The 115343-nt window shown below is 57.5% G+C and carries 112 protein-coding genes and 1 tRNA gene (2 of these 113 cut by a window edge); 63 read left to right on the top strand and 50 right to left on the bottom strand.

The window, feature by feature from the left end:
• On the top strand, positions 1-699 hold the 3' portion of the coding sequence (ilvA, locus tag COL8621_RS16370; RefSeq protein ID WP_093968337.1) for a threonine ammonia-lyase IlvA. The gene continues 549 nt to the left of window position 1, outside the view; the window shows 699 of its 1248 coding nt (coding positions 550-1248); the start codon falls outside the window, past its left edge; its stop codon occupies positions 697-699.
• Here the strand turns inward: ilvA and COL8621_RS16365 are convergent.
• Positions 696-1031: an Hpt domain-containing protein gene (locus COL8621_RS16365; RefSeq protein WP_093968336.1), complete on the bottom strand. Its 336-nt coding sequence runs from the start codon at positions 1029-1031 to the stop codon at positions 696-698. The genes ilvA and COL8621_RS16365 overlap by 4 nt on opposite strands.
• 164 nt (positions 1032-1195) lie before the next feature.
• On the opposite strand from COL8621_RS16365, the gene COL8621_RS16360 reads away from it, so the two are divergent.
• Positions 1196-2452, top strand: coding sequence for a PP2C family protein-serine/threonine phosphatase (locus tag COL8621_RS16360; RefSeq protein WP_093968335.1), 1257 nt, complete (start codon positions 1196-1198; stop codon positions 2450-2452).
• On the opposite strand, the gene COL8621_RS16355 is transcribed toward COL8621_RS16360, so the two are convergent.
• On the bottom strand, positions 2449-2892 hold the full coding sequence (locus tag COL8621_RS16355; protein WP_093968334.1) for an NUDIX hydrolase: 444 nt from the start codon (positions 2890-2892) through the stop codon (positions 2449-2451). The two genes, COL8621_RS16360 and COL8621_RS16355, sit on opposite strands and share 4 nt — an antisense overlap.
• Before the next feature lie 76 nt (positions 2893-2968).
• Between COL8621_RS16355 and hslO the strand changes: the two genes are divergently transcribed.
• From hslO to COL8621_RS16315, 8 genes are all read left to right on the top strand, one after another.
• Positions 2969-3970: an Hsp33 family molecular chaperone HslO gene (gene hslO, locus COL8621_RS16350; RefSeq protein WP_093968653.1), complete on the top strand. Its 1002-nt coding sequence runs from the start codon at positions 2969-2971 to the stop codon at positions 3968-3970.
• Complete coding sequence (locus COL8621_RS16345; RefSeq protein WP_235823914.1) at positions 3957-4559, top strand: CoA pyrophosphatase; 603 nt, start codon at positions 3957-3959, stop codon at positions 4557-4559. Before hslO ends, COL8621_RS16345 begins: the two co-directional genes overlap by 14 nt.
• Positions 4556-5707: a CCA tRNA nucleotidyltransferase gene (locus COL8621_RS16340; protein ID WP_235823913.1), complete on the top strand. Its 1152-nt coding sequence runs from the start codon at positions 4556-4558 to the stop codon at positions 5705-5707. Before COL8621_RS16345 ends, COL8621_RS16340 begins: the two co-directional genes overlap by 4 nt.
• Before the next feature lie 52 nt (positions 5708-5759).
• Positions 5760-6356, top strand: a complete 597-nt coding sequence (locus COL8621_RS16335) for a LysE family translocator (RefSeq protein ID WP_093968331.1) — start codon at positions 5760-5762, stop codon at positions 6354-6356.
• Between the two features lie 50 nt (positions 6357-6406).
• Positions 6407-8251 carry an ABC transporter ATP-binding protein gene (locus COL8621_RS16330; protein WP_093968330.1) on the top strand — a complete coding sequence of 615 codons (1845 nt, stop codon included), beginning with the start codon at positions 6407-6409 and terminating at the stop codon, positions 8249-8251.
• The gene (locus COL8621_RS16325) at positions 8248-10116 is read left to right on the top strand and encodes an ABC transporter ATP-binding protein (protein ID WP_093968329.1); all 1869 of its coding nucleotides are present in this window, start codon (positions 8248-8250) and stop codon (positions 10114-10116) included. The genes COL8621_RS16330 and COL8621_RS16325 overlap by 4 nt, the downstream gene beginning before the upstream one ends.
• Positions 10113-11327 (top strand): class I SAM-dependent RNA methyltransferase, encoded by a 1215-nt coding sequence (locus COL8621_RS16320; RefSeq protein WP_093968328.1) that lies wholly within the window; start codon positions 10113-10115, stop codon positions 11325-11327. Before COL8621_RS16325 ends, COL8621_RS16320 begins: the two co-directional genes overlap by 4 nt.
• A gap of 84 nt (positions 11328-11411) precedes the next feature.
• Positions 11412-11909, top strand: a complete 498-nt coding sequence (locus tag COL8621_RS16315; protein WP_176438516.1) for a L,D-transpeptidase family protein — start codon at positions 11412-11414, stop codon at positions 11907-11909.
• 9 nt (positions 11910-11918) lie between these two features.
• On the opposite strand, the gene dalA is transcribed toward COL8621_RS16315, so the two are convergent.
• Positions 11919-12428, bottom strand: coding sequence for a divisome-associated lipoprotein DalA (dalA, locus tag COL8621_RS16310; protein ID WP_093968327.1), 510 nt, complete (start codon positions 12426-12428; stop codon positions 11919-11921).
• A 160-nt stretch (positions 12429-12588) separates the two neighbouring features.
• On the opposite strand from dalA, the gene COL8621_RS16305 reads away from it, so the two are divergent.
• A complete protein-coding gene (locus COL8621_RS16305) occupies positions 12589-13200 on the top strand; it encodes a L,D-transpeptidase (protein WP_093968651.1) in 612 nt (203 codons plus the stop codon).
• A gap of 143 nt (positions 13201-13343) precedes the next feature.
• On the top strand, positions 13344-13523 hold the full coding sequence (locus COL8621_RS16300) for a hypothetical protein (RefSeq protein ID WP_093968650.1): 180 nt from the start codon (positions 13344-13346) through the stop codon (positions 13521-13523).
• Positions 13524-13589: 66 nt separating this feature from the next.
• Here COL8621_RS16300 and hemH read toward each other — a convergent pair whose 3' ends face one another.
• Together hemH and COL8621_RS16290 are read right to left on the bottom strand one after the other, a co-directional pair.
• Positions 13590-14690, bottom strand: coding sequence for a ferrochelatase (gene hemH, locus COL8621_RS16295; RefSeq protein ID WP_093968326.1), 1101 nt, complete (start codon positions 14688-14690; stop codon positions 13590-13592).
• 67 nt (positions 14691-14757) lie between these two features.
• Complete coding sequence (locus COL8621_RS16290; protein WP_093968325.1) at positions 14758-15609, bottom strand: methyltransferase domain-containing protein; 852 nt, start codon at positions 15607-15609, stop codon at positions 14758-14760.
• A 43-nt stretch (positions 15610-15652) separates the two neighbouring features.
• Between COL8621_RS16290 and COL8621_RS16285 the strand changes: the two genes are divergently transcribed.
• Genes COL8621_RS16285 through COL8621_RS16270 form a run of 4 tightly spaced genes read left to right on the top strand, consistent with a single transcriptional unit; the run spans position 15653 to position 17934 of the window.
• Positions 15653-16363 (top strand): ComF family protein, encoded by a 711-nt coding sequence (locus COL8621_RS16285; protein WP_093968324.1) that lies wholly within the window; start codon positions 15653-15655, stop codon positions 16361-16363.
• A 35-nt stretch (positions 16364-16398) separates the two neighbouring features.
• Positions 16399-16656, top strand: a complete 258-nt coding sequence (grxC, locus tag COL8621_RS16280; RefSeq protein ID WP_093968323.1) for a glutaredoxin 3 — start codon at positions 16399-16401, stop codon at positions 16654-16656.
• A 3-nt stretch (positions 16657-16659) separates the two neighbouring features.
• The gene (locus COL8621_RS16275; RefSeq protein ID WP_093968322.1) at positions 16660-17490 is read left to right on the top strand and encodes a carbon-nitrogen hydrolase family protein; all 831 of its coding nucleotides are present in this window, start codon (positions 16660-16662) and stop codon (positions 17488-17490) included.
• A complete protein-coding gene (locus COL8621_RS16270; RefSeq protein ID WP_093968321.1) occupies positions 17491-17934 on the top strand; it encodes a MarR family winged helix-turn-helix transcriptional regulator in 444 nt (147 codons plus the stop codon).
• Here COL8621_RS16270 and ubiG read toward each other — a convergent pair.
• On the bottom strand, positions 17931-18680 hold the full coding sequence (gene ubiG, locus COL8621_RS16265; RefSeq protein ID WP_093968320.1) for a bifunctional 2-polyprenyl-6-hydroxyphenol methylase/3-demethylubiquinol 3-O-methyltransferase UbiG: 750 nt from the start codon (positions 18678-18680) through the stop codon (positions 17931-17933). The two genes, COL8621_RS16270 and ubiG, sit on opposite strands and share 4 nt — an antisense overlap.
• 70 nt (positions 18681-18750) lie before the next feature.
• On the opposite strand from ubiG, the gene pip reads away from it, so the two are divergent.
• From pip to infB, 6 genes are all read left to right on the top strand, one after another.
• Positions 18751-19740: a prolyl aminopeptidase gene (pip, locus tag COL8621_RS16260; protein ID WP_093968319.1), complete on the top strand. Its 990-nt coding sequence runs from the start codon at positions 18751-18753 to the stop codon at positions 19738-19740.
• Positions 19741-19782: 42 nt separating this feature from the next.
• A complete protein-coding gene (gene tspO / locus COL8621_RS16255; RefSeq protein ID WP_093968318.1) occupies positions 19783-20241 on the top strand; it encodes a tryptophan-rich sensory protein TspO in 459 nt (152 codons plus the stop codon).
• A gap of 135 nt (positions 20242-20376) precedes the next feature.
• A complete protein-coding gene (gene rimP, locus COL8621_RS16250) occupies positions 20377-20973 on the top strand; it encodes a ribosome maturation factor RimP (RefSeq protein WP_093968649.1) in 597 nt (198 codons plus the stop codon).
• A gap of 2 nt (positions 20974-20975) precedes the next feature.
• On the top strand, positions 20976-22601 hold the full coding sequence (gene nusA, locus COL8621_RS16245; RefSeq protein ID WP_093968317.1) for a transcription termination factor NusA: 1626 nt from the start codon (positions 20976-20978) through the stop codon (positions 22599-22601).
• Between the two features lie 22 nt (positions 22602-22623).
• Positions 22624-23256 (top strand): RNA-binding protein, encoded by a 633-nt coding sequence (locus COL8621_RS16240; protein ID WP_370804697.1) that lies wholly within the window; start codon positions 22624-22626, stop codon positions 23254-23256.
• Complete coding sequence (infB, locus tag COL8621_RS16235; protein WP_093968316.1) at positions 23253-25772, top strand: translation initiation factor IF-2; 2520 nt, start codon at positions 23253-23255, stop codon at positions 25770-25772. Before COL8621_RS16240 ends, infB begins: the two co-directional genes overlap by 4 nt.
• A 102-nt stretch (positions 25773-25874) precedes the next feature.
• On the opposite strand, the gene COL8621_RS16230 is transcribed toward infB, so the two are convergent.
• Both COL8621_RS16230 and COL8621_RS16225 read right to left on the bottom strand, forming a co-directional pair.
• Positions 25875-26573: an ABC transporter ATP-binding protein gene (locus tag COL8621_RS16230; protein WP_093968315.1), complete on the bottom strand. Its 699-nt coding sequence runs from the start codon at positions 26571-26573 to the stop codon at positions 25875-25877.
• A gap of 16 nt (positions 26574-26589) precedes the next feature.
• On the bottom strand, positions 26590-27774 hold the full coding sequence (locus COL8621_RS16225; protein ID WP_093968314.1) for a KpsE/RkpR family capsule polysaccharide export protein: 1185 nt from the start codon (positions 27772-27774) through the stop codon (positions 26590-26592).
• A 78-nt stretch (positions 27775-27852) separates the two neighbouring features.
• Between COL8621_RS16225 and COL8621_RS16220 the strand changes: the two genes are divergently transcribed.
• Complete coding sequence (locus tag COL8621_RS16220) at positions 27853-28668, top strand: ABC transporter permease (RefSeq protein ID WP_093968313.1); 816 nt, start codon at positions 27853-27855, stop codon at positions 28666-28668.
• A 26-nt stretch (positions 28669-28694) separates the two neighbouring features.
• On the opposite strand, the gene COL8621_RS16215 is transcribed toward COL8621_RS16220, so the two are convergent.
• The 7 genes from COL8621_RS16215 to COL8621_RS16185 form a co-directional block, all read right to left on the bottom strand.
• Positions 28695-29447, bottom strand: a complete 753-nt coding sequence (locus COL8621_RS16215) for a sulfotransferase family 2 domain-containing protein (RefSeq protein ID WP_093968312.1) — start codon at positions 29445-29447, stop codon at positions 28695-28697.
• Entirely contained in the window at positions 29444-30175 is a 732-nt protein-coding gene (locus COL8621_RS16210) for a CatB-related O-acetyltransferase (protein WP_093968311.1), read from the bottom strand. The genes COL8621_RS16215 and COL8621_RS16210 overlap by 4 nt, the downstream gene beginning before the upstream one ends.
• Positions 30172-32712: a glycosyltransferase gene (locus COL8621_RS16205; RefSeq protein ID WP_176438515.1), complete on the bottom strand. Its 2541-nt coding sequence runs from the start codon at positions 32710-32712 to the stop codon at positions 30172-30174. The genes COL8621_RS16210 and COL8621_RS16205 overlap by 4 nt, the downstream gene beginning before the upstream one ends.
• Positions 32713-33008: 296 nt before the next feature.
• A complete protein-coding gene (locus COL8621_RS19220) occupies positions 33009-33146 on the bottom strand; it encodes a hypothetical protein (protein WP_093968309.1) in 138 nt (45 codons plus the stop codon).
• A 150-nt stretch (positions 33147-33296) separates the two neighbouring features.
• Complete coding sequence (gene mutT / locus COL8621_RS16195) at positions 33297-33695, bottom strand: 8-oxo-dGTP diphosphatase MutT (RefSeq protein ID WP_093968308.1); 399 nt, start codon at positions 33693-33695, stop codon at positions 33297-33299.
• Positions 33692-35068, bottom strand: coding sequence for a bifunctional glutamate N-acetyltransferase/amino-acid acetyltransferase ArgJ (gene argJ, locus COL8621_RS16190; RefSeq protein ID WP_093968307.1), 1377 nt, complete (start codon positions 35066-35068; stop codon positions 33692-33694). Before argJ ends, mutT begins: the two co-directional genes overlap by 4 nt.
• Positions 35069-35089: 21 nt before the next feature.
• Entirely contained in the window at positions 35090-35935 is an 846-nt protein-coding gene (locus COL8621_RS16185; protein WP_093968306.1) for a peptidylprolyl isomerase, read from the bottom strand.
• 187 nt (positions 35936-36122) lie between these two features.
• Between COL8621_RS16185 and secA the strand changes: the two genes are divergently transcribed.
• From secA to COL8621_RS16170, 3 genes are all read left to right on the top strand, one after another.
• Positions 36123-38816: a preprotein translocase subunit SecA gene (gene secA / locus COL8621_RS16180; protein WP_093968305.1), complete on the top strand. Its 2694-nt coding sequence runs from the start codon at positions 36123-36125 to the stop codon at positions 38814-38816.
• A 205-nt stretch (positions 38817-39021) separates the two neighbouring features.
• A complete protein-coding gene (locus tag COL8621_RS16175; RefSeq protein ID WP_141137904.1) occupies positions 39022-40080 on the top strand; it encodes a hypothetical protein in 1059 nt (352 codons plus the stop codon).
• Positions 40081-40098: 18 nt separating this feature from the next.
• On the top strand, positions 40099-41655 hold the full coding sequence (locus tag COL8621_RS16170; protein ID WP_093968303.1) for a phosphate ABC transporter substrate-binding/OmpA family protein: 1557 nt from the start codon (positions 40099-40101) through the stop codon (positions 41653-41655).
• Here COL8621_RS16170 and radC read toward each other — a convergent pair.
• The 3 genes from radC to dnaK form a co-directional block, all read right to left on the bottom strand.
• On the bottom strand, positions 41652-42407 hold the full coding sequence (gene radC, locus COL8621_RS16165; RefSeq protein WP_093968302.1) for a RadC family protein: 756 nt from the start codon (positions 42405-42407) through the stop codon (positions 41652-41654). The genes COL8621_RS16170 and radC overlap by 4 nt on opposite strands.
• Before the next feature lie 51 nt (positions 42408-42458).
• Positions 42459-43619: a molecular chaperone DnaJ gene (gene dnaJ, locus COL8621_RS16160; protein WP_093968301.1), complete on the bottom strand. Its 1161-nt coding sequence runs from the start codon at positions 43617-43619 to the stop codon at positions 42459-42461.
• A gap of 72 nt (positions 43620-43691) precedes the next feature.
• Positions 43692-45605: a molecular chaperone DnaK gene (gene dnaK / locus COL8621_RS16155; RefSeq protein ID WP_093968300.1), complete on the bottom strand. Its 1914-nt coding sequence runs from the start codon at positions 45603-45605 to the stop codon at positions 43692-43694.
• Between the two features lie 222 nt (positions 45606-45827).
• Between dnaK and COL8621_RS16150 the strand changes: the two genes are divergently transcribed.
• Entirely contained in the window at positions 45828-46421 is a 594-nt protein-coding gene (locus tag COL8621_RS16150; RefSeq protein ID WP_370804696.1) for an alpha-ketoglutarate-dependent dioxygenase AlkB family protein, read from the top strand.
• A gap of 37 nt (positions 46422-46458) precedes the next feature.
• On the opposite strand, the gene COL8621_RS16145 is transcribed toward COL8621_RS16150, so the two are convergent.
• Positions 46459-46719 (bottom strand): YMGG-like glycine zipper-containing protein, encoded by a 261-nt coding sequence (locus COL8621_RS16145; RefSeq protein WP_093968299.1) that lies wholly within the window; start codon positions 46717-46719, stop codon positions 46459-46461.
• Positions 46720-46845: 126 nt separating this feature from the next.
• The gene (locus COL8621_RS16140; protein WP_093968298.1) at positions 46846-47667 is read right to left on the bottom strand and encodes an ABC transporter permease; all 822 of its coding nucleotides are present in this window, start codon (positions 47665-47667) and stop codon (positions 46846-46848) included.
• A 143-nt stretch (positions 47668-47810) separates the two neighbouring features.
• Between COL8621_RS16140 and cysQ the strand changes: the two genes are divergently transcribed.
• The 8 genes from cysQ to COL8621_RS16100 all read left to right on the top strand — a co-directional run bounded on the left by cysQ (position 47811) and on the right by COL8621_RS16100 (position 56990).
• Entirely contained in the window at positions 47811-48608 is a 798-nt protein-coding gene (cysQ, locus tag COL8621_RS16135) for a 3'(2'),5'-bisphosphate nucleotidase CysQ (RefSeq protein ID WP_093968646.1), read from the top strand.
• The gene (locus COL8621_RS16130) at positions 48608-49408 is read left to right on the top strand and encodes a 3-deoxy-manno-octulosonate cytidylyltransferase (RefSeq protein ID WP_093968297.1); all 801 of its coding nucleotides are present in this window, start codon (positions 48608-48610) and stop codon (positions 49406-49408) included. The genes cysQ and COL8621_RS16130 overlap by 1 nt, the downstream gene beginning before the upstream one ends.
• A 352-nt stretch (positions 49409-49760) precedes the next feature.
• Positions 49761-50654: a UTP--glucose-1-phosphate uridylyltransferase GalU gene (gene galU, locus COL8621_RS16125; protein ID WP_093968296.1), complete on the top strand. Its 894-nt coding sequence runs from the start codon at positions 49761-49763 to the stop codon at positions 50652-50654.
• A 12-nt stretch (positions 50655-50666) separates the two neighbouring features.
• A complete protein-coding gene (gene galE / locus COL8621_RS16120) occupies positions 50667-51650 on the top strand; it encodes a UDP-glucose 4-epimerase GalE (RefSeq protein WP_093968295.1) in 984 nt (327 codons plus the stop codon).
• 31 nt (positions 51651-51681) lie between these two features.
• A complete protein-coding gene (locus COL8621_RS16115; protein ID WP_093968294.1) occupies positions 51682-52704 on the top strand; it encodes a glycosyltransferase family 2 protein in 1023 nt (340 codons plus the stop codon).
• Positions 52705-52884: 180 nt separating this feature from the next.
• Positions 52885-53865, top strand: coding sequence for a glycosyltransferase family 2 protein (locus tag COL8621_RS16110; RefSeq protein ID WP_093968293.1), 981 nt, complete (start codon positions 52885-52887; stop codon positions 53863-53865).
• Positions 53862-55559, top strand: coding sequence for a DUF5927 domain-containing protein (locus COL8621_RS16105; protein WP_093968292.1), 1698 nt, complete (start codon positions 53862-53864; stop codon positions 55557-55559). Before COL8621_RS16110 ends, COL8621_RS16105 begins: the two co-directional genes overlap by 4 nt.
• 6 nt (positions 55560-55565) lie before the next feature.
• Complete coding sequence (locus tag COL8621_RS16100; RefSeq protein ID WP_093968291.1) at positions 55566-56990, top strand: sulfotransferase family 2 domain-containing protein; 1425 nt, start codon at positions 55566-55568, stop codon at positions 56988-56990.
• Here COL8621_RS16100 and COL8621_RS16095 read toward each other — a convergent pair.
• The 9 genes from COL8621_RS16095 to katG all read right to left on the bottom strand — a co-directional run bounded on the left by COL8621_RS16095 (position 56987) and on the right by katG (position 65340).
• Entirely contained in the window at positions 56987-57451 is a 465-nt protein-coding gene (locus COL8621_RS16095; protein WP_093968290.1) for a PTS sugar transporter subunit IIA, read from the bottom strand. The two genes, COL8621_RS16100 and COL8621_RS16095, sit on opposite strands and share 4 nt — an antisense overlap.
• 48 nt (positions 57452-57499) lie before the next feature.
• Positions 57500-58063: a ribosome hibernation-promoting factor, HPF/YfiA family gene (gene hpf / locus COL8621_RS16090; protein WP_093968289.1), complete on the bottom strand. Its 564-nt coding sequence runs from the start codon at positions 58061-58063 to the stop codon at positions 57500-57502.
• Positions 58064-58118: 55 nt separating this feature from the next.
• A complete protein-coding gene (gene rpoN / locus COL8621_RS16085; RefSeq protein ID WP_093968288.1) occupies positions 58119-59438 on the bottom strand; it encodes an RNA polymerase factor sigma-54 in 1320 nt (439 codons plus the stop codon).
• 11 nt (positions 59439-59449) lie between these two features.
• Entirely contained in the window at positions 59450-60211 is a 762-nt protein-coding gene (lptB, locus tag COL8621_RS16080; RefSeq protein ID WP_093968287.1) for an LPS export ABC transporter ATP-binding protein, read from the bottom strand.
• The gene (gene lptA, locus COL8621_RS16075) at positions 60208-60714 is read right to left on the bottom strand and encodes a lipopolysaccharide transport periplasmic protein LptA (protein ID WP_093968286.1); all 507 of its coding nucleotides are present in this window, start codon (positions 60712-60714) and stop codon (positions 60208-60210) included. The genes lptB and lptA overlap by 4 nt, the downstream gene beginning before the upstream one ends.
• A complete protein-coding gene (gene lptC, locus COL8621_RS16070) occupies positions 60711-61334 on the bottom strand; it encodes an LPS export ABC transporter periplasmic protein LptC (RefSeq protein WP_093968285.1) in 624 nt (207 codons plus the stop codon). The genes lptA and lptC overlap by 4 nt, the downstream gene beginning before the upstream one ends.
• Positions 61335-61338: 4 nt before the next feature.
• Complete coding sequence (locus tag COL8621_RS16065; RefSeq protein ID WP_093968284.1) at positions 61339-62304, bottom strand: KpsF/GutQ family sugar-phosphate isomerase; 966 nt, start codon at positions 62302-62304, stop codon at positions 61339-61341.
• Between the two features lie 4 nt (positions 62305-62308).
• Positions 62309-62920 carry a ribonuclease D gene (locus COL8621_RS16060; protein WP_093968645.1) on the bottom strand — a complete coding sequence of 204 codons (612 nt, stop codon included), beginning with the start codon at positions 62918-62920 and terminating at the stop codon, positions 62309-62311.
• 245 nt (positions 62921-63165) lie between these two features.
• Positions 63166-65340 carry a catalase/peroxidase HPI gene (gene katG / locus COL8621_RS16055; protein ID WP_093968283.1) on the bottom strand — a complete coding sequence of 725 codons (2175 nt, stop codon included), beginning with the start codon at positions 65338-65340 and terminating at the stop codon, positions 63166-63168.
• Positions 65341-65515: 175 nt separating this feature from the next.
• Here katG and COL8621_RS16050 point away from each other — a divergent pair, with 175 nt between their 5' ends.
• Positions 65516-66445 carry a hydrogen peroxide-inducible genes activator gene (locus COL8621_RS16050; protein WP_093968282.1) on the top strand — a complete coding sequence of 310 codons (930 nt, stop codon included), beginning with the start codon at positions 65516-65518 and terminating at the stop codon, positions 66443-66445.
• Positions 66446-66523: 78 nt separating this feature from the next.
• Here the strand turns inward: COL8621_RS16050 and COL8621_RS16045 are convergent.
• Positions 66524-66610: transfer RNA gene (locus COL8621_RS16045), tRNA-Leu, on the bottom strand.
• A 146-nt stretch (positions 66611-66756) separates the two neighbouring features.
• On the opposite strand from COL8621_RS16045, the gene COL8621_RS16040 reads away from it, so the two are divergent.
• Complete coding sequence (locus tag COL8621_RS16040; RefSeq protein WP_093968644.1) at positions 66757-67740, top strand: complex I NDUFA9 subunit family protein; 984 nt, start codon at positions 66757-66759, stop codon at positions 67738-67740.
• A 3-nt stretch (positions 67741-67743) separates the two neighbouring features.
• Here COL8621_RS16040 and COL8621_RS16035 read toward each other — a convergent pair whose 3' ends face one another.
• Positions 67744-68547, bottom strand: a complete 804-nt coding sequence (locus COL8621_RS16035; RefSeq protein ID WP_093968281.1) for an undecaprenyl-diphosphate phosphatase — start codon at positions 68545-68547, stop codon at positions 67744-67746.
• 220 nt (positions 68548-68767) lie between these two features.
• On the opposite strand from COL8621_RS16035, the gene COL8621_RS16030 reads away from it, so the two are divergent.
• Positions 68768-70201: an NAD(P)-dependent oxidoreductase gene (locus COL8621_RS16030; protein WP_093968280.1), complete on the top strand. Its 1434-nt coding sequence runs from the start codon at positions 68768-68770 to the stop codon at positions 70199-70201.
• Between the two features lie 204 nt (positions 70202-70405).
• Positions 70406-74944, top strand: coding sequence for a glutamate synthase large subunit (gene gltB / locus COL8621_RS16025; RefSeq protein WP_093968279.1), 4539 nt, complete (start codon positions 70406-70408; stop codon positions 74942-74944).
• A gap of 33 nt (positions 74945-74977) precedes the next feature.
• On the opposite strand, the gene COL8621_RS16020 is transcribed toward gltB, so the two are convergent.
• Positions 74978-75487, bottom strand: coding sequence for a hydrolase (locus COL8621_RS16020; protein ID WP_093968643.1), 510 nt, complete (start codon positions 75485-75487; stop codon positions 74978-74980).
• A 110-nt stretch (positions 75488-75597) separates the two neighbouring features.
• Here COL8621_RS16020 and mtgA point away from each other — a divergent pair, with 110 nt between their 5' ends.
• The 3 genes from mtgA to queG are packed head-to-tail and all read left to right on the top strand — an operon-like array spanning position 75598 to position 78095.
• Positions 75598-76329 (top strand): monofunctional biosynthetic peptidoglycan transglycosylase, encoded by a 732-nt coding sequence (gene mtgA, locus COL8621_RS16015; protein ID WP_370804676.1) that lies wholly within the window; start codon positions 75598-75600, stop codon positions 76327-76329.
• Positions 76330-76386: 57 nt separating this feature from the next.
• A complete protein-coding gene (gene fzlA, locus COL8621_RS16010) occupies positions 76387-77052 on the top strand; it encodes an FtsZ-binding protein FzlA (protein ID WP_093968278.1) in 666 nt (221 codons plus the stop codon).
• A complete protein-coding gene (queG, locus tag COL8621_RS16005) occupies positions 77049-78095 on the top strand; it encodes a tRNA epoxyqueuosine(34) reductase QueG (RefSeq protein ID WP_093968277.1) in 1047 nt (348 codons plus the stop codon). Before fzlA ends, queG begins: the two co-directional genes overlap by 4 nt.
• On the opposite strand, the gene COL8621_RS16000 is transcribed toward queG, so the two are convergent.
• Positions 78085-78666, bottom strand: coding sequence for a HupE/UreJ family protein (locus COL8621_RS16000; RefSeq protein ID WP_093968276.1), 582 nt, complete (start codon positions 78664-78666; stop codon positions 78085-78087). The two genes, queG and COL8621_RS16000, sit on opposite strands and share 11 nt — an antisense overlap.
• Before the next feature lie 11 nt (positions 78667-78677).
• The gene (locus tag COL8621_RS15995; protein WP_235823911.1) at positions 78678-79457 is read right to left on the bottom strand and encodes a DUF4198 domain-containing protein; all 780 of its coding nucleotides are present in this window, start codon (positions 79455-79457) and stop codon (positions 78678-78680) included.
• Between the two features lie 7 nt (positions 79458-79464).
• Between COL8621_RS15995 and COL8621_RS15990 the strand changes: the two genes are divergently transcribed.
• The 5 genes from COL8621_RS15990 (at position 79465) to COL8621_RS15970 (ending at position 84032) form a co-directional block, all read left to right on the top strand.
• Entirely contained in the window at positions 79465-80664 is a 1200-nt protein-coding gene (locus COL8621_RS15990; protein ID WP_235823910.1) for a HupE/UreJ family protein, read from the top strand.
• A gap of 40 nt (positions 80665-80704) precedes the next feature.
• Positions 80705-81631, top strand: coding sequence for a DMT family transporter (locus COL8621_RS15985; RefSeq protein ID WP_093968274.1), 927 nt, complete (start codon positions 80705-80707; stop codon positions 81629-81631).
• A gap of 148 nt (positions 81632-81779) precedes the next feature.
• Positions 81780-83036: a PQQ-dependent sugar dehydrogenase gene (locus COL8621_RS15980; protein WP_093968273.1), complete on the top strand. Its 1257-nt coding sequence runs from the start codon at positions 81780-81782 to the stop codon at positions 83034-83036.
• Positions 83036-83599, top strand: coding sequence for a c-type cytochrome (locus tag COL8621_RS15975; RefSeq protein WP_093968272.1), 564 nt, complete (start codon positions 83036-83038; stop codon positions 83597-83599). Before COL8621_RS15980 ends, COL8621_RS15975 begins: the two co-directional genes overlap by 1 nt.
• A 73-nt stretch (positions 83600-83672) precedes the next feature.
• A complete protein-coding gene (locus COL8621_RS15970) occupies positions 83673-84032 on the top strand; it encodes a DUF1294 domain-containing protein (RefSeq protein WP_207652090.1) in 360 nt (119 codons plus the stop codon).
• 68 nt (positions 84033-84100) lie between these two features.
• Here COL8621_RS15970 and COL8621_RS15965 read toward each other — a convergent pair whose 3' ends face one another.
• Entirely contained in the window at positions 84101-84967 is an 867-nt protein-coding gene (locus COL8621_RS15965; RefSeq protein WP_093968271.1) for a branched-chain amino acid aminotransferase, read from the bottom strand.
• A gap of 248 nt (positions 84968-85215) precedes the next feature.
• Between COL8621_RS15965 and COL8621_RS15960 the strand changes: the two genes are divergently transcribed.
• From COL8621_RS15960 to dxs, 6 genes are read left to right on the top strand one after another with little or no spacing between them, the layout of a single operon-like run.
• Positions 85216-85728 (top strand): MarR family winged helix-turn-helix transcriptional regulator, encoded by a 513-nt coding sequence (locus COL8621_RS15960; RefSeq protein WP_093968270.1) that lies wholly within the window; start codon positions 85216-85218, stop codon positions 85726-85728.
• Positions 85725-86429, top strand: a complete 705-nt coding sequence (locus COL8621_RS15955; protein ID WP_093968269.1) for a response regulator — start codon at positions 85725-85727, stop codon at positions 86427-86429. Before COL8621_RS15960 ends, COL8621_RS15955 begins: the two co-directional genes overlap by 4 nt.
• 38 nt (positions 86430-86467) lie before the next feature.
• On the top strand, positions 86468-87403 hold the full coding sequence (locus tag COL8621_RS15950; RefSeq protein WP_093968268.1) for a histone deacetylase family protein: 936 nt from the start codon (positions 86468-86470) through the stop codon (positions 87401-87403).
• Entirely contained in the window at positions 87400-87642 is a 243-nt protein-coding gene (locus COL8621_RS15945) for an exodeoxyribonuclease VII small subunit (protein WP_093968267.1), read from the top strand. The genes COL8621_RS15950 and COL8621_RS15945 overlap by 4 nt, the downstream gene beginning before the upstream one ends.
• Entirely contained in the window at positions 87643-88512 is an 870-nt protein-coding gene (locus tag COL8621_RS15940) for a polyprenyl synthetase family protein (protein WP_093968266.1), read from the top strand.
• A gap of 22 nt (positions 88513-88534) precedes the next feature.
• The gene (gene dxs / locus COL8621_RS15935) at positions 88535-90466 is read left to right on the top strand and encodes a 1-deoxy-D-xylulose-5-phosphate synthase (protein ID WP_093968265.1); all 1932 of its coding nucleotides are present in this window, start codon (positions 88535-88537) and stop codon (positions 90464-90466) included.
• Here dxs and COL8621_RS15930 read toward each other — a convergent pair.
• Together COL8621_RS15930 and COL8621_RS15925 are read right to left on the bottom strand one after the other, a co-directional pair.
• The gene (locus COL8621_RS15930) at positions 90459-91043 is read right to left on the bottom strand and encodes an exopolysaccharide biosynthesis protein (RefSeq protein WP_093968264.1); all 585 of its coding nucleotides are present in this window, start codon (positions 91041-91043) and stop codon (positions 90459-90461) included. The genes dxs and COL8621_RS15930 overlap by 8 nt on opposite strands.
• A gap of 45 nt (positions 91044-91088) precedes the next feature.
• Positions 91089-91946, bottom strand: a complete 858-nt coding sequence (locus tag COL8621_RS15925; protein WP_093968263.1) for an SDR family oxidoreductase — start codon at positions 91944-91946, stop codon at positions 91089-91091.
• Positions 91947-92083: 137 nt separating this feature from the next.
• On the opposite strand from COL8621_RS15925, the gene COL8621_RS15920 reads away from it, so the two are divergent.
• From COL8621_RS15920 to COL8621_RS15900, 5 genes are all read left to right on the top strand, one after another.
• The gene (locus COL8621_RS15920) at positions 92084-93568 is read left to right on the top strand and encodes an AMP nucleosidase (RefSeq protein ID WP_093968262.1); all 1485 of its coding nucleotides are present in this window, start codon (positions 92084-92086) and stop codon (positions 93566-93568) included.
• Positions 93569-93700: 132 nt separating this feature from the next.
• Complete coding sequence (locus COL8621_RS15915) at positions 93701-93988, top strand: HU family DNA-binding protein (RefSeq protein WP_093968261.1); 288 nt, start codon at positions 93701-93703, stop codon at positions 93986-93988.
• Between the two features lie 78 nt (positions 93989-94066).
• The gene (locus COL8621_RS15910; protein WP_093968260.1) at positions 94067-94948 is read left to right on the top strand and encodes a DMT family transporter; all 882 of its coding nucleotides are present in this window, start codon (positions 94067-94069) and stop codon (positions 94946-94948) included.
• Positions 94949-95017: 69 nt separating this feature from the next.
• A complete protein-coding gene (locus COL8621_RS15905) occupies positions 95018-95731 on the top strand; it encodes a cytochrome c biogenesis CcdA family protein (RefSeq protein WP_093968259.1) in 714 nt (237 codons plus the stop codon).
• Positions 95732-95741: 10 nt separating this feature from the next.
• The gene (locus tag COL8621_RS15900) at positions 95742-96155 is read left to right on the top strand and encodes a thioredoxin family protein (protein ID WP_093968258.1); all 414 of its coding nucleotides are present in this window, start codon (positions 95742-95744) and stop codon (positions 96153-96155) included.
• Here the strand turns inward: COL8621_RS15900 and aroC are convergent, their stop codons facing one another.
• From aroC to trhO, 5 genes are all read right to left on the bottom strand, one after another.
• The gene (gene aroC, locus COL8621_RS15895; RefSeq protein WP_093968257.1) at positions 96156-97256 is read right to left on the bottom strand and encodes a chorismate synthase; all 1101 of its coding nucleotides are present in this window, start codon (positions 97254-97256) and stop codon (positions 96156-96158) included. It lies immediately after the preceding gene.
• 109 nt (positions 97257-97365) lie between these two features.
• Positions 97366-97806: a c-type cytochrome gene (locus COL8621_RS15890; RefSeq protein WP_093968256.1), complete on the bottom strand. Its 441-nt coding sequence runs from the start codon at positions 97804-97806 to the stop codon at positions 97366-97368.
• Positions 97807-97943: 137 nt separating this feature from the next.
• The gene (locus COL8621_RS15885; protein ID WP_235823908.1) at positions 97944-99668 is read right to left on the bottom strand and encodes a SulP family inorganic anion transporter; all 1725 of its coding nucleotides are present in this window, start codon (positions 99666-99668) and stop codon (positions 97944-97946) included.
• Between the two features lie 283 nt (positions 99669-99951).
• The gene (locus COL8621_RS15880) at positions 99952-100167 is read right to left on the bottom strand and encodes a DUF1127 domain-containing protein (RefSeq protein ID WP_093968254.1); all 216 of its coding nucleotides are present in this window, start codon (positions 100165-100167) and stop codon (positions 99952-99954) included.
• 200 nt (positions 100168-100367) lie between these two features.
• Positions 100368-101285 carry an oxygen-dependent tRNA uridine(34) hydroxylase TrhO gene (gene trhO / locus COL8621_RS15875; RefSeq protein WP_093968253.1) on the bottom strand — a complete coding sequence of 306 codons (918 nt, stop codon included), beginning with the start codon at positions 101283-101285 and terminating at the stop codon, positions 100368-100370.
• 103 nt (positions 101286-101388) lie between these two features.
• Between trhO and pncA the strand changes: the two genes are divergently transcribed.
• Entirely contained in the window at positions 101389-101994 is a 606-nt protein-coding gene (pncA, locus tag COL8621_RS15870) for a bifunctional nicotinamidase/pyrazinamidase (RefSeq protein ID WP_093968252.1), read from the top strand.
• 63 nt (positions 101995-102057) lie between these two features.
• On the top strand, positions 102058-103350 hold the full coding sequence (pncB, locus tag COL8621_RS15865; RefSeq protein ID WP_093968251.1) for a nicotinate phosphoribosyltransferase: 1293 nt from the start codon (positions 102058-102060) through the stop codon (positions 103348-103350).
• Here pncB and COL8621_RS15860 read toward each other — a convergent pair.
• The 7 genes from COL8621_RS15860 to COL8621_RS15830 all read right to left on the bottom strand — a co-directional run bounded on the left by COL8621_RS15860 (position 103347) and on the right by COL8621_RS15830 (position 109492).
• Positions 103347-104327 carry an MrcB family domain-containing protein gene (locus tag COL8621_RS15860; protein ID WP_093968250.1) on the bottom strand — a complete coding sequence of 327 codons (981 nt, stop codon included), beginning with the start codon at positions 104325-104327 and terminating at the stop codon, positions 103347-103349. The genes pncB and COL8621_RS15860 overlap by 4 nt on opposite strands.
• Positions 104328-104381: 54 nt before the next feature.
• Complete coding sequence (gene arfB, locus COL8621_RS15855; protein ID WP_093968249.1) at positions 104382-104801, bottom strand: alternative ribosome rescue aminoacyl-tRNA hydrolase ArfB; 420 nt, start codon at positions 104799-104801, stop codon at positions 104382-104384.
• A gap of 292 nt (positions 104802-105093) precedes the next feature.
• A complete protein-coding gene (locus COL8621_RS15850; RefSeq protein ID WP_093968248.1) occupies positions 105094-105717 on the bottom strand; it encodes a queuosine precursor transporter in 624 nt (207 codons plus the stop codon).
• Between the two features lie 90 nt (positions 105718-105807).
• Positions 105808-106692: an esterase-like activity of phytase family protein gene (locus COL8621_RS15845; protein ID WP_093968247.1), complete on the bottom strand. Its 885-nt coding sequence runs from the start codon at positions 106690-106692 to the stop codon at positions 105808-105810.
• On the bottom strand, positions 106665-107552 hold the full coding sequence (gene mepA, locus COL8621_RS15840) for a penicillin-insensitive murein endopeptidase (RefSeq protein WP_093968246.1): 888 nt from the start codon (positions 107550-107552) through the stop codon (positions 106665-106667). The genes COL8621_RS15845 and mepA overlap by 28 nt, the downstream gene beginning before the upstream one ends.
• The gene (locus COL8621_RS15835) at positions 107537-108895 is read right to left on the bottom strand and encodes an MFS transporter (protein WP_093968245.1); all 1359 of its coding nucleotides are present in this window, start codon (positions 108893-108895) and stop codon (positions 107537-107539) included. The genes mepA and COL8621_RS15835 overlap by 16 nt, the downstream gene beginning before the upstream one ends.
• A 69-nt stretch (positions 108896-108964) precedes the next feature.
• Positions 108965-109492 (bottom strand): acyl-CoA thioesterase, encoded by a 528-nt coding sequence (locus COL8621_RS15830; protein WP_093968244.1) that lies wholly within the window; start codon positions 109490-109492, stop codon positions 108965-108967.
• 135 nt (positions 109493-109627) lie between these two features.
• Here COL8621_RS15830 and COL8621_RS15825 point away from each other — a divergent pair, with 135 nt between their 5' ends.
• The 3 genes from COL8621_RS15825 (at position 109628) to yaaA (ending at position 112867) form a co-directional block, all read left to right on the top strand.
• Entirely contained in the window at positions 109628-109915 is a 288-nt protein-coding gene (locus tag COL8621_RS15825) for a YggT family protein (RefSeq protein ID WP_093968243.1), read from the top strand.
• A 70-nt stretch (positions 109916-109985) separates the two neighbouring features.
• Positions 109986-112028, top strand: a complete 2043-nt coding sequence (gene recQ / locus COL8621_RS15820) for a DNA helicase RecQ (protein ID WP_093968242.1) — start codon at positions 109986-109988, stop codon at positions 112026-112028.
• Between the two features lie 62 nt (positions 112029-112090).
• Positions 112091-112867: a peroxide stress protein YaaA gene (gene yaaA, locus COL8621_RS15815; protein WP_093968241.1), complete on the top strand. Its 777-nt coding sequence runs from the start codon at positions 112091-112093 to the stop codon at positions 112865-112867.
• A 30-nt stretch (positions 112868-112897) separates the two neighbouring features.
• Here yaaA and COL8621_RS15810 read toward each other — a convergent pair whose 3' ends face one another.
• A protein-coding gene (locus COL8621_RS15810) for a hybrid sensor histidine kinase/response regulator (protein WP_093968639.1) crosses the window boundary here: on the bottom strand, positions 112898-115343 show its 3' portion. 134 nt of this gene lie beyond the right edge of the window; the window shows 2446 of its 2580 coding nt (coding positions 135-2580); the start codon falls outside the window, past its right edge; it ends in the stop codon at positions 112898-112900.

The raw sequence follows: 115343 nt of genomic DNA, 5'->3' as shown, positions 1-115343 counted from the left end.
GGCGGCGGGCTTTCCGCAGGGTTTCTATCTTATTTCAATGAATGTTCGCCCAACACGGCGTTGCGGTTTGTCGAACCAAAGGGCGGGGCATCCCTTACGGCGGCTTTGGCGGCGGGTGCGCCCGTGACGCTGCCCAAGGTTGATACATTCGTTGATGGTGCCGCTGTTGCCCGGATCGGCGCGAAACCGTTCGAGGTTCTGAAAAACGTCCCGCAAAACGACGTGTTGATCGCGCCAGAAGACCGCATTTGCACAACGATGCTAGAGATGTTGAACGTCGAAGGCATCGTATTGGAACCAGCCGGCGCGCTGTCGGTTGATGTGCTTCCTGATCTTGCTGAACAGATTAAGGGCAAAACAGTTGTCTGCGTAACCTCTGGCGGTAACTTCGATTTCGAACGCTTGCCAGAGGTGAAAGAGCGCGCGCAGCGTTATTCCGGGATCAAGAAATACTTCATCCTGCGCTTGCCGCAACGCCCCGGTGCGCTGCGTGATTTTCTGGAAATGCTGGGCCCCGAAGACGACATCGCCCGGTTTGAATACCTGAAAAAATCCGCGCGAAACTTTGGGTCTGTCCTGATTGGGATTGAAACGAAGAATGCCGAAAACTTTGCCAAGCTGTTTGGCAAGCTTGATGCGGCGGGTTTCGTTTATCAGGACATTACCGAAGACGAGCTGTTGGCGCAGTTCGTGCTTTAGGCAGCTGCGCTTGCCTTGGCCAATTTGGTCAGGAATTGCGTTTTCGACAGGGTGTAGCATTCGACCAACGCGCTGACATCGACAGCGGCGGCGCCTTGTGACGCCACGCGCTTTTCACCGTCGTGGCACATGTCGGCAAATTGCGCGAAACCCAGGCTAAGGGCAGAGCCTTTCAGGAAATGCAGATCATCGCTAAGCGCCGCTTGGTCTGGCGAGGTTACAAGCCGTTCGGTGACCTCTTCGACCTCCTCCAGAAACATTTCGACGACTTCGCCGAACGCTTCGCTGCCAACTTCTGCCTGAAGCTCGGAAACGCGAATCCAATCAATCATCAATGACTCCTAAACCTCATAGGTCAAAACCTAGGGGCCAGGAGTTAACAAGTTATGATCAGATTTTGCTGAAATGATTCACGGGCCGTTAACACGCAGCGCTTAGCACCGGTGTAACTGCACCCAGAACGGGCCATGATGTGTCGTTACCTGTTATTTCAAATATGAAGGCTCCCACCGCGCCCCGGCCTAGGGCTGGGCAAACGGTGCTGTTGGTTGACGACAGCCGCGTTCAGCGGCGGATTTTGCGCGCCTTGGTGGCCAAGTGGGGCTATTCGGTTTTGGAAGCTGCGTCTGGCGCAGAGGCGCTTGAAATATGCGCGGACAGTGCCGTTGATTTCATCATAAGCGACTGGATGATGCCCGGAATGAACGGGATAGAGTTTTGCAAACGGTTCCGCGCGTCAAAGCGGGCCAGTTATGGCTATTTTATCCTGCTAACCTCCAAGTCTGAAACCGGTGAGATCGTGAATGGGTTAGAGGTTGGGGCGGATGATTTTCTGACCAAGCCGGTGAATTCAAGCGAACTGCGCGCCCGCCTGAAATCGGGCGAGCGGGTCCTGAGGATGGAACAGGAGCTGCACGAAAAGAACAAACTGATCGGGGCGGCACTGGATGAACTTCAGGGCCTTTACGACACGATTGATCGGGATCTTATCCAAGCGCGAAAAATTCAGGAATCGCTGGTACCAGATCGGTTTTTCGAATTCGGACCGACGACAGTTTCCATGCTGATGAAACCTTGTGGCCATGTTGGTGGCGACCTTGTCGGTGCGTTTTCCCCGGGGCCTAACAGGTTGGCGTTTTACAACATCGATGTATCGGGGCACGGCATTACATCCGCACTGATGACAGCGCGGCTGGCAGGTTATCTAAGCGGAAAATTTCTGGAGCAAAACATAGCCGTAGAGAAACGTTTTTCCCGGTTCTTTGCGTTGCTTCAGCCAAACCACGTCGCGCGCGTTTTGAACGAGCGGCTTTTGTCAGACACCGGCGTGGAGGAATATTTTACCATGGTCTACGGCATTGCGGACCTAACGACGGGCCACTTGCGTATGGTGCAGGCCGGCCATCCCCATCCAATGGTCCAACGCGCAGACGGCAGTGTTGAATTCATCGGCGCCGGTGGCGTTCCGGTTGGGCTGGTCAGCGGCGCAGAATACCAGTGTTTTGATGTCACCTTGTCTGTAGGTGACCGCATCCTGATTTGTTCGGACGGGTTCACCGAAGCCGAGTGCGATGACGGCCAGATGCTGGAAGAGGAAGGCCTTGAACAATTGCTGTGCGATTGCGGCGATTCCGCTGCCTCAGAGGTGCTGGACGATATGTTTTGGCGGCTCACCCAGCGGCGCACGACGGCGCCGTTGAATGATGATGTGTCCGCCGTCCTGTTGGAATACGGCGGCCCGGAAGTTCGTTAAACCTGCTTGCAAAACGTCGAAACGAAATGCCGATCGCCACTATTTCCAAGCTGGTCGGCGGCTTGTTCCATAGGAAGAAAAACCGCCGTGTGGCCCGGTTCTGTTGGTGGCCCATGAGGGCGAATAGGGCGCGCCAGATAGATATGGCACATCTTTTCGGCCCAGATGTCATAGTCGGGCATAAAGGTGAAACGCCGAAAAGCACCCAGCCGACGCACGGGTGCGACGCGCCATCCGGTTTCTTCAAACACCTCGCGGTGCAGGGCGGCCAAAGGCGATTCGCCCGGGTCGATCCCGCCGCCGGGCAGTTGGAATTCGGGAACCGGAGCATTTTGGTAAGTTACCAACAGCGAAGACTTCAGCGGCAAAATAGCGTAAACCCCATGGCGCAATTTGTATTTTCGGCCGCTTTCGACCGTACCACCAAACCGTCTGATCATACTTGCCCCCTTGGTGTGCCGGTTGTGCCCACTATATAGTCGCGGTATGCCAACCAAAGGCGCTCAAGGAAACCCCATGTCACTCGGATCTCAAATCGCTTGGGACGATACCGTCCTTCCCTTTCAGCTTGACCGGAGCGATGTTCGTGGCCGGGTCGCACGCTTGGATGGCGTGTTAGATCAGGTTCTGGAACAGCACGACTATCCGCCCGTCATCGAAGCATTGGTGGCAGAGGCCGCATTGCTGACCGCGCTGATCGGACAAACCATTAAGCTGCGTTGGAAATTGTCATTGCAAATCCGCGGGGATGGCCCTGCGCGGTTGATCGCGACCGATTATTACGGGCCGACCGCCGATGGCAAACCAGCGCGTATTCGCGCCTATGCCAGCTATGACAAGGATCGGCTGTCGCTGTCCGACCCCGGTTTCGATCAGATCGGTAAGGGATACTTTGCCATCCTGATCGATCAGGGCGAAGGCATGGTTCCCTATCAAGGCATCACCCCCATCGCTGGCGGGTCGCTTTCCGCCTGCGCAGAGACCTATTTCGCCCAATCAGAACAGCTGCCAACCCGGTTTGAGCTTAGCTTTGGCCGCTCGCAATTGCCCGGTCAGCCAGAACATTGGCGCGCTGGGGGTGTGATGTTGCAGGTCATGCCAGAAGCATCGCCGCTGATGGCGAACGAAGGCGGCACCGGCGAAGAGGGGCTGTTGAAACCTTCTGACATCCTGTCTGGCGATGCCGAAGAAAACTGGACCCGTGCCAACACCCTGCTTGATACCGTCGAAGAGATGGAGCTTGTCGGCCCAACCGTTCACCCAACGGATCTGCTGGTGCGCCTGTTCCACGAAGAAGAACCCCGTGTGTTTGACGCACAGGCTGTCGGCTTTGGCTGCACCTGTTCAGAGGACCGCGTGCGCGAAAGCCTTTCCATCTATTCGGCGAAGGACATTGGCCACATGACCACAGAAGAGGGTCGCGTAACCGCCGACTGTCAGTTCTGCGGCGCCCACTATGACCTTGACCCAAAGACCGTTGGCTTCGAAGCCGAGGAGAGCGCGGGTGACAAAGGTTGACCCGCTCATCCGTATAGAACGCGCGCTGTCCATGACGGGCGGCGCGTCTTCTGACTTTGACCTGAACCCTCAATATAAACCACCCGAGGGCCGCGTGTTGCGCCCGGCGGCGGTGTTGGTGGCCATTCAGGACGGCATCAACGGGTTAGAGGTGGTGCTGACCAAACGTTCTTCGCGGCTTAAACATCATCCCGGTCAAATCGCGTTTCCGGGTGGCAAGCAGGATGATGTTGACGGTGGCCCGATTGATGCGGCCTTGCGCGAAGCGTCAGAAGAGGTGGGCCTGAATCCCAACTCTGTCGATGTGATGGGAACGCTGAACAGCCACGAAACCGTCACCGGGTTCATCGTCACGCCTGTTTTGGCCCGGATCAAAGCCCCTTTTGTGCCCGTCCCAGAAGCTGGTGAGGTTGAAGAGGTTTTCAATGTGCCGCTGGCGCACGTGACCGACCCACGCCAGTTTTCGGTTCAGTCCCGCCAATGGCGCGGACAAACGCGGTACTATTACACCGTCCCTTATGGTCCGTATTACATTTGGGGCGCGACGGCGCGGATCTTGCGTGGCCTTACCGAAAGGATCGCCCAGTGACGCAGCTGACCGACGATTGGGTGGCGGCACCCGAAACGCAGGCCGTTTGCGCGATGCTGACAGGCGCTGGCTTTCAGGCACTGTTTGTTGGGGGTTGTGTGCGCAATGCGCTGTTTAACCTGTCGGTGAACGATATCGACATCGCGACGGACGCGCGGCCGGAAACTGTTGTAAAGTTGGCCAAGGATGCAGGGTTGCACGCAATTCCCACTGGCATCGACCATGGCACAGTGACCATCGTTTCAAACCACGTCCCGCATGAGGTAACGACCTTTCGCCGGGATGTTGAAACAGATGGCCGCCGCGCAGTCGTCGCCTATGCCGACAGCGCCGAGGAAGACGCGCACCGGCGCGATTTTACCATGAACGCCCTCTATGCAACGCCCGAGGGTGACGTAATTGACCCGCTGGGTGGTCTGACCGACCTTCAGGCGCGGCGGGTTCGGTTTATTGACGATGCCGAGGCGCGGATCAAAGAAGATTACCTTCGTATCCTGCGTTTCTTTCGGTTTCACGCGTGGTACGGCGACGCAAAAGCCGGGCTTGATGCTGACGGGCTGGCGGCATGTGCCGAAAACGCGACCGGCATCGCCGCCCTGTCGAAAGAGCGTATTGGAGCCGAGGTTAAGAAGCTGTTGGGGGCACCGGACCCCGCGCCAAGTGTCGCCTCAATGGCGCAGGCGGGCGTTTTGATGCAAGCCGTACCCGGAGCAGACGCAAAGCCCCTGCCGATACTGGTTCACATGGAACAGCAGCTTGGTGTGGAACCGGATGCGATCCGCAGACTTGCGGTAATCGGTGGCGAAGACCTGCCCAAAAAGCTCCGTCTAAGCCGGGACGACGCGCGGCGTTTGGCGCGATTGCGCGACGGGATCGAAAACATGCAGGCCCCAGCGGCGCTGGGCCATTACTTTGGCGTTGATGGCGCGCGCGATGTTTTGCTTTTGCGCAGCGCGATATTCGAAACCCAGATGCCCGAGGGTTGGGAAAGCGATGTCGCCACCGGCGCTGCTGCCACGTTCCCGATTAAAGCCGCCGATCTGATGCCGGCCTATTCCGGCGCGGCGCTTGGCGCACATTTGAAAGAGCTTGAGGCCCGATGGGTTGCATCTGGGTTCAGCTTGGGAAAGGATAAGCTTCTGTCCTGAACTGGTAGCATTGAAGCGACCCCATTCAGGGTCAGCCACCAGGATATTTGACATGCAGCTTGATACGTTTCTTGCACTCATCACACTTGCCTTCACGGCGGCTTGGACACCGGGCCCTAACAACGCGCTGGTTGCAAATTCGGCTGTGAATTTTGGATTCCAGCGCACGATCCCGCATATCTTGGGTATCGCGCTGGGCTTTTCGCTGATGATGTTCATCGTTGGATTTTTCTTGGCCCAAATCTTTGCCGAAAGCACCCTATTGCGAGAGGTTTTGCGTTGGGGTGGGGCCGCGCTGTTGTTGTGGGTGGCTTGGAAAGTGGCCAATTCAGGTGGAATAGGCACAGTTTCCGGAGAGCCGCGTCCTTTTTCGTTCTTGGAGGCCGCAGGCTTTCAATGGATCAACCCAAAAGGGTGGTCGATGGCGATTGCGGTAACCACGCAGTTTGTATCGGGCAACGCCCCCCTGAATTCAGCGCTGATCGTGGCGGGGGTCTTCGTTGTGGCGGGCTTGGGGTCGGCCACAAGCTGGGCTTTGGCCGGTCAGGCGATTACCCGTTGGGTAAATAGCGAACTGCGGCTGCGTATGTTTAACTACACCATGGGCGGTCTGATTGCCGCCTGCGTCATATTACTGTTTCTCGACTGATAGGGGCTGCCGGAGTATATCTGCGCGGCACCCGCTGAAAGCATTGTCTCGTGTTAGGTTTCTTCGAACGCCTCGTTGATCCTTATACACCGTATAAGGAAAGCGATCATCCGCCCCAACGGCTTTGGCCGTTTCTGAAAGAATACGCGCAACCCTTTAAGCGCGTGTTTGTCTATACCGCGTTGGTGTCTGTCATCGTCGCCGCGATGGAGATTTGGCTGATTTCCTACATGGGTCGATTGGTGAACCTGTTGTCGGAAGATAACCCCGCCGACATGTGGCGCGCGCATGGTCTGGAACTGGTGCTTGTGGCGCTGTTCATCCTGCTGGTCCGTCCGGTGATGCACGGGCTGAACGTGGCGCTGCTTAATAATTCCATCTTGCCGAATTTCGGGACGCTGATCCGTTGGCGTTCCCACGGGCATGTCCTGCGCCAATCCGTTGGTTGGTTCGAGGATGACTTTGCCGGGCGTATCGCCAACCGCATCATGCAGACCCCGCCCGCTGCGGGCGAGGTGATCTTTCAGGTCTTTGACGCGATCACCTTTGCGCTGGCCTATCTGGTGGGGGCGATTGTTCTGTTGGGGGGTGCCGACATACGGCTTGCCGTGCCGATGCTGATTTGGGTCACGCTTTACGGCCTTTTGGTGCGCTGGACGATGAAGCGGGTCGGGCCCGCGTCCAAAGCATCTTCGGATGCCCGCAGCGAAGTCACCGGGCGCGTTGTGGACAGCTATACCAATATCCATTCGGTCAAGATGTTCGCGCATCATGATCAGGAACTGAACTACGCCAAAGAAAGCATCGAAAACACCCGCCAGACCTTTTTCAAGGAAATGCGCATCTTCACCACGATGGACGTTGCGCTGACGGCCATTAACGGTTGGCTGATCGTTGGCGTGGTGGGTTGGGCGGTTGCCTTGTGGATGCAGGGATTGGCCAGCGTGGGCGTTGTGGCAGCGGCGACGGCCCTGACCCTGCGGCTGAACGCGATGACCGGCTGGATCATGTGGGCGCTGACCTCTTTCTTCCGCAATCTGGGGGTTGTGTCCGAAGGGATGGAAACGATCGCGCAGCCGGTGAAACTGGTCGATAGCCCCGGCGCGGCACCGCTGTCGGTGACGAAAGGTATGGTCGAATTTAAGGCTCTAACACACCACTATGGACGTGAAAGTGGCGGGCTGGAGGGTGTCAATTTAACACTGAAGCCCGGCGAAAAAGTGGGGCTGATCGGGCGTTCGGGTGCCGGGAAATCCACCCTCGTGAAGCTGCTTTTGCGGTTTTACGATGCCGAGAAGGGCGCGGTGTTGATCGACGGGCAGAACATCACCGATGTCACGCAGGATAGCCTGCGAAAGAATATCGGGATGGTCAGCCAAGACAGCTCGCTTTTGCATCGCTCGGTGCGGGACAACATCCTTTACGGCCGCCCCGACGCAAGCGAAGATCAGATGGTCGCCGCAGCCAAGCGGGCCGAGGCGCATGATTTCATCCTTGATCTGGAAGATCCCAAAGGACGGCGCGGATATGATGCGCATGTCGGCGAGCGGGGCGTGAAACTTTCCGGCGGGCAACGCCAGAGGGTCGCGCTTGCGCGGGTCATTTTGAAAGACGCGCCAATTTTGGTGTTGGACGAAGCGACAAGCGCGCTAGATTCCGAAGTCGAAGCTGCCATTCTGGATACCCTTTACGGGGTGATGGAAGGCAAGACCGTGATCGCCATTGCGCATCGTCTTTCGACGATTGCGCATATGGACAGGATCGTTGTGCTGGACGACGGGCGCATCGTTGAAGAAGGAAACCACCAGGAATTGTTGGCAAGCGGCGGGCTTTATTCCCGTTTCTGGGAACGACAATCAGGCGGATTTCTTGGAACAGAGGAAGCGGCAGAATGACATTCAATGATGCGATTCAACGCGTAGGTTTGACCCGCCTTGCCGACTTGATCGAACCGTTTGCCCGTGCTGATGGCCCGCCGCCGCAGACGTTGATGCGGTTCATCCTGTGGGCGCTGCGTGGGGCATACCCGCTGCTGATCTTTGCGGCTGGCGTTTCTATCCTGAACGGTTTGATGGAGATTTTGTCGGCGTTCCTGTTGGGCCATGTCATCGATACCGCCCTAGAGAACGGCCCAGAAGGTCTGTTTTCCACGCACTTTTGGCTGTTTATCGGTTGCGGGGTATTTCTGGTCATTATTCGCCCGGCCATCGCTGGGGGCATGTCATCGCTTCAATCCATTGCGATTGGGCCAAATTTGAACCCGCTTATCCTGTCGCGCCTGCACCGCTGGACGATGGGACAGGCGGTGACGTTTTTTGACAACGATTTCGCAGGCCGCATCGCGCAAAAACAGATGCAGGTTTCGCGGGCGATCACCGATATCACCGTGGATGGTATCAACACGCTGATTTTCGCGCTTGCCTCGGTTGTGTCGGCGGCGGTGTTTTTGTCTGCCATTGATTGGCGGATCGCGTTGATCTTGTTCATCTGGATCGCGGTATATCTACGGTTCATCACGTTCTTCATGCCCCGCATCCGCAAGCGTTCGGCGGCGCGGGCAGGCGCACGGGCCGAAGTTTCGGGGCAGGTTGTCGATACGATTTCGAACATGCGAACGGTCAAGCTGTTCGCCCATTCCGAGTTTGAGGATCAGGCTGCCATTGGCGCGATGAAATCGTTCCGCAAACGCGCGTTGGAATTTGGCTATATCTCGTCCACGTTCCGGTTTTTGCTGATCGTTTTGGCGGGGATTTTGCCGCTGACGGTTGTTGGAACCACTCTTTACCTGTGGACGATCGGCGAAGCATCGACCGGCCAGATCGCGGCAACGGGTACGGTGACGCTGCGCATTTCGCAGATGACGGGCTGGGTCAGCTTTTCGCTGATGGGGATGTATTCCCATATCGGCGAGATTGAGAATGGAATGAAAACCCTGACCCCGCCGCACGCGCTTACGGATGCGTCCGGTGCGGTTGATATGGCGCGCCCCAAGGGGCAGATCACCTTTGACGATGTTTCTTTCGCCTATGGCCGGCAAGCGGGCGGGGTTGAGGGGATCAATCTGACAATCAACCCCGGCGAAAAGCTGGGCATCGTAGGTGCGTCCGGCGCGGGTAAATCGACGTTGGTTTCGTGCCTATTGCGGCTCTATGACACCGAAAACGGTGCAATCTTGATTGATGGAACCGATATCCGCAATGTGACGCAGGAAAGCCTGCGCCGCCAGATCGCGATGGTGACACAGGAAACCGCGATGTTTAACCGGACCGCGCGCGACAACATCCTGTACGGCGCCCCAGATGCGACCGAGGAAGAGGTCATCCGCGCTGCAAAGCAGGCAGAAGCACATGATTTCATCTTGGGGCTGGAGGATTTCAAGGGAAACACCGGCTATGACGCGTTCTTGGGCGAGCGGGGCGTGAAGCTGTCCGGTGGTCAGCGGCAACGCATCGCCTTGGCGCGTGCGTTCCTGAAAAACGCGCCAATTCTGGTGCTGGACGAGGCGACTTCGGCGCTCGATTCCGAGGTGGAAGCCTCTATTCAAGAGGCATTGACCCGCGTGATGGTTGGCAAAACGGTGTTGGCAATTGCGCATCGGCTTTCAACGATTTCGCAGATGGACCGCATCGTGGTGCTTGACGACGGGCGCATCGTCGAGCAAGGCACGCATTCCGAACTGTTGGCCCACGGCGGCCTTTACGCCCGATATTGGGAACGGCAGTCCGGCGGGTTTATCGGGGCAGAGGAAGCAGCCGAATGACAGTAACGATCAGGCGGTTGGGCCACTTGGGCGACGGCGTTGCCGATGGGCCGGTCTTTGTGCCCCTTACCCTTCCCGGTGAAGAGGTAGAGGGCGAACTTGTCGGTGACCGCATTGCGCAGCCGCGCATTGTCACGCCTTCGGCTGATCGGGTGCGCCCGCCTTGCAGCCATTTCAAAAGCTGCGGTGGCTGTGGTCTGCAACACGCGTCCGATGAATTCGTGGCCAAGTGGAAGGTGGACGTTGTGCGTGCCGCCCTTCACGCGCAGGGCCTAGAGGCGCAGATGCGGCCGATCATTACATCGCCCCCGCAGTCGCGCCGTCGCGCGGTTCTGTCGGGTCGGCGCACTAAGAAGGGTGCGCTGGTTGGCTTCCATGCGCGCGCCTCTGACACAGTCATTGCCGTGCCGAACTGCACCTTGCTTCATCCTGATCTGATGGCGTGCATCCCGGCGTTGGAAGAGCTTGTGCCGCTGGCCGCCTCCCGCAAGGGCGAAGTCAGCTTTAACATCACCCAGTCCAGCGTCGGCGTGGATGTCGCCGTGGGGAATGCCAAACCCTTGGAACGTGCGCTTTTGGCAGAGTTGGGCACGATTTCACAAAAGAACGGCTTTGCGCGGCTATCGTGGAATGGCGAACTTGTGCTTGAACAATCCGCGCCACAGCAACGCTTTGGCCGGGCCGATGTTACGCCGCCGCCGGGTGCGTTCTTGCAGGCAACGGTGGAAGGACAGACAGCGCTGACCGATGCAGTCCTTGCGACGTTGGGAAAAGCCAAAAAGGTTGCCGATCTGTTTGCCGGGTGCGGAACCTTCGCCCTGCCCATCGCCGAGCAGGCAGAGGTGCACGCCGTCGAGGGTGAGGCATCAATGCTGACCGCGCTTGATCAGGGTTGGCGCCGTGCGACGGGGCTGAAAACGGTAACGACAGAAGCGCGCGACCTGTTCCGCCGCCCGTTGTTGCCAGACGAGCTTAAGCGATACGACGCGGTCGTGATCGATCCGCCCCGCGCAGGTGGCGAAGCACAGATCGTGGAACTTGCCAGATCCGACGTTCCCGTCATTGCGGCGGTGTCCTGTAACCCGGTGACCTTTGCCCGCGATGCGCGTTTGCTGACGGAATCAGGGTATACGTTGGAATGGGTTCAGGTGGTCGATCAGTTCCGTTGGTCCACCCACGTGGAACTTGCCGCGTTTTTTCACAAGCAGTGACATCTGTTTAATGATGCGAAACTTGTTTGTTTCGGGTAATATGCCGCCAATAAAAAACGGCAAAACGGGCAAGGCAGTAACGTGATGATTAAACGGCGCGGGTTTTTCCTAAGTGGCGCAGCGCTGGCGCTTACGGGGTGTTCGTCCCCCAGTATTCGGTCTTATGACGGGCCAGAAGTGACGCGGATCGTAGTGATGAAAAGTCATCGCAAAATGTATCTGCTTCACCACCAGAAAGTCCTGAAGGGATATCCGATTGCACTTGGCTTTGCGCCCAACGGGCACAAACAGGTTGAGGGCGACGGTAAAACACCCGAAGGCCGCTATTTCATTGATCGGCGCAATCCCAACAGCAATTTCCATTTGTCCTTGGGTATCTCTTACCCGAACCAGGCTGATGTCGCGCGCGCGCAGGCGATGGGAAAAAGCCCGGGCGGTGACATCTTTATCCACGGTCGTGCGCGAAAGCACCGCGGCAAGGGCCCGGATTGGACAGCCGGATGCATTTCGCTGAAAGACGGCGAAATCGAAGATGTCTATTCGATGGTGCGGGTCGGTACGGCGATCGATATCTTCCCGTAACCGGCTGGGTTAGCCGCCGGTTACAAGGGTCCACCAAATTTTGCCATTCGGCTCTTGGTAATATGCAAAACCCAGATCACGCGCTTTAGGATCAAGAATCACAGAGCGCGTGTCAGCAACTTCCATCCATGCGGCGAGCGTTTCCAGCTCTGTCTCGTATGTCTCAGAGATGTCTTCGCCCAGAAGTAGGCCAGGATACCCTGCTCGACGCGCACGATCCAGCGGTGAAGACCCGTCAGAGCCGAAGTGCCAAGGGCGGTTTTGAACGGCCATATCGCGGGAATGCGTTGCCGCAGCCGCGTTCAACTGAGCGTTCAATTGCAGCGGGGCACTTCCAGCGGCTTGTCGCAAAGAGTTGACCGAATCCAGCACTCGGAACTGAATTTCAGCAGCGTCGCGGTCCGAAATCCGGTAAACGCGCGGCAAAGGCTTGCCATCGGGCCCAAGGGTGGGCGTCGTGGTGGTACATGCTGCAAGCGAAAAAGCCGCAACCAAAACAAGAGCAAAAAACCGGATCATTCAGGGTCACCCATGATATTTCCATATCTCTGTACAGCCAAGCGTTGCATGGTTCAAACGCTTCGGCGGGCATTCGCCTTGGTTACAAGTGTTTGAATTGCGACTGAGGCATTAGCGCCATATTATCTTTTCAAACTTCCTTTTGTGGATGGAGCTTCAGATGAAACGCCGCCAAGACATTATTACAAGCCGAAGATCGTTTCTTTCAGGCAGTGCCGCGATGCTTACAGGGTTGGCAGCGCCAGCTTTCGCGCAAAACCAAAACAGCATTGAGATAGAGCCAGACTTGGGCGGCGCGGATTCTGCGATCCGCCGGAATATCTCTAGTTTCCGTTCGTTGGGATGGCGCCCTTATTTTGGTGACCTGAAAGGCGGGGCGATCCTTGTGGATACCACGTCACGCGCGCTTCACTATTGGTCCGAGGATGAAAGTACGTACAAGCTTTATCCAACAAGCGTTCCAATGACCGAAGATTTGACCCGCCGCGGCCGCACGTCGATTGTGCGCAAAGTGGAAGGGCCAGAATGGCGCCCAACCCCGTCGATGAAAGAGCGTAACCCAGAATGGCCCGATTATGTCGGCCCCGGTCCCGATAACCCGCTGGGCACACACGCGCTTTATCTTAGCTGGACGTATTATCGTATTCACGGAACCCACGATACGCGCAAAATCGGTCGTCGGTCTTCGAATGGCTGCATCGGTCTGTTCAACGAACATATTTCCGAGCTGTTCAGCTATGCCACTGTCGGCACGCAAGTGTTGCTGATTTGACGACAAGCCGCCGTCTTTTTTCTGTCGGCTAAAACGTTGGTTGCAATATCTGAATCTTACTGATTAGACGGTAACGCACACTACAGTCTTGAGTGCGTGTCAGCAATATCATGCACGCTGGCACGTTGATTCTGGAGGATAACATGAAGAAACTTGCTCTCGCTGCTGCTCTGTCCGTTGCCGCTTCTACAGCTTATGCTGGCAACATGTCCGAGCCAATGATGGAACCAGAAATCGTCGTAGAAGAAACTTCTTCTTCGAACGGCGGCGTACTCGTTCCTCTGCTGTTCCTGGTACTGGTAGCTGCTGCTGCTTCGTCCTAATAGGCACACAGATTCGAAATGAGAGGCGGTGGAGCAATCCACCGCCTCTTTTCTTTTGCGCAAGGGTCAGGTGACGTCCAACCACCCTTTAAGATTATCCTGAATAATCTGACCAAGTGCCGCGATATGCGCATCGTCATCGTTCAGGCATGGGATATAGGTGAAATCCTCGCCGCCCGCTTCTTCAAAGCTTTCGCGGATTTCTTCGTTAATCTCTTCCAGCGTTTCGATGCAGTCGGCTGAAAACGCCGGTGCGATGACGGCGATGTTTTTCTTGCCCTCTTCCTCGGCCAGACGCGCGACCTCTTTCACCGTGTAGGGTTTCAACCATTCTTCGGGGCCGAAGACGGATTGGAACGTCGTGGTGATGTCGGTGTCGGCCCAGCCCAAACGCTCTTTCAACAGGCGCGTCGTTTTCTGGCATTGGCAGTGGTACGGATCACCGTCCGTAAGGTAGCGTTCGGGCATCCCGTGATAAGACACGACCAACAGTTCGGGCTTCTTTTCCGCGGCGGCATAGGCACGTTCGACCGAGGCTGCCAGCGCTTCGATATACATCGGATGTTCGAAATAGGCCGGAACCGTCCGTGCGGGCGGCTGCCACTTTTCATCCATCAACGCGCGAAAGAATTCGTCATTCGCTGTTGCCGAAGTTGCGCCCGCATAATGAGGGTACAGCGGGAAAAACAGGATCTTTTGACAGCCCTTGTTGATCATCTCGCGCACCTTCGACTTGGTCGATGGGTTGCCGTAACGCATGCAGAAATCAACTTCGACGTTGTCGCCATAGACTTTGGCCATCTCGGCCTTGATCTTGGCGGTCTGATCCCGCGTGATCGTCATCAGCGGGCTTTCGTTTTTCTCTTCGTTCCAGATCGATTTATACGCTTTTCCTGATGAAAACGGGCGTTTCGTCAGGATGATCAGCTGCAAAAGCGGCTGCCATTTCCATTTCGGGTAATCGATCACGCGCTGATCAGATAGAAATTCGTTCAGATAGCGCCGCATCGACCAATAGTCGGTGCCGTCCGGCGTTCCGAGGTTGGCGACCAGAATGCCAACCTTTGCAGGCGGAATTTTGGGGTGATCTGCTGGCGCATGTGCGGGGCATTTTGCGGTCGGCAGTTGTGTATAGGGCAGGTCGGCTGCCTTTTGTGGATCCTGCATCTGATCTCCGGCGTTGCGGGCTGATTTAGAGACGTTCCAAGGTGAAATAAACGGTTTTCGCGATGCGTCAATCGCGGCGCGGGCGCGCAGGGTCAGGTAGCGGCGTTTCGTCCACGTTCAAAGCATCGGCTAGGCGGGCCGTGGCAGAGCCGGGCCGCAGCGGTTTTTGCTGGCTTTGATCCGGTGCCCAGCCGGTCAGGAATATCGTTTCGAACGTTGCGGGAATGCGCCCATCGGGCGTTGCATAGGCTTCGGCGTAAATCTGCGCCATTTCCGCGAAAAGCCGACGGGGCGGGGCGGTGCGGCGGCGTTGGTCAAGAGCGTTGACCTCGCCCATGGCGCGCAGGTCGGCCATCAGGTGAAACGGCGATGAATAGGTAACGCTGCGCGCGGCGCTATCGGCGACGGGCAGGGAAAAGCCCGCGCGTTGCAGCAACGCGCCAAGGTCACGGATTTCGGCCATGGGAATGACGCGCGGGGATAGGCCGCCGGTGGTTTTAACCTCGGCCTCTGACATGGCCGCGCGAAGCTCTTGCAGGGTTTGGCCGCCGAACAGAACGCCGATGAACAACCCGTCGGGCTTCAAAGCCCGGCGACACTGTACCAGTTGCCCAACGGGGTCATTGGCCCAATGCAAGGACATGCCATGGATCACCAGATCATGCGCGCCTTCTTCCAGTGCAAGAATGTCGGCATCTGGCACATGCACTGCATCGGGGAACGCAGCATGCCACACCTGCGGAAAAGGAGAGACCACGGCCGGTGCCGTAAAGGTTCTGTTAACCTCTGTCAGTCTCTCTTTAACCTCATCAGCCGCGTCTTCCTGCAGGAACATGGCGGGTTCGGCCATGAACAGGGCGCGGTCGCGAAACCGGTCTAATGCGGCGCGGTCGGTCAGGGGTGGGGCTTGCTCGGGCATGGGCTCTCCTTGCTTGGGGGATATGTAGAAGGGAAAAACCGGGATGCAAAGCGCGCTTCGCCTGATCTTTCCGCCGCAGTGCATTTCATGCGGTGTGCTGGTGGAAAGCGAATTTGCCCTGTGCGGTTCGTGTTGGCGCGATACGCATTTCATTTCCGGCTTGGTTTGTGACACTTGCGGCGTGCCGTTGCCGGGTGAAGACGAAGATGTGCAATGCGACGACTGCATGACCATGGCCCGCCCATGGACGCGGGGGCGGGCGGCGGTTTTGTACCAAGATAACGCGCGTCGCCTGATCCTTTCCCTTAAGCACGGCGACCGAACGGAACTGGCCCGCCCCATGGCCACGTGGTTGTCCCGCGCGGTTCAGCCGATATTACGGCCAGATATGATGGTTGCGCCGGTTCCCTTGCACCGAACACGGCTTTTGCGGCGGCGGTATAATCAAGCGGCTTTGCTGGCAGCGGCCGTCGCAAAGGATGCCGGGCTTGAGTATTGCCCTGACCTTTTGTTGCGTAAAAAGCGCACGCAGATTCAGGAAGGGATGGGGGTGGATGCGCGTTTTGCCAATATTGCTGGCGCGTTGCAGGCCCACCCGAAACGCCGCGAAATATGCGCGGGTCGGCACGTTCTGTTGGTGGATGACGTCATGACATCCGGCGCGACCCTTGCCGCAGGGGCCGAGGCATGCCGGGCCGCTGGCGCGCGTGACGTTTCGGTCTTGGTTCTGGCGCGCGTTGCGAAGGACATGTGATCCCCTATAGTGCGCCCAACAATTTAGGGCCCATTATGAAACCAGTCGAAATTTACACCACGCCGACCTGTGGCTTTTGCCAGATGGCCAAGCGCCTGTTGGACAATAAAGAAGTTGCCTATACCGAAATTGACGTGTCGGGCGACGCTGACAAGCGCCAGCAAATGATGGAACGCGCCAATGGCCGTTACACCGTGCCGCAGATTTTCGTCGGCGATACGCATGTGGGTGGCTGTGATGACCTTTATGCGATGGAACGCGCGGGTAAGTTTGACCCGTTGTTGGAAGGCTAAGTGATGCGCGCGGCTTTGTTGCAACTGTGTTCCAGTGACGATCCGGGTGAAAACCTTGGCGTGGTGCGGGGCATGATGCGCGAAGCTGCCGAAAACGGGGCCGGGTTCATCCTGACGCCAGAGGTCACAAACTGCGTTTCCTCCAGCCGTGCCCGCCAGAACGAAGTTCTGTGCCACGAGGATGCCGACCCGACACTGGCCGGTCTTCGGGAAGAGGCTGCCGCGCTGGGCGTTTGGCTGCTGATCGGATCACTTGGGTTAAAGACGGGCGATGCGGATGGGCGGTTTGCAAACCGTTCGTTCCTGATTGGCCCGGATGGGCAGATCGCGGCGCGGTATGACAAGATCCACATGTTTGATGTCGAAATCGGCGCGAATGACAGTTTCCGGGAATCCGATGGGTATCGCCCTGGTTCGGCGGCGGTGGTGGCGGGCACCCCTTTCGCCAAGATCGGGATGAGCATCTGTTACGACATCCGCTTTCCATATCTTTACCGCGATCTTGCCCATGCCGGGGCGCAGGTTTTGGCTGTTCCGGCCGCGTTTCACCCCGTTACCGGCGCCGCCCATTGGGAGGTTTTGTTGCGCGCCCGTGCGATTGAAACCGGGTGTTACGTGCTCGCCCCCGCTCAGACCGGGCGCCACAACACACAAACCGGCAAGCCGCGCCAATCTTACGGGCACAGCATGGCAATCTCGCCATGGGGCGAGGTTCTGACTGTCGCTGATGACGCACCCGGCGTGGTTTACGTTGATCTTGACCTGTCAGAAGTGGAAAACTCTCGTCAACGCGTGCCATCGATGACACATGACCGGAATTATGAAGGCCCCTGAGTGAGCGATCCGTCCGAATCCCTAGCCGTGTCGCTGTTCAGCGAATTGTTCATGGCCGATCAGTTGGCCCGCAACCGGCTGACAAAAGTTCTGCCCAAAGGGATGGAGCTGAGCCAGTTTTCCGTGCTGAACCATCTGGCCCGAACCGGCGAAGAACGCACGCCTGCCCAACTTGCCCAAGCCTTTCACGTGACGCGCGGCGCGATGACCAACACGTTGGGCAAACTGGAATGGGCCGGCCACATTCACATTCGCCCTGATTGGGATGATGCCCGGCGCAAGCTGGTTTCGATCAGCCCCGCCGGTTTGCGCGCACGGGATGTGGCGATTAATGCAATCTCCCCCCTTATCGCCGACGTCGTGAATGACATCGGCGCCGAAGAGGTGAAGGCAGCCTTGCCGGTCCTACGCGCCCTGCGTCAGCGGCTGGGCGAAGAGGTTTAGGCCGACGCCTTTACCGATGCGGTGACATAGTTCACGCTTAGATCCCGGTCAGACAGGGACCACGTCCACGCGACGGGGTTAAACACGAAACCCTTGCGATCAACCGGGTCCAGCCCGGCATTGCCGATCAGCGCGAACAATTCATCTGGGGTGATGAACTTGTGCCATTCATGCGTGCCCTTGGGCAGCCAGCGCATAACCCATTCGGCCCCTACGATTGCCATCATAAAGCTTTTGGGGTTCCGGTTGATGGTGGAGCAGATCATCAAACCACCCGGTTTCAGCAATTGCTGGCACGCGGTCAGATAGGCCAACGGGTCGGCGACGTGTTCGACCACCTCCATGTTCAGCACGATGTCGAACTGTTCGCCTGCCTCTGCCAATGCCTCGGCGGTGGTGTGGCGGTAATCGATGGTCAGACCGGACTGTTCCGCGTGAACCTGCGCGACAGGGATGTTTCCAGCGGCGGCATCCGCGCCAACAACGGTTGCGCCAAGGCGCGCCATGGGTTCGGCCAACAGCCCACCACCACAGCCGATGTCCAACAGGCGCAGCCCGGTGAACGGCAGAGGGCCAGTCAAGTCACGGTCAAATTCCGCGGCGATTTGCGACGTGATATAGTCCAACCGGCAGGGGTTCAGCATGTGCAGCGGCTTGAATTTTCCGTTGGGATCCCACCACTCGGCGGCCATAGCCTCAAATTTAGCGACTTCTGCGGCATCAACGGTGGTTTCGACGGCTTGCATGTGGCTCTCCGATCCGGTCTTTTTGTCTGAGGCCCTGTTAGGGCACGTTTTTGCGTTATATAGGTCGAATATGGACAAAGCCGCAGGCCAAAAACGCGCAGTGCATTTTCTTTTTCCGCCGATTGACCCATTCGATCAGCGAATGTTGGCCGTGGGCGACGGGCACAGCGTGTATGTAGAACAGTGTGGAAACCCCAATGGGATACCCGTTGTGGTGCTTCATGGTGGCCCCGGTGGTGGGTGCAGCCCGGCGATGCGGCGCTATTTCGATCCGGCGCAATACCGCATCATTCTGTTCGATCAGCGCGGATGCGGCCGTTCGCGCCCCCATGCCAGCGTGTCAGACAACACCACCTGGCACCTTGTGGCCGATATTGAGAAGATTCGCGAAACCTTGGGCATTGAACGCTGGGTCGTGTTCGGCGGCAGCTGGGGTGCAACACTTGCGCTGATCTATGCGCAGGCGCACCCGGAACGCGCGGCGTATCTGGTGTTGCGCGGCGTGTTCCTGATGACGAAGGCCGAACTTGATTGGTTCTATGGCGGCGGCGCGGGGCAGTTTTGGCCCGACCTTTGGTCGCGCTTTGCGGACCTTATCCCGGCGGATGAGCAGCACGATATGATCGGGGCCTATCACAAACGGCTGTTTTCTGGCGATATGATGCTGGAAACGCGGTATGCGCGGGCTTGGGCGGCTTGGGAAAATGCACTTGCGTCGATTGAACATGATGGCCCGGCTGGTGTTGCGCCCGCTGATTATGCCCGCGCGTTTGCCCGGCTTGAAAACCACTATTTCCAGAATGCTGGCTTCCTTGAGAGGGACGGGCAGATTTTGGACGACGTGTCGCTGATTTCGCATATCCCGGCTACGATTGTGCAGGGGCGGTACGATATGATCTGCCCGCCGTCGTCTGCATGGAAGCTGGCCGAACGGTGGGGACGTGCTGAAATTAAGATGGTGCCGTTGGCCGGGCACGCGTTGTCTGAACCCGGAATCAGCGCTGAATTGGTGCGCACGACAAACGCTGTGGTGCGACAGGCGACCGGTCTGGGGTTCTAACGCAACCCGGTACATCCGTACGCTAAGTGAAGGTGAACAACGATGCTTGCCCTTTTCCTGACATTTCTTGCGGCATCTGCTGCTGCGGCGGCGACGGGCGTGATTTTTAAGCCGGGTGCTTGGTATGACGCGTTGAACAAGCCAAGCTGGACACCGCGCCGTTGGATGTTTCCCGTGGTTTGGACGATCCTGTATATCGCCAGCGCCTATGCCGCCGCGCGGGTCGCCATGGAGTCGGACAGTGGTCAGGCCTTGGCGTTTTGGACGCTTCAGATCGCGTTGAACACGTTGTGGACGCCGGTTTTCTTTGGCGCGCATCGGATTAAGGCCGGGTTGGTGGTGATCATGTGCCTGTGGCTGGCAATCGCGCTGACGCTTCTGGCGTTTGTGTCGGTTGACCTGATCGCCGCGCTTTTGATTTTGCCCTATCTGCTTTGGGTCACGATTGCGACGGCGCTGAACCTGTGGATTTGGCGGAACAATGTCGCGCAAAGTGCCTAATTTCGGCTGCCCCTTGCAGACTCAGCATAACAAGCGTATATCCCCCTCAACAGCGGCGGTTTGGTCTCCACCTCCAAGCCTCCACCGGACAGTGTGAACGGGCCGCGCGCCCGTTTTTTTGTTTCTGGATCACGCATGAACGATCTTATCGCCAAAGCCGCAATTGACCGGCGCCTTGCAGAAATCCTCCAGCCCGTGATTGAGGGTATGGGGTTTGAACTTGTGCGCATTCGTTTGATGGGCGGCAAAACGCATGTCTTGCAGATCATGGCCGAACGCCCCGAAGGCGGGATTGAGGTTGATGATTGCGCCGAAATTTCCACTGCGGTGTCCGCCGTGATGGATGTCGAAGACCCGATTGACGATAATTATACGCTTGAGGTTTCCTCGCCCGGGATCGACCGCCCGCTAACGCGGTTGAAGGATTTCGATACCTGGGAAGGTTACGAGGTTAAGCTTGAAACGACCGAACTGATTGACGGCCGCCGCCGCTTTAAGGGCGAATTGCGCGGGACCGAAGATGACGAAGTGCTGATTGAGATCGACGAAGGCATTATCGGTTTGAAATTTGACTGGCTAAGCGATGCGAAGCTGGTGCTAACAGACGAACTGATCCGCGAAATGCTGCGCCAACGTAAGGCGGCCGGTATCGTGGATGAAGACCAGTTCGACGAGATTGAAACAGAAGCGCCCGTGCCGGGCGATGACTCAGACGCTTCCGAGGAGGAGTGACAATGGCGATTACCTCTGCAAACCAGCTGGAGCTGTTGCAAACCGCCGAGGCCGTGGCCCGCGAAAAGATGATCGACCCCGATCTGGTGGTTCAGGCGATGGAAGAGTCGCTGGCCCGTGCGGCCAAGTCCCGCTATGGCTCGGAAATGGATATCCGCGTGGATATCGATCGCAAGACCGGCAAGGCGACCTTCACCCGTGTGCGCACGGTTGTTGAAGATGAAGAGCTTGAAAACTATCAGGCTGAACTGACCGTAGAGCAGGCCAAGCAGTACATGGCCGATCCGTCCGTTGGCGATGAGATACGCGACGAAGTTCCGCCAGTTGAAATGGGCCGTATCGCAGCGCAATCCGCCAAGCAGGTTATCCTGCAGAAGGTTCGCGAAGCAGAGCGTGACCGCCAGTATGAAGAATTCAAAGACCGCGCCGGCACCATCATCAACGGTGTGGTTAAGCGCGAAGAATACGGCAACGTTATCGTCGATATCGGTCGTGGCGAAGGTATCCTGCGCCGCAACGAAAAGATCGGCCGCGAAAGCTATCGCCCGAACGACCGTATCCGTTGCTACATCAAAGACGTGCGCCGCGAGGCGCGCGGCCCTCAGATTTTCCTTTCGCGCACCGACCCTCAGTTCATGGCTGAGCTGTTCAAGATGGAAGTGCCGGAAATCTATGATGGCATCATCGAAATTAAGGCCGTTGCCCGTGACCCAGGTTCGCGTGCCAAGATTGCCGTGATTTCCTATGATGGTTCGATCGACCCTGTGGGTGCCTGTGTTGGTATGCGTGGTAGCCGTGTTCAGGCTGTCGTGAACGAACTTCAGGGCGAAAAGATCGACATCATTCCTTGGAATGAAGATCAGCCAACCTTCCTTGTGAACGCGCTTCAGCCTGCTGAAGTATCCAAGGTAGTTCTGGATGAAGAAGCCGAACGCATCGAAGTTGTGGTTCCGGACGAACAGCTTTCGCTGGCCATCGGTCGCCGCGGTCAGAACGTGCGTCTTGCCAGCCAGCTGACTGGTCTGGACATCGACATCATGACCGAAGCCGAAGAATCCGCGCGCCGTCAGGCAGAATTTGCGGAACGCACTGGCGTCTTCATGGAAGCGCTGGATCTGGACGAATTCTTTGCGCAGCTGTTGGTCTCCGAAGGCTTCACCTCGCTTGAAGAGGTGGCTTACGTTGAACGTGACGAGCTGTTGGTTATCGACGGTGTCGACGAAAGCACCGCCGAAGAGCTTCAGGCACGTGCGCGCGACTTCTTGGAAGCGGCCAACAAAAAGGCGCTGGAACAAGCGCGTGAGCTGGGCGTCGAAGATAGCCTGGTTGAATTTGACGGTCTGACACCCCAAATGATCCAAGCATTGGCCGAAGATGGCGTGAAAACGCTGGAAGACTTCGCAACCTGTGCCGACTGGGAGCTGGCAGGCGGTTGGACAACCGTCGACGGTCAGCGCGTCAAGGACGACGGCGTTCTAGAGAAATTTGATGTTTCGCTTGAAGAAGCGCAGAACATGGTCATGACGGCACGTATTCAACTTGGCTGGGTTGACCCGGCAGAGCTGGTTTCCGAAGACGATGCCGAAACTGACGAAATCGTAGATGACGAAGAAGAAGCCGAAGCCTGATATCGGGCTTCAGGAGGGCGTTTTGGGTCGCGGGGGCCAAGAAAAAATGCGCGAAGCGCCAGAACGCCGTTGTTTAGCGACCGGAGAGGTTCAACCCAAGGGTGGGATGATCCGCTTCGTCGTTGGGCCGGGCGATGAAATTGTGCCCGACCTGCTTGGCAAATTGCCCGGTAGGGGAATTTGGGTAAGTGCAGATCGTGCTGCGTTGGAACAGGCCGTGAAAAAGCGGTTGTTCGCGCGCGGTGCAAAACAAGCGGTGCAAGTTCCTGACGATCTTGTCGAAAAGATCGAAGCAGGGCTGGCACGGCGGGTCATCGACGGCATTTCGCTTGCGCGAAAAGGCGGTCGTGCGGTGGCTGGATATGAGAAGGTAAAAAGCTGGCTGACAACGGGTGAGGCACGCGTGCTGATCCAAGCCAGTGACGGGTCAGAACGGGGCAAATCAAAGCTTCGTCTGCCGTCGGATACGGATACATTTATAGGCTGTCTGAAGGCTTCAGAATTGGGTTTGGCTTTCGGACGGGAACATGTGATACATGGCGCGCTTGCGGCTGGCGGACTCACTAAACGTGTAGTAGAGGATGCAGCCAAGCTTTCGGGCGTCCGCAAAGTGGACGGGGGCGTAGCCTCTGGAAAGGGTACGAAGACCATATGAGCGATGACGGCAAAAAAACACTCGGTTTGCGTGGCGGGCCACGGGCTGGTCAGGTGAAGCAAAGCTTCAGCCATGGGCGCACTAAAAACGTTGTGGTTGAGACCAAGCGCAAGCGTGTTGTCGTTCCCAAGCCCGGTACCGGTAAGGGATCAGGCGGCGGCGCCCACTTGGGTGACCCCTCCAAGCGTCCTGCGGGTATTTCCGACGTGGAAATGGAACGGCGCCTGAAGGCACTTCAGGTTGCTAAGGCAAACGAAGCGGAAGAGGCCAAGCGCCGCGAAGAAGACGAAAAGCGCCGTGTCGCTGATCGTCAGCGTCGCCGTGACGAGCTGGAAGCCAAAGAACGCGAACAGCGCGAGCAGGAAGAAGCCGCGCGTCGTAAGGCTGAAGAAGAAGAACAGAAGCGTAAAGAGGCTGAAGAGGCGAAGAAACGCGCCGCTGCTGCTCCTGCTGCGCCGAAGTCTTCGCCCGCGTCGGCCAAACCCGGTGCCGCAGCAGAGCCGGAAGCTCCGCGTGGTGGTGGTGCAAAACCTGCGCCTCGCAAGACAGATCGAGAGCGTGACACGCGCGACGATCGCCCGAACCGGAATAACAAAGGCCGCGGTGACGATAACCGCCGCTCTGGCAAACTGACGCTGAACCAGGCTTTGACTGGTGGCGAAGGTGGTCGCCAGCGTTCGCTTGCAGCGATGAAGCGTAAGCAAGAGCGTATGCGCCAAAAGGCGATGGGTGGTGCGGAAAACCGTGAAAAGGTTGTTCGTGACGTTCAGGTGCCTGAAACCATCGTTGTGCAAGAGCTTGCCAACCGTATGGCAGAGCGCGTTTCCGACGTCGTAAAAGCGCTTATGAACATGGGCATGATGGTCACGCAGAACCAGCCGATTGATGCTGATACTGCCGAAGTGATCGTCGAAGAGTTTGGTCACAAGATCGTTCGCGTTTCTGACGCTGACGTCGAAGACGTGATTCACTCGGTCGAAGACAAAGACGAAGATCTGGTTCCACGTCCTCCGATCATCACGATCATGGGCCACGTTGACCACGGTAAGACTTCGCTTCTGGATGCGATCCGCAACGCGAAAGTTGTTGCTGGCGAAGCTGGCGGCATCACGCAGCACATCGGTGCTTATCAGGTAACAACGGACAGCGGCGCTGTTCTTAGCTTCCTTGATACGCCGGGCCACGCTGCGTTTACATCGATGCGTTCGCGCGGTGCGCAAGTGACCGATATCGTTGTTCTGGTTGTTGCGGCGGATGACGCTGTGATGCCTCAGACGGTAGAGGCGATTGCACACGCCAAGGCCGCCGGTGTGCCGATGATTGTCGCGATTAACAAATGTGACAAACCATCTGCCGACGCCAACAAAGTGCGGACTGATCTGCTTCAGCACGAAGTGATCGTTGAACAGATGTCGGGTGAGGTTCAGGACGTTGAAGTTTCTGCAATCACCGGTCAAGGTCTGGATGAACTGCTGGAAGCCATCGCGCTTCAGGCTGAAATCCTTGAACTTAAGGCGAACCCAGACCGGGCTGCATCCGGTGCTGTGATCGAAGCCCAGCTTGATGTTGGTCGCGGTCCTGTAGCCACAGTTCTGGTTCAAAACGGTACATTGCGCCAAGGCGACATCTTCGTCGTGGGCGAGCAGTGGGGTAAAGTTCGTGCGCTGATCAATGATCAGGGCGAACGCGTTAACGAAGCTGGCCCTTCTGTTCCGGTAGAGGTTCTTGGCCTTAACGGTACACCCGAAGCTGGTGACGTTCTGAACGTGGTTGAAACCGAAGCTCAGGCACGTGAGATTGCGGAATACCGTGAAAGCGCGGCGAAAGAAAAACGCGCTGCCGCTGGTGCTGCAACGACACTTGAACAGCTGATGGCGAAAGCCAAAGAAGACGAGAATCTGCAAGAAATGCCGATCCTTGTTAAGGCTGACGTTCAGGGTTCTGCTGAAGCAATCGTTCAGGCGATGGAAAAAATCGGCAACGATGAAGTGCGCGTTCGTGTTCTTCATGCGGGTGTTGGTGCCATCACCGAAACCGACGTTGGCTTGGCCGAAGCATCCGGCGCGCCGATCATGGGCTTTAACGTGCGTGCAAACGCACCGGCCCGTAACGCGGCAAACCAAAAAGGCGTGGAAATTCGGTACTATTCCGTCATCTACGACCTTGTGGACGATGTGAAAGCTGCGGCTTCTGGCCTGCTTAGCGCCGAGATCCGCGAAACCTTTATCGGTTACGCTCAGATCAAAGATGTCTTCAAAGTATCCAATGTTGGTAAAGTTGCGGGCTGTCTGGTTACCGAAGGCGTTGCACGCCGTTCGGCCGGTGTGCGCCTGCTGCGTGACAACGTCGTGATCCACGAAGGCACCCTGAAGACCCTGAAACGCTTCAAAGACGAAGTTCCAGAGGTCCAGTCGGGTCAGGAATGCGGTATGGCGTTTGAGAACTACGAAGATATTCGCGCAGGCGATGTCATCGAGATCTTTGAGCGTGAAGAGGTTGAACGCCAGCTGGACTAATACCAGCCCGATTTTTGAATTGAAAAAGGACGGCTTTATGGCCGTCCTTTTTTATTGGCCGGATGTTCACATCGGCCACCAACCTAACAACAGAGATACGCGTTATTCGCTGAGCGCCGGTTTGGCAGCGGCACGCTGTTGGGCGGACACTTTCATGTTCTTGTTGTGTTGAGCGATCGCCTCTTCGACATCCTCAAAGTAATCAAGTTTGCCGTTTTCCAGAACGATGGCGGCGTCACAAAGTTCGCGGATTTGCCCCATCCCGTGGGACACAACAATCGCGCCAGCATTTTCCATCCTGGCGCGAAAAACCTCAGAACTGCGTTTCCTGAACGATGCGTCCCCGACCGATGTCACCTCGTCCACAAGATAGGTATCGAAGGGGATCGCCATCGACACCCCGAATGCCAGGCGGGACTTCATCCCAGCAGAGTAGGTCCGGAACGGCAGCTTGTAGTGCATTCCCAGCCCTGCAAACCCTTCGACAAAATCCGAAAGCTCGTCTGTGTCGACGCCGTAAATGCGGGCAATAAACCGCGCGTTCTGTGCGCCTGTCAGTTCGCCATGGAATGAGCCTGCGAAACCTACGGGCCATGAGATCGTCCCGCTGGACACGATCCGGCCCGACGTCGGGTCCATCGTGCCCGCGATCATCTTAAGCAGAGTTGATTTACCGGCTCCGTTGCGCCCCAACAGGCCAACGGACTGACCCGAGGGGAGTGTCAGATTAATATTCTCAGCAATGACCTTCCGCTTGCCGCCAAGCCGGAACACCTTGGTCAGGTTTTCAAAGCGGATCATAGCGCGACGCCTTGTCTCAACGCCGGTCGCGAAGCGAGTATGCGACCAGCAACGTGATTGCCCAAATCAGAAAGATGAACAGCGAAAACAGCGACAGAACCGTAATCCGTTGCGGGTATTGCGCCCGTTCAGCATGGGTCGGTTGCACATGCGCCGCAAGATAGCGGCTTTGCCGTGCAGACTCGGCCAGTGCGGAATCGTATGCCGCCAAGGAAGAGACATAGGTCTGTTCGGCAAATTCACGATCAACTGTCAGGCGTTCGTATTCACCGACAAGGGTTGAATAAGCTTCGATCCCGCTTCCACCGACATCAGAAATCCCACGCTTGCGCCGTTCTTCTTCGATGCGCCCTTGAATGACCTCGACGCGCCGGTTGGCCTGCGCCAGCCGCGGATCGTTTTGCCGCGTTGTGGAGGCAAGCAAATCCACATCGATCAGCGCCTCGGCCAGTTGCGCCTGAAGGTTTCCAAGAAGCCCGGCCTGTGTCTGCAAATCGACGGTTGGATCAACGATCTGGTTTTCATTTCTGAACAGCGTAACAGCCTCGCGCGCGGCTTTTAGCCGTTCAACGGACTTATCAAGCTCTTCGCGTGAATAGCGGACCGCATCTTCCCGCGCGATGGCGGAAAGCGCGTTGATCATGTCGGAGCTTTCTTGAAAAATCCCCTCGGCGATAAGCGTCGCATCGTCCGCGGTGAAGGCAAGAATGCGCACTTCGATCAGTCGGCTAGAGCTGTCGTAATAGATTTTCACCATCCGCGACCAATAGCTCATCAAGTCTTCGATCGTGCCGTCAGGGTTAAACGAGAAGACCGGATCAAATTCTGGCTTGGACCAAAGTGATTTTAGATCCAGCTTCGCGTCCAGCGTCGAGACGAGTTTTTGGCTTTGAATGAATTCGTACAGAATATCGGTATCTGACGAGCTGGAGCCTGAAAGTTCCGTGACACCGCCCAACAGTTCCACGGCCGACGACACCTCTTCTTTGCGAACGGAAAACCCAACCGTAGAGGCATATTGATCAACCGCCACCGCCCACAGGTAAATCGCAACGACCAGTACCGGAATCAGAACGAATGCGGCGAAACTGCCCAAGATTGCGAAATGCCGCCGCTTGGCCTGTGCAGGACGCGCCGGTGGATCAACCGGTGCCGCAGCTTGGCTGGCGGGCTTGGAAGGCTGAGGCGTAGGCTGTTTCACGTACAAAGACCCCGGCTACTGTTCATTCAGACTATCTTAGGTGATAGTGCTATCCAATCGGAACCGGGAAGACCAGACATGACTCCTAACCCTCAAGTTAGCTTGCCAACGTCAAAACCCCGAACCAACCGGCGTTTTTCCAGCTTCCGCACCATTGCGGCGCTTATCTTGCGCGAAATGGCCACAACCAACGGCCGTTCGCCGGGGGGATATGCCTGGGCGATTTTGGAACCCGTGGCCGGCATTGCCCTGTTAACCGCGATCTTTTCGGCTGGGTTTCGCTCTCCGGCGCTTGGAACCAATTTTCCGTTGTTTTACGCGACCGGAATGCTGCCATTTCTGATGTTCGTCGATGTATCGGGCAAACTGGCGACCTCGTTGTTGTTTTCTAAGCCGCTTCTTGCCTATCCGACGGTCACCTTCCTTGATGCGCTCATCGCGCGGTTTGTCGTGAATATGATGACCCATCTTATGGTGGCATATCTGCTTTTGACGGGAATATTGGTCATCTTCGACACGCGTGTTGTGCCCAATTTTTCGATCGTGGTCCAAGGATTTGCGTTCGCTGGGTTGCTGGCCATAGGGGTCGGAACGATGAACTGTTTCTTGTTCACACGCTTTCCCGTCTGGCAGCGAATGTGGTCGATATTGACACGGCCGCTGTTCATCATCAGCGGTATTTTCTTTCTGCCCGAAGCAGTGCCTCAGCCCTATCGCGAATTCCTTCTGTATAATCCGTTGGTGCACGTCACAGGTTTGGTGCGGCGCGGTTTTTACGCCAGCTACGATGCGCCATACATTTCCGAGCTTTACGTGGCCGGTGTCGGCTTTGGGCTTTTGCTGATGGGGTTGGTCTTTCTGCGCCGATATCACCGCGATCTTTTGAACGAATAGCGGCGGGTGTTTCACCCGTCTTGCGTTCAGTCGGGTAAAATCTCGGACATCAGCACCTCATCCAGCGTTGCGAACGCTTCGAGCTTTTTAATAGAGCTGTCGCGTTCCAGCCGTTCGACCAGTTTCGGCCAGCGGGCCTCATTTGTGGGGTGGTTCCCGGCGTTATGGTATTTGCCGGCGACGGATATCTTTTTGCCGAAACGGATTTCGATGTCAGTTTCAAGATGAACCAAGCTGTTCGTTGAATAGATGCCTTGCATCATGTCCAACCCGGCACGCGCGCGGGAAAGGCGTTCTTCCACTGGAAGGCCTGCGATTTCCGCCCGCCCACGCATTTTGCGCGTCGCAAAGTACGAGCAGTAGAAGTTGTCATAGTGATCCAGAATGAACTTCTGCCACGGGGGCTTCCCACCAAAGAAGTAATCGTCGGCCGACTGCTCCAAGAGCACCTTTTTGCCCTTGTGACCCGGCAGCTCCAGTTCTTCCGGCGATAGCTTTTGTGCTTCTTTCAGAAGGTAGAAATAGAACGACGCAATGCGTTCTCTCGGGTCGCGAAGGACCGTAAACGTAAAGCGATCTTCGGGAAGGGTATCGATTTCTGTCCAGTTGATATGCCCAGAATACAGCCTATAGCCCGCAGGCATCTGCGGCCCTTTAGGTGCCTGTGTGTGGACCCTTATGGGCGAAACATACTTTTCGCCGCCGACGACTTTGACAAGTTCGTTGTGGATCGTCTGGCCAGCAGTTTTAGGAATATGCAGGAAGACGATCGTCGTCATAGGGAGTCTTTCGTCAGGTCGACGACGGTCGGTTCAAAAGGTGGCGTATCTTGCATTTTCGTGACCCCAGCGACGAATTCCTGCAGCTTACTTGGGTCAAGATGCGCCAACTGCCATGGGGCAAAGCGCCACCAACGGCCACGCAGCAATGGCGAGATAAGCGTTGGCGGAACGCGGAACTTTTTGATGACAGCGGGGTTTCCCGCAACGACGGCATAGGGCGGGACATCGCGCGCGACCACCGCGTGTGCGGCGACAATGGCGCCATCGCCAATGGTAACGCCTGCTTTAACCAGCGCGCCGTGGCCGATCCAAACATCGTTGCCGATGGTGGTGATCTTGGCTTTGGTCGCGGGCTCTGCGCTTTTGACTTTGTGGTCGTGATATTCCTTGGACCCTTCGAACCCGTGGTCGAGGTTGAAAAGCCTGTCATGCAAATAAAATGCCGGGCTGGTGGAGGCCCATGTCAGCGGGTGATCTTGGCGACCGATCTGCACATCTTCGCCGAAGGAACAGTAACGCCCGATGCGTGCGGCAAAGCAATATCCCGAAACCTGATACGAGAACGCGCCAAGATGAATGGAATGTTCGTACTGCGTCCACTTTAGCCCGCTGGGGGCTTCAAGCCGGGTGTTTTTCGGCAGGTTGACGGTTCGGCTGTTGTCTCGTGGTAAGACTTCTACGCCTTTTTTCTTAAGTGCGTTGATGGAAACAGACAACTTACTCATGATAGCACTTTCTGCGGAGTTTGAAGTATCAGCTCGATGATCTCGTGCGGGTTGGATTTTTCGGTGGGTGCCTTGATCACCCCCCCTTGGCCCAGTGTCGCTGCCGCCTTTGCGACGGTGTCCGCCTGCGCCCCTAGATCAAAACACCAAACCGGAAGCCCCGTCGCAAGGGTTTCGTGTGTCGTGTACGAGAATGTCTCGGGCCAGATCGAAGGCATAAGCCAGCAACTGATCCCGTACCGTTGTACCAATGCCGGAATGTCTTGGATGCGGTAATCGCCGTGGACCTTGGCTGGGGGCGAAAGTGGAAAGGCAGGGTCGATATTTCCAATAACAACCAGCTGCGCGTCGTTGGTTTTTGCCAGCTCTTTCGCCAGTTTGCTAAGGACGCCCGCACCCTTTTGATAGCCGATATTGCCCAAAACCCCGATCACCGGCACACCATCCCTGCCGCAGCCGGGTTCAACATTTGGGACGTCGGTGATCAGTTTGTGCGGCTTGACCACGATCTGGGATTGCGTGTCTGGATACGCATCAGAAAGCAACCGGGCACTGCTTTGTGAGAAGACCACAATGCGATCAGCCGCCGCCAGAAGCTTGCCCCATTCGGCACGCCATTCTGCAAGCGATACTGGCTGCCCATCAGGGCGTTTTGTTTCGTGGGCAGGGTCTGTGTTCGCGGCGGCATCGGGCAGGCCGTGATATGCGCCATCCTGCCCCAACAACGTGTATGACGGGCTAAGCGGAAAGTAGTCATGGATCAGCACTTCGATGCTGTCCTCGGCTCTGCTTGCGAATTCAATCAGGGCTTGGGGCAGGCCGGCAGGGTCATGGTCGCCCACGCCACAGGAATAGATTACGCGACATGACCGGAACAGGCCCAGCAGCCGAGAAACAAACGCGGCATCATCGGTTTCGCCCCGAGTGATGCCATACTTGCTGTAAAGTTCGATCTGCCAGCGCGACATGCCACCAACACGAAGAACGATCGCGGCGGCGTCATTCGATAGGTCCGCTTTCAGTTGGTCCTGAAGGTAATGTTCCGCGCCGCCACCCATATCATGGGCGACATATACCGGTATATCACCGGTCTGGCGGTTTGCGGCCCACGCCATCGCCAGCGCCAGCCTGGGCGTTGTCAGCGGGTCGTGCCGAATGAAATCTTGAACTTCCTCGTCATAGTCCGGGTAGCGACGTGAAATGATGGCGTTGTTGGTCTGAACCAGCTTCAGCTTTTCTTCGTAACCAAAGGACGTGCCGCCGCGGTGTTCGACGAATATGCCCCCATGCCCAAGATGCCGTCCGCCCTTGGCGCGAATGCGCTGGCACCAATCCACTTCTTCGCCGTAGCCCCGCCCAAACCCGGTATCGAGCGTTTTCTGCATTTGAAGAAACTTGACGTTGATCGCCATGCAAAAGCCCACGCCTGTCGGGGCGTCGGCCAGATCCGCGCCGGGAAAGAAGAGCTGAGCTGTCTTGTCGATCTTATCCGCTTCGCCGGGGGCCAGTTTGGTGCGTTGGCAGATCACCGGCACAGTGAAGATTTCGGCGTCGTTGGACATCGGCGTAACGGTTGCGACGTTGTCATGTTCTAGAATTGGCCGGATTAGACGGGATGCCCAGCGTTCAGGCACGAACGCGTCCGAGTTCAACAGCACGACGTGATCACCAAAGGGCAGTGCCAGTTCAAACGCCTTGTTGACGGACTGTATGAAGCCAAGGTTCTGATCATTCTCTATCAGAGAGACGCGGTCCTGCGTTGTCTGATCCAAGCTGGAAAGCCAATTGCGAAGCCACGGCCGCACGGCTGTGTCAGAGGAACAATCCTCTATGATGATCAGCCGCCAAGGCAGGTCCGTGTTGGCGCAGACGCGGTTAAGAACATCGGGTAGCAAATCGGCGGCGTTATAGACCGGCAAGACAATGGTGATGCCTGTTTCGGCAAGTGCTGCGGGGGGAACAGACTCAATCTCGACGTCTTGGGCAAAGAGGAAAGAGTTCAGCTGCACAGAGCGTGGTACGGTGTTCAGCTTCAGGATCGTTTTGATCTGCGCAACGGCAAGCGGGTCTTTCCAAACTAGCCAGCGAAGCGCGGCGGGAAAAGCACGCGCGGCGTCGCGCAGAAATGGCAAAACCTGACGCAGTTTCAGTTTACGTATGTCGTTTCGCGTGATCGGTGGCAGATCAAAGCTGTAACGGGTGCCGTCTTTTTCGGCCCACATCGCGGTATCTTTGAATGCCACAGGCTGATCGATCGAAAAGCCGGGGGTTCTTCTTTTTTCGGTCGCGCTGACATGTGCGGGAACATCGTGGCGCACCATGTCAGGGGTTTTGGAAACAGAATGCTCGTCCGTGGTAAGGCCGACCGTTTCGGCAAATGCCCAGCCTTCGATGGTCAGCCGACCATCAAGAATTAGAACACGTTCGACATGGCCGAATTTTTGCCCAGTCCCATCAAGCAGGGGAAACCCTGCGCGGGTGATCTTGCCGTGGCGTGTGGCGTAACTGTGAAACAAGCGGATCGCCCGGCGGATCAATGGTGCTTTTCCTTTGACAAAGCGGTGCCAATACAAAGATCGCATTAGCGAAGGTTGAATACCGTTTTTGTTAATGCCTGTCCATGGCGGAGCACCTGTTCAACAGCGTGCCGCGCGTTGCGTGGTGCACGGTTTTGGCCAAATTCTGCCGAGCCGTGACCGAGTCAGAATTGAAACCGGCGAAAGTGCCGGGTGCTGTTCTATTCGCCGCAGCAGTGTCAGTATTCACATCTCAGAAATGACAAAAGGACGGCATAGGCGCCGCCCTTTTCGTTCTAATACACTTTGTCGGAGTATTAGGCTGCGGTTTTACCAACTGGGCGGCCTTCAAACACACGCTCCCCAACGCGTACCTGAACATTGCCATTAGAAAGCTTGCGCACAAATGCTCCCTGCACCGAAACACAGCTTCCCATCGTGATTGTCTTCAACATTTCTGTATCCCCCCAGAATGATCGATAGAGAGAGGATACATGATAAAATAAAGAAATCACCCACAATTTTGACAAATTAGCGTCACAATTGCACAAATTTGACGCAGTTTTTAGATGATCCTGTGCGAAAATCGCGAATTTGGGCAGGAATTACAGCCAGTCCCGCAAAATGGGAATCAGTGGAACATCGGCCGCCGGCATCGGATAATCCCTTAATTCCGTGGCCCGAACCCACTTTAGCGCTTGTCCTTCACGTGACTGTGGGATGCCCTCCCATTTGCGGCACGCAAATAGGGGCATCAGCAAATGAAAGTTTTCATAGGCGTGGCTGGCGAAGGTCAGCGGGGCAAGACAGCTTGCCCAAGTGTTGATTCCCAGCTCCTCTTCCAGCTCTCGGACAAGCGCGGCCTCTGGGGTTTCACCAGATTCGACTTTGCCGCCGGGGAATTCCCACAGGCCAGCCATTGATTTGCCTTCCGGACGCTGTGCAATCAACACGCGCCCGTCCACGTCGATCAGTGCGACCGCCGAAACCAGAACAACCTTCATGAGCGATAGTCTGCGTTAATCTCGATATAGCGGTGGGTCAGATCGCAGGTCCAAACGGTCGCGGCACCATCGCCAAGGCCCATGTCCACGCCGATCACCAGTTCGGGCTGCTTCATATAAGTCGCGCCGTCGTCTTCGGTATAGTTGGGCGAAACCCAACCCTTTTCTGCGACCAGAATGTCGCCAAACCGGATCGACAGCAGGTCACGGTCGGCTTTCGCGCCCGATTTTCCAACCGCCATGACGACGCGGCCCCAATTTGGATCTTCGCCAGCAACGGCGGTCTTCACAAGCGGCGAGTTGGCAATCGCCATCGCGACCTTTTTAGCGTCCGTGTCGTCAGCAGCGCCTGTCACGGCAACTTCGACGAACTTGGTCGCGCCTTCGCCGTCTTTCACCACTTGGTGGGACAGATCCAGCATCACCTCTTTCAGTGCGGCGTTGAATGCTACTGCGGTCGGGCCGGAAAGGTCTGTGATCTCTGGCGCGGCAGACTGGCCTGTTGCGGCCATCAACAACGTGTCCGAGGTAGAGGTATCGCCATCAACGGTAATCGCGTTGAAGGTTTCGTCGGTCAGCGTGCTAAGCATCTGTTGCAATGGCACCTGAGCGATTTTCGCGTCGGTAAAGATGTAAACCAGCATCGTCGCCATATCGGGCGCGATCATCCCAGAGCCTTTGGCGATACCGGCGATGGTGATCGTTTCGCCGTCCACGTCGATTTTTGTCGTCGCGGCTTTGGGGAAAGTGTCGGTTGTCATGATGGCGCGGGCCGCATCCGGCATTGTCGCACCGTCAAACCGTTGTGCCATGTCACCCAAAACAGCGGTGATACGATCATACGGCAGTGGTTCGCCGATCACGCCGGTGGAGGATGAAAACACACGATCCTGAGGCACACCAACGGCGGTGCTGACCGCGGCGGTGACGCTTTCGACGGCGGCCTGCCCGCCAGCGCCGGTAAAGGCGTTCGCGTTGCCAGAATTCACGATGATCGCGGCGCCAGCACCACCAGCCGGTTTTCCGATCTTTGCTTCACAGTCCAGCACAGGGGCGGCGCGCGTGGCGGAACGTGTAAACACGCCGGCCATCTGCGTGCCGGGTGCAAGGCGTGCAAGCATTACGTCCAGCCGGCCTTTGTACCGTACGCCTGCTTCTGCAACGGCGAAATCAACACCCGCAATTGTGGGCAGGTCGGGCATTCCCCCCGCCGGAGCGAGGGGGGAAATCATGGGGCCCTTGGAAGGGGTCGCTACCGTTTCGTGCGCCTTGCGAAGTTTTTTGCGCAATTTTGACAGCTTTTTGCGAAGCGCCTTCAGATCACCTTTGGGGTCATCTTTTGCTTTCGCCTTTTTGTTTTTATCCTTCGCCATTCGGGCCCCCTGAAGTTCTGATCAGTCTGCAAGCAATTCCTGATTGCGAAGTGCAGCGGGGTCAATCGCTGTTTCTGGGCGAACGACATTTGCCTTTTCGGTAATGTCGGCAATCGCCGCGTCAACCGCTGCCTGTTGAAGTTCGCCAGCAATCTGTTCGCGCACAGCGTCAAGTTCGGGCTTGGGCTTATCACGTGCTTCGTTCAGCAAGATGATGTGCCAGCCGAATTGCGTTTCAACGGGGTCGGATACCGTGCCAGTTTCCAGAGCGATCACTGCATCTTCGAACGGTTTGACCATCATGCCTTTGGAAAACCAGCCAAGCGCGCCGCCAGATGGGCCCGACGGACCTGTTGATTTTTCTTTTGCCAGCGCGGCAAAGTCACCGCCGTTTTCCAGCTCTGCCTTGATGGCGGCGGCTTCTTCCTGTGTCTCTACAAGGATGTGCGAGGCGTTGAATTCAGGCTCTGCTTCGACGCTGGCGAATTTTTCGTCATAGGCTTTGGCGATCGCCTCTTCGGTAACCGCACCTTCGGCGATTTCGTTCAAGGCAACACCGGCGATGAACGCACGGCGTTCGTTTGCAAGCGCAAGAAGCGATGCTTTAGACAGGCCTGCTTCGGCGGTTTGGGCAACTGCAGTCTGGCGGACCAGCTGTTCCAGAATAGCGTCGAAAAGAACGCCATCTTCCAGCGCCTGATACTCTGGCGGAAGCTGCCCGGTCATGACGATCATTTCACCCAGGGTGATGTCTTGGCCGCCAACGGTGGCCACCACGGTGTCGGCTGTGCTGTCCTGCGCAAAGGCGGGCGCGGCAAGCCCAAAGGCAAGCGCGGCGGCAAGAACGGTTTTCATTGGGTTCGACATCTAGGCAACTCCTTTAAGTCGTGCGGTCTGGCGACGTTGACACTACTAGGGCGGGCGCTTACATCCCAGCAAGGTCCGAAAGTGCCGAGCCGCCCTAATTTTCCTTGACCTACCTAGGGGTCACGGGCCGGGCGGGCAAGGTATCCCCTTTCACGATCGCGAAAAATGGCCACCAAGCGGAGAAAACATGCTGGGCATCGGAACACTCGCCAAAAAGGTTTTTGGCACGCCGAATGATCGCAAAGTCAAAGCAACGCGTCCGCTGGTGGAGAAAATAAACGCGCTTGAACCCGAGTTCGAGGCGTTGAGCGATGAAGAGATCATCGCAAAAACCGCCGCCTTGTCGGAACGCGCGAAAGCGGGCGAAAGCCTTGATGCGCTGCTTCCCGAAGCGTTTGCCAACTGTCGCGAAGCGGCCCGCCGTGCGCTGGGCCTGCGTGCGTTTGATACGCAGTTGATGGGCGGTATCTTCCTGCACCAAGGCAATATCGCGGAAATGAAGACCGGTGAGGGTAAGACCCTTGTTGCCACTTTCCCGGCGTATCTGAACGCGTTGACGGGTAAAGGCGTGCATATCGTTACGGTCAACGACTATCTGGCCAAACGTGACGCGGAATGGATGAGCAAGGTTTACAACGCGCTGGGCATGACCTGCGGCGTTATTTACCCGATGCAGCCCGACGAAGAAAAGCTGGCGGCGTATAAGTCCGACGTAACCTATGCCACGAACAACGAATTGGCGTTTGATTATCTGCGCGACAACATGAAATCCGACCTCGCGCAGATGGCTCAGCGCGAACACAATTTCGCGATTGTCGACGAGGTTGATTCGATCCTGATCGACGAGGCGCGGACGCCGCTGATTATTTCCGGGCCCAGCCAAGACCGGTCTGAACTTTACGTCGCAGTTGATGCCGTTGTTCCAAGCCTGACCGAAGAACATTTCACGCTGGACGAAAAACAGCGCAACGTCACCTTCACCGACGAAGGTAACGAGTTCATCGAACAAGAGCTGTTGAAGGCAGGCATCCTGCCCGAAGGTCAGTCGCTTTATGATCCGGAAAGCACCACCATCGTGCACCACGCTACGCAGGCGTTGAAAGCACACCGTCTGTTCCAGAAAGACAAAGACTATATCGTGCGTGACGGCGAAGTGATGCTGATCGACGAATTCACCGGCCGGATGATGGCCGGCCGCCGTTTGTCGGATGGCCTGCACCAAGCGATCGAAGCGAAAGAGGGCGTCGAAATTAAGCCCGAAAACGTGACGCTGGCCTCGGTCACGTTCCAGAACTATTTCCGGCTTTATAACAAGCTGGGCGGCATGACCGGCACGGCAGTGACCGAAGCGGAAGAATTCGCCGAGATTTACAGCCTTGGTGTGGTCGAAGTACCCACCAACCGCCCCATCGCCCGTGAAGACGAACATGACCAAGTATTCCGCACCGCACGCGAAAAGTTCGCGGCAATCGTGGAATCGATTCACGAAGCGCATAAAAAGGGCCAACCTATTCTTGTTGGCACCACCTCGATTGAAAAGTCCGAGTTGCTGTCCAACCTGCTGACTGAAGCGGGCGTAAAGCACAACGTTCTGAACGCGCGTCACCACGAACAAGAAGCCAAGATCGTGGCCGATGCAGGCCGTTTGGGTGCGGTGACTATCGCAACCAACATGGCCGGCCGCGGAACCGACATTCAGCTTGGCGGCAACATCGACATGCAGGTGATGGAGGCGCTGGACGCCGATCCAGACGCTGACCCAGAAGAGGTGCGCGCGCGTATCGCCGCCGAACACGCCGATGAAAAAGCCAAGGTGCTGGAAGCGGGCGGTCTGTTCGTTCTGGCAACGGAACGTCACGAAAGCCGCCGGATTGATAACCAGCTGCGCGGTCGTTCAGGCCGTCAGGGTGATCCGGGCCGTTCATCGTTCTTCCTAAGCCTCGAAGATGACCTGATGCGCATCTTCGGGTCCGAACGGTTGGAAAAAGTGCTGGCCAGCCTTGGCATGAAAGAAGGCGAGGCGATTGTTCACCCGTGGGTCAACAAATCCCTCGAAAAGGCGCAGGCGAAGGTCGAAGGCCGTAACTTCGACATTCGTAAACAGCTGCTGAAATTCGACGACGTGATGAATGATCAGCGTAAGGTGATCTTTGGCCAACGCCGCGAAATCATGGAAACCACCGATCTGTCCGAGATCGTGAAAGATATGCGCGATCAGGTGATCGACGATCTAGTGGATGTGCATATCCCTGAACGCTCTTACGCCGATCAGTGGGACGCCGAAGGGTTGTATGCCGCTGTCATCGAAAAGCTGGGCATCGACGTGCCGGTCATCGCATGGGCCGAGGAAGAAGGCGTCGACGACGGCGACCTGCGCGAGCGTATTGAGAAGGCCGCAGATGAAGCGATGGCCGCGAAAGCCGCGCAGTTCGGCCCCGAAAACATGCGCAACATCGAAAAGCAGGTTCTGCTGCAGACGATTGATGGCAAGTGGCGCGAACACCTGCTGACGTTGGAACACCTGCGTTCGGTTGTGGGTTTCCGCGGTTATGCGCAGCGTGACCCGCTGAGCGAATATAAGACCGAGGCGTTCGCCCTGTTTGAAAACCTGCTGAACGCGCTGCGTCTGGAAGTGACAGACAAGCTGGGCAAAGTTCGCCCGCTAAGCGAAGAAGAACAGGCTCAGATGATGGCCCAGCTGGTAGAGCAACAGCGCGCCATGCAGCAAGCCGCCGAAAAGCCTGCCGATTCGCCACAAACCGTTGTCGCAGAAGGGTTTGACGAAAATGACCCTGCATCTTGGGGTAACCCAGGCCGCAACGACTCGTGCCCATGTGGATCGGGCAACAAGTTCAAACATTGCCATGGTCGTTTGGCCTGATTTCTGCCGCAGTTTTTGACATTATCTGGGCACGGCGGACTCCATATTTATGGAGTCCGACCGGATTTGGGTGACGTGACGCAACGCCGCTCAAAATATGGGGGGCGATTTACTGTCTCCTATTCCGAAACACTCCCCCGTGCTGCCACGGACTTGCCCGATTTCGCGTCTAGGTTTAACCGGAACCAAAGGGAAAGGCGCTGCCGTGAAACTTGACCGTAGGTATCTTATTGCCGGGACGACGCTGTTTCTTGCGGCGGGGTCGGGACACATCGTTCAGAACGCAGATCGCTGGTTGGGTGAGGATGCTGGGGTTGTTGTACAGCCCGAAAGCTCTCAAGCCGACTTTGACAGTTTTGACGTTGAAAATGTTGTGCCCTTGGCGGGCGTCGCTGATGAAATCGGCGAAGCATCCGCCGCCATTCCGACCGGGGGCATTTCCCTGCCGGGTGTTCCTGATGTCGCCTTTCGTGCACCAGTTTTAAGTACGTCCACTGCCGGGTTGGGCCCGCGCATGAAGTCTGTCGAGCAGAACTATAAGCCGATGAAACACGTCGGTGATAACCTGAACCAGTATGGCCTTCCCTGTGACACTGATGTGATCGCAGAACCGACAGAGGCCGCCATGGTGCGTGTCACGCTGTTCGCGGCCTGCCGACCTGATCAACGGGTCGAGGTTGTGCATAACAAGCTGCGCTTTTCTGTTTCTACGTCGAACACCGGGGGCATGACGACATTGATCCCGGCGCTGGAAAAAACGGCGAATTTCGCGCTAAAATTTCCAGATGGCGAGGTTCTGACCGTCGCGGCCGATGTACCAGATGCCGATGATTTTCAGCGTGTCGCCGTTCAGTGGCGCGATAAAAATGAAATGCATATCCACGCCTATGAATTCGGTGCGGGCTTCAACGATGACGGCCATGTCTGGGCGGGTTCGCCACGATCACCCGCGTTTGGCGCGGGTGGTAAGGGCGGATTTCTGACCACGCTTGGCGATCCAGAGATGCGCGCGCCATTGATGGCCGAAGTCTACAGTTTTCCTCGTGGGGAAAGCCGCAACACCGGGGTTGTGCGCGTCAGCGTCGAAGCCGAAGTGACGAAAGCCAATTGTGGGCGCACCATCGCCGCTGAAACTATCCAGCCGGGTGTGGGTGGAAAGCCGCAGGCGGCGGAATTAACCATTTCGGTGCCTGCCTGCGACGCTACGGGTGAATTTCTGGTGTTGAAAAACATCCTCAGAGACCTGAAGATCGCGCGCAACTGACGCGAAGCGGTCTTAAACATGATCCGAAATCTTTTTGGCGCGGCGATTTTCGCCGCGTTTCTGTTCTTTGGCTATGGCTCAGCCGCGTTTGCGCAGGATGTGACCCTTACCTCGCGCGACGGAACGGTCGCGTTGGAGGGTACGCTTTTAACCTTCGACGGCGAATTCTATAGCCTTGATACGGCCTATGGCATTTTGGTTCTGGATGGGCAGGGCGTCGTGTGCAGCGGCCCCGGTTGCCCCGATCTGGAAGCTTACGTGGCCGAGTTCACCTTTTCCGGCGCACCAGGGCTGGGCGCGGTTCTGATGCCCGCCCTGATCGAAGCCTACGCCGCGCGGCGCGGGCTTGCGCTGCACCGCATCGTGCTAAGCGATCATGACTTTCGCTATGTGCTGCGCGACGAGGACGCCGGGCGAGATCTTGCGCGGATCGGGTTTCGGATCACCTCGACCGCCGAAGGGTTCGCCGACCTGCTTGCGGATGAGGCAGACATCGTGATGGCCGTCCGCGAGGTTAGACCAGACGAGGCTGAACGCGCCGCCGAAGCAGGGCTGGGCGACCTGTCTGTTCCGGCGCGTAGTCGGATCGTTGCATTGGATGCGCTGGTGCCGATCGTGGCGCGGGGCAACCCGGTTCAATCTATCGATGTGGAAACGCTGACCGCGATGCTGGCCGGAGAGATTTTGGACTGGCCCGCGCTGGATGAGCCGGTGATTTTACATGCGCGCACGCCCGACGCGGGGCTGCAACAAGCCGTCGAAGATCAACTTCTTGCCCCGCTTGGTCGGGCGTTTGCCACGGCGGCCGTCCGACATGAAAGCGATACAGATTTGGCGGATGCCGTCGCGCTTGATCCAACCGCGCTGGCTGTTACCCGCTTTTCGGAAATCGGGAATGCCGTGCCGCTGATGGTCGAGGGGTCGTGTGGTATGCCGTTGGCCGCCACCCGGCGCAGCCTGAAAACCGAAGACTACCCTTTTACCGCGCCTCTGTTCCTTTACACGCCCGCGCGCCGCCTGCCACTTTTCGCGCGGGAGTTTCTGTCGTTCCTGTCCAGCCCACCCGCGCAGCTTGTGGTGCGCCGTGCCGGGTTTGTTGATCAAGGCCGCGAGGCCATCGGGTTGGATGAACAGGGCATTCGGTTTGCCAACGCGATCAGCAATGCCGGAAGCGAGGTTCCCCTGCCAGAGCTTCAGCGCATGGTGAACGCCCTAAGGGGCGGTGTGCGGCTGACCACCACATTTCGTTTTCGCGGCGGCTCGACCGAACTTGATGCGCAATCCTCTGGCAACGTTGCCGATCTGGCGCGGGCCTTGGAAAGCGGGCTCTATGATGACCGTGAACTGGTCTTTGTCGGTTTCAGCGACGGCGAAGGCGAGTGGGAGGTGAACCAACGCATCGCACGCCGCAGGGCCGAAGCCGTGCGCAAGGCGGTGCGCGCCGCGGCGATTACGGCTGATCCGTCCCGTATCCGCCTAACGGTCGAAGCATTCGGAGAGGCGATGCCGATGGCGTGCGACGACACCGAATGGGGTAGCGGCGTGAACCGCCGGGTCGAAGTTTGGCTGCGCTAAAGATACCCAGCAGAGCGGAAGCTCAACTCTCGTGATTTTCCGACAATGATGTGGTCATGCAGGGTCAGGCCAAGCGCGTTGGCGGCATCGTCGATCTGGGCGGTCATCGTGATGTCGGACTCGGATGGGGTCGGATCGCCCGAAGGGTGATTGTGGACCAAAATCAGGGCCGAGGCGTTCAGTTCCAGCGCACGTTTTACCACTTCGCGGGGGTAGACAGGAACATGATCCACGGTGCCGCGCGCCTGTTCTTCATCCGCGATCAGCACGTTTTTACGGTCCAGAAACAGCACGCGGAACTGTTCTGTTTCGCGATGGGCCATCGTTGTGTGGCAGTAATCCAAAACGGCGTCCCAGCCGGAAATGACCTGCCGTTCCATCACGCGGGCGCGGGCTAGGCGATGTGCGGCGGCCTCGACGATTTTCAGTTCCTGCACCACTGCATCGCCCACGCCATCAACCTCTTTCAAACGGGGGATGGGCGCGGATAGGACGCGGTTAAAGTCACCGAAGGTTTCCATCAGCCGCCGCGCCAGCGGTTTGACGTCTTGGCGTGGAATGGCGCGGAACAGAACCAGTTCCAGCATCTCATAATCCGGCATGGCGGCGGCACCGCCGTCCATGAAACGCGCGCGCAGGCGTTTACGGTGGTCGCGGATATAGGAAGGCAGCTTTTCCCCGGCCCTTAAGGGCGGGCTGGCCGATTCGAACATCGGCAAATGGGGTTCTGAAAATGCATCGGGTCGGCTCATAGGCCGACCCTTGCAAAACTTGCTAAACGAAAGGTTAACGCCAGTAAGGTGTTAGCTTTTCATACCATCCCAAAAATGCTTCACCTTCGAAAAGAAGTTGCTGCTTTCGGGGTTGTTGTCTTCGCTTAGTTTATCAAACTCGCGCAGCAATTCTTTCTGGCGCGAGGTCAGGTTTACAGGCGTTTCAACGGCCAGTTCGATGAACATGTCACCGTGTCCGCCACCACGCAGCCCGGGCATGCCCTTGCCGCGCAGGCGCATCTGTTTGCCGGTTTGGCTGCCAGCGGGCACTTTCACCCGGCTGCGGCCACCGTCAATCGTCGGCACCTCGATGTCGCCGCCAAGCGCGGCAGAGCTCATCGAAACGGGAACGCGGCAGAATAGAGATTGACCGTCGCGCATGAAGATCTGGTGCTCTGCTACCTCGATAAAGATATAGAGGTCACCCGTCGGGCCACCGCGCAACCCGGCCTCACCTTCGCCAGCAAGGCGAATGCGCGTCCCGGTTTCAACACCCGCGGGGATGTTGACGCTAAGCGAACGTTCTTTTTCAACGCGACCCGCGCCGCCACAGGCGTCGCATGGGTTCTTGATGATCTGGCCCATGCCTGAACACGTCGGGCAGGTGCGCTCTACGGTAAAGAAACCCTGCTGCGCCCGCACTTTGCCCATGCCGGAACATGTGGGGCAGGTTGTCGGCTCTGCGCCGCTTTCCGCACCGGTTCCACTACAGACAGTACAGCTAACCGACGTCGGAACGTTGATGGTTTTCTGCATGCCAGCATAGGCATCTTCCAGATTGATGCGCAGGTTATAGCGCAGGTCAGAACCGCGGGTGGCACGTTGCCGTCCGCCGCCACGCCCACCGCCGCCGCCGCGGAAGTCACCAAACAGGTCGTCGAACACGTCCGAAAACGCCGAAGCGAAATCGCCTTGGCCGCCATACGCACCACCGCGCGCGCCGCCACCCATGCCGCCCATACTTCCGTCAAAAGCAGCATGACCATAGCGGTCATAGGCGGCTTTCTTGTCCGGGTCTTTCAGCGCCTCATAAGCCTCGTTCACTTCTTTGAACTGGGCTTCGGCGTTTGGATTGTCAGAGTTTCTGTCAGGGTGAAGCTCTTTGGCCTTCTTGCGATAGGCCTTCTTTAGCTCGTCGCCCGTTGCACCTTTGGTGGCGCCCAGAACCTCATAATAATCGCGTTTTGCCATTAGCTATCCCTCTCGGGGAACACGCGAGGGCCAGCCCGGGAACCCGGACTGGCCTCAAGGGTTCCAGCGCGATTAAGCGCGCTTGTCGTCGTCCAGATCTTCGAAGTCAGCGTCTACGATGTCGTCATCAACGCTGCGCGGCTCTTCGTCGCCTTCTGGCGCTTCAGCCGTTTCTTCTTGCTGAGACTTATAGATCGCCTCGCCAAGTTTCATCGCAGCTTCGGTGACGTTCTGGATGCCAGACTTGATCTTACCCGGATCGTTGGTTTCCAACTGGTCCTGCAGCGCGCTGATGGCCAGTTCGATCGCTTCGATCGTGGTTGGGTCAACCTTGTCCTTATGCTCTTCCATCGACTTCTCGGTCGAGTGGATGAGGCTTTCGGCTTGGTTAACCGCTTCGACCAGCTCTTTACGATCTTTATCGGCCTCGGCGTTTTCCTCGGCGTCTTTGACCATTTGCTCGATGTCGGCATCCGACAGACCGCCGGAAGCTTGGATCGTGATCTTGTGCTCTTTGCCGGTGCCTTTGTCTTTCGCGGTCACCTCTACGATGCCGTTGGCGTCGATATCAAAGGTCACTTCGATCTGTGGCATGCCACGTGGCGCTGGCGGGATTTCTTCAAGGTTGAACTGGCCCAACATTTTGTTGTCGGCGGCCATCTCACGCTCACCTTGGAACACCCGCAGGGTCACTGCGTTCTGGTTATCCTCGGCAGTCGAGAAGACTTGCGACTTCTTCGTTGGGATCGTGGTGTTACGGTCGATCAAGCGTGTGAACACACCGCCCAGCGTTTCGATACCCAAGCTCAGCGGGGTAACGTCCAGCAGAACAACGTCTTTCACGTCACCTTGCAGAACACCGGCCTGAATGGCGGCGCCCATGGCAACTACTTCGTCCGGGTTCACACCTTTGTGCGGCTCTTTACCGAAGAACTTGGTCACTTCTTCCATGACGCGCGGCATGCGGGTCATACCACCAACAAGAACAACCTCGTCGATGTCGGATGTGGACAGACCGGCGTCTTTCAATGCAGCCTGACAAGGCTTCATCGAAGCTTTGATCAGGTCAGATACAAGGCTTTCCAGCTTGGCACGGGTCAGTTTCATGACCATGTGCAGCGGCTGACCACCGTTCGGATCCATCGAGATGAACGGCTGGTTGATTTCGGTCTGCTGGCTGGACGACAGTTCGATCTTGGCCTTTTCAGCAGCTTCTTTCAGACGCTGCAGGGCCATCTTGTCTTTCGACAGATCAACACCGTTTTCCTTTTTGAATTCGTCAGCAAGGTACTTAACGATGCGCATATCGAAGTCTTCACCGCCAAGGAACGTGTCGCCGTTGGTGGATTTTACTTCGAACAGGCCGTCGTCGATTTCCAGAATGGTGATATCGAATGTACCGCCACCAAGGTCATAAACAGCGATTGTCTTGGTTTCTTTTTTGTCCAGACCATAGGCCAGCGCGGCGGCTGTCGGCTCGTTGATGATCCGCAGCACTTCCAGACCGGCGATTTTACCGGCGTCTTTGGTTGCCTGACGCTGAGCATCGTTGAAGTACGCCGGAACGGTGATAACCGCCTGCGTTACGTCTTCGCCCAGATAGGATTCTGCGGTCTCTTTCATCTTTTGCAGGATGAAGGCCGAGATTTGCGATGGGGAGTATTTCTCACCCTGCACTTCAACCCATGCATCGCCATTGCCGCCATCGACAATGGAATAGGGGACGTGCGTTTGGTCTTTGGTCACTGCCGGGTCGTTTGCACGACGACCGATCAGACGCTTTACAGCGAAAACCGTGTTTGTGGGGTTCGTCACTGCCTGACGTTTTGCAGGCTGACCCACAAGGCGTTCACCGTCGGTGAAACCGACGATAGAGGGCGTCGTACGCGCCCCTTCTGCGTTTTCGATCACACGGGGTTGCGAACCATCCATGATGGCGACGCAAGAGTTGGTTGTCCCGAGGTCGATCCCGATGACTTTGGCCATAATAAACTACCTCTTCATTCGGCGATGTTTTGGCGAACGGAGCCTTGAAAAGGCCTCTGCCCGCCGATCCCAATGCGGATGGAACTGCCCATAACCGCGCTTCTCGGCGTATATAAGGAGCGGGCATGACGCCTGCAAGCGGGGCGACTAACGGAAATGTGAGGTATAGCCGTGAAAAATGGGCTTAATTCGGGTGTTTCGGCCAAAAGACCGCAGCCAACGCTGACATTGCGCGGATTCGAGCTGTTTAAAACGCTTTTGGATGCAGACGAACAAAACGCGTTGGTCGAAGAACTTCGTAACGTCATTCGCGCCGCGCCGCTGTTTTCGCCGATGACGCCCTATGGAAAACCGATGCGGGTTCGTATGACTTCGGCGGGGAAATATGGGTGGTATTCGGACCGTTCCGGGTATCGGTACGAACCGCGCCACCCGTCTGGCGTGCCATGGCCTCCGATCCCTAATGCCGTATTGCAGCTTTGGCAGACGGTGACCGGAATTGACCGATTGCCGGACTGTTGTTTGGTGAATTTCTATGACGCTGATGCGCGCATGGGGATGCACCAAGACAAGGACGAGGCAGACTTTGGCTGGCCGGTCGTGTCGATCTCTCTTGGGGATGAGGGGCTGTTTCGCATTGGCAATGCCACGCGCGGCGGATCAACGGAAAGCCTTTGGCTGCAATCCGGGGATGTCATGGTGATGGGGGGTGACGCGCGGTTGACCTATCACGGGGTCGACAAAATTCGCGCGGGCTCTTCTTCGTTGCTTCCTAAGGGCGGGCGGATCAATCTGACGTTGCGTGTGGTGGATTAGCAAAGCCCAGCGCGATGACCGGGCTTTGCTGACAATCTTATGATGGGCATTCGGCGACGTATTCTGTGCCATCGGGATATCTGTAAAGGCAGGTCCCGGGTTCCTGCGCCGCACTGATCACTGCCCCGGCGGCAAGACCAGCAGCAGCGCCAATAACCGCGCCTCTGGTTTCGTCTTTGCCGGCAGTCGCAGCGCCGATTGCAGCCCCTGTCGCGGCCCCAAGGGCTGCGGTTTGGCCAGGTGTTTCGCAGGCGGCGACCATGCTGGCCATACCAAGCGCGAGGATCAGTTTCTTCATAACAAATTCTCCGTTCATGCAGGTCGGTGGCCCATCCCTTTTTGCACACCTTAGAAAAGAGATGGACGCACCTTGTCTGTGGAAAGACAACGCAGATGACCGAAGTTGGTTCCGTTTAGGCGGAAATCAGCGCCCCGCGCTCCAGCTAAGAGAGGCGCGGTGGCGGGTGAAATATTCGCCCATCATCCCAAGCATCAGCAACACGATCGACAGGTAAAGTGGGTAGCTGACCGATGAAAAATGCGGGTTATAGTTCATGAAGATGAACCCCCGGTTCTGATCAATCGTGTGAAACAGCGGGTTCCAATCGAACAGGGCAAGCATGCTGCTGGGCAGAGTGTTGGCCACAAACATCTTTCCCGACGCGATCATGTTCGCCCGCGAATAGATGTTAGAGACGATGCCGACAAAGCCGGGAAACCACGGCTTGATCGCCAGCAAAACGATGCCAACCGCGCACCCGGAAAACCACGCCAACAACAGCATTCCAAGCGCACCCATCGGATTAATGATGACGATGGGCGTGACGGCTGCGTGATAGACAAACAGAACCACGCTGACGGACAGGACTTGGATGTAAAGCGAACTCAGCGCAGATGATGTGATGGCGACAACGGTATTCATCGGCGCGTGTTGCATCATGGCCGATGTCGGGCCTTCGGACCCCAAAACGGCGCTCATGGCTTTGTTGTGCGTCAAATAAAGAAACACGCCCGACATAATGTAGAGCAGGAAATCGCCGCGAATGGCCGCGCCCTTCATCCCAAGGATAGAGAACATCAAATAAAAGAACGCGACGAACAGTAGGGTCTGAAAGATATTGGTCAGCAAGCCGATCAGCGGGTTTCGATGAGATTTACGCACGTCTCTTACCGTCGCGTGATAGATCACCGACGCGAGGCTGAACCCACTGGCCCAGTTTGATTGTGACTTGCGTGCCTCGAACATCGGCAAGGATTCCCGGTTTGTCGGCAATGGGCCAAGGCCTGCTTGCCGTTCTTGTGGCAGCAGATCATAAGGTAATTGCGGAATTCTTACAACGCCCGGCGGTTTTACCGCATTGTCGCCGCGGCCTTAACGGAGTCAGGGATTTGGACTTTCAGAAACTGGAAACGGTTAGCCGCCGTGCTGCCTTGGAAGCTGGCGCGAAGATTATGGAAATTTATCAGTCCGACGATTTCGAAGTGAAATCCAAGTCTGATGAAAGCCCGGTAACCGAAGCAGACGAAGCCGCTGACGCGATGATCAGCGCCGCGCTGAAAGAAGCGTTCCCCGACGTTCTGATCGTGACCGAAGAACAGGCCGACAGCCACGCTGAAAGCGCCGAAAATTTCCTGATCGTCGATCCGCTGGATGGCACGAAGGAATTCGTAAAGCGCCGCGGCGAATTTACGGTGAACATCGCCTACGTCGAAAAAGGTGTTCCTGTACGCGGAGTGGTTTACGCCCCCGCTAAGGACCGGCTGTTTTACACGCAGGCTGATGGCACATCGGTCGAAGAAACTGGCGATTTGGCGCTGGATGCTGTTGGCGCGGTTAAGCCGATCAAGGTTTCGACCCCTAACAATGACAGCTTGATCGTCGTCGCCTCTAAGTCGCACCGCGATCAGGCGACGGATGATTACATCGGCAAATACGCTGTTAAAGACATGACCAGCGCCGGTTCGTCGCTGAAGTTCTGCCTTGTCGCAACGGGCGAGGCTGACCTTTACCCGCGTCTTGGCCGGACGATGGAATGGGATACCGCTGCCGGTCACGCTGTTGTTCTGGGTGCTGGTGGTCAGGTTCTTCGGTTCGACGACCACTCGCCTCTGACATACGGCAAACCGATCTATGAAAACCCGTTTTTCATCGTGACCGCACCGGGCGTAGAGCTGAAAGAAGCTTGATGTCCGTACTGATCGTCATTCCCGCCCGCTTTGCGTCCACCCGGTATCCGGGCAAGCCGCTTGTGAACCTGAAAGGTGTAAACGGGCAGGAAAAGAGCCTGATCCAACGTTCGTGGGAGGCGGCGATGGCCGTCTCTGACGCTCCGCGCGTGGTGGTGGCGACGGATGATGATCGGATTCGCACGGCGGCTGAATCCTTCGGGGCCGAGGTTGTGATGACCTCGGAAAAATGCGCCAACGGCACCGAACGCTGCGCCGAGGCGTATGACGCGCTGGGCGGCGGTTTTGATATTGTCGTCAACTTGCAGGGCGATGCGCCGCTGACGCCGTCGTGGTTCGTTGAAGAATTGGTCGGGGGGCTTCGCGCCGACCCGGTGGCCGAAGTTGCCACGCCGGTTTTGCGCTGTGATGGGCGTGCGTTGAACGCGCTGTTGGGCGACCGTCGCGAAGGGCGCGTCGGTGGAACCACCGCTGTTTTCGGACAAGACCGCAAGGCGCTCTATTTCTCGAAAGAAGTCATTCCCTATACGGGGAAGGTGTTCGCCGACGAGGATGAAACGCCGGTGTTCCACCATGTTGGTGTCTATGCCTATCGCCCTTCAGCTTTGGCGGCCTATCCGCGTTGGGATGCTGGCCCGTTGGAGCAGCTTGAAGGGTTGGAGCAGTTGCGTTTTCTTGAACGCGAACGCCCCGTTCTTTGTGTCGAAGTCGAAGGTCGCGGGCGCCAGTTCTGGGAGTTGAACAACCCGGAAGATGTGCCCAGAATCGAAGCAATGTTGGCAGAAATGGCTGTTGAATAGCGGCTGGCGCGGGGGCGAAACCTTTCCTCTTGATTCTCTTTGGGGGGAAGAGGCTACGCGCCACCGTCATCTGTGTTTGCCAAAACGTGCGGCGTCGAATCATGGGTTTCTTTATTCTTGTAGTTTTGCCCCCATATCAGGCATTTAGCAGGAACTTGCCGATGAATTCGGTGTTATGAAAACCTAAATCGGCGGCAATTCTCGCAATTCCGCCATAAGTTCTCCCAAAATGGGTTATATTTTGCACAGGTGCTAAGTAAATTGAGCAAGAAAAATGCGAGAGAAAAGTTCGCGCGTTGCGGGCATGCTTCAATCGATTTCCGCGAACGCGGTTGTGAATTAGGGTGACAGTATGAAAAGAAAAGTTACGAAGGCAATCTTCCCCGTCGCGGGCATGGGAACGCGGTTCCTCCCAGCCACTAAATCTGTCCCCAAAGAAATCATGACACTGGTTGACCGGCCATTGATTCAATATGCAATCGATGAAGCACGTGCAGCCGGTATTAAAGAATTCATCTTCGTTACGGCACGCGGGAAAAGCGCGCTGGAAGATTACTTCGACAGCGCCCCCTTGCTTGAGGCAGAGCTTCGCAAGAAGGGCAAAACCGATCTGTTGGACACGCTGAAAGCCACAAATATGGATAGCGGCGCGATCGCCTATATCCGTCAGCAAAAAGCGCTGGGCCTTGGCCACGCTGTGTGGTGTGCCCGTCGTCTGATTTCGAACGAACCCTTCGCGGTGATCCTGCCCGATGACGTTATCGCGGCTGAAACACCCTGCCTTCAGCAGATGGTCGAAGCATATCAGGAAACCGGTGGCAACATGGTTGCGGCCATGGAAGTGCCACAGGAAAAAGCCGGCGCTTACGGTATTCTTGATGTGAAAGAGGATATGGGCCAGATGGTTTCCGTTGGCGGCATGGTTGAAAAGCCAAACGCAGACGAAGCCCCATCCAACCTTGCCGTAATCGGGCGTTATATCCTGACGCCAAGTGTGATGCAGAACATCAACAAGATGAAACAAGGTGCGGGCGGCGAGATTCAGTTGACCGACGCGATTGCGGCCCAGATCGGTACAGAAGAAGGCGTTTACGGCTTCCGCTTCCGTGGTCAGCGGTTCGACTGTGGTTCCAAGGCGGGCTTCCTGCAGGCAACGGTTGCGTTTGGCCTTGCCCGCGATGAATTGCGCGATGAATTCTCGCAATATCTGGAAGAAATGGCCGCACTTAAGAATGCAGCACAATAAAAGGACGGCGTAGTGCCACATGTTTTGGTCACTGGCGGTGCGGGCTATATCGGCTCGCACGCTTGTAAGGTTTTGCGCGCAGCTGGGTACACACCGGTTACTTTCGACAATCTTTCCACCGGCTGGGCGGACGCGGTTAAGTTTGGCCCGCTAGAGCAGGGCGATCTGAATGACCGCGCGCGGTTGGATGATGTGTTCGCCCGTTACGAACCCGTCGCCGTAATGCATTTCGCGGCCTTCAGCCAAGTTGGCGAAGCGATGCGCGAGCCTGGAAAATACTGGCGCAACAACGTGTGTGGTTCGCTGACGCTAATCGAAGCTGCGGTTGCGGCTGGCTGCCTGAACTTTGTGTTTTCGTCCACCTGTGCCACTTACGGCGACCAAGACGGTGTTGTGTTGGATGAAAACAGCCAGCAGATGCCGTTGAACGCCTATGGCGCTTCAAAACGCGCGATCGAAGATATCCTGACAGACTTTGAGGCCAGCCATGGCCTGAAGTCTGTGATCTTCCGCTATTTCAACGTGGCGGGCGCTGATCCCGAAGCCGAGGTTGGTGAATTCCATCAGCCCGAAACGCACCTTATCCCGCTGATGCTTGATGCGATTGAGGGTAAGCGCCCCGCGCTGACCGTCTTTGGCACGGATTATCCCACGCCCGACGGCACCTGCATCCGTGACTATGTTCACGTGATGGATCTGGTCGACGCGCATGTGTTGGGTGTGAAGTGGCTGGAAGACGGCAAAGGCAGCCGCGTGTTCAACCTTGGCACCGGCAAAGGCTTTTCCGTGCGCGAAGTGATTGATCAATCGCGAACCGTGACAAATCGCGAAGTTCCGTATGAGATTGGGCCACGGCGCGGCGGCGATGCGGTGCAGCTGGTTTCTGGGTCTACCCGCGCAGAAGCAGAGCTTGGCTGGAAGCCGAAACGCTCCACCATGGACGCGATGATCAAGGATGCATGGCGTTGGCACCAAAACGGTAGCTATAAGGGCTGAGCCCATTAGCGGGCAGAGGACGTGTTCGCCAATGAGGATGCCTTCCAAGTTATGGACAGCGTACCGCCTGCGCCTAAAGCGCCGGCGGTATCTGTTTCGGGCATTTCGCAAACGTCGTCAGCTGACCGAGGTGGAAAACCGCACGGCTGACATTCTGCCCAGTGATATTCTGGCGTTCGCGACCGTGCGCAACGAACTTATCCGGCTTCCGCATTTTTTGGACCATTACAGAAAGCTGGGCGTCGGGCACTTTCTGTTTGTCGATAATCAAAGCGATGACGGGACGGCGGAATATCTGCGCCAGCAACCCGATGTTTCGCTTTGGTCCACCGGGCACAGCTATAAGGCTGCGCGGTTTGGCGTGGATTGGCTTACCTGGCTTCAGGTCAAATATGGTCATGGGCATTGGTGCCTGACCTTGGATGCCGACGAATTACTGGTTTATCCCTATTATGAAAGTCGGCCCTTGGCGGCACTGACCGCGTGGCTTGATTCCACCGGCGAACGGTCTTTTGGCGCGATGATGTTGGATATGTACCCAGAGGGCCGCTTGGACGATCAAACCTATGTCGCTGGCGAAGACCCGATCGACATTTTGGGCTGGTTCGATAGCGGCAACTACATCATCCATCGACAGCCAGAGCTGCAAAACCTGTGGGTGCAAGGCGGCGTTCGTGCGCGCAGTTTCTTTGCAAATAACCCGCGTCGTGCCCCGACGCTTAGCAAAACGCCCTTGGTGAAGTGGAACCGCAGGTTTGCCTATGTCAGCTCAACCCACAGCATTTTGCCGCCTGATCTGAACCACGTTTACGACGACACCGGCGGGGAAAAGACATCGGGCATATTGCTTCATACAAAGTTCCTGCACACGGTCATTGAAAAGTCACGTGAGGAAAAACTGCGCAAAGAACATTTTGCCGTTAGCAGTCTTTACGACGAATACTACGATAGCATCGCGGCGGACCCGGTTTTGTGGACCGAAAAATCGACCCGCTATAGGAATTGGCGACAGTTGGAAGCGATGGGTCTGATGTCGAAAGGCGGGTGGCTTTAGAACGGTCCGGGATGATCTTTGGTGGCAGAACTGCCTGCTTGTGAAGAAATCGGCTGTGTTGGGGTCGAAAACCTATGAAAAGCAGCTACATAACCGCTACTAATGATCCATGGCTGGATCTAGTCGCTTAGGGAGTGAGAAGAGTAACAGTTGGGCGCGTGGAATTCATATCGCTTACGAATGAAAAGAAAGCAGTTGCTGTTCCGTGCCTTCCGTAAACGGCGGGAGATGACGCCCGTTGCCAATCGCACCGCCAGCATCGCCAAAGGTGACATCCTTCTTTTCGCGACAATCCGTAACGAAGAAGTGCGCCTGCCGTATTTCCTGAAATACTATCGCAACCTCGGCGTTGATCATTTTCTGATCGTTGACAACGGCAGCGAAGATGGCGGCCGCGCCCTGTTGGAGGGTCAGCCGGATGTCTCTCTCTGGTCCTGCGACAAAAGCTATAAGAAATCCCGTTACGGCGCCGATTGGCTGAACTGGCTGCAACGTAAATATGGGCATGATCATTGGTCGCTGGTCGTCGATGTGGACGAATTTTTCGTCTACCCCTTCTGCGACTCGCGCCCGATCCGGGCCTTGACCGACTGGCTGGACAATTCAGGCAGGCGCAGCTTTTCGGCGATGCTGCTTGATATGTATCCGCGTGGGCCTTTGGACTTGGTCCCCTATAAAGCGGGCCAGAACCCGTTTGAGATTGCCGAATGGTTCGATAGCGGCAACTACACGATGAAGAAGAATAACTTCTTGGGGAACCTGTGGATTCAAGGCGGACCACGGGCGCGGGAATACTTTTCCGACAACCCTGCCAGTTCACCGGCACTGAATAAGATACCGCTGGTGAAATGGCACCGCAGCTATGCCTATGTCAGTTCTACCCATATGTTGTTACCGCGTGGGCTAAACCTTGCGTATGACGAATGGGGTGGGGAAAAGGCATCGGGCTGCCTGTTGCATGCTAAGTTTATCAATACGCTGGCCTCTAAGTCGCAAGAAGAGCTTCTGCGAAAACAGCATTTTGCCGACGGTAAGGAATACAAAGCCTATTACGCTGGCCTGAAAGAAGACACCGGGCTGTGGAGCAAGTGGTCAGAGCAATACATCAACTGGCGCCAGCTTGAAATTCTGGGCCTGATGTCGAAGGGGAACTGGGCATGAGTGTCGGCTTCATCATGCTGGTTCATGCCGCGCTTGATCGGGCGTCTTCGGTGGCACGCCACTGGGCGAACAGCGGGTGCCCTGTTGTCATCCATGTCGATGCAAAAGTGTCCGATGCGGATCATGCTGCGTTCGTCGACGGCTTGTCAGATCTTGATAATGTTAAGTTCTGCGCGCGTACCGATGTGGAGTGGGGAACGTGGTCTGTCGTGAAAGCAACGATCGCCGCCTCGGAAATGGCGCTAGAGGCGTTTCCACACACGCACCATATCTATTTTGCATCAGGCTCGTGCCTGCCCCTGCGCCCCGTGCAAGAACTGAAGGCCTATTTGGCCAGCCGCCCGCGAACCGATTTCATTGAATCCGCCACCACGGATGATGTGCCTTGGACAATCGGCGGGCTGGACAGTGAACGCTTTACCCTGCGCTTTCCTTTTTCGTGGAAAAAGCACCGGTATCTGTTTGATCGATACGTGCGTTTCCAACGCAAAATCGGGTTTAAACGGCGCGTTCCCGCCAAGTTAGTGCCGCATCTTGGGTCGCAATGGTGGTGTCTGACCAGACAGACGCTAACGGCCGTTTTGCAAGATCCAGACAGGCCAACCTATGATCGGTTTTTCCGGCGCGTCTGGATTCCCGATGAAAGCTATTTCCAGACGCTGGTGCGCCTGCATAGCCAAAGCATCGAAAGCCGCTCGCTTACCCTTTCGAAGTTCGATTTTCAGGGAAAGCCGCACATTTTCTATGATGACCATCTGCAATTGCTGCGTCGGTCTGATTGTTTTGTGGCGCGCAAAATCTGGCCACAGGCGGATAAGCTTTACTCAAGCTTTTTGTCCAACGATCCAGCGGTCACCAAAAACACCGAACCGAACCCAGGTCAAATCGACCGGATTTTCACCAAAGCGGTCGAGCGGCGCAAAAAAGGCCGGCCCGGCCTATACATGCACAGTCGTTTTCCGAAGGAAGAGTGGGAAAACGGAAAAACCTGCGCGCGCTATTCAGTGTTCGAAGGTTTCAGCGACTTGTTCGAAAACTTCGAAACCTGGCTGTTTAAGGCCGTGGGTGGGCGTGTTCACGGGCATCTGTTCCACCCTGATTCCGTGCAGTTTGCCGGTGGCGAAACGATCTATAACGGTGGCCTGTCAAACAGCGCTGCCTTGCGCGACTATGAACCCAAGGCCTTTCTAACCAGTCTGATCTGGAACACCCGCGGCGAACGGCAGTGTTTTCAATTCGGGCCCGGCGACGCGCAGCAGATAAGCAAGTTCATGGCGATGGACACCAACGCACAAATCTCGGTCATTACGGGCGCTTGGGCTGTGCCGTTGTTCAAATCATCCGACAACTTCGCCTATATCCGGCGCGAGGCAGCAGCATTGCAAAAGATTGAAGCAAAGCATTTGCAGATACTGCGTTCGACCCACGCGAAGGCTCAGGTTCGGGTTTGGACGATGGCTGACTTCATCCAAAACCCGATGGAACCGCTGCAAGAGATTGTCGATGACATCGCCCCGCGTGGCCAGCACCGGTTGGCCGAGGCACCGCAATTGGTGAATTTGGATGGCTTTGGCCAGTTCCTCCAGAACCTGAAAAATCAGGGGATGCACCCTTATCTTATGGGCGACTTCCCGGTGGGTGATGATTTGCAGGCATCGGCTGCCAAACCACAGCGTCCCTATCTGGTGAAGTAACCTGTCATGTCCGGTAAATTCGACTATTTCGTTGTTCTGGCCGAGATGCGCACAGGCTCCAACTTTCTAGAATCCAATATCAACGCGTTCGAAGGGCTTCGGTGCTATGGCGAGGTTTTTAACCCCCATTTCATCGGGCAAAAAAGCAGACGAGAGCTGTTCGGCGTTGATATGGCCCTGCGCGAGGCGGACCCACTAAAGCTGATCACGGCCATCAAGGCTGAAACACATGCGCTGCCTGGTTTTCGGTTCTTTCACGACCATGACCCTCGCATCATGGATCATGTGTTGAATGATCCGCGCTGTGCGAAAATCATTCTGACCCGGAATCCGGTTGATAGCTATGTGTCGCTAATGATTGCGCGGGAAACCGGGCAGTGGAAACTGGGCGATATGAAGCATCAACGCTCGGCCACGGTTACGTTCGATGCGGACGATTTTGAACGCTATCTGGCGGGCATTCAGGGCGCGCAGCTTCGGCTTCAGCGCAGCCTGCAAACCAGCGGGCAGACCGCGTTTTACATCGCATACGACGACCTGCGCGATGTGGACGTGTTGAACGGCTTAGCCCGGTTTTTAGGTGTAACAGAGACGGTAAAGGCGCTGGCGGGTGGTGTAAAAAAACAAAACCCTGCTCCGCTGTCAGAAAAGGTTTCGAATTACGCTGATATGCAGGCCGCCCTCGCCGGATTGGACCGGTTTGATCTTTCGCGAACGCCCAGTTTTGAACCCCGCCGCGGCCCGCTGGTTCCCGGATATGTTGCCGCCGCCAACGCGCCGCTGATCTATCTTCCGCTACATGGCGGCCCCGTAACACAGGTTGAGGGATGGCTGTCTGCGATTGATGGGGGCACGCCAAACGATTTGCGGCGCAAGTTCACCCAAAAGACCCTGCGCCAGTGGAAGCGCCGCAACCCCGGGCATCGCAGCTTCACCGTGGTCACACACCCGGTTCAGCGCGCGCACACCGCGTTTTGCGAACGTATTTTGAGCACCGGAGAGGGCAGTAACCCCGAGCTTCGTGCCGTTCTTGTGGATAATTACAAGCTGCCGGTGCCCAAGAACGGGCCCGACGAAAACTATGGTGCCGTACAGCACCGCACCGCGTTCTTGGCGTTTCTTAACTTCCTGAAAGGGAACTTGGGCGGGCAGACCAGTGTGCGCGTTGATCCATCCTGGGCATCGCAAAGCAATCTGTTGCAGGGTATGGGCGAATTCGCGCTGCCGGATATGGTGATGCGTGAAGAACGCTTGGCCGAAGACCTTGCCCTGATCGCGGGTATGGTTGGCTGTAATGTGCCGGACGTCGATGCTCCGCCACAGCTGCCTGTGGCGCTGTCTGAAATCTACGATGAAGAAGTAGAAGCCGCCGCGCGGGATGTTTACCAGCGCGACTATATGACATTCGGCTACCGGGCGTGGCGCGCTTAGGCGGCTTGCGAGGCAGGGCCTTCGGTTAGAACCGCGTGAAGTGCAGCGGGGTCTAGGTTTGCGCGAAGCTTGGCGCAAATCGTTGCGTCACGCAGTGTGCGCGATACCAAAGCCAATGCTTTAAGGTGATCGACGCCTGAATCTTTTGGTGCAAACAACGCAAATACCAAATCCACAGGCTGGCGATCCACCGCATCAAAATCCAACGGTTTTTCCAGCCGCAGGAATGCGCCAGCGACGTGATCCAGCCCTTCAAGGCGGGCGTGAGGCAAGGCAACGCCGTGTCCAACGCCCGTCGGGCCCAGACTTTCGCGTTCCTGAAGTGCGTCAACGACATCAGAGCCGTTAAGAGAATACACAGAAGCAGCCATCTCTCCCAAATCTTGGAAGAGACGTTTTTTACTTGAAAGCGTGCCAAATACTTTGACCGCCTCGGGCCTTAAAATGCTCGAGAGTTCCATTTATCCAGTGCTTTGCCGCCCTGTTACAGGCGCTCCGTTTACTGCCCTTTAAGGATCAATCCACCCCACATTGCCGTCTTCACGGCTATGCACGACATTGACCCCCCCAGTCTTTTCATTGCGGAAAACCAAAAGAGGGACCCCGGCCAGTTCCATTTGCATCACCGCTTCACCAACCGAAAGCGACGGAATACTTGTTTCCATCTCGGCAATGATCATGGGCTGGAGCGTCTCGGGTTCCGACTCTTCGTTGTCTTCAGCACTGGCGAGGATATACGAGGAACCGCCGGTTAATTCAACCGGCTGCGAGCGTTCACGGTGATGGTCCTTCAATCTCCGCTTATAGCGGCGCAACTGTTTTTCCATTTTATCGCGGCAACCATCGAACGCAGAATAGATTTCTGTTGCGTGGGCTTTCGCTTGGGCCGTCAGGCCGGTTGATAAGTGTACGGTAGCTTCACAGACATACTCGTGCGCATTGCGTGAAAAGATGACTTGGGCGTCAGTTGGGCGTTCTGCATATTTGTCGACGGCTTCGCCAAGCTCTTGTTTTACATGGGTTTGCAGGGCTTCGCCGATGTCGATTTGTTTTCCGCTGATTTGGTAGCGCATACAATGCCTCCTGTTAATGACGCAGAAAAACGCGGGTCACGCGGACGTGTCCGTATCAAGGCTGATCTGGGGGTTCGCCTCCCGGAGCCTCCGGGCGCGTCCGCCGCGCGACCTTGCGTCGGCTGCGTTCGAACGATGATGGAACATTCATACATCCCCTGTATTTGGCGACAGTTCGACGGGCGATGTCAACGCCTTCGCGTTTAAGAATGGTCGTAATTTCATCGTCCGAAAGGGTCGAATCGGCGTCTTCCTGCTCTATCAGGCGTCGAATTTTGCGCTGAACGACATAGGCAGAAACGCGTTTTCCGTCGGCATTTCCCACGCTGGATGTCAGGAAATCGGACAGTGGATAGACCACGCCATTAAACGTAAGCGCCTTATCTGTAAGGGCGCGACCGACAGTTGATGGGTGAAGGTTCAACGCCTCGGCTAGGGCGGCGCGGGTCAGGGGCTCCATGTGGTCGGGGCCGAAGGTAAAGAACTTTTGCTGACGTGCGACAAGCGCTGTGGCTACTTGGCGTAGGGTCTGCGCGCGAAAGGCTAGGCCGTTCACCAATGCCTCGGCTGGGGCGCGATGGGCGCGCAGAAGCTCATCTTTTGCGTCGAGTCGCGCCAAAAGTTCAGCATCAAGGCGAACGGCCGGCATGACAGATTGGTTGATATCCACACGAAACCCACCCTGACCATCTTCTTCGACCAGCACCTCGGGCATGATGTGGCGCGTCGGTTCTGCGACTTGGCGGGCTGGGCGCGGGTTCAGGGTGCGGATCAAATCGGTAAGCTTTTCAAGTTCCGCCTGGGGCAGCCCGATCAGCTTTTCAGCCTTCTTCCAATTTCCTTCGACCAAAATATCAAGATGCTGACACGCCAGCCGCGCAACATCACCCGAAACGCCCTTGTCGATCAGTTGTAGCTGCAGACATTCCGCAAGGTTGCGCGCCCCAACCCCGACGGGTTCACAGGCCTGCAAGGCACGAATGGAGGCGGCCACATGATCAAGCGGAAGGCCAAGGTTCTGTGATAACTCTTCGGCGGTGCTATCCAGATAGCCGTCGTCGGTCAGGTCGCCCGTCAGGAACTGCGCCAACAGCATGGTGGGGCGTTCCAGCTGCATCAGAGACAGTTGGTGCCGCAGGTTTTGTGCAAGGGTTTCTTGCTCAGCAACGAAATCTTCTGCGCCCTCCATACCCCCGCGAAAGCTGACGGGCTGGGCGTCTTCCACCAGAATCAGCGGGTTTTCCGCCGCCAGCCGCGCGATTTCGGCGTGCAGTTCAATGATAGGCGTCTGAAGGATTTGCAGCCCATGTCGCAGGGCAGGCGTTAGCGCGATGCGCTGTGTTTGACGTGGTTGAAGCCGTTGGTTTAACGCCATGGCTTGCGTCCTTACGATATGCGGAAACTTTGGCCCAGATAGACCCGCCGCACGTTTTCGTCGCGCACGACTTCGTCTGTTGTGCCGCTCATCAGTACCTTGCCGTCATGCAGGATATACGCGCGATCGACGATTTCCAGCGTTTCGCGCACGTTGTGATCGGTGATCAGCACGCCGATGCCGCGGTTCTTCAGATCAGATACCAGCCCGCGAATTTCACCCACCGCGATTGGATCGACCCCGGCAAAGGGTTCATCCAGCAGCAGGTATTTCGGGTTCGCCGCCAAACAGCGTGCGATTTCGACACGCCGGCGTTCGCCACCAGACAACGAAAGGGCAGGGGCGCGCCGAAGGTGGCCGATTGAGAATTCCGAAAGCAGCTCTTCCAGACGCTCGCGGCGCTTGTGGCGGTCTTTTTCGGATATTTCGAGAATGGCGAGGATGTTATCCTCAACGCTCATCCCGCGAAAAATGCTGACCTCTTGCGGCAGATAGCCGATGCCAAGCTTGGCACGCCGATACATTGGCAGGGCGGTAACTTCGCGCCCGTCGATGGTGACAGACCCGCCTTCGGGCCGGATTAGACCCGCAATATTGTAAAAACACGTGGTCTTGCCCGAACCGTTTGGCCCCAGCAATGCAACAACTTCGCCGCGGCCAAGTTCAAGGCTGACATCGCGAATGACAGGGCGGCGGCGGTAACTTTTGCGCAGGTTCACGACCTTCAGGCCAACATCGCCGTCAGCAACTGTAAGGTCGGGGGCTTGGCTCATTGGTTCGCGCCCGGTTGGAAGATGGTTTTAACGCGGCCTTCCATCTGTCCGGTGCCAGCTTGCAGATCCACAACAAGCCGCTGCCCGGAAAGCGCGCTTAGGCCCTGTGTCAGGATCACGTCACCGGTCATCACGATGGAACCGGACGCAAGCGTATAAATCGCCTCTTGCGCCTCTGCGGCTTCACCGCCGTTCACCAAGACGACGTTGCCGGTTGCGTGCATGCGTTGGATGTCGCCGCTTTGCTGGCCGTTTTCAGTTGCGTATTCCACCTGAACCCGGTTGGCAGACAGGCGCATTTCGCCTTGGCCAATCAAAACATTCCCGGTGAAGATCGCGGTGCCGTCTGCTTGGTTAACGCGCAGCTCATCAGCGGTCACCTCAACCGGCAGTGATGTGTCCTGCTTCAACCCGCCAAACGCGACCTGCGCGCCCTGAGCAAAAGCCAAAGCGGGCAGTAAAGTTAGGCACAATGCCATAAGGCCGGTCCGCAAACGCATCATTCCAATTCCCCTTGCTCCGCAGGATCGTATACCAGTTTCACACCCTGCTTGAAAACCAGAAGATACCCGCCATTTTCCCCGTTGGTCTGGTTCAGCTCCATCTGGCCAGCCGTCAGTGTGCCCAAGGGGCCAGTGGCGTTGATTGTGCTGTCCGTCACGACCGAGGTTTGGTCCAGCGCGGTGGTCAGTTTGTTGGTGGTGATGTGATAACCATCTGACGTATCGATGATAACCCCGCCGTCCAGCACTGCGTTGCCCGCGCCCGTATCAATTTGGCCGCTGGCGGACTGGATGTCGGTATGGCCCCCATTCGCAAAGTCCAGCCGCGCGGTCATTGCCGTCGCCGATGCTCGTTCGGGGTTTCCAAGTTCAGGGATGGCGGATTCGGCGGATACCGATATTGCGGTTCCGTCGGATGTTACGCCGGAATAGTGGGGGGCGTTGACGCGCTGTTCGCGCACCAATTGTTCAACATCCACGTTTGAATAGGGGATGGACCGGGTTGGATCCACATCCCGTGAAAACAGGAACAGCGTTGAAAGCAGCGCCAGCGCGGCCAGTGGCAATACGATTTTGGCCAGCGCAATAAAGCGGGAATAGGTGTTATCGAACGAGGCCATCGCCTCAGGCCACCCCGGCGCGCAGGCAGTCGTGAATGTGCAAAATCCCTTGGGCGCTGCCATCCCCATCGGGTTCGACGACGAACAGGCAGGTGATCTTGCGGTCATTCATCAGGGCCACGGCCTCTTCCGCCAACGCGGTCGGTGCGATGGTCAGTGGGCTTTCCGTCATTACCTGATCTGCGGTCAAGTCCAGCAGCCCCTTCATGTGGCGGCGAAGGTCACCATCCGTCACGATGCCGATCAGTTTGCCATCGCTATTCGTGACACCCACCACGCCAAAGGTCTTTTGGCTCATCGTTAACAGGGCGTCGCTCATCGGGGTGCCGGTGCGCACGGTTGGCACCTCAACGGCGCCGTGCATCAGGTCGCGCACTTTGGACAGGCGCGCGCCCAGTTTGCCACCGGGGTGGAATTCGCGGAAATGTTCGGGCGTAAATTGGCGGTGTTCCATCAACGCAATGGCCAGCGCATCACCCAATGCCAAGGTCATCGTGGTGGATGTGGTCGGGACGATGCCGGTGTCACAGGCTTCTTCCGCGGGGGGCAGCAACAGCGCCACGTCGGATTCGCGCAACAGGGTCGAATTTGACCGGCTTGCCACCCCGATCATCGGGATGGAAAAACGGCGGGTATAGGCAATGATATCCGCCAGTTCAGGCGTTTCGCCCGAATTTGACAGCACCAGCGCAACATCGCCCTTTGCCACCATGCCAAGGTCGCCGTGGCTTGCCTCGGCCGGGTGCACGAACTGCGCCGGTGTGCCGGTTGAAGCAAAGGTGGCCGCGATTTTGCGTGCGATGTGGCCCGATTTGCCCATGCCCGAAACGATCACCCGACCGCGGGCTTTCAACAAGACCTCGACCGCCTCGGAAAAGCTGTCGCCCAAAGCGTCAGAGAGGAGGGCCAGCGCGTCAGCCTCGCGTGTGATGACGCGGCGGCCGGTTTGGATGAAGGTTTCGTTTGTCATGGGATCAATGATCAAAAATGTCGATTTCGGGCCAGCCCGCAAGGTCCAGTTGCGCGCGGACCGGCAAGAAATCATAGCACGACTGTGCCAGTTCCATGCGTCCTTCGCGCACAAGGCGTGTGTTCAATTCGTCGCGCAGGCGGTGCAGGTACAGCACGTCGGACGCCGCATAGGAAAGCTGCGCCTCGGTCAACTCAGCCGCGCCCCAGTCAGAGCTTTGCTGTTGCTTCGAGATATCTACGCCGATCAATTCCTGAAGCAGCGCTTTCAGCCCGTGACGGTCGGTGTAGGTGCGGATCAGTTTGGACGCGATCTTGGTGCAATAGACAGGCGCGGCCAGTGTGCCAAACGCGTTGTACATCGCGGCAATGTCAAAACGGCCAAAATGGAACAGCTTCAGCACGTTCGGATCGGCCAGCATTTTGCACAGGTTCGGTGCCTCGGTCTGGCCGATTTCGATCTGCACCATATGCGCGTTTCCGTCACCGCCCGACATCTGCACAACGCACAGGCGGTCACGATGTGGGTTCAGCCCCATGGTTTCACAGTCGATGGCAACAACTGGACCAAGGTCCAGATCATCGGGAAGGTCGTTCTTATAAAGGAAATTCGCCACGTCGGCCCCTGATCCAAGGGGCGCGACCAAAGGTTTTGGCCAACTTAACCCCGCAAGCATTGTTTAGCCGCAGCCGCATGGTCGTTCTAACCGCGCGCTGAGCCGCATTTATCTAACGATGCTGGCGTCTTGGTGCAACCTGTATGGGGGCTTGGGCGCGGCGATGAATTGCCGATGTCGTTTATTGCGCGGGAAACCCCGGCCATAAGAGGCTCCCCGCGCAGGTGCGCGGAGAGCCCAATTGTTTAGACGAGGTCGAAGCGATCCGCGTTCATAACTTTGGCCCAAGCGGCAACAAAGTCGTTCACGAACTTCTCGGCGTTGTCATCCTGAGCGTAAACTTCCGCATAGGCGCGCAGGATCGAGTTGGAACCGAACACCAGATCCATGCGGGTCGCTGTCCACTTCACGTCGCCAGACTGGCGATCACAGATTTCGTAAAGACCGCCATCAACGGGCTTCCACGAATAGGCCATGTCGGTCAGGTTAACGAAGAAATCGTTCGTCAACGCGCCGACCCGGTCTGTGAACACACCGTGCGACGTGCCACCGTAGTTGGTGCCAAGAACACGCATGCCGCCCGTCAGAACGGTCATTTCGTCCGCGGTCAAGCCCATCAGCTGCGTGCGGTCCAGCATCAGCTCTTCTGGGCTAACGACGTAGTCCTTTTTCAGCCAGTTACGGTAACCATCAGCAAGTGGTTCCAGCGGTTCGAACGACTCTGCATCGGTCATCTCGTCGGTGGCGTCGCCACGACCTGCCGAGAATGGAACCGTTACGTCAAAACCAGCGGCCTTGGCTGCCTGTTCGACACCAACGTTACCGGCCAGAACGATCACGTCAGCCACGCTTGCGCCGGTATCGGCTGCGATGCCTTCCAAAATGCCAAGCACTTTGGCCAGACGTGCAGGTTCGTTGCCTTCCCAGTCTTTCTGAGGAGCCAGACGGATGCGCGCGCCATTGGCACCGCCCCGCATGTCCGAGCCGCGATAAGTCCGGGCGCTGTCCCAAGCGGTGGAAACCATTTCGCTGACGGTCAGACCGCTGGCGGCGATGGCACCTTTTACAGCAACGACATCGTAGTCGGTGTTGCCAGCAGGGATCGGGTCTTGCCAGATCAGATCTTCCTGCGGGACATCGGGGCCAACATAGTTTGCCTTGGGGCCCATATCGCGGTGCGTCAGCTTGAACCAAGCGCGGGCGAACGTGTCGGCGAAATACGCTGGATCAGCGATGAATTTCTGACAGATCGCGTTGTAAGCCGGGTCAACCTTCATCGCCATGTCGGCGTCGGTCATCATCGGGTTGTGACGCTTGGATGGATCACTTGCATCCAGTGGCTTGTCGTCTTCCTTGATAGAGACGGGTTCCCACTGTTGTGCGCCTGCTGGCGACTTGCGCAGTTCCCACTCGTGCCCGAACAGCATGTCGAAAAAGCCCATGTCGAACTTTGTCGGCTCGGATGTCCAAGCGCCTTCAAGACCCGAGGTCACGGCGTTAGCTGCCTTGCCCTTCATGTTCGGGTTGGACCAGCCAAAGCCCTGCTCTTCGATGCCAGCGGTTTCTGGATCAGCGCCCAGCGCGTCAGCATTGCCGTTACCGTGGGTCTTACCGACGGTGTGACCACCAGCCGTCAGCGCGACGGTTTCTTCGTCGTTCATCGCCATACGGGCAAAGGTTTCGCGAACCTGAGCGGCTGTTTTCAGCGGATCAGGTGTGCCGTTCACGCCTTCAGGGTTCACATAGATCAGGCCCATCTGAACTGCGGCCAGCGGATTTTCCATCGTGGATGGATCATCAACGTTTTCGTAACGGCCATCGCTTGGTGCCAGCCACTCTTTTTCCGAACCCCAATAGGTGTCGATTTCAGGGTGCCAGATATCTTCGCGACCAAAGGCAAAGCCAAACGTCTTCAGACCCATGGATTCATAGGCGATGTTGCCGGCAAGGATCATCAGGTCGGCCCAGCTGATCTTGTTGCCGTATTTCTTTTTGATGGGCCACAGCAGACGGCGGGCTTTGTCCAAGCTTACGTTATCCGGCCAAGAGTTCAGAGGCGCGAAACGCTGGTTGCCAGTGCCGCCGCCACCACGGCCATCGGCCAGACGGTAAGACCCTGCCGAATGCCACGCCATGCGGATCATCAGACCACCGTAGTGACCCCAGTCTGCTGGCCACCAGTCTTGGCTGTCGGTCATCAGCGCGTGCAGGTCTTTTTTCAGCGCGTCGACATCCAGCTTCTTAAGCTCTTCGCGATAGTCGAAATCAGGACCCATCGGGTTGGTCTTGGTGTCGTGCTGGTGAAGGATGTCCAGGTTAAGCGCGTTCGGCCACCATTCCATTACCGAATTGCTGCTGGCGGTGTTCGCCCCATGCATGACCGGGCATTTGCCAGCCGCATTGATATCGTTGCCGTCCATTTTTTCCTCCGAGAGAAGCTGCGTTTATCGTGGCACGGAAAGACGACCCCAGCACAAAACCGTTGCGCAACTGCGTGGCGATTCTGGATGAAGGGGCGTCCTCTTGCGCGAAAATTACAGGAGTCTGGCGATAATGCAAAATTGCATTTTCTAAACGCTCTGATAGGATTTTCTTATGAATAGAATCTCGATGAAGCATCTTCGTTATTTTGAGGCACTTGCCCGGAATCGCCACTTTGGCCGCGCGGCTGAGGATTGCTCGATTTCGCAGCCTGCGCTGTCCGTGCAGATCAAAGAACTGGAAGGGCTGATCAGCGCGCCCCTTGTTGAACGGGGGACGCGTCAAATTCGTCTGACCGGGCTGGGCGAAGAATTCGCAAGCCGTGTAAGCGACATCCTGCGCGCCGTTGACGAGCTGGAGGATTTGGCACGCGCAACGCAGGCCCCGCTGATTGGGCGGCTGCGGATTGGTGTGATTCCCACGGTCGCGCCGTATCTGCTGCCCGAGGTGATCAAATCTCTTACGCTGCATTATCCGGGGTTGGATCTGCACCCGCGCGAAACGGTGACGCAAAAGCTGATCAAGGATTTGCTGAAGGCGCGGTTGGATATGGCGATCGTTGCGTTGCCAATTTCTGAACCGTCGTTGGTCGAGGTGCCGCTGTTTGACGAAGAATTCGTTCTACTGCGCCCGCTTGAGGACGCCGACAAACCCGTGCCGAATCCCGAAATGTTACAGCAGATGCGTTTGCTGTTGCTGGAGGAAGGGCACTGTTTTCGCGATCAGGCGATTTCGTTTTGTAAAATGTCGTCTTCGCTGCCACGTGAGTTGATGGAGGGCAGTTCCCTTTCCACCCTCGTTCAGATGGTGGGCGCGGGAATCGGTGTAACGCTGATTCCAGAGATGGCGGTGCCGATTGAAACGCGCTCTGCCTCGGTTTCGTTGGCGCGTTTGCCAGATCCGCGGCCCTCAAGAACGATTGGGATGGTTTGGCGAAAATCCAACCCGTTGTCCGATCAGTTGGCAAACATAGCCGAGATCGTCCGCCAAGCAGGTGTAAAACAAAGCGCGTTGCCGACGGCGGGGGAATCGATTCTCAAATAACCCGCGTGCCAAAAGCTAAGCCATGGACCTGTGAAGGTGCTGCATGTAAAAAACATTGGAAATGTCGTTGGGGTTTTTTGGTGCCCAGGAGAGGACTCGAACCTCCACATCGTTGCCAATACTAGCACCTGAAGCTAGCGCGTCTACCAATTCCGCCACCTGGGCAGGTGTCGTGGAGCGGGGATGTAAAGCCGGTGGCGGGCAGTGTCAACGGGTCATTGCGACAGAATTTGCACAATCGCGATATCGGCTTGTTTGGCGCCGGTCAGAAAGCTATTCAGGCACGTAACGAATTAGATGGAGGCCACCTTATGTCCAAGCTTGTGACCATTTTCGGCGGGTCGGGCTTTGTCGGGCGCTATATCGCACGTCGCATGGCCAAAGAAGGCTGGCGCGTCCGCGTCGCTGTACGTCGCCCAAACGAAGCTGGCTTTGTGCGCCCCTATGGCGCGGTCGGGCAGGTGGAACCTGTTTTCTGCAACATTCGCGATGACGATTCCGTTCGCGCGGTTCTTCATGGTGCGGATGCGGTGGTGAACTGCGTTGGCATTCTGAACGAAGTCGGCAAAAACAAATTCGATGCGGTTCAGCACGAAGGTGCAGAACGCATCGCGCGTTTGGCAACCGACGAAGGCGTTGCGCGTCTGGTTCACATGTCGGCCATCGGTGCAGATGCCGAATCCGAAAGCCGCTATTCCAAGTCTAAGGCTTTGGGTGAACAGGGCGTGCTGGAAGGGTTCGCAAACGCGGTCATCCTGCGCCCATCGGTGATCTTTGGTCCCGAAGATAACTTCTTTAACCGCTTTGCTTCGATGTCGCGGCTTGGGCCAATCTTGCCCGTTGTCGGTGCCGACACAAAGTTTCAGCCGGTATACGTTGATGATGTTGCGAAAGCCGCTGTTGCCGGCGTGCTGGGGCAGGCTGCCCCCGGCGTTTACGAACTGGGCGGGCCAGAGGTCAGCACATTCCGTGAATTGATGAAGGACCTGATGAAGGTCGTTCACCGCCGCCGTCTGATTGTAAACATTCCGTTCTGGAAAGCGCGCATCATGGCGGGTGGCTTTGACTTCCTTCAGTTCATGACCGGCGGCCTTATCACCAACGGCATGCTGACCCGTGATCAGGTCAAAAGCCTGCGTGTTGATAACGTGGTGGCCGAAGGCGCAGCAGGGTTCGAAGAGTTGGGCATCGTGCCAACCTCGGCCGAGGCTGTGACGCCGGAATACCTGTATCGTTTCCGCCCCGCGGGGCAGTACGACGCGATCATGGATTCCGCGAAGAACCTAAAGGCCTAAGCCTTAGCTGTAAGCGATGAACAACAGCACCACGCCCAGGATCACACGATAGATCACATAGGGCGTGAAGCTGGTCGACCGCAGCAGGCGCATCATCAACGTCAAGGCCACCAGCGCCGAGCCAAAGGCAAACACAGCCGCAATCGCGCCATCCCGCGCGGCTGCGGCATCGGCTGTCATTGCAACCTCTGCGCCCAACAGGGTGCCTGATGCAATGATCGTGGGAATCGACATCAGCATTGCGATCTTTGCGCCATCTTCGCGCTTATACCCCAGCTGACGCGCGCCAGAGATGGTGATGCCCGAACGTGACGTGCCGGGGATCAGCGCAACCGCCTGCCACAGCCCCATAATAATCGCGTGGCGCAGCGACCAGTCTTCGGCTTTCAGCGTTGTTGGGCCTTTCTGGTCGGTCCAGTAAAGGAACAGCCCGAAAATCAGCATCGTCCAGCCGATCACCTTGATCGACCGCATCGCATCATCCAGCCCGCTGAGTTTTAGCAATAGCCCGCACAGAATCACCGGGATGGTGGCGACGATCAACAAGAACGCCAGCCGCGCGCCATCGGTGTCGATTTTCCCGCGTATCAGGCGCAGCAAGCCGCCAAATGCGCTGGCAACGTCCTGCCTGAAATAAAGTATGACGGCGAAAAGCGTGCCGACATGCACCGCCACGTCGATCACCTGACCTTGGTCTTCGTGGCCCGTTAGGCTGGGAAGAAGAATCAGGTGCCCCGAGGACGAGACTGGTAAGAATTCCGTAACGCCTTGGATAACTGCGACAATTAGGAGATAGTAAAGAGACATACGAAACCAGCCCGATTATTTTCCGCCATCCTAAACTAATGATTCTAAGTGGAAAGTGCGTAAAAGGGTCACTAGTGCTGACATAAATTTTACCCAAAACGCTTGATGTTCGGGCGTCTCACGCGAAAATAATTACTATTAGGTCATACAAACTGACTTTTATTTCTTTCGCCGACACCGTAAGAGAGGCGCGATCTAAGGAAATCGGGAGAATTTCGCGATGGCGAAGGAACGTATGCTCCAATTTGTAGACGTGACCAAGGAGATGCCTGAAAAGCGTCCCCCCAATCTGCGTGCGCATGATTTCCACGAAATCTATGCGGAATACGCAGATGAGAAAGCGAAAGAGCAGGCAAGCCGCTGCTCGCAATGTGGTGTGCCATATTGCCAATCGCATTGCCCCCTGCACAACAACATTCCAGACTGGCTGCGCCTGACCGCCGAAGGGCGTCTGAAAGAGGCGTATGAAATCAGTCAGGCCACAAACACCTTCCCTGAAATCTGCGGCCGTATTTGCCCGCAGGATCGCCTGTGCGAAGGGAACTGTGTGATCGAACAATCCGGCCATGGCACTGTGACCATTGGGTCGGTCGAAAAATACATCACCGATACGGCGTGGGAAAACGGCTGGGTTCAGCCTGTGACGCCATCGGTCGAACGCGCCGAAACCGTTGGTATCATCGGTGCCGGCCCTGGCGGTTTGGCCGCGGCGGATGCGCTGCGCCAGCAGGGTGTTCAGGTCACCGTATATGACCGTTACGACCGCGCCGGCGGTTTGCTGACCTATGGTATTCCGGGCTTTAAGCTTGAAAAAGACGTGGTCATGCGCCGCATCGAACAGCTTGAAAAGTCGGGCGTTAAGTTCGTTCTGAACTGCAACGTTGGTGAAGACATCAGTTTTGATGACATCCGCAGCAAACATAACGCCGTTCTGATTGCCGCTGGCGTTTACAAAACGCGTGACCTTCAGGGGCCGGGCTCTGGTGCCGAAGGTATCGTGCGGGCGATTGATTATCTGACGGCCTCTAACCGCGTTAGCTTTGGTGACGATGTCGCTGAATACAACAGCGGAGAGCTGAACGCCGAAGGCAAACGCGTTGTGGTTATCGGCGGTGGTGACACCGCGATGGACTGTGTGCGCACCGCGATCCGTCAGGGCGCGACCAGCGTGAAGTGTCTGTATCGCCGCGATAAGGCCAACATGCCGGGTTCCCAGCGCGAAGTTCAAAACGCCGAAGAAGAAGGCGTAGAGTTCGTTTGGCTTTCGGCGCCCAAAGGCTTCACCGGTGACCGTGTTGAAAGCGTGATGGTGCAAAAGATGCGTCTTGGCGCACCCGATGCATCCGGCCGTCAAAGCCCCGAGGTGATCGAAGGCGCGGATTATTCCGAAGGCGCCGATCTGGTTGTCAAAGCCCTTGGTTTTGAACCCGAAGACCTGCCAACCCTGTGGGGTGAGCCTGCGCTGGAAGTGACCCGTTGGGGCACGATCAAGGCTGACTTCCGCACGCATGAAACGTCTCTTCCCGGTGTGTTTGCCGTGGGTGACATCGTGCGCGGTGCGTCATTGGTGGTTTGGGCCATCCGCGACGGTCGCGAAGCGGCAGACAGCATTTTGGATTTCCTCGCTCAGCCCGCGCAGGTCGCGGCAGAGTAACCAGCGGGCAGGCGCAGTGCGCCGGGCAAGCTGACCAAATGGAACGCAAGCAATGACGGAAAGACACCTCGCCCTGCTACGGATCGCCCCGGCCCATTTGGCCGGTGCCTCCGCACGGCAAGGATTTCCGGCCAACGAATGGAACAGCGCAACACACAGCATCGGCCCCGCCGGTGCTTCGCTGCGCGGATGAGGAGAAGACCCATGACCAAATATGACGCCGAATGGGTGGCCGCCGAAGAGGCCAAGCGCAAGTTCATGTCCGAAAACGGCCTGTACCGCGAAGAGGACGAACATTCGTCCTGCGGCGTGGGGCTTGTTGTTTCGGTTGATGGTAAGCCAAGCCGCAAAGTCGTTGAAAACGGCATCAGCGCGCTAAAGGCGATCTGGCACCGTGGTGCTGTGGATGCCGACGGTAAAACCGGCGACGGCGCGGGTATTCACGTTCAGATCCCGGTTCCGTTCTTTTACGACCAAATTCGTCGCACAGGCCACGAACCCCACGCCGATCAGCTGGTCGCCGTTGGTCAGGTGTTCCTGCCGCGTACTGATTTCGGCGCTCAGGAAACATGCCGCACGATCGTTGAATCCGAAGTGCTGCGCATGGGCTATTACATCTACGGCTGGCGCCACGTGCCGGTCGAGGTGGAGTGTCTGGGCGAAAAAGCCAACGCAACCCGCCCCGAGATTGAGCAGATCCTGATCTCCAACTCCAAGGGCGTGGACGAAGAAACATTCGAGCGTGAGCTTTATGTTATCCGCCGTCGGATCGAAAAAGCGGCGGCTGCGGCTGGCGTTGGGTCGCTGTACATCTGTTCGCTGTCCTGCCGTTCGATCATCTACAAAGGCATGATGCTGGCCGAACAGGTTGCGGAATTCTATCCCGACCTGAAGGACGAGCGTTTCGAATCCGCGTTCGCCATCTATCACCAGCGGTATTCCACGAACACGTTCCCACAGTGGTGGTTGGCTCAGCCGTTCCGAATGTTGGCCCACAACGGCGAGATTAACACGCTGAAGGGCAACCTGAACTGGATGAAAAGCCACGAAATCCGCATGACATCGTCCGCGTTTGGCGATCTGGCGGATGACATCAAACCGGTTGTTCCACAGGGGTCTTCTGACTCTGCCGCGCTGGACGCTGTGTTCGAAGTGTTGGTGCGCGCCGGTCGTGATGCGCCGATGGCCAAGACAATGCTGGTGCCCGAAAGCTGGTCCAAGCAGGCTGTAGAGCTGCCCGAAACGTGGCGCGACATGTATTCCTATTGCAACAGCGTGATGGAGCCATGGGATGGCCCCGCTGCGTTGGCGATGACGGATGGCCGCTGGGTCTGCGCGGGACTTGACCGGAATGGCCTGCGCCCAATGCGTTACGTCGTGACGGGTGATGGCCTGATGATCGCCGGTTCCGAAGCCGGCATGGTCCCGACAGACGAAGCAACCGTTCGTGAAAAAGGCGCGCTTGGCCCTGGTCAGATGATCGCCGTGGACACGAAAGAAGGCGTTCTGTTCCACGATCGCGAACTGAAAGACAAACTGGCCGAGGCACAGCCCTTCGGCGAGTGGGTCGGTAAGATCACCGAACTGGACAGCGTTCTGGCCGACGTTACCGAAAAGCCGACTTTCGCGGGTGCTGAACTGCGCAAGCGTCAGATCGCGGCTGGTTATTCCATCGAAGAGCTGGAACAAATCCTTGCCCCTATGGCCGAGGACGCGAAAGAAGCGATTGCTTCGATGGGCGATGACACGCCATCGGCTGTGCTTTCTGAAAAGTACCGCCCGCTAAGCCATTTCTTCCGCCAGAACTTTAGCCAGGTGACGAACCCGCCCATCGACTCGTTGCGCGAATTCCGCGTGATGAGCCTGAAGACACGGTTCGGCAACCTGAAGAACGTGCTGGACCAAGACAGCAGCCAGACGGAAATTCTGGTGCTGGACAGCCCATTTGTTGGCAACGCTCAGTTCGACGCAATGGTTGGCGAATTCAACGCGCCGATGGTTGAAATCGACTGTACCTTCGCCGCTGGCGGTGGTCAGGACGCGCTGCGCCAAGGTCTGGCCCGCATCCGTGCCGAAGCCGAAGATGCCGTTCGTTCGGGTGGTGGCCACATCGTTCTGACGGATCAGCATCAGGGGCCGGACAAGGTCGCCATGCCGATGATCCTTGCCACCAGCGCCGTTCACAGCTGGCTGACGCGCAAGGGCCTGCGGACGTTCTGTTCTGTTGGCGTGCGTTCTGCCGAATGTATCGACCCGCATTACTTTGCGGTTCTGATCGGCTGTGGCGCGACCATCGTAAACGCCTATCTGGCCGAAGACAGCCTTGCCGACCGTATCGAACGCGGCCTGCTGGATTGCTCCCTGAACGAAGCCGTTCAGCGGTACCGCGCGGCGGTGGATGCTGGCCTGCTGAAGATCATGGCCAAGATGGGTATTTCGGTCATTTCGTCCTATCGCGGTGGTCTGAACTTCGAAGCTGTCGGTCTGTCCCGTGCGATGTGTGCTGAATACTTCCCCGGTATGCATTCCCGCATTTCCGGCATCGGTGTCAGCGGCATCCAGCGCAAGCTGGAAGAGGTGCACGCACGCGGCTGGAAAGGCGGCTCTGACGTGTTGCCGATCGGTGGCTTCTATAAAGCGCGCCGTTCCGGTGAAAAGCACGCGTGGGAAGCGCAGACCATGCACATGCTGCAAGCAGCCTGTGACCGGTCGTCTTACGAGATGTGGAAAAAGTTCTCGGCCGCGATGCGGGCGAACCCTCCGATCCACCTGCGTGACTTGTTGGACATCAAAGCAATCGGCAAAGCGATCCCGCTGGAAGAGGTTGAATCGATCACCTCTATCCGCAAGCGTTTCGTGACGCCGGGCATGTCGCTGGGCGCCCTGTCGCCCGAAGCACACCGTACGCTGTCCATCGCGATGAACCGCATCGGCGCCAAGTCGGATTCGGGTGAAGGCGGCGAAAGCCCCGATGACTTCACGCCGGAACCCAATGGCGATAACGCGTCCGCCAAGATCAAACAGGTGGCTTCGGGTCGTTTCGGTGTAACCGCCGAATACCTGCTTCACTGTGAAGAGCTTGAAATCAAGGTCGCACAGGGTGCGAAACCGGGCGAGGGTGGCCAGCTTCCGGGGATGAAGGTTACTGACCTGATCGCCAAGCTGCGGCATTCGACCAAGGGCGTGACGCTGATTTCGCCTCCGCCGCACCACGACATCTATTCGATCGAAGACCTTGCTCAGCTGATCTATGACCTGAAACAGATCAACCCGCGCTGTAAAGTGACGGTAAAGCTGGTTGCATCGTCCGGTGTCGGCACGATTGCAGCAGGTGTTGCGAAGGCCAAGGCCGATATCATTCTGATTTCGGGCCACAACGGCGGCACGGGTGCTTCGCCTGCGACCTCGATCAAATACGCGGGTCTTCCGTGGGAGATGGGCCTGACAGAGGCGCATCAGGTTCTGGCTATGAACAACCTGCGCGAACGCGTGACGCTGCGCACCGATGGTGGCCTGCGCACGGGTCGTGACATCGTCATGGCGGCAATGATGGGTGCCGAAGAATACGGCATCGGCACCGCCGCGCTGATCGCGATGGGCTGTATCATGGTGCGTCAGTGCCAGTCGAACACCTGCCCGGTTGGCGTCTGTACGCAAGACGAACGCCTGCGTGAAAAGTTCACCGGCAACGCCGACAAGGTTGTGAACCTGATTACGTTCTATGCCCAAGAGGTGCGTGAAATCCTTGCCTCTATCGGCGCACGTTCCTTGGACGAGGTGATTGGCCGTGCCGATCTGCTTAGCCAGGTCAGCCGCGGGTCCGCGCATCTGGACGATCTTGATCTGAACCCGCTTCTGATCACGGTCGATGGCGCGAACAAGATCGTTTACGACCGCAACAAGCCACGCAACGCTGTGCCCGATACGCTGGATGCTGAAATCGTCAAGGATGCCGCGCGCTTCCTGAACGACGGTGAAAAGATGCAGCTTTCCTATGCGGTGCAGAACACGCTGCGTTCCATCGGCACGCGCACGTCCAGCCACATCGTCAAGAACTTCGGGATGCGCAACAACCTGCAACCCGACCACCTGACGGTAAAGCTGACCGGTTCTGCGGGTCAGGCGCTGGGTGCGTTCGCCGCACCGGGGCTGAAGATCGAAGTATCGGGCGACGCCAACGACTATGTCGGTAAGGGCCTTTCGGGCGGTACCATTGTGGTGCGTCCTCCGATGGCCAGCCCGCTGGTTGCGTCTGAAAACACGATCATCGGCAACACGGTTCTGTATGGTGCGACCGACGGTTACCTGTTTGCGGCTGGCCGCGCGGGCGAACGTTTCGCTGTGCGTAACTCGGGCGCGACTGTGGTGATCGAAGGCTGTGGCTCCAACGGTTGTGAATATATGACCGGCGGCCTTGCCATTATCCTTGGGTCCATCGGTGCCAACTTCGGCGCGGGTATGACGGGTGGTATGGCGTACCTCTATAACCCCGACGGCGCGTGCGAGAGCATGATGAACATGGAAACGCTGGTAACCTGCCCCGTAACCGTGGACCACTGGGAAGAGCAGCTTAAGGGCCTGATCGAACGCCACTTGGCGGAAACCAACAGCCGCAAGGCCGCTGATATTCTTCAGCATTGGGATCTGGAACGCGGCAATTTCCTTCAGGTTTGCCCGAAGGAAATGCTGGTTCACCTGAAACATCCGCTCAGCTTGGAAAGCACGGCTGTTCCAGCGGAATAAGAAACGAAACGGCGGCCACTGGGGCCGCCGTTTTCATTTCACCTCGGCGACGCCCACAACATAGTTTTCGCCATAGGCTTTCGCGCATTTTGGACAGGTCGTGTAAAAGAACCAGACCTCGCCGGGTTCTGACCCGCTGGCACGCACGGTGTCTTTCATTTCCTCGTACCAGTCTTTCGCTTTGCGGTAGGGGCCTTCGAACACCTTTGTCACGAAGTCACCTGAAAGCGTCATGTTCTCTTCGTTCTCGACGCGGACGGGCGATGAAAACAAATGCTCACCCTGCCACGAAGAAAGATCGCGGCTTAGCACGATGTAATTGTTCGGGTCGATGGCGTCAGCTTCTTCCATATGCTTTTGCACGCGGGTGAAGACTTTTCCCATGTTCACCGGCACATGCATGACCGATTTCGTCGTGGCACGAACGAACGGCTTTTTGTCAAAATGAAGCTTTTGCCCGTCCCACCCATCCGGGTTGAATTTCGGGCAACAATTGGTCGTATTTTCGCTGGTGTCGCAATGAGGAAGCGTGTTGGTTTCCATCAGGTGGCCCTCCTTTGATGGTGGGTTCACTTTGCCGAAGCGGTGCGCAGGGGCCTTGATCCGGATCAACATGCTTGACCTTGGCCGTGCGGAAAGGGCAATCAAGACCCGTGGCAAAGGCAGCGAAAAAGAAACCAACGAGCAAGAAGAAACCGGCAAAGCCCAGCGTAAGCATGGGCCGTCGGGTGCGTCGTTATGCTGTACGCGCGATCTTGGGCGTGGTGGCATTCTTTGCCTTGCTGATCATTGTCTTCCGCTTTGCCGGCCCGCCGACAACCCACACGATCTGGTCAGAATCGCGCCGTTTGGGCGGTGTCGAATGGGATCGGGTCGCCATCGAAGACATCGCGCCATCGGCTGTACGGGCCGTTGTTGCCGCCGAAGACGCTGATTTTTGCGGCCACTGGGGCTTTGATATGTCCGCGATACGGGACGCCATCGAAGATGGGGGGCAGCGCGGGGCCTCGACCATTTCGCAGCAGACTGTAAAGAACGTGTTCCTGTGGCAGGGCCGCAGTTGGATGCGCAAAGCGACAGAGGCTTTGCTGACCCCCGCGGTCGAAGCCATCTGGCCTAAACGCCGGATCATCGAAGTTTACCTGAATATCGCGGAATTCGGTGAAGGCGTGTTCGGCGTCGAAGCCGCGGCGCAGCACTATTTCGGTGTTTCCGCTGCCGATTTGACCCCGGCACAGGGAGCGCGGCTGGCAGTTGTTCTGCCGAATCCCAAAGAACGCAACGCTGCGCGTTTGCCGCCATGGCTTCAAAAGCACGCCGCGCGGGTGCAAGATGGGGCGGCAACGATTAAGGCGGATGGCCGCGCATCCTGTTTCGAGAGTTGAAAATCCCCGCGTAGCGCGGCATGAGGGGGATGTCCCTCCAGTATTGAGCAACAGGCCATGAACCGTCTTTTCCACGTCCCGCTGTCCCCCTACTCCCGCAAGGTGCGCCTTGTGCTGGCCGAAAAGAAGATCGAGGTCGAGCTGGTAGAGGAACGGTATTGGGAACAAGACCCCGATTTCATGCGCCGCAATCCGGCCGGGAAAGTCCCGGTTTTGCGGATGGATGGGCGTTCAATGTCGGAAAGTCAGGCAATCTGCGAATACGTCGAAGAAACCCACCCAACGCCCGCGCTAATGCCCGGCACAGCGGCGGAACGGTACGAAACCCGGCGGCTGATCTTTTGGTTTGATGATAAATTCCATGCCGAAGTCACCTCAAAGCTGTTGTTTGAGCGGGTGAACAAAAAGGTCATGGGGCAGGGATACCCGGACAGTAAGAACGTCAAATTTGGCGCGCAGAAGATCAAATATCACCTCGATTATATGGGTTGGTTGCTGGATCAACGCCGCTGGTTGGCGGGTGATGTCATGACGCTGGCCGATTTCACCGCCGCCGCGCATCTGTCGTGCCTTGATTACATCAGCGACGTAGACTGGAACCGGAACGCCAACGTCAAAGACTGGTACGCCAAGATCAAATCGCGCCCGGCGTTTCGCGGGCTGCTGGCCGATCAGGTGCCCGGCTTTCCGCCGCCCGCCCACTATGCGGACCTTGATTTTTGAGCGGCGCGCTCAAACAAAACCTTACTACCTATGCCCTAGAGGCCGGTTTTGCGAAGGTCGGCATTTGCCGCCCCGACGCCGTGCCCGAGATTGCCGCGCGGCTGGACGCATTTCTGGCCGACGGTCGCCACGGTCAGATGGCTTGGATGGAAGAGCGAAAGCATTGGCGCGGGAACCCCGCCGCCCTTTGGCCCGAGGCGCGCTCGGTCATCATGCTGGCCGAACCTTATACGCCCGCCCATGACCCGCTTGCCGTGCTGGAACAGCGCGACCATGCCGCGATTTCAGTTTACGCCCAGAACCGCGATTACCACGACGTTGTCAAAAAGCGGCTAAAGCGCGTTGGCCGGTGGTTGCTAGAGCAGGTGCCGGGCGAACAGATCAAGGTTTTCGTCGATACGGCCCCCGTTATGGAAAAGCCGTTGGCACAGGCGGCTGGGCTGGGATGGCAGGGAAAGCACACCAACCTGTTGTCCCGCGATTTGGGCAGTTGGTTCTTCCTTGGGGCCATCTTCACGACCATCGAATTAGAGCCTAACACAGCGGAATACGAACATTGCGGGTCTTGCACCGCGTGTTTGGATATCTGCCCGACCAAGGCGTTTCCGGCCCCGTTTCAGCTGGATGCGCGGCGCTGCATTTCCTACCTGACGATCGAACACCACGGCCCCGTCGCAGAAGAGCTGCGCCCGATGCTGGGCAACCGCATCTATGGCTGTGATGATTGCCTTGCCGCGTGCCCATGGAACAAATTCGCCGCCACCGCCCAAGAGGTGAAATATGCCGCGCGGCCCGACCTTATCGCGCCGCGCTTGGCCGATTTGGCGGTATTGGACGACTCGGCGTTTCGCGCGTTGTTTTCAGGTTCACCGATCAAACGGATTGGCCGCAACAGGTTCGTGCGCAATGTCTTGTACGCCATTGGTAATTCGAACGATGAAACCCTGCGCCCTGTCGCGCAGCAGTTGGCCGAAGACCCTGATGAAACCGTTGCCGATGCGGCGCGATGGGCCGTTGGGCGGTTGGACCGCGTCAGTTCATGAACGCGTTCAGCACGGTCACACCAAAGGCTGCGATGCCAAGGCCGGTCGCGCGAACCACAAACTCACCAATTTTGAACTTTGCGAACAGGCCAAGGAACGCGCCACATGCCTGAAGCGCAACTGCCCCGGCGATCAGCCCCGCGGCGAATGGGTAAGGTTCGGCCATCTCGGTCAGGCCTCCGCCGTGAGCGTGGCCGTGAAACACCGCCAGTGCTGCGATGATGATCCCGGAAATGGCCAAGGGCGGGCTAACCGCCAGCGCAACCAGCAAACCCATGGATATGCCAGAAAGCGCCAGCCACAGTTCGACTGCCGGCAAGGCGATGCCCTGCATGGCCAATCCGATGCCACCCGCCATCGCCAACGCGAAGACCAACGGCAAAACAAAGGCCGTGCGGCGCCCCAGATATCCGGCCCACAGGCCGACCGCGAACATCACGGCAATATGGGCCCATGATCCAAGCGGATGCATGAATGCCTGACTGAACCCACCCAAGGCGTCTGGGCCAGTATGCGCCGTGGCGGATGTGGCAGTAACTGTCAGCGCGATGGCTAGCGGGAGGTAGGTCATATTAATCCGTTCTATTCGCCGGGAACCTGAAATGTCAGGGCGGCCCAAAGAGAGTGCCAAACTGGACCGGCTTCAAAATCGTCGTTTCCGGTGCTTCGTAATATCACAGCATCTAGCAGGTACTCATGGCCACGGGCAACGGGGATGGTCGCATGACCCAAGGGGTCGGTGAAAATCTGGGTCACTGTGACCTTGCCGTCGGGCGCTTTGTCAAACACCTCGACCTGCGCATTCTGGCGCGGAGAGCCGTTATACAGAACCTGAACGGGCAAGCCGTTGGTCATGTCGTCGGTATAGGGGTTGGAAAGGGCGACAATCTCGGTCTCTAGGCCCACGGGGCGGTCTGTGCCCGCACCATCGCCCACTGCGATCAGGCTTTTGGCAAACCGGCGATAACTTTCGCGAAAACCCGTTTCGGGCAAGCCGCGCGCGGCGTGTTGTTCCAGCGCATCGGGGAAGTGTTTGTCGGTCACGAAGGTCAGGAACTTGTCCCAATCGGTATAGGTCAGGATGGTATCGGTCGTTTCGTGAACGACAATCGCCATCCCGCTTTCAGGTGGAATAGTGACCATTGCGGGCCTGTCGCCCATGCGCCCCTCAACAGGAATGACGCTGTCTCCGACGATCAGATCAAACCGTTCAAACCGCTTGGGGATATAGGCATAGGCGGACCCTTTCAGGTTTTGCCCCACCCGGATGTCAGCGCGGATAGGGTCATCCGGCGCAATCTGATAGGACTCGGGCGAGATCCAGAATTCATGGGCTTGCGCTGAAGCCGCGCTAATTAGCATTGTTGCGATGAAAGTTATTGATAAGGGAATGCGCATGTTTCCAACCGGGTTTGTCATAATCAACTACCTGCTGCGGCGCGGGGTCAAGTCAACCCTGCACGGTGTTCTGCTGGCGATTCTCACGGGGTTGTTTGCGGCATCCGCCACCGCGCATGAGGTGCGGCCAGCCATCGGTGATGTAGAGGTCACCCAAGACGCCGTGCGCCTGGACCTTCGGCTGGCCCTAGAGGGGCTGGTGGCCGGGATCGATCTGGCCGGGCTGGACGATACCGACAATTCCCCGCTTTCAGGATATTACGATCAGCTGCGCGCGCTTCCCCCTGCGGATCTGGAAACGGCATTCAACGACATTTGGCCAGCGATCAAAGATGGCATCCGGATAGAGGTCGACGGCGCCGAAATCGAACCGTCACTAGGCGATGTTCAAATCCCCGAGGTCGGCGACACAGACATCGCGCGCGACAGCGTTCTTACCCTTACCGCGCAGCTTCCCGATGGCGACGCGCCCGTCATGATTGGGTGGAACGCAACCTACGGCCCGCTTGTTCTGCGCCAAGTTGGTGAAGGTGACGCCCTTTACACCGGCTATCTTGAAGGCGGCCAGATGAGCGACCCACTGCCGCGCGAAGGCGTTGCCGAACTGGGCGCGCTTCAGGAATTCGGGCGCTATGTCGTGCTTGGCTTCGAACATATTGTGCCCAAAGGGCTGGATCATATCCTGTTCGTGCTGGGGCTTTTCTTCTTCTCGCTTCACCTGCGGCCGCTGCTTTGGCAGGTGACAGCGTTTACCGTTGCGCACACGGTAACACTGGCGCTGGCGACGCTGAAAATCGTCACTATTTCACCCGAAATCGTTGAACCGCTGATTGCCGCGTCCATCGTTTATATCGCCGTTGAGAACGTCTTGGGCGGGCAGATGAACATGCGCCGGATCGTGGTCATCTTTGCCTTTGGCCTGCTGCACGGCTTGGGCTTCGCCAGCGTGTTGGGTGAAATCGGGATGAACCCCAGCCGCCTGATTGCAGACCTTGTGGCCTTCAATATCGGGGTAGAGCTGGGGCAACTGGCCGTTATTTTAGCCGCGTTCTTGTTGGTGGGTATCTGGTTCGCAAAGAAAGACTGGTATCGCGCGGTTATCGCTATTCCGGCGTCTGTGATCATTGGGCTGATTGGGTTCTGGTGGTTTGTCGAACGGACGATCCTTTAAACCCATTCCCATCGCGCAAAGACAGGCGTAGGACAGACTCATGCAACCCGCGCGCGCCATTGCCTTCAAGCTTGCCTCTGTCACACTTTTTGTCGTGATGTCTTCGCTGATTAAGTCGGTGTCTGAACATGTGCCGCCGGGTGAATCGGTGTTCTTCCGCTCTCTGTTTGCGCTGCCGGTGATCATCGCGTGGCTGGCCGCGCGGCAAGAATTGTCGGTCGGGCTGCGCACCTCTAACCCGCTGGGTCATTTCTGGCGCGGGCTGGTCGGGTCGATGGCGATGGGGCTTATGTTTGCCGGGCTGGGCCTGCTGCCCCTGCCCGAGGTTACGGCCATCGGATACGCCGCCCCGCTGTTGGTGGTAATCTTTGCCGCGATGTTCCTTGGCGAAGAGGTGCGCGTGTTTCGTTTGGCGGCGGTGGGCATGGGGCTTGTCGGGGTCTTGATCGTACTTTCGCCGCGTCTGACAGCCTTTTCCAACAATGATATGGATGCCAGCCAAACCTTGGGCGCGGTCGTCGTGTTGGGCGGTGCAACCTGTGCCGCGCTGGCGCAGGTGTTTGTGCGCAAACTGGTGCACACGGAACGGACGGCCGCGATCGTCTTTTGGTTTTCGGTCACGGGCACGATCCTGTCGCTGGCCACAATCCCGTTTGGATGGGTCGTGCCGGCCCCGCGCGAAGCGGCCTATTTGATCTTGGCGGGCTTGCTGGGCGGGGTGGCGCAGATCTTCCTGACGTCAAGCTATCGCTACGCGGATGCGTCGGTTGTGGCACCGTTTGACTATGCTTCGATGCTGTTGGCGCTGCTTATCGGGTATTTCGTGTTTGACGAGGTGCCGACCCCAATCATGCTGTCGGGTGCGGGTCTGGTGATTGCCGCCGGAGTCATGATTATCTGGCGCGAACGGCAGCTTGGCCTTGAACGGTCAAAGCAGCGCAAGGGCATGGCGCCGGGTGGCAAATAGCTTTGCGCCAAACAGGTAAAGTTATCTGACCAATTTCTGATTTAATTTTGAGTCCACCGCCTGATGGGTTAGCTTCCCCTACGGAAAGCAAAGGCTTTCGCGTGCCGTAAATTCAGTGCGGCTCAAAATAATCGCTAGGGAGGAACCAATGAAAAGTACGTTTTTGTGCGCCGCGGTTTTGGCTGCGTTTACGGGTCCAGTATTCGCGCAGTCAGCCGAAGTCCCCGATAATCTTGAGAAACTTTCGAATTTCCAATCGACCGGCGTGACCGAGTTCACGTTCGTTGAACAAGGGGGCGATTACGCCGCCGGGATTGAAAAAACGCTGGCGGGAATCACTTTGCCGCCTGGTTTTAAAATCGGGCTTTACGCAATCGTGCCCGACGCGCGGCACATGGCCGTGGGGCCCCAAGGCATCGTAACCTTTGTTGGCACGCGGAAAGATAAGGTCTGGTCGGTCACTGACCGTAACAAAGACCGCGTCGCGGACGAGGTGAAGGATTTCGCGCCCTCGCTGCAATTCTCTATCCCGAACGGGCCGTGCTTTTCCAAGGACGGGTTCCTTTACATCGCCGAACAGAACCGCGTGCTTTTGTTCCCAGCGGCCGAATTCTTTTACGAAAGCCCGGACGTGGCGGCGTTTAACCTTGTGGCCAAGGGCGACCTAATTCCGGTGGAAGAGGAAAGCTTTAACCACACCGCGCGGGTCTGCAAAATCGGGCCGGACGGCAAGATCTATATCTCGCTTGGGCAGCCGTTCAACGTGGCCCCGGCGGAAAAGCTGGACCTTTACAATCAGGTCGGCATCGGTGGGATCATCCGCATGAACACCGACGGCAGCGGGCGCGAGGTTTATACCTATGGCGTGCGCAACTCTGTCGGCCACGACTTCCACCCCGAAACCGGAGAGCTGTGGTGGACCGACAATCAGGTCGATGGCATGGGCGACGATATTCCGCCGGGTGAAATCAACCGCCAAACGGAAATGGGCCAGCATTTCGGCCATCCGTGGTTTGGCGGCGGTTCGGTACGCACCAACGAATATAAGGGCGAAGACGTGCCGGTCGATGTTGTGATGCCTGCCGTTGAAACCGTGGCACATGCGGCTGACCTTGGCATGTCGTTCTATTCCGGGAACATGTTCCCGGCGAAGTATAAGAACGCCATCTTTTCGGCTCAGCACGGGTCATGGAACCGCACAACGCCGGTTGGCGCGCGGGTCATGGTGACCTTCATTGACGGCGAAGGAAACGCCACGACAGAGCCGTTTGCCGAAGGCTGGATCGACGAAAACGGCGAATACCTGGGCCGCCCTGTCGATGTCGTGTCTCTGCGCGATGGGTCGATCCTTGTGTCGGATGACCTTGCCGGTGCGCTTTATCGCATCTGGTACGAAGGCAACTGATGCGTTGCGTTGTTCTTGCTCTCGGCGGGCTGATGCTTGCCGGGGGTGCCCTTGCGCAGGACGTGGATGCCGGGCGCAAGGTCGCTGGGATGTGCCGCACGTGTCACGGGCTGGACGGCTACGCCAAAATCCCCATCGCACCCCATATCGGAGGTGAACCGGCGGCCTATCTTTCCGCGCAGCTTCACGCGTTCAAAACCGGCGCGCGCGTGCACGAAATGATGACCGTCGTGGCCAGCGGCCTGTCCGATCAACAGATCGCAGATGTGTCGGCATGGTATGCAAGCCACACCGCCGTGGCGACCATCACGGCCAACCCCGACGACGCGCCCGAACTGTGCGTGGGATGCCATGGGGCTGACGGTATCGCCGTCGCCGAAGATGCGCCAAATCTGGCCGGGGAAACCAACATCTATATCGACACACAGCTAAAGGCGTTCCGAAACGGCAAACGCGTGCATGAGGTGATGTCAGACATCGCCGCCGACCTGACCGACGTTGAAATCCGCGCGATGGCCGATTGGTACGCCGCAGTCGGGTTGAAGATTACCGCAACGGACTGACTGTGTCTGGGCAACGACGCGCATAAATGGTTTAGCTGCTGCAACATGTTCAGTGTGTCAGTGGAGTGTCGTCGTGCCCGAAACGTTGGAGCCGTTTGCATGGCTTGTTATCGTTCTACCGTACTTGTTTTGTGTGAACCTGATTACCTATCTCCTTTTCGCATGGGATAAGCATCGGGCGGCTAACGGTGGCTGGCGCATACGCGAATCCACGTTGCTGATCTGGTCATTCGTTGGTGGAAGCCCGTCGGCCAAGCTGGCGCAAAAAGTTCTTCGCCACAAAACCCGGAAACAGCCGTTCCGGACAGTGTTGAATTTGATCGTGCTGGGGCAGGTGGTTGCGCTGATGTCACTGTTCCACCCGCAAATCCGTTCAACGGTGGGCGCTGGGCTGAACGGCCTTGCTCAGTTCGCGGTTCGTTATCTCGGCTAACGCGGTTCTTAACGAAAAGAGCACGCCCAAGGCGTGCTCTTCTTAATCTTGATCTGCGTGGCTGAAACTTATTCCCGAACCAGCTTTTCATATGCTTCGGCGATGTCGCGTGTCAGGGCGCCCACTTCGAAGTTATAGTCACCAATCTGGCCCACGGGGGTCACTTCGGCGGCGGTGCCGGTTAGCCAGCACTGTTCGAACCCTTCCAGCTCTTCGGGCATGATGTGGCGTTCGTGCACCTTGATGCCGCGGTCTTTCAGCATGCCGATAACCGTCTGGCGGGTGATGCCGTTCAAGAAGCAATCGGGGTCAGGCGTGTGCACTTCGCCGTCTTTGACGAAGAAGATGTTCGCGCCGGTCGCTTCGGCCACATAGCCGCGATAGTCAAACATCATCGCGTCGGAACAGCCCTTCGCCTCGGCCGCGTGCTTGGACATGGTGCAGATCATGTAAAGACCGGCGGCCTTGGCGTGCGATGGAATGGTTTCGGGCGACGGGCGTTTCCATTTGGAAATGTCCAGCTTCGCGCCCTTCATCTTGGCGTCGCCGTAATAGGCTCCCCATTCCCACGCCGCGATCGCCATGCGAACCGGGTTGCGCGCCGATGCGACACCCATATCTTCGCCAGCACCGCGCCATGCGATTGCGCGCACATAAGCGTCCGACAGGCCCGAGGTTTTCAGAACCTCTTCTTTCGCGGCTTCGATCTGATCAATCGAATACGGAATTTCGAAGTCGATCATGTTGGCAGAGCGTTTCAGCCGCTCTGAATGTTCGCGGCTTTTGAAGATTTTGCCGTTATAGGCCCGTTCGCCTTCGAACACCGAAGAAGCGTAGTGAAGCGCATGCGTCAGGATGTGAACATTGGCGTCCCGCCACGGCACAAGCTTACCGTCCACCCAGATATGTCCGTCACGATCATCGTAACCAGCCATTGTTCGATCCTTTCTTAATGCGCGGGCAATCGCCCAGTTTTGCAAAAATTGCGCTGCTTAAGTCCGTTTCGGACATAATGTTGCGCTGAATTGTAGGATCGCTATCAATTGATTCCGATAAAGTCAACAAGACTGACATATAATTGGCCAAGGCGCTAAAAAAGCGGGCAGCGTGAATATTCCTTGGATCGTCAGCAAGGCTGACATAAAATCCAGAAAACGTTGTGAAAAACCCGGAGGGACACGCGATGGCAGAAGGTGGGCATCAGGGCACACCGGGCAGCGAAGGCCTGTTGTTCCTGACGGACGAGCAATTGCGAAAAGGGATCGAGGCGATGTTTTTCGCCTATCGCGGCTTCACCGCAGACCCTGATCGAATCCTAGAACAGCACGGATATGGCCGCGCGCATCACCGCGCCATTCACTTCATTCACCGCTCTCCTGGGACGACGGTGAACAATCTGCTGTCGATCCTTGGGGTCACCAAACAGTCACTAAACCGGGTCCTTCGGACCCTAATTGACGATGGGTTGGTCGAAAGCCGTGTGGGTAAACGCGACAAGCGGGAACGCCACCTGTTTCTAACCGAAACCGGCGATGCGCTGGAACGTGAGCTTTCGGATGCGCAGCGCGAAAGAATGCGCGCGGCGTTTCGGTCCGTTGGCCCGGACGCTGTCGTTGGGTTCCGCCAAGTGCTAGAGGCCATGATGGACCCAGAAATGCGCCGCCATTTCCAAACGCTGAAGGATAGTGGGCAATGAATGCAGACGCCGAAGCCCACCTGTTGATCGTCGATGACGATGAACGTATTCGCGGCTTGTTGCAGAAATTCTTGGTGCGGCACGGCTTTCTTGTCAGTGCTGCGCGCGACGCGGCCCATGCGCGCCGTTTGTTGGGCGGGCTGGCGTTCGACCTGTTGGTGCTGGACGTGATGATGCCGGGCGAAGACGGGATCTCACTTACCAAAAGTCTGCGCGAAGAGATCTCGACGCCAATTCTTTTGCTGACCGCGCGAGGCGAAACCAGTGATCGGATTCAAGGGCTAGAAGCGGGGGCCGATGACTACCTTGCCAAACCGTTTGAGCCGAAAGAGCTGCTGTTGCGTATCAACGCCATTCTGCGCCGGGTGCCACAGCTAAAGCCGGAAAATGTTGGGCCAAAGGTACTGCACCTTGGCCCTGTGCGTTACGACATTGACCGCGGTGAAATGTGGCGCGGCGAAGATTTGGTGCGCCTGACGGCCACGGAAAGTCAGCTGATGCGCATCTTTTCGGCCACCCCTGGTGAGGCTGTGACCCGTACCAAGCTGGTCGAAGATTTGGGGCGTGACAAAGGACAGGCGCAGGAACGTGCCGTTGATGTTCAAATCACCCGCCTGCGCCGCAAGATAGAGACTGACCCGAAACAGCCCAGATATCTGCAAACCGTTCGGGGCGCGGGGTATATGCTGGCGCCGGATTAACCGTTCGCAGGTTCATTTCCATCTGAAAGGGCTTTCATATGACGACAGCCATTCTGACCCACCCTGATTGCCTTAACCACGTCACCCCGGCGGGCCATCCCGAACGCGTTGCGCGGCTGGAAGCGGTTCTAACACGCCTGAAAGCGCCCGAATTTGACGTGCTGCAGCGGGTCGAAGCGCCGTTGGCCGAAGAGGCTCAGGTATTGCGCTGTCACCCGCAGGCCTATCTGGAAAAGGTCAAATCCGCGCTTCCGGCCAGTGGCTCAACCGCGTTGGACGCCGACACCCATCTTTCACCCGGTTCGCTTAACGCTGCGCTACGTGGGGTGGGGGCGAACCTTAAGGCCGTTGATATGGTTCTTGGCGGCGAGGTTGCGAATGCATTCGCAGCTGTGCGCCCGCCCGGTCACCATGCCGAAACGCAGACGGCGATGGGGTTCTGCCTGTTCGGAAACGTCTCTATTGCTGCCAAATACGCGTTGGATCATCACGGGCTGTCGCGCGTGGCGATCATGGATTTTGACGTACACCACGGTAACGGCACCCAAGATTTGCTGTGGGAGGAGGAGCGGATTCTTTTCGCCTCTACCCATCAGATGCCGCTGTATCCCGGCACGGGCGCGGCGCATGAAACCGGGGCGCATGGCAATGTGCTGAACGTTCCGTTGCCGCCCATGTCCGGCGGTCGCAGGTTCCGCGAGGAAATGGAGGGGCAGGTTCTGCCCGCGCTGGATGCGTTCAAGCCGGAACTGGTTCTGATTTCGGCCGGATTCGATGCGCATTTCGCTGATCCGTTGGCGCAACTGCAATGGCACGAGGATGACTTTGCATGGGCCACGCACCGCTTGTGCGACATCGCGGATGCGCATGCAGGGGGCAAGGTGGTCTCGACACTTGAAGGCGGATATGATCTGGATGCGCTCGCCGCAAGTGTGGCGGCGCATCTTACAGTGCTGATGGAGCGTGGAGCATGACCGATAAACCAGTGGGCGAGATGAGCTTCGAAGAGGCAATGGCCGAACTGGAGCGTGTGGTGAACCAACTTGAACGCGGCGACGTGCCGTTGGAAGATTCGATCAAGCTGTACGAACGCGGTGCCGCGCTGAAAAAGCGCTGCGAAGAAAAGCTGAAAGAGGCCGAAGAAAAGGTCGCCGCGATCACGCTTGATACGGATGGCAACCCCACCGGCACCACGCCCGTCGAAGGCCTTTGAATGTTTCAGACCCGGCTTGAGGAAACCGCCGCGCAAGTTGCGGCGCACTTGACCCATGTTCTTGACGGCTACCCCGCACATCCGGTGACGGATGCGATGCGCTATGCCGTTCAGGGGGGCAAGCGGCTGCGCGCGTTTCTGGTGATGGAAAGCGCGGCGTTGCACGGCGTTGATCCGCAACAGGCGATGCAAGCGGCGGCGGCGGTTGAGGCGCTTCATGCCTATTCGCTGGTGCATGATGACCTGCCTTGCATGGACGATGACGATCTGCGCCGCGGCCTTCCCACCGTTCACGTGAAATGGGACGAGGCGACCGGCGTTCTGGTCGGTGATGCGTTGCAAACCCTCGCGTTTGAGCTTTTGGCGGCGGAACAGACCCACAATAACGCAGACGTGCGCGTGGCTTTGGTGGCCTCGCTTGCGCGTGCGTCTGGCGCGCATGGCATGGTTTTGGGGCAGGCGCAGGATATCGCCGCCGAAACCGCAGGCCGCCCGCTGACCTTGGAAGAAATCACCGCCCTTCAGGCCAACAAAACCGGCGCGCTGATCTGTTGGTCGGCCGAGGCCGGCGCAGTGCTGGGCCAAGCCGACCCAACCCCGCTTCGCACCTATGCAACGGCCCTTGGTTTGGCGTTTCAGATTGCCGATGACATTCTGGATGTCGAAGGCGACGCCGCGAAGGCGGGCAAGCGGTTGCAAAAAGATGCGGACGCCGGAAAGGCGACTTTCGTCTCTCTCCTTGGGCTGGATGGTGCCAAACAGCGCGCAAAAACGTTGGTTTTGGAGGCCGAGGCCGCACTTTCCCCCTATGGAGATGCTGCCGAAAACTTGCGGGAAGCCGCGCGGTTCGTTATCTCCCGCGAGAACTAAGCCGCCCTGAGGAGGGCCCGCGATGAGCGATACCCCAAACACACCCCTGTTGGACCGTGTGCATACCCCTGCTGATTTGAAGCAATTCAACGACCGCGAACTTTCGCAGGTTGCCGATGAACTGCGCGCGGAAACGATTTCGGCTGTGTCTGAAACGGGCGGGCATCTGGGCGCGGGTCTGGGTGTTGTTGAACTGACCGTGGCGCTGCATGCGGTGTTCGATACCCCGAAGGACCGGTTGATCTGGGACGTGTCGCACCAATGCTATCCTCACAAAATCCTGACCGGGCGGCGTGACCGTATCCGCACCCTGCGTCAAAAGGATGGGCTTAGCGGTTTCACCAAACGCAGCGAAAGCCCGTATGACCCATTCGGGGCCGCGCACAGCTCTACCTCTATCTCTGCCGCGCTGGGCTTTGCCGTGGCGCGCGATCTGGGCGGCGCGCCCGAGCATGGGATCGGTGATGCGATTGCCGTGATCGGCGATGGCTCGATGAGCGCGGGCATGGCGTTCGAGGCGTTGAATAACGCGGGTCATCTGAAAAAGCGGATGATCGTTATCCTGAACGATAACGAAATGTCGATCGCCCCGCCGGTTGGCGCGATGTCATCCTATCTGTCGCGCCTTTACGCCGGTGCGCCATTTCAGGAACTGAAAGCCGCCGCCAAGGGCGCGGTCAGCCTGCTGCCTCCGCCGTTCCAAGAAGGCGCGCGCCGGGCCAAGGACATGCTGAAACACATGACCGTCGGCGGCACTTTGTTCGAAGAGCTGGGCTTTTCCTATCTAGGCCCCATCGACGGGCACGACATGGATCAGCTTTTGGCCGTTCTGCGTACCGTCAAGGACCGCGCGACCGGGCCGATCCTGATTCACGCGATCACCAAAAAGGGCAAAGGGTACCGCCCCGCCGAACAGGCCATCGATAAGGGCCACGCGACGGCCAAGTTCGACGTTGTGACCGGTAAGCAGACAAAGGCGCCGTCCAACGCGCCCAGCTATACCAAGGTCTTCGCCGACGCCCTGCTGCAAGAGGCAGCTGGCGATGACAAGATCGTCGCCGTCACGGCCGCAATGCCCGATGGCACCGGCCTGAACCTGTTCGCCGAACGTTATCCCAGCCGGTGCTTTGACGTTGGTATCGCCGAACAGCACGGCGTGACCTTCTGCGCGGGTTTGGCCGCGGGCGGGATGAAGCCGTTCTGCGCGATGTATTCCACCTTCCTTCAACGTGGGTACGATCAGGTTGTGCATGATGTGGCGATCCAACGCCTTCCCGTGCGCTTCGCGATTGACCGCGCTGGGCTGGTGGGTGCCGATGGCGCGACCCACGCGGGCAGTTTTGACATTGCCTATCTGGCGAACCTTCCCGGTTTCGTCGTTATGGCCGCCGCGGACGAGGCAGAGCTGAAGCACATGGTCGCCACCGCCGTTGCCCATGACGAAGGGCCCATCGCGTTCCGTTTCCCACGCGGCGAAGGCGTGGGTGTCGAAATGCCCGAAAAGGGCGAACCGCTGGAAATCGGCAAGGGCCGGATGATTCAGGACGGGGCAGGGGTTGCCATCCTTTCCTTCGGCACGCGCCTGCAAGAGGTTCAGCAAGCCTGCGAAAACCTAGCGGCCAAGGGCATCACCCCCACAATCGCCGATGCGCGTTTCGCCAAGCCGCTGGACCGTGACATGATCCTGAAACTGGCCGCCGACCACGACGCGCTGATCACGATCGAAGAGGGCGCTGTTGGTGGGTTCGGCTCTCATGTTGCGCAATTGCTGGCGGATGAGGGCGTGTTTGATAACGGGCTAAAGTTCCGTTCGATGGTGCTTCCCGATATCTTTATCGATCAGGCCAGCCCGGCCGATATGTATGCCGTTGCCGGGATGAATGCCGACGATATCGAAGCCAAGGTTCTGGAAGTTCTGGGCGTTGCCCAGTTGCCTGATCGCAAGCTTAAATAAACAGCGATCCAAGCGATATGCCCAGCCCGATAAAGGCGTAACCGGCGATTATGAACATGCCGTCATGGGTCAACAGGCCAATGGCAAACAACGTAATCGCCGTGGCACTTACGGTGGCCAGCATGGGCAACACCTCTAGCAACGGCATGGTCAGCGTTAGGGCAAGGCAGGTCAGCAGCGCGATATAGCTAAGCGGGCGAACCGTCAGATACGTCAAACGACGGTGAACATGGCGGTCCACCCAAGTTGCGGGTTTGCGCAGCCAGTTCACCGCGCTTTCAACACGTTTGGCCGGTAAAGAACGGCGTGCCAGAAATTCAGGGATCCAAAGGTGTTTGCGCCCCATGATCGCCTGAACCAAGATCAGGCCAATCACCAACGCGCCAAACGTCGGCATTCCCAAGATCGATGAAACGGGCGACACCAATATCATCGCCGGAACCAGCAAAAGCGGCGCGAACGACCGTTCGCCCATCTTTTCGACGATATCGCGCACCGTCACCCGGTCTCCGTTGCGGGCGTGGCAAAGCGAATCCAACACCTCGTTAATTGTGCTCGGTTCTGCCCCTTCGGCCATTTGCTGTCCGTTCGTTGCCGTTTCCGCATAAAGATGGGGTATCGGTCAGCTTGGGTCCAGCCCCTCGGCGGAAAGAAGCGCAGCAAGCCCGTGCCGGTATGTGGGGTATTTCAGCGTGACCCCCAGTTCATCCTTGATGCGATCATTCCTGACCTTCTTTGACTCGGCATAAAAGCTGCGCGCCATTGGGGTCATCTCGGCCTGTTCGAACGGGATGGCGGGGGGAACGGGCAGGCCCAAAAGCTGTGCGGCGTGTTCGATCACGTCTTGGGGCGGGGCCGGGTCGTCATCGCACACATTATAGGCAGCGCCGGGGTTTGGCTTGGCGATAGAGGCCGCCACGATCTGCGCGATGTCTTCCACATGGGTTCGTGAAAACACCTGCCCCTCTTTGATGATGCGGCGTGCCTTTCCGGCGCGCACCTTGGCAAACGGTCCACGACCGGGGCCATAAATGCCCGCCAAACGGAAAATATGAAGCGGCAGGCCCAGCTTTTCCCACGCGGCCTCGGCCTTGACCCGCGCAAGGCCACGCTTTGTGGATGGGGACAGGGGCGTTTCTTCGTCTACCCAATCGCCGCCATGATCGCCGTAAACGCCGGTGGTCGACAGGTAACCGACCCATTTCAGATGGTCGGCTTTGGCCAGTTCTGGGCCAAGTTCGGCAATGATAGGGTCGCCTTCGTCATTCGGCGCGATCGACATCAAAACATGGGATGCCTTCGCCAAGGCCTCGGTCAGGTCACTACCGGGCCAAATCAGCGCCTCTATCCCTTGCTTGTTCAGCTGGGCGGCTTTTTCGGCGTTTCGTGTGGTTGCGATGATGCGCCAATCGTCCGGCAAGAGCCGCGCCAGCGCCTGAGCAGAATACCCATGCCCAAGGGATAGAAGAGTGTTGTTCATGCGCGGATCATCTGGCCTTAGCCAATTGTATGCAAGGGCGGGCTTGATCCCTTTGGCCAAGTCGTGACATTTGGGAAGGAACGGTGCCGCCGTCTTCTAATATTTAGGCATATTTTTCCTGTTCAGGGTGTCCGCGCATGACAGTATCCGACCAAAACCTGCCGATCGAAACGCCCACCCCGGTAGAGCTGCAAAGCTTTATGGACCCAACCGCAGCGGTGGCACGCCTAAGACAGCTGTTCGACGAGGCGACGGATTTCTTGCGTGCAAGGTTTCAGGAAACGCTGGCCGGCCAACCCCGCCGGGCGCGGTACCGTGCGTATTATCCTGAAATCCGGCTGGTCACGACCAGCTTCGCTAAGGTGGATAGCCGCCTAAGCTTTGGCCATGTGTCCGACCCCGGCACCTATACCACGACCGTTACGCGCCCCGACCTGTTCGAAAACTATCTGGAACAACAAATCGGGCTGCTGATTGAAAACCACGGCGTCCCCGTGACCATCGGCCTGTCGCACACGCCCATGCCCGTGCATTTCGCCGTGGCCGGGGACGACACGATCACCGTTCCGCAGGACGGGGTGCTGGATTTCCCGTTGCGCGACGTGTTCGATGTGCCGGATCTTTCGACCACGAATGACGACATCGTTAACGGCTATGGGTTCAAATACACCGACGGCTCTGCGCCGCTTGCGCCGTTTACCGCACAGCGTGTGGATTATTCCCTTGCGCGCCTGTCGCACTACACCGCGACCCGGGCTGAACACTTTCAGAACCACGTTCTGTTCACCAACTATCAGTTCTATGTCGAAGAGTTCGAACTTTACGCCCGCAACGCGCTGCGTGATCCCAACAGCGGCTACACCAGCCTTGTTGGCCCCGGTAACATAGAGATCACCGACCCCGACGCGCCGCTTCCCGCGCCGGCGAAGCTGCCGCAGATGCCGACCTATCACCTAAAGCGTGACGATAATGCCGGGATCACTTTGGTGAACATCGGCGTCGGCCCGTCGAACGCCAAAACCGCAACCGATCACATCGCTGTTTTGCGCCCCCACGCGTGGCTGATGGTTGGCCACTGCGCTGGCCTTCGCAACAGTCAAAGCCTTGGTGATTTCGTGCTGGCCCACGCCTATCTGCGCGAAGATCACGTGCTTGACGATGACCTTCCCGTTTGGGTGCCAATCCCGGCCCTGGCCGAGATTCAGATCGCCCTTGAAGACGCGGTTGAGCAGGTGACAGAACTGGAAGGGTACGACCTGAAGCGGATCATGCGTACCGGCACCGTCGCGACCATCGATAACCGCAACTGGGAACTGCGCGATCAGTCCGGCCCGGTTCAGCGGCTTTCACAGTCCCGCGCCATCGCTCTGGATATGGAAAGCGCGACAATTGCCGCGAACGGCTATCGTTTCCGCGTTCCTTACGGCACGCTTTTGTGCGTTTCCGACAAGCCGTTGCATGGCGAACTAAAGCTGCCCGGCATGGCGTCTGACTTTTACAAAACGCAGGTCACGCGGCATCTTTTGATCGGAATCCGCGCGATGGAAAAACTGCGTGAAATGCCGCTGGAACGCATCCATTCACGCAAATTGCGCAGTTTTGAGGAAACAGCATTCCTTTGACTCTGCGTAAACAGGCACAAAATGCAGGAAATATGCATGTTTGCTTACACAAATCGTTGTGTCTGACCCCAATATTCCGTTAAATTACTGAAATCGCCCCGATATGAGAGGGCATGAACGAGGAGACCATACATGGCAAAACCGATGACGAAGACGCAGCTGGTTGCCGCTCTCGCAGATGAAATGGGTGCGGACAAAAAAGCCGCATCGGCTGCGCTGGACGCGATCACTGGTGTGATCACCAAAGAAGTTGCAGACGGCGGCGCAGTAACACTGCCAGGCGTTGGCAAAATCTATTGCCGCGAGCGCCCAGAGCGTATGGTGCGCAACCCTGCCACCGGCGAGCAGATCAAAAAAGAAGCCGACAAGGTCGTGAAAATGACCATCGCCAAAGCGCTGAAAGACAGCGTAAACGGCTAATCCAACGGGGCCTTGCCCATGTTGTGAAATACACTAGGGTCGCCTTTTGGCGGCCCTATTCGTTTTTCAGGAGACATCATGGATTTTCGCGCCATCGCTATGGGCTTGGCATTTGCCTTGATGTGGTCCTCGGCCTTTACCTCTGCCCGGATGATTGTCGCTGACGCGCCGCCATTAACAGCCCTTGCAATACGGTTTCTGATTTCTGGCGTTATTGGCATCGCGATTGCGTTTGCGCTTGGTCAAACCTGGCGTCTGACGCGGGCGCAATGGCGCGCAACTTTCGTCTTTGGCCTTTGCCAGAACGCGCTGTATCTGGGCCTGAACTTTGTCGCGATGCAAACGATCGAGGCCTCCTTGGCCGCCATCGTCGCATCGTCGATGCCCCTGCTTGTCGGGGCCATTGGTTGGGCGGTTTACGGCGAAAGGTTGCCAACGCTTGGCATTGTGGGGCTGATCGCCGGGTTCGTGGGTGTTGCCGTTATTATGGCCAGCCGGATCAGCGGCGGCGTTGACCTATATGGCCTGGTTCTGTGCCTTGTTGGCGCGCTTGCGCTGGCGGTGGCGACCTTGTCCGTTCGCGGTGCGGCGTCGGGCGGCAACGTTTTGATGATCGTTGGTTTGCAAATGCTGGTTGGCAGCGCGGTTTTGGCTGTCGCCGCCCTGTTCCTTGAAACGTGGCAGGTCAATTGGACCCCTCGGTTGCTGTGGGCGTTTGCCTATACCACGATTGTGCCCGGCCTTTTGGCGACCTTCACTTGGTTCATGCTTGTTGGGCGCATCGGCGCGGTGCGGGCGGCGACGTTCCACTTTCTGAACCCGTTCCTTGGGGTGGCCATCGCCGCCGTCCTTCTGGACGAAGCCTTGGGCCTAAGCGATATCATCGGCGTTTTGGTCATCGCGCTTGGCATTTTGGCGGTCCAACTGTCCAAGCAGCAGGAAAATGTTTCCAAACCCTGACGCGCATGTGAAACCGCGTTAGGGCAATGTTGGGTGACAGGGGCGCAATCTTAGCGCACCTTCCCAGCCATGGAATTTTTGCTTGGATATGGCGCGGGCCTTCTGACGTTGATCAACCCCTGCGTATTGCCGATCTTGCCGATCGTACTGGCCACCGCGTTGCAGGCCAGCCGTTATGGCCCGATGGCCGTCGCCGCAGGGATGAGCCTGTCATTCGTCGTTCTGGGCATGGGCGTCACCGTTCTGGGTCGCAGCCTTGGCATCACCGAAGAAACCATCGCTGACGCGGGGGCCGTTCTGATGATCGGCTTTGGGCTGGTCCTGCTGGTTCCGCGCTTTTCCGAAGGCTTTGCCACGGCAACGGCCGGGTTTTCCGCCCGCGCAGACACCGGAATGGATGGGCTGGACCGGTCCGGCCTGAACGGGCAGTTCCTTGGCGGTATGCTTCTTGGCGCAGTCTGGAGCCCCTGTATCGGCCCCACGCTGGGCGGCGCCATTTCACTGGCCAGTCAGGGCGAAAGCCTGTTCCGCGCGGGCGGTATCATGGTGGCCTTCGCGCTTGGCGTGTCGTCGGTCATTCTTGCGCTGGGTTATGGCGCGCGATCCGTGATCCAAAAGCGTCAGGCGTGGATGCGCGGCATCGCTGCGCGGGCCAAGCCGGTTATGGGCATCGTTTTCGTCGCTGTTGGCGCAGGCATCCTGTTCCGCGTTCACCACATGTTAGAGTTTTGGGCCGTGCAGAACCTGCCGCCCTGGCTAATCGATCTTTCCGTTGCAATTTAAGGAGTTTCCGATGAATCGCCGTGACTTTTTCCTTCTCACCGCCGCTGTTTCCACCGTCGCCCCGTTGGGCGTGTGGGCCGCTGCGATGGATTACACCCCCGGCCTAGTCGAAAAAGAGCTGGCCGCCGGCAAAACCGTCTTCCTTGATTTCAAGGCAAGCTGGTGCAGCACATGCGCCGCGCAGGAACGTGTTATCAATGCGCTTAAGGCTGAAAACCCCGCGTATGAGCAGGCGATCAGCTTTATCAACGTCGATTGGGATGCCTACAGCAAAGATGCGCTAACCACTGGCCTGAACATCCCGCGCCGCTCTACGCTTGTGGTGCTGAAGGGCGACGCAGAACTGGGCCGCATCGTTGCGGGCACCGGCAAGGACGAGATTAAGGCGCTGATGGATGTCGCCCTTGGTGCGGCGACCGCCTGATCAGCCGATTTTACCGCGGTTTTCACCAACTTGGCCACGATGCAGCAGCACGTGGTCAAGCACCACACAGGCCATCATCGCTTCGCCCACGGGAACCGCGCGAATACCGACACAGGGGTCATGACGGCCCTTGGTCACAATCTCTGTCTCTTCGCCGGATTTGGTGATCGTCTTGCGCGTGGTCAGGATCGAAGAGGTCGGCTTAACCGCAAAACGCACGACAACATCCTGCCCCGTGGAAATACCGCCCAAAATACCGCCCGCGTGGTTGGACGAATATTCAGGCCCGTTCGGCCCCATCGAAATCTCGTCCGCATTCTCAACGCCGGTCAGTTCAGCCGAGGCCATGCCATCGCCAATCTCAACGCCTTTCACAGCGTTGATAGACATCATCGCGGCGGCCAAATCAGTGTCTAACTTGCCGTAAACCGGTGCGCCGATCCCTGCGGGAACGCCTTGGGCGATCACCTCGATCACGGCACCAACGGAATTGCCGGATTTGCGAAGCTCATCCAGATAGGCGGCCCATTCATCAGCAGCCGTGGCATCAGGCGTCCAGAACGGGTTCTGTTCGATCTGGTCCATATCCACCCGCGCACGGTCAATTTTATGTGGCCCGACCTGAGTCATATAGCCGGTGATCGCGATGCCGGGCACAAGCGCGTTCAGCGCCGCGCGGGCAATCCCACCGGCCGCAACACGCGCCGCAGTTTCACGGGCAGAGGACCGCCCGCCGCCGCGATAGTCACGAATCCCGTATTTCTGCCAATAGGTGATATCGGCATGACCGGGGCGGAATTTTTCAACGATATCGCCGTAATCTTTTGAACGCTGATCGGTGTTTTCGATCATCAACTGGATCGGCGTGCCAGTTGTCTGCCCTTCGAACACACCAGACAGGATCTTTACCTGATCGGGTTCGCGGCGTTGGGTGGTGAACTTGTTCTGGCCCGGTTTACGCTTGTCCAGCCAGTGCTGCAGCATCGCCTCGTCCACCGGTACGCCGGGGGGGCAGCCATCAACCGTGGCGCCAAGGGCGGGCCCGTGGCTTTCGCCCCATGTCGTGACGCGGAACAGGTGGCCGAATGTGTTGATGCTCATACGCTGGGCTCCTTCTTGGGGCGGGAATATCCGCAGGGGCGGCTTGGGGCAAGCCCACGCAAAAGGCCGCCGGGATTATCCGACGGCCTTTTACTAAGTTTCGCGGGGATTATTCTGCCGAAAGGCTGGCAAGATAAGCGTACAGGTTTTCCGCATCGCCTTCTTTGCGCACCTTGAAGGACATGTTGGAACGCGCCTTGGAATCGCCGCTTGCCTCTTTCATGTACCCGCCGGGGTCTTTCACGAAGGCAACAAAGCTCTCTTCGGTCCAAACAAGGCCAGCTTCGCCAGCGGCAACCATGGACTTAGAGTATTTGAACCCTTCTTGCGCACCAGCAGCACGGCCAGCGATGCCATACAGGTTCGGGCCGGTCTTGGCCTTTTTACCGGCAAGCGTGTCGCCCGCTTCGTTCACAACGACGTGGCACGCCACGCATTGACGGAATGCTTTTTCACCGGCTGCGGCGTCACCTGTGGCGCCGTGGCTGTCAGCAAAAACCGGTGCAGCGGCCAACAGGCCCGCGGCAACAATTCCTAGTTTGAGTTTCATAACTCTCTCCCTTTTACGGTTCGGCAGTCTGGGCAAACAATATGTCGCCAGCGCCGCCGGTCAAACGATTCACCAATACTTATGGCCTAATCCGAAGGTATCGCGACAACGTGCCGCCGTTTCAATGCGACGTTCGTTCAAGCCGAAAGCTCTTTCACCGCGCCGAACTGCGAAAGGAACACCTTCCCCGTCAGATCATGCAGAAAATGAGAGCGCCCCAGCCGGTCCATCACAGGGCCTTTCACCTCGGATAGGTGCAGGGTGATTCCCATGTCCTGAAGGCGGTGGTTGATTGCCTCTAACGATTCCAGCGCGGATGTGTCGATGTCATTCACGGCCGAACACATCAGGATAACGTGTTTCAGATCGCAATCGCCCACAACGCGGTCGTAAAGGTAATCCTCCAAGAAACGCGCGTTGGCGAAATACAGGTTCTCATCCACGCGGATCGTCAGGATGGCCGGATTGGTTTCGACCTTGTGCCGTTCGATGTTTCGGAAATGCTCGGTTCCGGGCACCAGACCCACTTCGGCGATATGCGGGCGCGAGGTGCGGTAAAGGAACAAAAAGATCGACAGCAGAACCCCCGCCGAAACCCCGGTTTCAACACCAAAGCCCAGCGTCAGCAGAATCGTCGCGGCAACGGCGGCGAAATCGGCCTTTGAATAGTTCCACGTGGTTTTCAGGATCGAAAAGTCGACCAGCGATAGCACAGCAACGATGATCGTCGCGGCCAAGGTCGCCTTGGGCAGGAAGAACAACAGCGGCGTCAGCGCCAGCGCGGCCAGCGCAATTCCGATCGCGGTAAACGCACCAGCAGCCGGCGTTTCAGCACCCGCATCAAAGTTCACAACCGACCGCGCAAAGCCGCCCGTAACCGGATACCCACCGCTGACAGAGGCCGCGATGTTTGATGCGCCAAGGCCAATCAGCTCCTGATCTGGCACGATCCGCTGGCGCTTTTTCGCGGCAAGCGTTTGCGCAACGGACACGGATTCAACAAAGCCGATGATCGAAATCAACACGGCAGAGCCGAACAGGCTGGTCCAGACATCGGCGTCGAATTTTGGCACGGTCAGCGGCGGCAACCCCTGCGGAACCGACCCAACGATGGCGACGCCGTGGTTTTGCAGGCCGAACATCCATGTCACCAGCGTGGTCACAACAACCGCGCCAACCGGGCCAGCCTTGGCCAAAATCTCTGCCATGCGCGGCTTTAGCCCGGCGTTCAGCAGCATCGGCTTCAACCCTTTGCGCACCCAAAACAGAAACGCCGTAGAGGTGACGCCGATGATCAGCGTCCAGATGCTGATCTCGTTCAGATGGGTAAAGATGGAATGCACCAGCTCGGCCAGATTGTGGCCCGAGGCGTTGATGCCAAGAATATGCTTTAACTGGCTGGTCGCGATGATGATGCCCGAAGCCGTGATAAAGCCCGCAATCACCGGGTGGCTAAGGAAATTCGCCAAGAACCCCAGCCGGAAAAACCCCATAATCAGCAGGATTAGTCCCGAAAGAAACGCCAGTGTGATCGCCGCCGCCGCGTATTCAGCGGTGCCTTGCAGGGCCAGATTGCCCACAGCCGCCGCCGTCATCAGCGAAACCACCGCCACCGGCCCCACGGCCAAGGCGCGCGAGGTTCCGAAAATCGCATAGGCCACAAGCGGTAGGATGGAGGCGTAAAGCCCCATTTCGGCGGGAAGGCCCGCCAACAGGGCATAGGCCAGCGATTGCGGAATCAGCATGATCGTCACAATCACAGCCGCCACCATGTCATTGGTCAGCGCATCGCGGTTATACGTCTTCCCCCAATCCAAGATCGGCAGGTAGCGTTCGAACGGTTTCAAAGCTGTAAATCGCACGGAAGGTTACTTTCACATTCATGATTTAATATATGAATAGTGGTCGCAGGTCGAAATTACAAGAAGCTAAGACCAGCCAAGGCGATTGCACAGGATGGGTCAAGCGGCGTGGCCCAGCGGCCACAGGGCAACTTGGTTCGAATCGCCATGGCACGCGGAATTATGTGTGGGGGTTCAGATGCTTGTGGGAAACGAGGCCCACAAAAAGAAATCGCCCGGTACGCACTAGGCGCGCCGGGCGATTTTCATAAGACGGTTGGCTGCAAGATGCGCCAACCGAATGTTAGACGAGCGCAGCTTCTTCGCGTGCGATACGTGTAATCTCACCACGGTGGATGCCGAGGTCAGCCAGATCACGATCAGTCAGCGCCGAAAGCTCGCGGAATGTTGTGTTGAAAGCAGCGCGGCGTGCGCGTGCAACACGAACAGTGTCGATAACGTTGCGGACAGCGTGTGCCAGACCGGTTTCAACGTTGCGGATATCAGAGGCTAAAGCCATTTTACCATTTCCTACTAAAGTGTCCTGCGGGACGGTCCCGCCGTTTCCTGTGACACTGAAATAGGGATTTGCTGCAATTGCACAATCCACGATCTGGAATTGCCGCCATGCAGCAATTGCATGTCATAAAAACGCCTATTTTCAACGATGGGTGCGCTAACATCAATTTGGATGCACGCGCAGCATAAGTTGCCCCAGCGTCAGTCTTTGACCTTGTGCGCACCCATGTGGCGTTCACCGCGGGCATGTGACAGCGCGATCTGGCGCTGGCGTTCGCGGAACCGTTCGCGCCGTTCGTCCGAATTTTCGGTGATGCACTGGTGGCAGCTGACACCCTCTTCGTAATCGGCGTGTTTCAGATCCTCTGGGGCCAGTGGGCGACGGCAGGCGCGGCACAGGGTGTGCGGCCCTTCGGTAAGCCCGTGGCCAACCGATACGCGTTCGTCAAAGACGAAACATTCGCCATCCCACTTGCTTTCGTCCTGCGGTACCTCTTCCAGATACTTCAGGATGCCGCCTTTCAGGTGGAACACATCTTCCACGCCCTGACCCAGCAGGAAGTTCGTGGATTTCTCACAGCGGATACCGCCGGTGCAGAACATCGCGATGCGTTTGTTGTGGAACCGGTGTTTGTTTTCATCCCACCACTGCGGAAATTCGCGGAACGATTTTGTGCCGGGGTCAATCGCGCCCTCAAACGTGCCGATCTGAACCTCGTAATCATTGCGCGTATCAATCACCGCAACGTCGGGGGCTGAAATCAGCTCGTTCCAGTCGTCTGGCGAAACATAGTGGCCGACCTTGGCCCGTGGGTCCACGTCGGGCTGGCCCATCGTCACGATCTCTTTCTTCAGGCGCACTTTCATGCGGCCAAAGGGTTCGTGGGATGCGGTGCTTTCCTTCCACTCCAGATCTGCGCAACCGGGCAGGGCGCGGATATAGGCCAGCACCGTATCGATGCCGGCGCGAGACCCGGAAATGGTGCCATTGATCCCCTCAGAGGCGATCAGAAGGGAACCTGTGGTTCCCGCCTTCTCACACACCTCTTCCAGCGGCCCACGCAGGGCGGCCGGGTCATCAAAACGGGTAAAGTGGTATAGGGCTGCAACTGTAAACATGGGCGTTCTCTTACGCCTGCGCGGGGGTTTGCCGCAAGCCCCAGCCATTGACGAAGTGACGCAACCCCCCTTACCTCTGGTATAAAGATACAGGAGGTGCCCCATGCGACCCGCCCATGACGCCCTTATCGTGATTGATGTCCAAAATGACTTTTGCCCCGGCGGCGCGTTGGCCGTTACGGGCGGCGATGACATCATTCCTCAAATCAACGCGCTTTTGACAGAATTTCAGGTGCGCGTGTTTACCCAAGACTGGCACCCGGCCAACCATTCGTCCTTTGCCAGCCAGCATTCGGGCAAAAACCCGTTTGAAATCGTCGATATGCCTTATGGCGGTCAGGTCTTGTGGCCCGACCACTGCATCCAAGGCACCCCCGGCGCGGCCTTCCATGCGGACCTGAACACAGATCCTGCCGATATGATAATCCGCAAAGGGTTCCGCCCCGCGATCGACAGCTATTCGGCGTTCTTTGAAAATGACCGCGAAACCCCAACCGGGCTTGATGGTTACCTGCGCACGCGCGGGGTGTCGGCTGTTACGCTTGTTGGTCTGGCGACAGATTTCTGCGTGCAATATTCGGCGCTGGATGCCGCGCGGCTTGGCTACAACGTGACCGTCGTGGAAAGCGCCTGCCGCGCGATTGACCTTGATGGGTCATTGGAGGACGCCCGCGAAGCGATGCTGGACGCAGGCGTCGTGCTGGATTAGCGCGATCCTTGCAAACCCGCCATCGGCTTGATTTAACCGATCCGACAAGATCGGGAGTTTCCAATGGTCGATATCGCCACCCGCGTTCATAACCACAAGTGGAAGATCGACCCGATCGTCCGCTCTTTGATCGACACCGATTTTTACAAGCTGCTGATGTGTCAGTCGGTGTTTCACAACAAACCCGACACGCAGGTCAGCTTTAGCCTGATCAACCGCACCAAAACCATCCGCCTTGCCGAACTGATCGACGAAGGCGAACTGCGCGAACAGCTTGACCACATCCGCACCCTGCGCCTGTCCCGCGGCGAAAGCACCTGGCTGCGCGGCAACACCTTTTACGGCAAGCGTCAGATGTTCAGCCCGGACTTCATGCAGTGGTTCGAAAACCTGCAACTGCCGCCCTATCACCTTGAAAAGCGTGACGGCCAGTATGAGCTGACATTCGAAGGCAACTGGCCCGAGGTGATGCTGTGGGAAATCCCCGCCCTCGCCGTGTTGATGGAGCTGCGCTCGCGCGCTGTGCTGCAACAGATGGGCAAATTCGAACTTCAGGTGCTCTATGCCCGCGCCATGACCAAGCTGTGGGAAAAGGTCGAACGCCTGCGTGGCATCGATACCCTGCGCATCGCTGATTTCGGCACCCGCCGCCGCCACTCTTTCCTGTGGCAGGACTGGTGCGTTCAGGCGATGCTGGAAGGGCTGGGCGATAAGTTCGTCGGCACCTCCAACTGCCTCATCGCCATGCGACGAGAGGTGGAGGCGATCGGCACCAACGCCCACGAACTGCCCATGGTTTATTCCGCGCTGGCCGAAACCGACGCCGAACTGGCCCAAGCGCCCTATCAGGTCCTTGCCGATTGGCAGCGCGAGCATGAAGGCAACCTGCGCATCATCCTGCCCGATACCTACGGCACCGAAGGTTTCCTAAGAAACGCCCCCGACTGGCTGACAGGTTGGACAGGCATCCGCATCGACAGCGGCGACCCGGCCGAGGGCGCCGAAACCGCCATCCGCTGGTGGAAAGAACGTGGCGAGGATCCCCGCGAAAAGCTGGTCATCTTCTCCGATGGGCTGGACGCTGACAAAATCGTCGACCTGCACAGCCGGTTCGCCGGGCGGGTCAAGGTCAGCTTCGGCTGGGGCACCCTGATGACCAACGATTTCCGAGGTCTGGTCACCGACGACGCGCTGGCGCCCTTCTCACTGGTCTGCAAAGCCGTCTCGGCCAACGGCCGCCCCACGGTGAAACTGTCCGACAACCCCAACAAAGCCATGGGCCCCGCAGACGAGATCACCCGCTACAAACGCGTGTTCGGAGTAGGGGAACAGGAACGGTTGGAGGTTGTGGTTTAGGGTGAGTAGCCAAGTGCAACATCACGCATGTATCGAAACCCAATCCTATTTTTTAGTTCTTGAAGATTGGACGGGTCGTTTTGTTTGTGGATCATCCGATGGCAATTGGGACAGAGCACAAGAAAATCGTCGGGTATCCGGTATCGTCTAGTTTCACCTTCGGCGAGTTCACGAAGTGGCTTTGAATGGTGTACATCCAATGGAGTGTTGTCTTCACGCCCAGTGAATTTGTAGTCGATTTTTGGATTTAAGCCGCAGCCCTCGCAGATCGCTTTGCGCGTTGCCAACACATCGCGTCGAACATTGTTCGATCTCTCAATGCGACGAGACAGAATGTATCTTCTCGTTTCGTCTATGTCTTGGGAGCCGGCTTCAGCAAGCATGAGATCGGTAGGAACTGTTCCACCTCGATCTACCAGAGCGCTATAGGCTGAGAGCATGTTTTTAAGATCGGCAATCAGCTCATTTTCAGAAACCTTGTTGGCTTGATATGTACGACCAAATGCATGGCCGGCCTCATAACCCAGTGGCAAAGATTCTTTTGAGCCTAGTTGAATGGGTGATGTGTCAAAACCGCTCGCGAAATCCTGGACTCTTTCGGCAATGTCTTGTGCCCGGCGTTTTAGAACATCCCGTCCCCGACTTTGCCCGAACTCCTCATAAACAGCTGTGGCTCCCTGATTCATTGAGAGCGAGTAGGATTGATCCTGCGTATTTATCAAATAGACAACGTAAAACCCCTTTGTCGCGGTTTCCGTAATTAAAGGATCAAAGAACCCAAGCCAGGGAACGCTGGCCCAGTTTCCGGCTCCGACACTTGACTTCACTTTTAGATCAAAGGGCCAAAATATGAGTTGTTTTTTCGCTTCGATCGGGAGGTCGTGGCGTACAAAGTTTCCGAATTTATTTCCTGCAAATGGCTTTGCGCGCTCAAATATGTACTGAATCGAAATTTCACTCAGCATGCTAGATAACATAAACAATTTTCCTTAGAACAATGATCCCTGTCTCTGATTTTGGCTCTGTACCTCTTACTCCTCAACCCGCCCCCTCAACGCCTTAACTTCCCCGCGGACCTTCTTCGCCTTTAACCGGCGTTTCTTTGATCCCAACGTGGGTTTCGTCGCCACCCTGCGCTTGGGCGCGACCAAGGCTTTGCTGATCAGCTCTACCAGCCGCTCTCGTGCGATGTCGCGGTTGCGGGCTTGGCTGCGGGTTTCGTCGCATTGAATGACCACCGCGCCGTCCTTCGTCCAGCGCCGACCGGCCAGACGTTTCAGCCGGTTTTTCACCGGGCCGGGCAGGTTGGGGGATCGGTCCGCCTCGAACCGCAGGTCCACGGCGGTGGACACTTTGTTCACGTTCTGCCCGCCCGGCCCCGATGCGCGGCTGAAGGCCTCTGTCAGTTCCCAGTCTTCAATCGTTATCTGATCGTTAATCCGAAGGGGCATTTTACGCTTTCAAGTCTTTAAAGAACGGGGCCTGTGAACCTGTAAGTCTTGCAAGAATTCTTGCAAACGAAAAGGGCTGCCGGAAAACGACAGCCCTTCGAGTATGTTGGGAGATGGGCCAGTTAGAGCAAAGCCCAATCAAGGATGTTCTGCCTAGGTTGTTCGTCTAGACAACGGCCTCCTCAACTGTTCGGACACCTCTCTCCAATATCACTCTAGACACTGGACCACCTCCTTTCTGCTGTTGCCGTTAGAGGTAGGGTGCCACAGATTTAGTGTTTGTCAAAACTTTTTACGCAACCCGTGCCATTAATCGCTTCACAATTAGGCGAAACGGCAGAAGTGCCAATAAAGCGAGCGAAAGTTTAACAAGCCAATCCGCCACGGCCAGCGAAACCCACAAAGGCACCACCGGGCCGACCCCAATCAGGGGCAAAGCCTCGCCCGCCCAGCTGACATCGTTGGCCGGTTCCAGAAACGTCAAAGCCCCCGAAAACGCGATGCTGAAAAACAGCGCCGTATCAACCGAAGACCCAATAAACGTTGAGGCTAACGGTGCCTTCCACCACGCGCCTTCGCGCAGCCGGTCGAAAATCGCCACGTCCAACAGCTGTGCGGTCAGGAACGCGATGCCCGATCCAAGCGCGATGCGCAGCGTCACCAGCGGGCCGAATTCGCCCATGATCTGCGTGCCGATCAACGAACAGATCACGCCAACGATGAACCCAGCGAACACAACCTTTCGCGCCGGGCCAACGCCATAGACGCGGTTCATCACGTCGGTCACCAAGAACGCAACGGGATAGGTGAACGCACCCCACGTCAGCCATTGGCCGAACAGAAATTGCACAAGGATGTTAGAGGCCACGACGATGGCGGCCATCGCGATTACGCCGGGAATGATCGTGCGGTTCATGGTTATGATCCGTTTTTACAAGGTTGCGGAAACTTGGCGGCCCATCGGGCGAAGCTGGCTCAGCTAACCACCGCTGTGCTTTAAATCAAGCTATTCCGCAGCGCGGTATTCAACGAATTCGGTGTGCTGGGCCCAGTGGAAATTGTCGTCTGACAGCAAGGTCATGACCAATCCGGCTTCGTCGCGCCACACGCTGATGCCTTCTAGGTTGTCATGTTGGCCGACTTCGGTGACTAGCAATTCCTGTTCATTGGCAAAGCCGCGCGGCCCAATGGTGAAGCGCCTGATGCGGGTGCTGAACCCAAAAACGCCGTGGAAGTCGCGCTCTAACAGATAGAACCGGTCGTCGGGCCCGATGTCGGCCCCAACCGGCAGGAAATCGCCGCGACGTGGGATGGTGAACGGCTGTGTCCATGTCCCGTGGCGGTACCGGTAGACGGGGAAAGGGCGCGCCTTGTGTCCTGAACGTTCCGGCAGTGTGAACAGCGTACCGTCGGGTGAGATTGCCAATGCTTCGAGAGAGGAGTTGTTCTGCATCGCCATGAAATCGGCATGGCGGGGCAGCCACGCGCCTTCGGACGCGGTGTCGCGATAGGTCCAGACCCGATGATAGCCTTCGAACGAGATGAAAATCCGCCCGTCACTGCGAATGGCCAGCCCTTCTGGGTCTGTAATGTCTTCGGGCAGGGCGCCACCATTGATGTCTTTGATCGGCGTCAGCGTCAGGTTTTCGATACCCGTGATTGCGCCGTTTGCGCGGGCGAATTGGCCCGTCATGAATGCCCCGCGATCCGAAATGGCGGTAAATGTGCGGCCGTCTTTGGAAAGCTCTAGGCCCGAAAAGCCGCCGAAGGATTCGTGTTCAATCGTCCAGACGAATTCGCCCAGCAGCGTCGCCTTTTCAGGGTCCGCTGCCAGAGGAATTGCAGATGTGATAATCGCAAGGGTTATCGCGAGGAAAGAACGCGCGCGCATTGGTTGGGCAGATCCGCCATTGTATAATCGCGCGCTCCGCGCTTTTTGGGCGTTTTCTTGGGCTTCGCCGTGGTTTTGGGTGGGTTCAGGTAATCGGTAACCCACCAATTCAGCGTCTCGTCACAGCCGTTACCGCCGTTCGAAAGCTCGGCCACGGTCGGTTTCTGCGTTTTGCAGAAATTTGAACCCGCAGGGCATTTCAGGCGGACGTGAAAATGGGTGTTGTGCCCATAAAGCGGCCGGATTTTCTGAAGCCAGGCTTTGTCTTTTCGCTTGGCGGTTTTGCACATCTCTACCTTCACGGGGGCGGTGATGAAGATGCGGTCAACCGCAGGGTCCAGCGCGGCGGCCTTAATGATGTTGTAATGCGCGCGGGTGAAGTTGCTGTTCACGCTGCGCTGATCCTTGCTGCGCACGTTGAGAGAGCTGATCTCTTCGCGCTCTTTCCGCGTCAGGTTCAGGCGTTTGGGGGGCAGCAGCCAAATATCGGCATCCAGCCCGATTTGGTGCGATGAATGGCCAGACGTCATCGGCCCACCGCGCGGCTGGCTGATATCGCCGACGTAAAGGCCGGCCCAGCCTTGGCGCCGCGCCTCGACGCTTAGGCGTTTGATAAAGGCGATCGTATCGGGGTGGCCCCAATTGCGGTTGCGGCTAAGGCGCATCGCCTGCCACGTCGGGCCGTTTTCAGCCAGTTCGACCAACCCGGCGCCACACCCCTTTGCATAGGTGCCAATCGCCGCTGGCGCCTGCGCCGAGGCGTTACGCTTTGCCCCAAAAAGCTTGTTCGCCTTTTCCTGCGCCCCGGCAGTGCTTGCCAAGCCAAGAATAAGGAAGAGTGTTGTTAGGATGCGGACCATGTTTCTGCTCGTTCGCCATCTGGTTTTACCCAGACTAGCAAAAACAGCCCAATAAGGAAGAGAAGGATGAGGGGAGAAATTCCCAATTGTTGGCTTCCCGTGACGTCAGTCACCACCGCAATGGCAAGTGGAGCGATGAACGAAGTCGCTTTTCCGGCCAGTGCATACAGGCCAAACGCCTCTGTCATGCGGTGGGGGTTAGCTTGGCGAACCATCATTGTACGGCTGGCCGATTGCAGCGCGCCACCCGCGGCACCGATCAACGCCCCGATGACGTAAAACGCGATGTCGGGCAGGTTGGAGGTCGCCTCAACCGGGATGCCCAAAACGGAAGAGCGCGAAACGAAGACCACCGCGATGGCGACGCCCGTCAGAACCAGAACGCAGGTGATGATCACTGGCTTGGGGCCGAAACGGTTATCGGCCTTGCCGCCCAACCAAGCAAAAATCGCGCCGGTGATGGCGGCAATGATACCAAAGACGCCGACATCCGTGACCGTCCATTCCAAGACGCCCGCCGCATAGATGCCGCCAAATGTATACATCCCGTTCAGCGCATCGCGATAGAACATGGACGACCCAAGATAAGCGAACAGGCTTTTGTTATCGGGCAAGTGGCGCAGGGTTTGGCGCAGTTCGGGCAGGGCAGAGCCAACAGCCTGACGGATGGTAAGGGCATCAGGCTCGCGCGGTTCGCGGACCCACATGAAGAACGGGATCATAAAGATGGCAAACCAGATAGCGGTGAACGGGCCAACCGCACGCGTGCCTTCGCGCTGCGATGCATCCAGACCAAAGATAGGGTCGATCCCGATCAGGGTTTTCCCGGTGGAAGAGCTTTCGGCGAACAGCGCCAGCATCAGGATCAGTGCGAAAACGCCACCAACATACCCCAGCGCCCAGCCGGTGCCGGAAATCCCGCCGATTTCCTTTTTCGTGCCAAGGCCCGGCAGCATCGCATTGGTAAAGATCGTGGCAAATTCCATCCCGATCAGGCCGATCCCGAAAAAGATCAGAACCAGCGTGATGTTGAAATCATTCGGTGTTGCCAGCCACAAAGCGCCCGACCCGACCACATAAAGAAGAGAGAAGATCCAGATAAACCGCATCCGGCCACCTGACCGGTCGGCGATTGCGCCCAGCACCGGCGCGAGAAACGCAATGATAAGCCCGGCCGCACCAACGCCATACCCCCAAGCGGCCTGCGCTTGGGAGCCATCACCGACCATTTCCTTGACGTAGGGCGCAAAGATGAAAGTCAAAAGCAGGGTGTTATAAGGCTGACTGGCCCAATCAAAGAAAAACCAGCCCCAAATGCGCCGTTTCGCCGACACGTGTTCCATGCTTTTGCCCCTGTTTTGTTATGGCCGATATGACCCGTTAATTCAGGGGCGCGCAAGCTTTGTGGGGGCTTATCGCGCGGGTGGCCAGGGGCGTTGCGCTTCTGCTTCTATCCAGGTTTGGATCCAGCCGGGCAAATCGGGCAGCTTTTCTGCGCCCATCGCCTCGATCAACTTTTCTGTTGGCACGATTCCGTCCGGCCCCGTCACGGCGACGCGATAAACGGCTTGGCTGGAGCATTCGCCCTTTTTCCACATCGTTTGGTCGATATAGATAAACCTTTTGTCCGCGCCGACGAAGCGCGTGCGCATTTCCAACCGGTCGAACATCCGCACGCGGCGACGATACCGAACAGTCACGCCGGCCATCGTCATCCCCCATTTCTGCTGCATTAGGGTCTTTAACAACCCAACGCGCCGGGCTGCGGGCATCCGTCCCAGATCATACAGCGTCAGTGTGCGCCCGTTGTTCAATTCGTTCCACAGGTCCAAATCCCAAGGCCAGCAGATGTGGTGGGATACATGCGTTCCATCCAAAGGCATCGCCGGGGCGTTGCGGTGAATGATCATTTCTTTGAATAGGCGGATAAACGGATACATCGGGCGGCTCCTTTATCGGCCAACGTGCCGCAGTGCGGCGCGGCGTCAATATGAACGCTGCGTTAGGTGGTTGCCACACGGGGCATGTGCCCTTACCTGTGTTCCGCAACTGTTGGCAATGAAAGACCCGCGCCCATGCAATCGCTTATGCAGATCCTGCTTCTGATCCTTGATATCGTCTGGTTCATCATCATCGCCCATATCATCATGAGCTGGCTTATCAGTTTTCAGGTTCTGAACCTGCGTCAGCCGCTGGTCGCGCAGCTGTGGGATGGGTTGAACCGCATTTTAGAACCCATCTATGGCCCAATTCGAAACGCGTTGCCGAACACCGGCGGGCTTGATCTGGCGCCGCTGATTGTGCTGGTCGCGATCTATGCATTGCGGATTATCATCGGAAATAACCTCTACGCCTTTGCCTGAGGGGCTTGCCGCCTGAATCCTCCTGTGGGATTGTTCGAAAAAATCGAGCAGCAATAATCCCACAGGCCCAATGAACCGCGCAGAAGAACTTCTTGCCGCTATTTTCGGATTCTCGGGCTTTCGCCCCGGGCAGGCTGAAATTGTCGATGCCGTAACGGCGGGTGAAAACACGCTGGCGATTATGCCAACGGGCGGCGGTAAATCCCTTTGCTTTCAATTGCCCGCGCTGTGCCGCGATGGGGTGACGGTGGTGATTTCACCGCTGATTGCCCTGATGCGGGACCAAGTGCGCGGCTTGCGCGAGGCGGGCGTTGCGGCGGGCGCGCTGACATCTGGCAATACCGAAGAAGAAACCGATGAAGTGTTTCGCGCTCTCGACGCCGGAGAGTTGAAGCTGCTGTATATGGCGCCTGAACGGCTTGCCTCGGGCGGGACACTCAACTTGTTGCGGCGGGTCGGGGTCAGTTTCATCGCAGTGGACGAAGCCCATTGCGTCAGCCAATGGGGCCACGATTTCCGCCCTGATTACTTGCGCATCGGTGATCTGCGCCGCGCGTTGGATGTGCCACTGGCCGCTTTCACCGCCACGGCGGATGCCGAAACCCAAGTTGAAATCGTTAACCGCCTGTTTGATGGCGTCACCCCGTCAACATTCCTGCGGGGCTTTGACCGGCCCAACATCCATCTGGCGTTCGAGGTTAAGAACAGCCCCCGCCGTCAAATCTTGGACTTCGCCGCCGCGCGCAACGGGCAATCGGGGATCGTCTATTGCGGCACCCGAGCGAAAACCGAAGGCTTGGCCGGTGCCCTGCGCGAGGCTGGGCATTCCGCCTGTCACTATCACGGCGGGATGGAGGCCGGACCGCGCCGCGAGGTGGAAACGCGTTTCCAACAAGAAGACGGCCTGATTGTCGTTGCCACGGTCGCCTTTGGGATGGGTGTGGACAAGCCCGACATTCGCTGGGTCGCCCATGCCGATCTGCCCAAGTCGATCGAAGGGTATTATCAGGAAATCGGTCGCGCGGGCCGTGACGGTGCCCCGGCTGAAACGCTGACCCTATATGGCCCCGATGATATCCGCCTGCGCCGTTCGCAGATCGACGAAAGCCTTGCCCCACCTGAACGCCGTGCCGCTGATCACGCCCGCCTGAATGCGCTGCTTGGGCTGGCCGAGGCGTTGAAATGCCGCCGTCAAACCCTGTTGGCCTATTTTGGTGAACAGGCGGAACCTTGCGGCAAATGTGATCTGTGCGACCGCCCCGCCGAGGTGTTTGATGGTACCGTGGCTGTTCGCAAGGCACTGTCGGCGATTTTGCGCACGGGCGAATATTTCGGGTCGGGACACCTGATCGATATCCTGATTGGTAACGAAACCGACAAGGTCAAAGCCCGCAGGCACGACGAACTGCCAACCTTTAACGTTGGCCGTGAATATGACCGCCGCCAATGGCAGGCGATTTTCCGGCAAATGATGGGCCACGACCTTGTGCGCCCCGACCCCGAACGCCACGGCGCGTTGCGCATGACCGAAGCGGCCCGCCCCATCCTGCGGGACGAGGCGCGGATTGAGCTGCGCAACGACACCATCCAAAAAGCGCGTGGCAGTCGCCCGGCCGTGAAGGCGCTTGTCTCTGACGAGGATGCGCCGCTGTTGTCGGCCCTAAAGGCCAAACGCCGCGCCTTTGCCGAAACGGCGAAGGTTCCCGCCTATGTCATTTTCAATGATCGCACATTGATCGAAATGGCCGAAACCCGCCCTCAGACACTGGACGATATGGCCCGTATCAGCGGCGTCGGCGCGAAAAAGTTGGAACGTTACGGCGCGGATTTTCTGGCCGTTATAACCGGCGAAACAGCGGCGCGGGTTCACCCATCGCGGCGCAAGTTGGCCGGGCAGGAAAAGGGTGCGTTGTTTGACCAACTTCTGGCCGTGCAATCTGACCTGTCGCGCGGGCCAGATGGCATTGATAAACCGCTGAGTTGTTCGGCCTCGCTTTTGGCAAAGGTGGCCGAGATGCGCCCGCGTGACCTGCCCGCGCTTGAACGTTTGTTGGGCGACCGGCGCGCTGAACGTTTTGGCGCGGCGTTTTTACAGGTTCTGCAAGAGGCTTAACGGGCTGGACGTCACGATGCCCTCTGCTAGGTTGCGCAGCTGAAGAACAAGAAGGATGGCACATGCTGGTCGTAATCTCTCCTGCGAAGAAACTGGATATGAATGCGGTCGAAGGGGTGTCGCCGACGCTGCCCGCATTTCAGGAAGATGCGAACCACCTTGCAAAATTTGCCCGCGATCTGACGGTGCCAGAGCTGCAAAAGCTGATGAGCATCAGTGAAAATCTGGCCAAGCTGAACGCCGAACGCTTCGCCGATTTCGCGCCATCCTCGACCCCTGAAAACGCAAAAGCCGCGGCGCTTACCTTTGCCGGTGACACGTATACCGGCCTAGAGGCGGGCACGCTTGGCGATGACGATTTGCGTTGGGCACAGGATCATCTGCGCATTCTGTCTGGCCTTTACGGATTGTTGCGCCCGTTGGATGCGATTCAGCCTTACCGGTTGGAAATGGGCAGTCGTCTGAAAACGGATCGCGGCAAATCCCTGTACGAATACTGGGGCGATCAGATTTCACTGGCGCTGAACAAGGCGGCGGCGGAGGCGCAAAGCGATGTTTTGATCAATTGCGCCAGCCAGGAATATTTTGGCGCGGTCGCTTTGGATGCGCTGAACCTGCGCACGATCACGCCGGTCTTTATGGAAGAACGGAACGGTCAGGCGAAAATCGTCAGCTTCTTTGCGAAAAAGGCGCGCGGTGCGATGGCGCGGTTCATCATCGAACGCCGCCTGACAGATGCCGAAAGCATCAAGGAATTTGATACCGGTGGCTATCGGTTTAACGCGGGCATGTCCGAAGGGGACCGGTGGGTCTTTTTGCGCGATTACCCGGAAACCTGATCAACAAGGTTCGATTTGGCGCCGTGCCTGTCACGATCCGTGAAGCGCGCCGGCCTCAACCGGTTGCGGCGGCGTTTCGGCAACAGGGGGAACGCATCCCGCCGGGCAGAGGTCACGAACGAGCTTCACGATCGCGTCTTTTCGAAGTGGTTTTGTCAAATAGTGATCAAGGCCGGCGGCCAGTATTTCTTCCGCGTCCCCTTCTAGGGCGTGCGCGGTAAGGGCAACGATGGGCACTGGGGCGGTGCCGGCTTTTGCCTCTAAGGCGCGGATGGCGCGGGTCGCGTCCTTTCCGTCCATTTCTGGCATCGAAATATCCATAAAGATCAAGTCAGGCCGTTGTGCGCGAAACGCTTCGACAGCAAGCAACCCGTTGTTGGCAAAAGTCAGGTCAATTTCCAGCGACTTAACCATTTTTGAGAATACCAACCGGTTGGTTTTATTGTCTTCAGCGGCGAGTATTCGCATCTTTCGGTTCGTCGTTGGCGCCGGGGGCGGAAGCTGGGTTGGCGGTGCTTTTTCTGGCTGGGCGTCGATCAACCCGTTGATGGCTTCGTACAAACCACGCCGCAGGACCGGTTTGCTCATCACCAGATCAACGGCCTCTTGCGCGGCGGCGTTGCGCATCGTGGCTGGGTTAGAGCTTAGAACAAGGATCGGAACCGAACATCCCCTGGCACGCAGCGCTTGGGCAAATTCGTCGCCGTTGAGGCCGGGCATGTTTTGGTCGGTGATCACCAGACCAACGGGGCCGATTTCATCCCACGCGCTTAGGGCCAGTTCGGCGGAACGGTGCAAGATAACCTCCAACCCCATTTGGCCCAACTGCCGGTCCAGAACGGTGCGGTTAATTTCTTGGTCATCGACGACCAGCACGCGCTTTAGTTTAGGTGTTAGGGTAACGGGCCCTTCGTCGCTGTCTTCGGCGATCGGCAGCGTCAGGCGTATGCCAAAACACGCGCCTTTCCCCTTTTCGGATTCCAACCAGATTTCCCCACCCATCAGCTCCACCAGCTGGCGCGAGATGGCAAGGCCAAGGCCGGTTCCTTCGAACTTGCGGTTTTGCTGGTCTTCGACTTGGTTGAATTCGCCAAAGATATGCGCTTGCATTTCCTGCGCGATGCCAATGCCGGTGTCTTCGACAGTGATGTGAATTTGCTGATGCCCGGGCTGATCTGATTCCAACCCAACGACGCGCACAAGGACGTGCCCGTGTTCGGTGAATTTGACGGCGTTGCCGACAAGGTTGGTAAGTATTTGGCGGATGCGGCCACGATCACCGGTAAAGCGCGTGGGCTGAAACATGTCATAGTCGATGAACAGCTCTAGGGATTTGTCTTGCGCTGTGGCTTGCAGCAGCATCACCACCTCGTGAATCGCGCGTTCCAAATCAAAGGGTTCGGGATGCAGGCGAAGCTTTTCAGCCTCGATCTTGGAATAGTCCAAGACGTCATTCAGCAGGGTCAGAAGGGCCTCGCCCGAATTTCGGATCGTTTCGGCATAGAGGCGCTGTTCGTCACTTAGCGTGGTGTCACAAAGAAGGTCGGCCATCCCAACGACGCCATTCATTGGCGTGCGCAGTTCGTGGCTCATATTCGCAAGGAACGCTGATTTCGCGCGGTTGGCGGCCTCGGCTGCGATGCGGGCTTCTTCCAGCGCCTGCTGCTGTCGTTTTTGTTCGGTGATGTCCACGCGCAGGCCGACCAAGCCACCATCGGGGGTGCGCTGTTCAAGAATGCGCAGCCAACGGCCATCGCCAAGCTCTTGTTCAATCACTCCGTTGGCTTTTTGGTGGCGGGTCAGCCGTTCTGACAGCCAGTCTTCCTCGCGACCGATTGCATCGACATATTGGCCGCGATCGAGACCATACCGCAGGATTTCTTCGAAGGTTGCGCCGGGTTTCATTGCGGGCGCACTTTGGCTGTAGATTTCGCGGTAATGTTCGTTGCACATCACCATCCGGTCCTCGCGGTCATAAAGAACGAACCCGTCGGGGATCGCCTCAACCGCGGCCCACATCCGCATCATTTCGGTGATGTTCAAGTTTAGCGACACGATGTCCCCACCGGGGGTGCGCCTGTCGATCAGTTTCACATATTGGCCGTTCCACAGCCGGATAACGCGATCAGGAATGGGGTCCAGCTGCCAGCGGGCGCGCATCCCTTCGATCCAGGATGAAAGGCTTTCCCCTTCGGTATCGACGATGCCTTCTTCGGCGATTAGCCGGGCGACGTCATCGTATCGCACACCAAGAGTGACATCTTCGAGGCCGTCAAAAATTGACAGATAGGCGCGGTTGGCGGCGGCCATGCGCCCGTCGGAATCGAACACCGCGAACCCGTCACGGATGGTTTCAAGCGAATCCCACAGCCGCCGTTCCGCGATGGCGACAGCGTGGGTTACGACCTCTAGTTCGGCCTGAACCTGATTGTTCATCCCTCGCAGGGCTTCGGCCTGTTGCTTTGTCTCGACGATT

This window comes from Actibacterium lipolyticum (genome assembly GCF_900184935.1).
Taxonomy (GTDB): domain Bacteria; phylum Pseudomonadota; class Alphaproteobacteria; order Rhodobacterales; family Rhodobacteraceae; genus Actibacterium_A; species Actibacterium_A lipolyticum.
Note: the sequence above shows the minus strand (reverse complement) of the source record. Positions and strands in the feature narration are given on the sequence as shown.

Coding starts and splice junctions, on each gene's coding strand:
- grxC (WP_093968323.1), top strand. CDS start 16,399: ATGAAACCAGTCGAAATTTACACCACGCCGACCTGTGGCTTTTGCCAG.
- COL8621_RS15960 (WP_093968270.1), top strand. CDS start 85,216: ATGGCAGAAGGTGGGCATCAGGGCACACCGGGCAGCGAAGGCCTGTTG.
- radC (WP_093968302.1), bottom strand. CDS start 42,407: ATGAGCCGACCCGATGCATTTTCAGAACCCCATTTGCCGATGTTCGAA.
- COL8621_RS15980 (WP_093968273.1), top strand. CDS start 81,780: ATGAAAAGTACGTTTTTGTGCGCCGCGGTTTTGGCTGCGTTTACGGGT.
- mepA (WP_093968246.1), bottom strand. CDS start 107,552: ATGGTCCGCATCCTAACAACACTCTTCCTTATTCTTGGCTTGGCAAGC.
- COL8621_RS16335 (WP_093968331.1), top strand. CDS start 5,760: ATGCAGCTTGATACGTTTCTTGCACTCATCACACTTGCCTTCACGGCG.
- COL8621_RS15955 (WP_093968269.1), top strand. CDS start 85,725: ATGAATGCAGACGCCGAAGCCCACCTGTTGATCGTCGATGACGATGAA.
- COL8621_RS16050 (WP_093968282.1), top strand. CDS start 65,516: ATGAATAGAATCTCGATGAAGCATCTTCGTTATTTTGAGGCACTTGCC.
- COL8621_RS16320 (WP_093968328.1), top strand. CDS start 10,113: ATGACAGTAACGATCAGGCGGTTGGGCCACTTGGGCGACGGCGTTGCC.
- COL8621_RS16145 (WP_093968299.1), bottom strand. CDS start 46,719: ATGAAGAAACTGATCCTCGCGCTTGGTATGGCCAGCATGGTCGCCGCC.
- gltB (WP_093968279.1), top strand. CDS start 70,406: ATGACCAAATATGACGCCGAATGGGTGGCCGCCGAAGAGGCCAAGCGC.
- hpf (WP_093968289.1), bottom strand. CDS start 58,063: ATGCGCTACCAAATCAGCGGAAAACAAATCGACATCGGCGAAGCCCTG.
- COL8621_RS15860 (WP_093968250.1), bottom strand. CDS start 104,327: ATGTTATCTAGCATGCTGAGTGAAATTTCGATTCAGTACATATTTGAG.
- pip (WP_093968319.1), top strand. CDS start 18,751: ATGGACAAAGCCGCAGGCCAAAAACGCGCAGTGCATTTTCTTTTTCCG.
- dalA (WP_093968327.1), bottom strand. CDS start 12,428: ATGATCCGGTTTTTTGCTCTTGTTTTGGTTGCGGCTTTTTCGCTTGCA.
- COL8621_RS16185 (WP_093968306.1), bottom strand. CDS start 35,935: ATGTCGAACCCAATGAAAACCGTTCTTGCCGCCGCGCTTGCCTTTGGG.
- COL8621_RS16040 (WP_093968644.1), top strand. CDS start 66,757: ATGTCCAAGCTTGTGACCATTTTCGGCGGGTCGGGCTTTGTCGGGCGC.
- tspO (WP_093968318.1), top strand. CDS start 19,783: ATGCTTGCCCTTTTCCTGACATTTCTTGCGGCATCTGCTGCTGCGGCG.
- COL8621_RS15890 (WP_093968256.1), bottom strand. CDS start 97,806: ATGAAACTCAAACTAGGAATTGTTGCCGCGGGCCTGTTGGCCGCTGCA.
- COL8621_RS19220 (WP_093968309.1), bottom strand. CDS start 33,146: ATGTTGAAGACAATCACGATGGGAAGCTGTGTTTCGGTGCAGGGAGCA.
- COL8621_RS16095 (WP_093968290.1), bottom strand. CDS start 57,451: ATGGAACTCTCGAGCATTTTAAGGCCCGAGGCGGTCAAAGTATTTGGC.
- COL8621_RS16285 (WP_093968324.1), top strand. CDS start 15,653: ATGCAAAGCGCGCTTCGCCTGATCTTTCCGCCGCAGTGCATTTCATGC.
- COL8621_RS15920 (WP_093968262.1), top strand. CDS start 92,084: ATGACAGTATCCGACCAAAACCTGCCGATCGAAACGCCCACCCCGGTA.
- dnaK (WP_093968300.1), bottom strand. CDS start 45,605: ATGGCCAAAGTCATCGGGATCGACCTCGGGACAACCAACTCTTGCGTC.
- rpoN (WP_093968288.1), bottom strand. CDS start 59,438: ATGGCGTTAAACCAACGGCTTCAACCACGTCAAACACAGCGCATCGCG.
- COL8621_RS16355 (WP_093968334.1), bottom strand. CDS start 2,892: ATGATCAGACGGTTTGGTGGTACGGTCGAAAGCGGCCGAAAATACAAA.
- COL8621_RS16170 (WP_093968303.1), top strand. CDS start 40,099: ATGATCCGAAATCTTTTTGGCGCGGCGATTTTCGCCGCGTTTCTGTTC.
- COL8621_RS15990 (WP_235823910.1), top strand. CDS start 79,465: ATGAAAGTTATTGATAAGGGAATGCGCATGTTTCCAACCGGGTTTGTC.
- COL8621_RS16020 (WP_093968643.1), bottom strand. CDS start 75,487: ATGGAAACCAACACGCTTCCTCATTGCGACACCAGCGAAAATACGACC.
- COL8621_RS15995 (WP_235823911.1), bottom strand. CDS start 79,457: ATGCTAATTAGCGCGGCTTCAGCGCAAGCCCATGAATTCTGGATCTCG.
- COL8621_RS16365 (WP_093968336.1), bottom strand. CDS start 1,031: ATGATTGATTGGATTCGCGTTTCCGAGCTTCAGGCAGAAGTTGGCAGC.
- dxs (WP_093968265.1), top strand. CDS start 88,535: ATGAGCGATACCCCAAACACACCCCTGTTGGACCGTGTGCATACCCCT.
- hslO (WP_093968653.1), top strand. CDS start 2,969: ATGTCACTCGGATCTCAAATCGCTTGGGACGATACCGTCCTTCCCTTT.
- COL8621_RS16305 (WP_093968651.1), top strand. CDS start 12,589: ATGAAACGCCGCCAAGACATTATTACAAGCCGAAGATCGTTTCTTTCA.
- argJ (WP_093968307.1), bottom strand. CDS start 35,068: ATGGCGAAGGATAAAAACAAAAAGGCGAAAGCAAAAGATGACCCCAAA.
- COL8621_RS15850 (WP_093968248.1), bottom strand. CDS start 105,717: ATGAACCGCACGATCATTCCCGGCGTAATCGCGATGGCCGCCATCGTC.
- dnaJ (WP_093968301.1), bottom strand. CDS start 43,619: ATGGCAAAACGCGATTATTATGAGGTTCTGGGCGCCACCAAAGGTGCA.
- COL8621_RS15915 (WP_093968261.1), top strand. CDS start 93,701: ATGGCAAAACCGATGACGAAGACGCAGCTGGTTGCCGCTCTCGCAGAT.
- COL8621_RS16290 (WP_093968325.1), bottom strand. CDS start 15,609: ATGCCCGAGCAAGCCCCACCCCTGACCGACCGCGCCGCATTAGACCGG.
- COL8621_RS15945 (WP_093968267.1), top strand. CDS start 87,400: ATGACCGATAAACCAGTGGGCGAGATGAGCTTCGAAGAGGCAATGGCC.
- infB (WP_093968316.1), top strand. CDS start 23,253: ATGAGCGATGACGGCAAAAAAACACTCGGTTTGCGTGGCGGGCCACGG.
- COL8621_RS15930 (WP_093968264.1), bottom strand. CDS start 91,043: ATGGCCGAAGGGGCAGAACCGAGCACAATTAACGAGGTGTTGGATTCG.
- COL8621_RS15835 (WP_093968245.1), bottom strand. CDS start 108,895: ATGGAACACGTGTCGGCGAAACGGCGCATTTGGGGCTGGTTTTTCTTT.
- COL8621_RS15975 (WP_093968272.1), top strand. CDS start 83,036: ATGCGTTGCGTTGTTCTTGCTCTCGGCGGGCTGATGCTTGCCGGGGGT.
- COL8621_RS15825 (WP_093968243.1), top strand. CDS start 109,628: ATGCAATCGCTTATGCAGATCCTGCTTCTGATCCTTGATATCGTCTGG.
- hemH (WP_093968326.1), bottom strand. CDS start 14,690: ATGCAGGATCCACAAAAGGCAGCCGACCTGCCCTATACACAACTGCCG.
- galU (WP_093968296.1), top strand. CDS start 49,761: ATGAAAAGAAAAGTTACGAAGGCAATCTTCCCCGTCGCGGGCATGGGA.
- rimP (WP_093968649.1), top strand. CDS start 20,377: ATGAACGATCTTATCGCCAAAGCCGCAATTGACCGGCGCCTTGCAGAA.
- COL8621_RS16100 (WP_093968291.1), top strand. CDS start 55,566: ATGTCCGGTAAATTCGACTATTTCGTTGTTCTGGCCGAGATGCGCACA.
- COL8621_RS15965 (WP_093968271.1), bottom strand. CDS start 84,967: ATGGCTGGTTACGATGATCGTGACGGACATATCTGGGTGGACGGTAAG.
- COL8621_RS15905 (WP_093968259.1), top strand. CDS start 95,018: ATGGAATTTTTGCTTGGATATGGCGCGGGCCTTCTGACGTTGATCAAC.
- trhO (WP_093968253.1), bottom strand. CDS start 101,285: ATGTTTACAGTTGCAGCCCTATACCACTTTACCCGTTTTGATGACCCG.
- COL8621_RS16315 (WP_176438516.1), top strand. CDS start 11,412: ATGATTAAACGGCGCGGGTTTTTCCTAAGTGGCGCAGCGCTGGCGCTT.
- COL8621_RS16215 (WP_093968312.1), bottom strand. CDS start 29,447: ATGACGACGATCGTCTTCCTGCATATTCCTAAAACTGCTGGCCAGACG.
- pncB (WP_093968251.1), top strand. CDS start 102,058: ATGGTCGATATCGCCACCCGCGTTCATAACCACAAGTGGAAGATCGAC.
- COL8621_RS15950 (WP_093968268.1), top strand. CDS start 86,468: ATGACGACAGCCATTCTGACCCACCCTGATTGCCTTAACCACGTCACC.
- secA (WP_093968305.1), top strand. CDS start 36,123: ATGCTGGGCATCGGAACACTCGCCAAAAAGGTTTTTGGCACGCCGAAT.
- COL8621_RS16035 (WP_093968281.1), bottom strand. CDS start 68,547: ATGTCTCTTTACTATCTCCTAATTGTCGCAGTTATCCAAGGCGTTACG.
- arfB (WP_093968249.1), bottom strand. CDS start 104,801: ATGCCCCTTCGGATTAACGATCAGATAACGATTGAAGACTGGGAACTG.
- pncA (WP_093968252.1), top strand. CDS start 101,389: ATGCGACCCGCCCATGACGCCCTTATCGTGATTGATGTCCAAAATGAC.
- mutT (WP_093968308.1), bottom strand. CDS start 33,695: ATGAAGGTTGTTCTGGTTTCGGCGGTCGCACTGATCGACGTGGACGGG.
- COL8621_RS16105 (WP_093968292.1), top strand. CDS start 53,862: ATGAGTGTCGGCTTCATCATGCTGGTTCATGCCGCGCTTGATCGGGCG.
- COL8621_RS15940 (WP_093968266.1), top strand. CDS start 87,643: ATGTTTCAGACCCGGCTTGAGGAAACCGCCGCGCAAGTTGCGGCGCAC.
- COL8621_RS16300 (WP_093968650.1), top strand. CDS start 13,344: ATGAAGAAACTTGCTCTCGCTGCTGCTCTGTCCGTTGCCGCTTCTACA.
- COL8621_RS16130 (WP_093968297.1), top strand. CDS start 48,608: ATGTCCGTACTGATCGTCATTCCCGCCCGCTTTGCGTCCACCCGGTAT.
- COL8621_RS16140 (WP_093968298.1), bottom strand. CDS start 47,667: ATGTTCGAGGCACGCAAGTCACAATCAAACTGGGCCAGTGGGTTCAGC.
- aroC (WP_093968257.1), bottom strand. CDS start 97,256: ATGAGCATCAACACATTCGGCCACCTGTTCCGCGTCACGACATGGGGC.
- ubiG (WP_093968320.1), bottom strand. CDS start 18,680: ATGCAAGCCGTCGAAACCACCGTTGATGCCGCAGAAGTCGCTAAATTT.
- COL8621_RS15925 (WP_093968263.1), bottom strand. CDS start 91,946: ATGAACAACACTCTTCTATCCCTTGGGCATGGGTATTCTGCTCAGGCG.
- yaaA (WP_093968241.1), top strand. CDS start 112,091: ATGCTGGTCGTAATCTCTCCTGCGAAGAAACTGGATATGAATGCGGTC.
- nusA (WP_093968317.1), top strand. CDS start 20,976: ATGGCGATTACCTCTGCAAACCAGCTGGAGCTGTTGCAAACCGCCGAG.
- COL8621_RS16210 (WP_093968311.1), bottom strand. CDS start 30,175: ATGAGTAAGTTGTCTGTTTCCATCAACGCACTTAAGAAAAAAGGCGTA.
- COL8621_RS15910 (WP_093968260.1), top strand. CDS start 94,067: ATGGATTTTCGCGCCATCGCTATGGGCTTGGCATTTGCCTTGATGTGG.
- lptA (WP_093968286.1), bottom strand. CDS start 60,714: ATGATGCGTTTGCGGACCGGCCTTATGGCATTGTGCCTAACTTTACTG.
- COL8621_RS15845 (WP_093968247.1), bottom strand. CDS start 106,692: ATGCGCGCGCGTTCTTTCCTCGCGATAACCCTTGCGATTATCACATCT.
- katG (WP_093968283.1), bottom strand. CDS start 65,340: ATGGACGGCAACGATATCAATGCGGCTGGCAAATGCCCGGTCATGCAT.
- COL8621_RS16115 (WP_093968294.1), top strand. CDS start 51,682: ATGAGGATGCCTTCCAAGTTATGGACAGCGTACCGCCTGCGCCTAAAG.
- recQ (WP_093968242.1), top strand. CDS start 109,986: ATGAACCGCGCAGAAGAACTTCTTGCCGCTATTTTCGGATTCTCGGGC.
- COL8621_RS16275 (WP_093968322.1), top strand. CDS start 16,660: ATGCGCGCGGCTTTGTTGCAACTGTGTTCCAGTGACGATCCGGGTGAA.
- COL8621_RS16360 (WP_093968335.1), top strand. CDS start 1,196: ATGAAGGCTCCCACCGCGCCCCGGCCTAGGGCTGGGCAAACGGTGCTG.
- COL8621_RS16000 (WP_093968276.1), bottom strand. CDS start 78,666: ATGACCTACCTCCCGCTAGCCATCGCGCTGACAGTTACTGCCACATCC.
- COL8621_RS16065 (WP_093968284.1), bottom strand. CDS start 62,304: ATGACAAACGAAACCTTCATCCAAACCGGCCGCCGCGTCATCACACGC.
- COL8621_RS16325 (WP_093968329.1), top strand. CDS start 8,248: ATGACATTCAATGATGCGATTCAACGCGTAGGTTTGACCCGCCTTGCC.
- COL8621_RS15985 (WP_093968274.1), top strand. CDS start 80,705: ATGCAACCCGCGCGCGCCATTGCCTTCAAGCTTGCCTCTGTCACACTT.
- COL8621_RS15830 (WP_093968244.1), bottom strand. CDS start 109,492: ATGTATCCGTTTATCCGCCTATTCAAAGAAATGATCATTCACCGCAAC.
- COL8621_RS16110 (WP_093968293.1), top strand. CDS start 52,885: ATGAAAAGAAAGCAGTTGCTGTTCCGTGCCTTCCGTAAACGGCGGGAG.
- lptB (WP_093968287.1), bottom strand. CDS start 60,211: ATGAGCCAAGCCCCCGACCTTACAGTTGCTGACGGCGATGTTGGCCTG.
- COL8621_RS15880 (WP_093968254.1), bottom strand. CDS start 100,167: ATGGCTTTAGCCTCTGATATCCGCAACGTTGAAACCGGTCTGGCACAC.
- fzlA (WP_093968278.1), top strand. CDS start 76,387: ATGAACCGTCTTTTCCACGTCCCGCTGTCCCCCTACTCCCGCAAGGTG.
- COL8621_RS16220 (WP_093968313.1), top strand. CDS start 27,853: ATGACTCCTAACCCTCAAGTTAGCTTGCCAACGTCAAAACCCCGAACC.
- COL8621_RS15900 (WP_093968258.1), top strand. CDS start 95,742: ATGAATCGCCGTGACTTTTTCCTTCTCACCGCCGCTGTTTCCACCGTC.
- lptC (WP_093968285.1), bottom strand. CDS start 61,334: ATGGCCTCGTTCGATAACACCTATTCCCGCTTTATTGCGCTGGCCAAA.
- COL8621_RS16230 (WP_093968315.1), bottom strand. CDS start 26,573: ATGATCCGCTTTGAAAACCTGACCAAGGTGTTCCGGCTTGGCGGCAAG.
- COL8621_RS16030 (WP_093968280.1), top strand. CDS start 68,768: ATGGCGAAGGAACGTATGCTCCAATTTGTAGACGTGACCAAGGAGATG.